The organism is Brevundimonas sp. (genome assembly GCF_031412435.1).
Lineage (GTDB): Bacteria > Pseudomonadota > Alphaproteobacteria > Caulobacterales > Caulobacteraceae > Brevundimonas.
Window position 1 is genome coordinate 1 of the sequence record NZ_JANODA010000053.1, and the last position, 112,589, is coordinate 112,589.

A 112,589-nucleotide genomic window follows, 5' to 3' on the forward strand; every position below is an offset into this window, starting at 1 on the left:
CGCTGGATCGCCTTCATCTGCTCGTTCAGATAATATTCGCGCTGGGTCTTCTCCATCTGGCGCTTCACGCGCGAGCGGATCTTCTTCTCGACCTGCAGCACGGAGATCTCGCCCTCCATCAGGCCGTAGACCTTCTCAAGACGGGCCGGAACCGCGATGGTTTCCAGCAGCGCCTGTTTGTCGGCGATCTTGACCGAGAGGTGGGCGGCGACGCTGTCGGCCAGCTTGGACGCATCGGTGATCTGGGGGATGGAGCTGAGGGCCTCGGGCGGGACCTTCTTGTTCAGCTTCACATAGCTTTCGAACTGCTCGACCACGGCGCGAAGCAGGGCCTCGGCCTGGGATGGTTCACCCAGGTCGTCCTCGATCTCGACGGCCTCGGCCTCGAAATAGTCCTCCCGGTCAGTGAACCGGGTCAGGCGGGCGCGGCCCTTGCCTTCGACCAGCACCTTCACGGTGCCGTCCGGCAGCTTCAACAGTTGCAGTACGGTGGCCAGCACGCCGACCGGATAGATGGCGTCCGGCGACGGATCGTCGTCCACGCTGTTCTTCTGGGTGGCCAGCAGGATCTCCTTTTCACCCTTCATGATCTCGTCCAGCGCCCGCACGGACTTCTCGCGCCCTACGAAGAGCGGCACGACCATGTGGGGAAACACGACGATGTCCCGCAGAGGCAGGACGGGCAGAATTTTACTCTCAGACATAATGCGCTCCTGGACCTTCGATCATCTCCGGTCCGCCCGCCCCTGACGCCCCGCGATATGCAGCGACACCCTGGAGAGGCCCGTCGATTCCGACGGCGTTCGGGTGAGTATGTGGCCCCTTGCCGTCGGGGTTCAAGCGTCGCCACGGCACGATGCACAGTCGCGTGCTTCTGCGGCAAAGCTGCACGGACCGTGCGTCCACGGAGCAATCCCGGGTCGGACCGCCGCCCGGACCGGCGTTCAGCGAAAAGGACGCCCGTCAGCGCCTGTGGCCTGTGCGCGGCAGCTTCCATTGTGATCAGCGACCGAACCCGACCAGGGCGCGACACAGGCCATAAACCCGCATCAAAATCGCCGATGCGCCGAGACGCCGTGCACGAAAAAGGGGCGGGGCCGCGAAGGCCCCGCCCCGGATTCCTGCCTCAAGCGCCCTCAGGCGGCGCCGTCGGCCGTCTTCTTCTTCTCGGCATAGATCAGCAGGGGCTGGGCCTTGCCCTCGATGACCTCGGCGTTGACCACGACTTCCTCGACACCCTCGAATGTGGGCAGTTCGAACATCGTTTCCAGCAGGATCCCTTCCAGGATGGAACGCAGGCCGCGGGCGCCGGTCTTGCGCGTGATGGCCTTCTTGGCGATCGCGTTGAGCGCGTCGTCGGTGAAGGTCAGGTTGACGTTCTCCATCTCGAACAGGCGCTTGTACTGCTTGACCAGAGCGTTCTTCGGCTCGGTCAGGATGGTGACCAGGGCCGTTTCGTCCAGGTCCTCCAGCGTCGCCAGAACAGGCAGACGGCCGATGAACTCGGGGATCAGGCCGAAACGCATCAGATCGTCGGGCTCGACGCCCTTCAGGATGTCGCCGGTGCGGCGTTCATCGACGTTGGACACCTTGGCGCCGAAGCCGATCGAGGCCCCTGCCCCCCGCGCCGAGATCACCTTCTCAAGGCCGGCGAAGGCGCCGCCGACGATAAACAGGATGTTGGCGGTGTCGACCTGCAGGAACTCCTGCTGGGGATGCTTGCGGCCGCCTTGCGGGGGCACGGAGGCGACGGTGCCTTCCATGATCTTCAGCAGGGCCTGCTGCACCCCCTCGCCCGAGACGTCGCGGGTGATCGAGGGATTGTCCGACTTGCGAGAAATCTTGTCGATTTCATCGATGTAGACGATGCCGCGCTGGGCCCGCTCGACATTGTAGTCGGATGCCTGAAGCAGCTTGAGAATGATGTTCTCGACGTCCTCGCCCACATAACCGGCCTCGGTCAGGGTCGTGGCGTCGGCCATGGTGAAGGGCACGTCGATGATGCGCGCCAGCGTCTGGGCCAGCAGGGTCTTGCCCGACCCGGTGGGCCCGATCAGCATGATGTTCGACTTCGCCAGCTCGACGTCGTTGTTCTTCGTCGCGTGATTCAGGCGCTTGTAGTGGTTGTGGACCGCGACCGAGAGGACCTTCTTGGCGTGGCTCTGGCCGATCACATAGTCGTCCAGGACCTCGCGAATTTCCTTCGGGGTCGGAACCCCGTCCTTGGACTTCACGAAGCCGATCTTGTGCTCTTCGCGGATGATATCCATGCACAGTTCGACGCATTCATCGCAGATGAACACGGTCGGTCCGGCGATGAGCTTGCGCACCTCGTGCTGGCTCTTGCCGCAGAACGAGCAATAGAGCGTCGACTTGGCGTCGGTGCCGGCAGCTTTGGTCATAGACCCTTCTCACTCTCGCGCCGTTCTGGGAGACGGACGCGCTTTCCACGCGTTGATTCCACCACTATGGACGCGAAGATATTCAAAAAATGACAATCAACCATCCGAACGTCCGCCACAAGCCCGCCGAGGCCCGGGGAAGCGCGACGAACGTGGACTTTTCAGCCTGGATGGAGATCACAGCGAATGGGTGACATGGGCGCCACGGCGGGCTTTCGCCAGTCCGATGATCGTTCGCGGCCGATCGTCGCGTTCGATTTCGACGGTACGCTGACGGTCCGCGACAGCTTCACCCAGTTCCTTCGCTGGCGGGCCGGCGCGGGCGGCTGGGCGCTGGGCCTGGTCAGAATGGGCAAGGCCACGGCGGCCTATGCGCGGGATCGGGACCGCGGGGCGATCAAGGCCGCCTCGGTAAAGGTCTTCCTGAAAGGGGTGACCCGGACTGAACTTGAGGCCGACGCCGCCCGGTTCGCCGATGCGACCTGGGACCGGTTCATGCGGCCAGACGCGTTGAAGGTCTGGGAGGACTGGGGCCGGAAGGGCGCTCATCGCGTGATCGTGACCGCCTCGCCCGAAATCACGGTGGCTCCGTTCGCGAATCGACTGGGAGCCGAGAGCCTTCTGGGCACCCACCTGACGTTCGACGACCGGGACCGGATCACCGGCGCCTTCTCCAGCCCCAACTGCCGCGGCGAGGAAAAGGTGCGACGTCTGCACGAGGCGTTTGGACCGAATCTCAAGCTGGCGGCGGCCTATGGCGATACGTCGGGCGACACCGAGATGCTGGCCATCGCGGAAGAGCCGGGCTTCCGCGTCTTCCGCCAGCGGCCCGCCCAGAGCCTGATCGGCTGAGGTGGAATCGCTTCGCGATTCCGCTGATGCCGTGAATCAGGCTCCAGATTTAAGCGAGAGCATGATTCACGCTTCATGTCGGACCCGCGGCGCGGGTCCACCAGAAACGATCATGCTCTAGGGGATGCGCAGGTAGGGGCTTTCGCCGGCCGGCAGATAATCGAACAGGATCATGGCGTCCGGCTGAAGCACGCCATCAATGAAATAGTCCTGGCGCAGCTTTTCACCCTCGAGCTTGAAGCGCCAGCATTGGCTGTCGCCAATCGCTTCGCCGGCAAGGTCCTCGCGCAGCTGCGCCCGGAACGCCGTCAGAGCCGAGGAAGTCAGGGGAATCAGCTCATCGCCCTCATAGACGCCGAAGGCCAAAGTACGCGCTGCGCCTGCGGCACGTGAGTCCAGGCCGACGCAGAGGCTTTCACGCGTCACGGCATAGTCGACCAGATCCACACGCGCGACGCCGTCCGGACGTTTGCGGTCGTGCTCGGCGAAATCATCGGCGACAATCAGGTCCAGCGGGACGACAGCCGGATCGGGCAGCCGCGAGAAGAAGGTCTCGCGCATGCGGATCGCGCGCGGACCTCGCTGCTCCAGCCTGGCGACGACGACGCAGGAGCCTTCCTTGTCCATCTGGTAACAGAGCTGGTGGGCGGCGTGCCAGTCGACGAAAGTCGGGCCGCTCATATAGCCGTCGATCTGGCCCGGCACGTTCTCCAGGCTCTCTTCGGGCGCAGCCGCGGCGGCCGCAGCGGCCACTTCGATCTCGGCCTCCGCCTTGCTGTCCGGGCGGGTGCTGCTCCACACCGTGACTCCTGTGCCCACAAGACCGAGAACGGCTGTCGCCAAGCCGATGACACCGGCCACGTTAGTCAATCTCTTCGGGCTCGAATCCGGTTCCGTCACGCCCATCCCCGTTCCTTGAACGACGCTAGCCTATCGGCGGGACAGATCGCAACGGGCCGGTCGGGCGGCTGGCTGACGAAACCCGACCGCCTGCAGGAACCTCAATGGCCGTCGGCGTCCACATCAAAAACGACGACCTTGCCGCGCGAAGTCGGGTCCCAGCCGGCGGCGATGGCAGAGGCGATCGCGTTCTTGACGCTCTCGAGATTGATTCGTTGACGTTCGAAATTCGGCGTGCCGTTGGCGCGCATCACCATGGGGAAGAGGACGATGGCTTCCCGCTGCCCTTCCTTGAGCTTCAGGGCGATGCCGATGCCGTCCCAGTTGTTGCCAGTGGTCCGCTGCGGTTGGCGACGAACCTCCCATTCGTAGTCCTCGCCGTCGACCTGGACGACGCCTTTGAGATCTCGCGTGTGCTGCATCGTGGCCTGATAGCACAAACGAAAAGGGCGCGCCGATCCCGGCGCGCCCTTCGGTGCTCATTGATCCGAACGGATCAGAGGGTCTTGATGCCGTCGGCCTCAGCCTCGGTGCGCTTGTCGTAGACGTGGTCGACAATGCCCCAGGCTTTGGCTTCCTCGGCGGTCATGAAGTGGTCGCGGTCCAGGGTGCGCTCGACCTCCTCATAGGTCCGGCCAGTGTGGTGGACATAGATTTCGTTGAGGCGACGCTTGGTGGCGATGATGTCCTCGGCGTGGCGTTCGATGTCCGAGGCTGTGCCGCGGAAGCCGCCCGACGGCTGGTGGACCATGACACGGGCGTTCGGCAGGGCGATGCGCTGCCCCGCCTCACCGGCCGTCAGGATCAGGGAGCCGGCCGAGGCCGCCATGCCCATGACCACCGTCGAGACCGGCGACTTGATGTATTGCATGGTGTCGTAGATCGCGAGCGCCGAGGTCACCTGACCGCCGGGGCTGTTGATGTACATGCTGATTTCCTTCTTCGGGTTCTCCGATTCCAGAAACAGCAGCTGGGCGCAGATCAGGCTGGCCATGCCGTCCTCGAACGGGCCGGTCAGGAAGATGATCCGCTCGCGCAGCAGGCGCGAAAAGATGTCGAAGGCTCGCTCGCCGCGGCTGGACTGCTCCACCACCATGGGAACGAGGTTCGAGGAGATGTAGTCGATCGGGTCGCGCATGGGATCTCGCTGATGCAGGAGGCCCGCGACTCAGGTCGGTCGCGGTTCCGTTCTCATATTGCGGTCCGGCGCAAGCGATACAAGCCGTAGCGGGCCGGAAAGCCGATCAGGCTTACGGTTCGGCCTGGTTCGCACGGATGCCTCGCGCCACATCGGTCGCGACCGCACGCGTCAAGGCGTCCGGGTTGATGCGATCAGGATGGGTCGAGTAAAGCGCCTGGAGATAGCCCAGATCCCAGTCGGTCAGACCCGACGGAGCGCCTGAGCCGGTGAACAGGTTCATGATCGTGTCATAGCCCACCGTCCGGGCGTCCGCATCAATCTGCGCCAGGGCGACGAGGGCCACGTAATCAGTCAACTGCTGGAAGTCGCTGTCGCCCAGCTTGGTCACGTCGATCACGATAACGACACGGCTGAGATCGTCACGGATCTGGCTGTTCAGCCTCGAGGCGGCGAAGACGTTGATCACGGGCGCCGATGGCTGGCCGTCAGGGCCCGTCTGCCCCGGCAGACGGATGGCCAAACGCCCGGTCTCGGAATCGACCGGCAGGCTGGTGTGCCACCAGCGGACGGGATGATCGGAGGTCTGGAAGTCGCGAAGCGCCCGACTTCCCGCGTCGGTCTGATGGCTCCTGAGATTGAAGCTGGCGCTGCGACGATTGACCATGGCCGTCGCCAGAGCCGCCCCATCGTCGGTCGCGATGATCACCACCCGCGGACTGCATCCCGGCTCGCCCGGTTCCAGTCCCACCCCGGCGGCCACGTCTGAAATCCGGTCGACCATTGCCTGCGCGTGCGCGGCAGGCAGGTTGACCACGCCGACGCACAGCTCACCGCGCCAGCGTGCCAGCCCGCGACGGCTGGCCGGGCGCGATATTTCGGCGACGAAGTCTCCGACCAGATCGTCCAGGGGCTGACCGTTGACCACGATGTCGCTCACCCGCGTCTCGTCCTGTGGAGGCGCGGACGCGGCGGGCGCAGCCTGCAGGGCTGCCAGCATGGCGATAAGACCAACAGAAATCGACATGAGACGCCCGCCCCCGAATGACCCACCCGACGGGGTCGCTTCTCGTTAAGAGGGTGTCGGCGGCATTCTTAGGGCGAAACCTGTCCCGTTTGTAACGAAGCAGACGGCGCCTGAAACACGCGCCCAAACCGGGACCAAAACGCACTATCGCCCCGACGGTAGCCGTCGGGGCGATAGCTGGTCTTGGGGACGCGAAAAGGCGGCCGGCGAAGACTACTCCTCGTCGTCATCCTTCAGCAGCTCTTCCTTGGTGATCGGCGTGTCGGTCACCGTGGCCTGATCGAAGATCAGATCGACCACCTTCTCCTCATAGATCGGGGCGCGCATCTGGGCGGCGGCGTTCGGGTTCTGGCGGTAGAAGTCCAGCACCATACGTTCCTGACCCGGATAGTTGCGGGCCTCGGCCATGATCGCCTGGTTCAGTTCCTGATCCGTCACGCCGACGAAGTTGGTACGGCCGATCTCGGCGAGCACCAGACCCAGCCGCACGCGGCGCTCGGCGATCTTGCGGTACTCTTCCTTGAGCTTCTTGTCGGACTTCTTGGCGTCTTCCGGCGTCAGGTTGCCGGCTTCCTTGTCGGCCTCGACCTGTTTCCAGATACCGTCGAATTCGGCCTCGACCATCTTGGGCGGCAGGTCGAAGCTGTGGGCAGCGTCCAGCTGGTCCAGCAGGGCGCGCTTCAGCTTGAAGCGGGCGGCGCCGGCGTACTGCTGGTTCAGGTTCTGACGCAGCAGGTCCTTCAGCTTGTCCAGGGACTCCAGACCGATGCGCTTGGCGAACTCGTCGTCGACCACGCTCTCGGCCTCGGCCTTGATGGCCTTCACCTTGATGTCGAATGTGGCCAGCTTGCCGGCCAGATTGGCGGCCTGGTAGTTTTCGGGGAAGGTGACCTCGATGGTCTTCTCTTCGCCGACCTTGGCGCCCTTGAGCTGCTCTTCGAAGCCCGGGATGAAACGGTTCGAACCGATGACCAGATCGGCATCTTCGGCCGTGCCGCCGTCGAAGGCGACGCCGTCCAGCTTGCCGAGATAGTCGATCGTGACCTGGTCGCCGTCGGCGGCCTTCACGGTCTTGCCCTTCTTGTCCTCGTAGGACTTGGCCTGACCAGCCAGTTCCTTCAGCGCTTCGTCGAGGTCCTCGTCCGAGGCTTCGTAGACCGGGCGGTCAAGCTTCAGGGTCTTGGGGTCGACCGGGGTGAAGTCCGGCATGACTTCCAGGGCCATTTCGAAAGCCAGGTCGTCGGAACCGGCGAGGACCTTGTCCATGTCCGACGTCAGCTTCATGTCGGCCGGGGCGGCCGGGCGCACCTTGATCTGGTCCAGGGCGGCCTGGCTCGACTCGTTGATCGCGTCGTTGACGATCTCGCCCATCATGTCGCGGCCGAAGGTCTTCTTGACGTGCGACGCGGGCACCTTGCCGGGACGGAAGCCCTTCAGCTTCATCTTCGGCGCCATCTCGGCCAGCTTGGCGTCCAGCTTGGCGTTCAGTTCGGCGACCGGCACGGTCACGGTGATGACGCGGCTAAGGCCTTCGGTGGTGTTTTGGACGACTTGCATGGGACGTATCTGACGCTCTGGGGCGCCGCCGGACGTCGGCGCGCGCGAAGATAGGAAAAAGCAGAAAGGGCCGCCCCATCCGGAGCGGCGCCTCGAAGCCCGCCCTTATGATGAGATGGGCTCCAAAGGTCAACGCGGACACTGTTTCACCGGACGCGGAGGGTCGCTATGTGGGCGGGATGACCCATTCTGCTTCTCCGGCCCACTCCCCCGTCGGCGTGTTCGTGACCCCGGTTACGCCGTTGCAGCAGAACTGCACCACCGTCTGGTGCACGGCGACGATGAAGGCCGCGGTGATCGATCCCGGCGGATCGGTCGATCAGATCATCGGCGAAATCGCCCGGCGCGGCCTGACGCTGGAGCAGATCTGGGTCACCCATGGGCATCTCGATCATGCGGCAGGTGCGGCCGAGATGGCGGAAAAGTCCGGTGCGCCGATCATCGGGCCCCACCCGGAGGATCAGTTCTGGATCGCAGACCTGCCCGAGCATGGTCAGCGCTGGGGAATTCCCGACGCCCGCACCTTTACCCCGACCCGCTGGCTGGACGACGGGGACACCGTGACGTTGGGCGAGACGATCTGGGAGGTGGCCCACTGCCCCGGCCACACGCCGGGCCATGTGATCTTCTTCAACCGTGCGGCCCGGTTCGCCCAGGTCGGCGACGTGCTGTTCAAGGGATCGGTCGGACGCACCGACTTTCCGCGAAGCGACCCGGACGCCCTGATCCGGTCGGTCGTCACCAAGCTTTGGCCGCTCGGCGACGACGTGACCTTCGTGCCGGGACACGGTCCGATCTCGACCTTCGGGGAGGAGCGACGCACCAATCCCTATGTGTCGGACGCGGCGGTGGCCCGGACGCCGCTGGTCCGGCCGGCGACAGGCCCCGCCTGACGCCTCAGCGGCGCAGCAGCAGACCGATCAGCACGCCGACGCCCAAGGCATAGACAGTGGCCTTGAGCGGCTTGTCCTCAATCTTCGTGCGGGCCATGGAGGCGCGCTCGCGGGCCCAGTCGCGACCTGTCGCGATGTCCGAACGAACGGTCTCACGAATACCTGCATCGCGAGCGAAGGTCTTTGCTTCAGCATCCGCCATCCAGCGATCGCCGGCGCGGTCCAGGCGGGCGCGCTGGTCGTCGGCGTCGTCGACGATGTCTTCGACGTCGAGGTTCGTGGGATTGATATCGGTCATGGCTGGCTCCTGCCGGGCTTGTGATCAGGTCGATTGAACCCGAGCGGCGGCCGGCGGTTCCGTTTGGTGAAGCCCAATCCGGGCCGCGAGATCACACCATGACCGACCCCACGCCCCAACCCGAGATCTTCCCGCCGATGACGCCCTCTCCGCAACCGGAGATCGACCCGGCCGGCACGCCTTATGAGGTGCCTCCCCAGCCCGGCGACAACGACGGAGAAGCCGAAAGACCAGGCGCTGATTGATTCGCACACTGTTGATATCGCGCGGTTTCGGAACCCCTCCCCCGCTTCGGGGTTTGATCAACAACCGCCAGCATAAAGTCGAAAGGGAGCCTCGTATGGCCCAAGGTCAGCCCACCCGTCCGTCCGGAGTCTCCAAACGGGGCTTTGCCTCGATGGACCCCGAGCGACAGCGCGAAATCGCGCGCAAGGGCGGCGCCAGCGTCCCCAGCGAGAAGCGAAGCTTCTCCCAGGATCGCAGCCTGGCCGCCCAGGCCGGGCGCAAGGGCGGTGAAGCCTCTCACGGCTCGCGGCGTCCCGAAGACGCCGCCGACGGCCCGGCCGAGTAGGTTTCGGCTCCGAAAACGAAAGAGGGCGGCAGGTGCGAACCGGCCGCCCTTTTTGTTTGCCGGCGTCCTACGGGGCGGACCCCCTTTCAGGGTTTGTCCGTCCGTCCGGACCAAAAACACCCTGACGAAACGGACGAGACGGACGAACTTCGGCGGCCGCGCTCTCGGCGACCTGTGATCCTGAACCTTACATCAGCGGGAGATCAGGGCGCATTCGCAACAGGTCGCGGCCCGCCACGACTGCCCAGAACACGATATCGATGTCGAACAGAAAAATCTGTTCGACGGATTCCGCTCTGCAGGCCGAGCCGACCCCCGGTGAAGTGTCAGGCCGCAAGGAGAACCAGGGCCACTGACGGGTCAGCGCTCTGCTCGAACGACACCACCCGCCAGCCCGCAGTCTCCGCCATTGCAGTCACACTGACTTCCGTGAACTTGCGTGAGCTTTCGGTATGGATGGTCTCACCGGCCGCGAAGGGGATCACGGCCGCGCCGATATGGACCGTCATGTCCCGCGTGGCGCGCAGGTGCATCTCCATCCGCGACTGCTGGGCATTCCAGACCGCCAGATGCTCGAAAGCGTCGAGATCGAAGTCGGCCCCCAGTTCACGATTGGCGCGGACCAGCAGGTTCCTGTTGAAGGCCGCCGTCACGCCCTGGGCGTCGTCGTAGGCGGCGACCAGTAGGGCCGTATCCTTGACCAGATCGACACCGAGAATGAACAGCGACGACGGACCCAGGCGCTCCCGCGCATTGGCCAGGAAGGCCACGGCCTGATCCGGCTCCAGGTTGCCGATCGTCGAGCCGGGGAAGAAGCCGACCCGACGCCCGCGTCCCAGCTCCGGCAAGGGCGCGAGGTTCAGGAAGTCGCCGACCATCGGCGCCACCTCCATGTGCGGATAGGCCTCGGCGATACTGGCCGCTGCAGCGGTCAAGGCGTCCGGGCTGATGTCGATGGGCACGTAGGCCTGCAGCGTCCGGGCGGAATCCAGCAGGATGCGGGTCTTCTCGCTGGCGCCGGAGCCGAACTCGACCAGGACGGCGTTGTCGCCGAAATGATCGGTCAAACCGGGCGCCATGGCCCGCAGGAGCGCAGCCTCCTGCCGCGTCGGATAATATTCCGGGAGGCGGGTGATGTCCTCGAACAGGTCCGAGCCGGCGGCGTCATAGAACCATTTCGGCGAGACGCCCTTCTCGGGCCGCAACAGTCCGGCGACCAGTTCGGCCCGGAATCGCGCCGTCTCCAGGTCCTCGATCCGCGCGCGCTGTCCGGCCGGAGCGTTCGAGGCCAGTCTCAGTCCCGTGAAGGCCCACCGTTGATGCGGATAGAAGAAGTTGCGGTAGGTGGCGCGGGCATGCCCGACGGGCGTCGCGAACGAACCCCCGCGCAGGACCCGCTGGTTGGCCATGAATTTCCCGTTGTATTCCGACGCTGTCCCCTCTGTCGGTTTGAAGCCGGGATATGGGGAATAGGCGCTGGCCGTGTGTTGCCACACCTCGCCGAACAGGTTGGAGAAGACGTCCGGGGCGGTCGCGACCGCGCTCTCCCATTCGGCCTCGTTCGGCAGTCGCTTGCCGGCCCAGTGCGCATAGGCGTCAGCCTCATAGGCGCTGATGTGACGCACCGGCGCGTCGGGATCGACCGGCGCACGACCGGCGAGACCCAGCACAGTCCATTCGCCGTCGTCGTGCCGCCAGTAGAGCGGCGCCTCCCAGCCCTCGGCCTTCACCACCGCCCAGCCGTCGGCCAGCCACAGGTCGGGGCGCCGGTATCCGCCGTCCCCCATGAACGTCAGCCACTGACCATTGGTGACCAGATCGTGGTCCAGCAGGAACGGCTCCAGCCATTCGCGGTGGCGCGGTCCTTCGTTGTCGAACGCGAAACCCGGGCCATCATGGCCGATATCGACGAGCCCGCCCTCGAACCGCGTCTGTCCGCCCCGCGCCGGCTGCAGCGGACCGCCCGGGCGCGGCTCGGCGCCATAGGCGGCCGGGTCGAGCGGTGAACGCGACATCAGGTTCAGCAGGTCCATCAGGAACAGCTCCTGATGCTGCTGGTCGTGATGCAGGCCAAGAACGAACAGGTATTCTTCCAGTCCCTCGAAGCCGCGCCCGATCCGGTCGCCCATCCGCCGGTCAATCTCCGCGCGATAGGCCAGAACCTCCTCCAGCGAAGGCCGGGTCATCAGACCGCGCTCGGATCGCTCGACCCGCCGCCCGAGGCTCTCGTAGTAGGAGTTGAACAGCTGTTGCAGGCGCGGATCGACGGGCTCGTAGCCCGGTTCCGACGCCAGGATCATCGCCTCGAAGAACCAGCTGGTATGAGCCAGATGCCATTTTCCGGGGCTGGCGTCGGGCATCGACTGGGCGGCAAGATCCTCGGCCGACAGCCCCGCCGCCAGGGCGGGCATGACGGCGCGAAGGGTGCGGTACCGGCCCAGATCATCCGCCCCGGGCGACGCGGCTCGCGCAGATGCTTTCATCGAACGGACTCCAGTAGCGCGAGACAGGCCCTCGTGGTCGTCCGCGTGCGACCTAACACATCTGTTCTGGTTTCGTTGCCTTCAAGGGGCTCGGGTAGGGTCGAGCGGTTGTCTGCTGCCACCGTGGTGTCAGCAGGCAGCTGCCGCGCTTCACGCACGAACCGACCGGCAATCGACGTCCAGCGGGGACCCGCCCTCGTGCGAGAACTCCGCAGGGTCACGCCGGTCTCTAGGCGGCCGTACGGAAGTCCGACCGATGCGAACCTGTCGGAATCGACTTCGCGGCGCCGTCGTCGCCGAGATGAAACCGGGACATCAGATCGATCAGCTGGTTGGCCTCGTTCGTCAGGCCCTGGCTGGCGGCGGTCGACTGCTCGACCATGGCGGCGTTCTGCTGGGTCACCTGGTCCATCTGGTTGACGGCGGTGTTCACCTGCTGGAGGCCGGTAGCCTGTTCCTGGGCCGAGGCGGCGATCTCCGACACGAGGCCGTCGATCTCGGCGACGCGGCCGACGATCCGTTGCAGCGCCTCGCCCGTCTGCCCCACGAGGGTGACGCCCGAATCGACCTGGGCGGTGGAGCTGGAGATCAGCACCTTGATCTCTCTGGCCGCATCCGCAGACCGCTGGGCCAGGGCCCGGACTTCTGAGGCGACGACCGCGAAGCCTCGACCTGCGTCCCCGGCGCGCGCCGCCTCGACGCCGGCGTTCAGGGCCAGCAGGTTGGTCTGGAAGGCGATCTCGTCGATCACGCTGATGGTCTGGTTGATCTGCCGGGCGGAGGAATGGATGGCGCCCATCGCCGTGATCGCATCACGAACGACGATGCCGCTGGTTTCCGCATCGCCCCGGGCCGCCTGAACGGTCGCCGAAGCGAGTTTGGCCCCCGATGCCGTCCGGTTCACCGTCGCCGTGATTTCGTCCAGTGCCGCCGCCGTCTCTTCCAGGCTCGCGGCCTGCTGTTCGGTTCGTCGAGACAGATCGTTGGAGGCCTGGCTGATCTCGTCGGCGCCGGAACCGATGGAGCGGGCATTGGCATCGATGACCGTCACGTCGGCCTGGAGCGCACTGACCGCCGAGTTGAAGTCCGTCTGCAGTTTGGCGTAGTTGTCCGGGAAGACGCCCGGGATGCGATAGGTCAGGTCGCCCCGCGCCAGAGCGCTCAGCCCCGCCGCCGTCTGTTCCACGATGAGGGCCTGTTCGCGAGCGATCGCGAGGTCCAGTTCCCGTTTGTCGGCGGCGAGGCGGTCGGTTTCGGAGCGCGAAGCGTCCAGAGCATCGGCTGAATCGCGCACCCGGGCCGTGGCCTCCTCGGCCCTTGACTGGCTGAGAGCGGTAGCCGCGAACATCGCCGTGACGCTGGCCGCGCTCCAGGCGAGCACGCTGGCCTCGACGACCAGGACCACCGCGTGGAACAGGACCCTGTTCAGATCGGCCGAACCCGGGAAAACGAGGTCGGGCAGAACAAAGCTCAGCAGGAGGTGGTGGACGGCGACGGTCGCGGCGCCGCCGACGATGGCTCGCCAGTCGCAATAGATGACGACAACGGCCAGCGCCGCGAAATAGGCCATGTGCATGTCGATCTGGAAACCGTGGCCGGCCAGACCGGCGACCAGGGCGGAGATCTGGGCCATCAACAGGATGGACGACAGCATTCGCCCCATCGCGCGCGCGCGAAACGCTACCCAGACTACCGTCTGGATCACCGCAAGGGCGGCAACCGGTACGAACCCATTGATCAGGCTGGAGCCGATCAGCAAGGTCTGGAACAGGCCGCCGGCCGCGAGAACCCACGCCAGCGAGACGAGCACGACGCTGCCGAGCGCGCGTTGGTGGTCCAGGTCCCGAGTCTGAAAAATCATGGCTAGATCTCCGAACCGGGACCGCACGCGAGAAGGCGCGGATCGAGAATGAACCAGGCCCCGGCGTTGCGAAGCCGCTGCTGGAGGTCAAGGCCGCCGTAGACCGTCACGATCGTCGGCGTGCGGCCGATCGCCGAAGTCGCGCCGATCGGGTCCACCGCCAGCCGAACCTCGCCGGCGCTCCACCACGGGGGAAACACTGCGGCGACGGCATATGCGTGGGCGGGGGGAGCGGCGGCGATCAGGCTCAGCGCCGCCGTCACCAGAATGGTGGCGGCGCCGGCAAGGACCTCCAGGCACGGTCGAAGAGATTTCAGAGACATCGCTGCACCAGGAACATCAGGTCAGCGTGACTATTGTTTTATTGCCTTAACGAATCAATAAAACGCCTAGTATATAGGGGTTTCTACTTAGGCGGGGAACGATTTCTGCCTGACATCAAAACAGGATACTCAGACGTCTTCGGTCCGACCTTGAGTGGGGGGAGCCTGGACCGCCCGGGACGTTCGCCCGGGCGGTCCGGCTGGAATGGCCGTCGCTAGCGGACCGGCCGGCCGCCGTGCTTCGAATACTCGATCCGTGCGATAGTGCGGTTGTGCACCTCGTCCGGACCGTCGGCCAGGCGCAGGGTCCGCACCGTGGCGTACATCTCGGCCAGGGGCGTGTCGCCCGAGACGCCGGCGCCGCCGAACGCCTGGATGGCGTCGTCGATGATCTGGAGCGCCATGCGCGGGGCCGCGACCTTGATCTGGGCGATCTCGGACTTGGCGTTCTTGGCCCCGCCGTTGTCCATCATCCAGGCGGCCTTCAGCACCATCAGGCGGCACATCTCGATATTGGTGCGGGCCTCGCCGACGCGCTGTTCCCAGACCGAATGCTCGGCCAGCTGCTTTTTGAAAGCGGTGCGGGTCAGCAGCCGCTCGCACATCAGCTCCAGCGCCTTTTCAGCCGCGCCGATCACGCGCATGCAGTGGTGAATGCGGCCGGGCCCGAGGCGGCCTTGCGCGATTTCGAAGCCCCTGCCCTCGCCTGCAATCAGGTTCCCGACCGGCACCCGGACGTTGTCGAGCACGACCTCGGCATGGCCGATCGGGCGCTCGTCATAACCGAACACCGTCAGCATCCGCTCGACGCGGAAACCGGGCGTGTCGGTCGGCACCAGAATCTGGGACTGCTGCTGGTGGGTGGCGGCGCCCGTGTCGGTCTTGCCCATCACGATGGAGATGCCGACGTTCGGGTGGCCCATATTGGTCGACCACCATTTGCGGCCGTTGATCACATACTCGTCGCCCTGGCGGACGATCGAGGTCTGGATATTGGTTGCGTCCGATGAAGCCACCGCCGGCTCCGTCATCAGGAAGGCCGAGCGCAGTTCGCCAGCCATCAGGGGCTTCAGCCAACGTTCCTGCTGGGCCTCGTTTCCGTACATATGGAGCACTTCCATATTGCCGGTATCGGGGGCGTTGCAGTTGAACACCTCCGGCGCCCACAGGCCGGCGCGGCCCATGGCCTCGGCCAGGGGCGCGTATTCCAGATTGGTCAGGCCCGCGCCGTGCTCTCCGGGAAGGAACATGTTCCACAAACCCGCCTCGCGCGCCTCGGCCTTCATGGCCTCCATGGTCGGGGACTGGACAGTGTGGTCGCGATGGATATCGGCCCAGTAGTCGGCGGCGCGCGGCAGAACCTTGTCGTCGAGGAACCGGTTGACCCGTTCCTGCCAGTGCAGGGCGCGGTCGCTGTGCTTGAAGTCCATGGTCGTCGTCCTTCCCGATATGCGAACGGCGCGATCCGAAGGGACCGCGCCGTTGTCTTTTCTTGTTGTCAGCCGACCATCAGCGCTTCAGCAGCGGGATCAGCTTCTGGGCGATCATCATGTCGCCGGCGATCTTCAGCTTGCCCTGCATGAAGGCCATCATGCCGTCCAGCTTGCCTTCGGACATGGCGATGAAGTCATCCCACGACACCGTGACGGTGGTGTCGGCGGGCTTGTCTTCGTTGGTGACGGTGTTCGGAACAGAAGCGCCGTCGATGAAGATCTTGCCGGTCTCGCCCAGGTCGATCTTCACGGTCTTGCCCAGACCGGAGTTGTCGCCGACGGCGCCGCGGATGTGTTCGGTGACTTGAGCCAGATCGGCCATGGAGCGTCTCCCTGAGAAGGTGGAGCCCAAGCCCTATCCCTCCATGGGTCGCCTCACAAGATCACGTTGGGGAAACTGCGGCCGCCGGCCGGCGACGCCGGATCACAACATTCCGAAACGGCGGATTGCGCCGCGCCGCCGCCTCCGCTATCGAGCCTGCCTGCCGGAGACGTGGCCGAGTGGCTGAAGGCAACGGTTTGCTAAATCGTCATACCCTGTAAGGGGTATCGAGGGTTCGAATCCCTCCGTCTCCGCCAGTCCCTTGCAGGGTAGCTGTCTCGTCCCTCTACGGAGGGAATATTCCCCCACATTACCGAGCGTTGTGGCTCTGTCAGGCCAAACTGATTGCCGGCTGGCTTGTTGGCACCTAGCCTTCCGTTTCATGGCCAGATCGACCAACCCGTTCCGCTACTTCGACAGCTCGCCGGAGGTGATCCGGACGGTGGTGATGATGTACGTCAAGTACCCGCTCTCGCTCCGGAACGTGGAGGACCTGCTGGCCGAGCGCGGCATCGACATCTGCTACGAGACGGTATGGCTCTGGTGGAACCGGTTTGGTCCGATGTTCGCCGCCGAGATCCGCCGGAAGCGCGTCCAGAGGATGCGATCGTTCACCCACTGGCGATGGCATCTCGACGAGGTCTACGTGAAGATCAACGGCGAGATGCACTACCTCTGGCGGGCCGTAGATCAGGAAGGCGAGGTGCTGGAATCCTTTGCCAGCAAGACCAGGGACAAGGCCGCAGCCCTCACCTTCATGAAGAAGCTGATGAAGCGCCACGGCCGCGCCAGGGCGATCACGACCGACGGTCTTCGCTCCTACAAGGCCGCGATGAAGGACCTCGGCAACACCGCCAAACAGGAGATCGGCCGCTGGGCCAACAACAGGGTCGAGAACTCCCACCTGCCCTTCCGACGACGAGAACGGGCCATGCTGAGGTTCAGACAAATGAAGACGCTGCAGAAGTTCAGCTCAGTGCACGCCGCCTTCCACAATCACTTCAATCAGGACCGCCACCTCATCAGCAGAGCGACTTACAAAGCCCAACGCTCAGCCGCCCTGGCCGAGTGGAAGACGCTCGCCGCATAGGGCTCGCCTCCCCTGCCCGGACTCCCGTCAGTGGAGACGAGTTCGCGTTGGACTGACAGCACCGCGCGAACTCACCGCCTGCAGTTCGGTGTACGCCACTAGGCCCGGTTCATCCCAAGGAGGGCGTCCGCGGTTTCCTGATCGGCAGGCAGAAAGGTTTCAAGCGTCATTTCGGCCAGGGTCACGTCAGTCGCGGCGCCGAACACGGTCGTCATTGAGATGAAGGACAGCATCCGCTCTCCGACCACCAGTTTCAACGTCACGGCAATGCCGCCGAGATCAGTCGCCCTGAGGTCGGAGGCGGCGGGGCATGGAAAGCCATGGAGCTCCCTGAGCAGGGCATCGAGGCTGCCGTCGCCCACCGATTGGGCCTGCTCGGTGAGCCGCTCCAGCAGGTGTCCACGCCACTCGGCGAGATTGGCGATGCGCGGGGCCAAGCCATCCGGATGCAGAGCTAGACGCATCACATTGATCGGAGGCGCGAGCAGGGCCGGCGCCAGCCCCTCGAGAAGCAGAGCGACGCTGTGGTTCGCCGCGACCATGTTCCAATGACGATCGACCGCCAAGGCCGGGAACGGCTCGTGTCCTTTCAGGATCAGGTCGACCGCCCGGCGGGCCGTCTCGAGCGCAGGATCGTCAAGACCGCGGTGCGAAAAGACCGGGGCGAACCCCGCGGCGGCCAGCATCAGGTTCCGATCTCGCAGCGGTGTCTCGAGCCGATTGGCCAGCAGGAGCACCATCTCGCGGCTTGGCTGTGCTCTTCCCGTCTCCAGGAAACTCAGGTGCCTGGCCGAAATCTCGGCTTCCAAAGCCAGGTCCAGCTGGCTCAACCGCCGCCGCTGACGCCACGTCCGTAGATGCTGCCCGAAGGGGCTCGCGTTTCCTACCATTTGATCGCTCCTTGCGAGTCCTCAAGTCTAGGCGAGCGGGTGAAGAGCACCATTACTTCGGACGTAATCGACGCGCGTCATGGCGAGGAGGAAGCTGGCCTCCATTGAGCTGATGGGAAATGCCATGCGTCCTAGCGACGAGTCCGCCTCCGTACGCCGCGTCCTCCTCACCGACGCGATCACATGCGCAGGCGCGGGCGCCCTGATGGCCTTCGCCACGGGCCCGTTGGCGCGGCTGACCAACCTTCCCGAGCAGCTTCTGGGTATCGCGGGCGTGGTTCTGTTCCCTGTCGCCGCGCTCTTCGCCTGGATGTCGACGTCGCGCACACTGAGCCGGCGGCTCCTGTTGGTCGCCGTTATCGGCAACGTCGCGTGGGTCGCCGCCAGTCTCGCCGTCCTCGCGCTGACATCGCCGTCAGCGCTGGGCTGTGTTTTCGTTCTCTTTCAGGCCGCTGCCGTGGCCGTTCTGGCCGCCCTTGAAGCCCGCGGCCTGATGGCCGATTGACGGACGAGTGGGTTCCATCCGCAGTTTACGGCGCAGGTTTCGCGCCCGAAGTCCCTCCCGGCGTCAAGCATCAAGGGATGTCGGACGAGGCCCGCCCTGCTTGGCTGACTACCTCGGAGGTAATCGACCCGCTGGCCAGCGTGAGGTTCCTGCTTGCAACGCAAGGAGCTCCATATGAACCGCCGAACCTTACTCCTTTCCACCGCTGCCCTGGCCGCAGGGACCTCCATGGCCCACCCGCCGGTCGCGGTTGCCGCATCGACGCGTTCAGGGCGCCAGGTGTCGGCGACAGATGGCGCCCACCTCTTTCACAGGGAGTTCGGCGAAGGTCCGCGGACACTCCTCTTCGCGTCGAGCTGGGCGCTCGACAGCCGCATGTGGGACTATCAGGTCGCTCACTTCGCGGCGCTCGGCTACCGCTGTGTCACCTGGGATCGCCGCGGGCATGGGCGGTCCGAGATCGCGGCCGGCGGTTACGACCTGGACACGCTGGCCGACGACCTCGGCGCGGTCATCGAACAGCTCGATCTGCGCGATGTGATCCTGGTCGGCCATTCCATGGGTGCCGCTGAATGTCTCCGATACATGGCGCGCAGCGGCGGCGAGCGCGTGCGAAAGGTTGCCTTCATCGCACCGGTGGCCCCGTTCGTTTTGCGGACGGCTGGCAACCCCTACGGCGCGCCACTGGCGGTTTATGAAAGCGTCTGGGCGCAGTTCGCCAACGACTTCCCCGGGTGGGCGTATGACAACCAGGCGGCCTTCTTCACCGAACTGACGTCTCGGCCGCTGCAGGAGGTCCTCACAAGGCAGCTCCTTGAAACCCCTGTCCCCGTCGCCATCGCCACTCATAAAGCCCTGGTGACGACCGACCTGAGAGCCGATCTGCCCCGGATCCAGCACCCGGTTTTGATCCTGCACGGTGACAGGGACGCCTCGGCCCCCCTCGCGATCACCGGACTGCGCCTCGCGGCGGGTATCCCGCACGCCGAGCTGAAGGTCTATGCCGGAGCCCCCCACGGCATCTGGATCACCCATCTCGCTCAGGTGAACAGCGACCTGGAGGCCTTCATCAGGGCCTAGTCAGACGCCGCGCAAGATGGACTTTAGCCGTCTCAAGTTCCGCTTGGCCGAACGTCCAACCCCGTGGTGGGACAGGGGCGGCATCGACAACTGGGGGCATTGCTGTCAGCGGACTCGTCGTCTTTGCGACACACACGCGCGGTTCTGCCGCCCCCCAAACCGGCTTGCGAAGCTATTCTCCGAGCGCCCGATTGGACAGGCCGTGCTCATCAAGCAGAGCCATGATTGCGGCCTCATCCTCGATCACGATGGAATAGATCTTCGTATAGTGGTGTGTCGCCCAGAACTGCATCGTGCCGACCGCCTCGACGTCACCGACGACCTCCCGCAGCGCCTTGAACTCGAGCGCACAGACGATGAGGTGCAGGTATGACGAATACTCATCCCCGGCGCCCTCGGGAAAGGCGACTGGCAAGCTCGGATATCTACGTCGCAACTCGACAATTGCGGGCTCCAGAGCGGGCCTGCGCTCACTCAGGTACCAATGGATGTTCTCGTGAAGGAAGTTCGCGATCAACTCCCGATCCGACTCCCCCGTTCGCATGGTGACGACAGGATGGCTACGGGGGATAGTCCGGTCCTTGATCAGGACATCCGGGCTGAAAATCCATCGCTCGGGCTCCAGCCGTTCGAGGAGTCGCTCAAGCTGGTCGCGCGTCGCGGCCTCCGAAACACTATCGCTGTCCAAGGCGATCCGGACCGTGTGGGACGGCTCCTGTGGTGTCATCGTGATGGTCAGACAGAGCGCCAATGCCGGCGTGATCATCCTATCTCCTGGGCTTCGAGCCACTGCGCCGAGACCGGTCTTCTCTGTGGACCGGTCTGAAGCCACATATCGAGATCACGCCTGAAGCAGCCTCTTGTAGTGGATCGCTCCGTCGGGTGCCTGAGCCTCCAGCTTGATGACCTGCTGTGTGGACTTGGCCATCCAGAAGCGCGCCGGCGAATTCTGCGGCACATTGTAATCTGTTTCCACGACCCAGCAGTCGATCTCGGCGTTGTCTGGACCGCGTAACCGCTGGTCCGATGTGACGCGCCAAATGTATCGGGTGGGGGCGCCGCCCCCTGGATGGCAGAACGGAATCGACACGGCAAAGCCCAGGCTCAGGGGCAGGGTCTGCAGCATTTCAATGTCGACCTCAAAGTTGAACATCGGCTCGTTCGACAGCTGCGAGAAGCCGTCGCGCTCATTGTCGGCGACGTCTTCCATTCCAACGATGCCACGGTCTCCGAAGCGGAACGCCTCCACCCGAACGACGCCATCCCGGGTGGTGACGCGCCGATGCGTGATGGGCCGAAAAGTCTGCATTTCGAAGACCGAGTCACGCTCGGCCAAGACCGATGGCTGATCGGCGCCATCCCAGCGCTGGAGAATGCGAAGGCGCTCTACCCCATCGATGACCTCGATGCGGATTTCGCGACGCCAGATGTCGACAGCGATGTGCTGCTCGTCACGCTGCACGGATCTCAGATAGGTTCGCACGCCAGGCCTCAACCAACTGAACCGTTCCAGTCGGTCACCGACGTTGAGGACGTGAATCTCTGCCAGGGATTGGGCTCGGGTCGGAAACAGCGCGGTCATGGCGCCCATACCAAGGACGGATCGTCGGTCAAGATTTTGGGACATAGCCTCATCTTTCCCGTCAGGTGTTCCTTGCCCATGGGGAGCCGGTGGGTCTGGAGGGGCTCCAGGGCCGGTTGCTAGCAGCGGGAAGGGCCGCTTCGACAATCACCATCCCGCAGCTGGATCAGACCTTTGATCTGACGCCCACAACGGCGGCGTTGCGGGAGGGATACGAAGCTCGAATGATCCCCGGCGCCGCCGCACGTCCAGACTGGCACAACGCCCGGGCCAGCCTGCTGGAGTCTCTGAACGAAAGGCTCCAGGCCTTGCCTACCGATGCTGATCGCGAGACTCTGCTGGCTGCTCTTGCAGCAATCATCCCGCAGTCACCCGAGGCCCAGTCCTGATGCCGCAACCGTCCAACGAGGCGCAACGCTCATCGCCCTCATACCGGCTGGCGGCGCTCGATCAGGATTTCCTGCTTGGGGACGCCATGCGCGGGGTTCGCTTCCAACTGGAGTTCGAGAAGGCTGAACGTGCGCTCAAGGCCTGGGGCGTACGATCGACCATCGTGGTTTTTGGAAGCGCCCGGGTCAGGGAGGATGGCCCGGGATCGCAAAGCCGCTGGTATGCCGAAGCCCGACGTTTTGGCGTCCTCGCCTCACTCCAGGGCGGGGCCGTCCAGGACAGCGGCGGCGTGCGCGACAATGTCATCGCGACGGGCGGCGGGCCCGGCATCATGGCAGCGGCCAATCGCGGCGCGGTCGAGGCGGGCGCGCCTTCTATCGGCTTCAACATCACCCTTCCGACCGAACAGGAGCCCAATCCCTGGAGCACGCCCGAGCTGACGTTCCGGTTCCACTACTTCGCCATGCGCAAGATGCACCTGGCGATGCGGGCCAATGCGCTCGTTGTCTTTCCGGGTGGGTTCGGCACGTTCGACGAACTCTTTGAAATCCTGACGCTGCGCCAGACAGGCAAGGCTCCACCGGTCCCTGTCGTCCTTGTCGACAAGTCATTCTGGGGTTCCGTGATCACCTTCGACCGCCTGGCTGCAGAAGGTCTGATCGCCCCCGCCGATCTTGAACTCTTCGCCTACGCCGAGACCGCTGAGGAAGCATGGGCGCGCCTGCTGGCGGCCGGCCTTGAGCCGGGCCGCCCCCTGGGACCCAAGCCCGAGGTCTAGCGCGGTGACGCAGGTGTCTGGTGCAGGCCGACCTCCTCCAGCGCGGCGATCGTCCGCGTCTCCATGGCCAGCCGGGCACGCCGGTCTTCGATCGCACGAACCGCAGCCTGCCTGAGCACGGACCGCCAGCGTGCGACTTCTTCAGCCTGATGGGCAAGCAGTCGCTCGATGCGATCAAGTCGGGCATCAACCTCGGCGACGACGGTGGTCTCGTCGGTCGAGGTCGTTGGAATCGGGACGAGGAGTGTCTGGCCCTCAACCCCGCCATCCGGCGGGACCTCAAAGCCGGCGGCGGCGGAAACGTTGAAATATCGCGCGTCGCCGCTGAACGGTATTTTCAGGAGGACGAGAATGCCGTCCTCGTGTCGTGGGCGGGAAAGGAGATCGAAGCTCTTGAGGGAGGCTTCGCCGATCTCGAAGGTCACCTCACTCCGGTGAATCCGGGCTGGCGCCGGAAGCGTCTGATCGACCAGAGCTTCAAGAACAGCGGGGTCCGTCCCCAACTGCGATTCAGCCATGCCGTTCACGGCCGCGTAGAGTGCCGCCAGCGCCTCATCCCTGAGAGATGACAACGCCTCACCCGAAAACAGGGCCTTCATCGCACCAACTCGGGAGCAGCTGGCGCCTCAAGCTCGGCGGCTGCAACAAGATCTGTGTGGCCAAAGCCTTTGCGATAATCGAGCAAAGAGATGATCTGCGGCGTGATGCAGAACAGGGCAATGTCCCCGGGCGTTGCGGTAAAGCCGGACATTTCTGAAAACTTTGCGCGGAACAGACGCTCCACCGATGCAATGGTGGCAGGGTCCGCAACCGGTCGACTACGCCCGAAGAGGGACAGGCCCCGGATCTCGCTCCACACTGTGTAGGGCAGGTCGATGGTGAGCGACACACGATCATCACGCGCCAGGTTCAAGGCCTTCTGCGATCCGGCGCCGCAACCAAAATAGATCGACAGTCCATCACTGGCGTAGCTGACTGTCGTCGACTGGGGCGCCCCATCCTCGCGGATCGTCGCCAGCGTGAGATCGCGTCCCCGCTCCAGCACATCAAGGATCTCCCTGCGGATCTGAGTGTCCATGGCCCCTCTCCTGCCGAAGCAGTGATTCATCGATGCGAGGAGACTCCTGCCTTTCGCCAGCGCCCGCTTTGATCGGGATCAAAGCGCTTTCGCTATCCGGTCCGCATGACTGACGGCGAAGGAAACCCTCATGCGTACTGCGACCCTCACCATGCTTCTCCTTGCCGCCGGCTGCGCCGCCCCCGGCCCCGTGCCCGGCGTCGGGCCCCGCATCCCTGCCGCAGACCCGTGGGTCATATCGGGCTCGGCGTCTCGCGGCGCCGTCCTCGCCCAGACCCGGTGTTCGGGCTGTCACGCCACGGGGGCCTCCGACAGCAGTCCGATGCTGGCCGCCCCTCCATTTCGAAGCCTGAGCCAGCGCTACCCCGTGGCAGACCTTCAGGAGGCGCTGGCGGAGGGCCTTGTTACCGCCCATCCGGCGATGCCCCAGATCGTCATGGAAGAGGCAGACATCGCCGACCTGATCGCCTACCTCGACAGCGCCGGACACTCGGATACTGTCGGGAAAAGGCGCTGACGCGCGGCCTCTCCGCACGAACCGTCGCCGGCGCCCGAACTTGAGCGTCCCGCACCGGATCGTCTTGAAGCTTACGTCGCCGCAAAGCGGAACCGTCAGTTCGCTGCCTCGCAGGTTCAGGGAGGGCCTGCCGGGAACCGGCCACCCTTGATCGTAGATCGACCGTCATCCCGTCACCGGTCGACCGCCGAGGCCTCCAGGGTATGCTCTTTATAGCGGGCAATGCACTGATCGATCCCGGCAAGTAACGCTCTCGCTTCGAGAGGTGCGAGCCCCCCCTGCAGCAATAGCCTGGTCGTCTGCAGAAGGGGTCCAAAACTGCCAGGCAGCCATAGATCGCTTTCAGCGACGGCATCTGCGAGCCGGCAGATCCTGAGCAGGCAATCTGGCAGGCCCGGCCGATCAATTGTAATGCAGTAGCCGAGCAGGCGATCGGCGTGGGCATGGATACGGACCAGCGCATCCGGGTCCAGCTTATCGACTCCGGGACCGACCAGGGCTTCGATATCAGCAAGCCCGCTCCAGATCAGCGGAAGGGCGCTCTCGCCCAAATCAAGAAGGTTTCGCGTCGCTCCGTCGATAGCCTCTCTTATGCTCATTCCTCCGGGTCTACGGACCTGTTTTTCGAGCGCAGTCTGAATGATCCTGAAGGTGACCACGGTCATAGGCTAACCTTTTGGGGCTTGATGACGGAGTCGATTTCGTCCTGACTGAGATTGGGATCCTTGGCGTCTCCCAACTCGCCGCTGAGATCACATTTGCGCCGCCCGCCTCCGCCATTGGGCGGACCGTCGAATTTGAAACGGCGGTCGGGACCGGTGAAGTTCGGCGCCTCGACGAATGACCGACCGCCTTGCGCCACCCAGTATATGCGCTGCATCAACACCGCCGGAGACGTCGGTTTCGCGACGACAAAATTTGCGCCTGCATCGCGTGCGTTGTTCACTTCCCTCTCCCGCGTATGACCGGACACGACAATAATCGGGGCGAAGCGGTTGGGCTCGATATCCGAGCGTCTTAGCCAACGAATAAGTTCGTAGCCCGTCTCGTCGGCAAGGGAAGCATCGCAAAGGATCAGATCGATGGCCTCCGCCTTCACGATCCGGCGAGCTTCCTCACCGCTTTGCGCGCGGACAATGCGCTCGACACCGAATCCCATCAGCATCTGGCCCAGTATCTCCAGGCCCAGCTGATTGGAATCCACGCACAGCGCCTTGATGGACCTGAGATTGATCCGGGCCTCACTCGCAGCAGGCGGCTCTGCGCTCATCTGGTGAACTCGACGCTCTCGGCCGCGGTCTTCGACATGAAGAGCCACGGAGGCCTTCGGCGGCAGCCGGGGCCGGACCGTCGCGGAGGGCGGATTTTGATCACTCTATTTCTTTCGAAACCTAAATCTCAACTCTTATAGGTCTGGAATAGAACTAAGAGTTCGTGATTACGAATATAATAACTAGTCAAAAATGCGTATGCAAAGGCGGAGATGGCATCGATCCCGCTACAAAACTATACGTCTTATCACTTATATCCCTCTGGCCCTGGGTAGTTTCACCTAGTCGCCAGAGCGATATCGATGGCGCAATCTGCGACGCTGTCGCGACCACGCGGGACGGACCGTTCCCCTTTCCGGGGCCGGATTCCGGTCGCTTGATCGCGATTGAGCAATGAGCATCCGATTCCGCGCCTTGTCCGCGCGCGAGCAGGACGTGGCCGCTCTGCCCGGGGCCGGACAGACGGGGACACGGACTGCTGAGTTGCTGGGTATCAGCCCGCGGATGGTCGACATCTACCGTAGCCAGCTTCTGAAAAAGCTGGCCGTGCCGACTGTGGCCTCACTTGCCTCGTTTCCGGGAAGAGCCCGCACCGGAGAGGGCGCGGCGATCGAGGTGAGGAATCCTACGCAGGGCGACCCCGGCGATCATCGCTGTGACCACGCAGACGGAATTTGATGAGGTTCGGGATTGCTTCCGGGCTGGCATGATCGCCCATGTCTCCAACCCCATAGACGCGACGCACTATTTCGACGCGGTTGGACGCATCCGGACGTTGCAATCCGCCTGGGCGAAAATTCATCTATGCCGTGCCTGAATTTCACCTAATCTCGCCAGAACGACTCTGCGCTTTCGGCGGGGTGGGAGACCGCAGAAGTGGAAACTTCCTTCGCCAGAAGCATGCTCCTCGATGCGCCGATGGCAGTGCTGGCGATTGACGCCGACGGTTTGGTTCGAAGCGCCAACCCGGCGGCAGAGCGGCTCTTTGGTGACAAGGTTGCCGGCCCCCACACTCCTGCGGCCAGCCTTATCGAGGGGTTGACCCTCACGGCCCAGGCGACTGACCAAGCCATTGAAAAGTTCAACGTGGGGAAAACTGGCGGGGGAAACGCCCCCCATATGACCGCCCGCAGCGTGACCGGCGAGGCGGTCGCAGTCGAGGTCAAGGCGGCGCACTTCACAGCCTTGGGCGAAACCTTTGTCACCCTGTTTATCCAGGACGCCACCGCGGTCAGGCGGGCGGAAGCGGCAGCCCATAAGCTCCAGACTGTAATCACAAACAACTGGCGCCTGGCCTCCCTGGGCGAGATGGCGTCCGTTCTGGCGCATGAGCTCAACCAGCCCCTGTCGGCCATCGCCAACTACATTTACGCGGCCCGCCACCTCTTGGGTGTCGAAGCTCCAGATGTTGACCGGATTGTCGCGTCTTTGGATGCGGCCAACAATCAGACCCAGAGAGCGGGCGAGACCATCCGTCGAATGCGAGGCTTGATGTCACGCGAGACGGGCTATCATGCCGATGAAGAGATCCACGCCCTCGTTGAGGACCTGATGCCTGCTCTGCTGATCAGGGCTCGCACGGTCAACGCTAAAATCAAGGTCGATGTTGCGCCGGCGGAGACCGCCCGCTGTGACCGGATCCAGATCCAGCAGGTGCTGGGATACCTGGTTCGTAACGCCATGGAGGCCGCGCGCGGAGAGGGAGCGCGACTCATTCAGATTCGCGGACGCTCTATCCGCGCCTGTGGATCTTATGAGTTGATTGTCGAAGACGACGGTCCCGGGATCGCGCCGGAGATCGTTGATCAACTATTCGAACCTCTGGCCAGCACGAACAAGGGCGCGACGGGCTTGGGGCTTTCGATCTGCAAGACGATCCTCGAAGCGCATGGTGGATCGATCAGCTGTTCGGCCAGCAGCCTCGGCGGGGCGGCCTTTTCCGTCTTGCTGAAGACCGATTCCGAGGCGTTGGCATGAGCATCTGCCATGTGATCATCGTCGATGACGACGAAGCGGTCTTGGCATCGCTGACCACGATGGTTTCGGGCCAGGGCTTCGACGTGACTTGCTTCCCGGATCCGGCGGATATGTTGGCCAACCTTCCGGATCTGCCGGAATCCTGCCTTGTCACTGACATCCGAATGCCGGGCATGGACGGTCTGGATTTGATATCCCGATTGAAGGGCAGCCGAGCGGCGGGATGGCCAGTCATCGTGATCAGCGGTCACGTCAACGTCCCAATCGCAGTTACGGCGATGCAACTCGGCGCGGTTACAGTTCTTGAGAAACCTTTCGATCCAGATCAGCTTGTTTCGGCGCTCATGGACGGGGCCACGACACTGAGCCGATCGGTTGTCAGCGAGGACCTGGCGGCGGTCCGGGCGCGCTATCAAACGCTTACGCGACGAGAACGGGAAGTGCTGGGACACCTCGTGCAGGGCAGCAACAGCAAACAGGCCGCCCTCGAACTTGGCCTTAGCCCAAGAACGGTAGACGTGTTTCGCGCCAACATACTCCGGAAGATGCACTGCCCGAATATCGCCGCGCTCGCCACCCAGGTCGCGCGAGGCCTGTGTTGAAAAGACCGGCTTCCGGCCTGATCCGCCCCAACCGCATCACCCGGCCAGACTGAAGCCCGCTTCAAGCAAACGCCAGCACTGCTCATCGCCCGATCCAGTCCATCCCGCCCCTTTTGAAGGGACGATCTGGACGATGATGGTGACGCGAAGGAATTGCCGATGTTCGCCGTCGAGATCGGCAAGAGGCGCACCTGTAGAACCGGAGGCCTTCCGGAAGATGAAGAACCACAGAATTACAACTTAAGGAACGCGGCGTTCCAAAGTACTTCAGTCAGGACGAACATCTCGTCAGCAGGGAGACATTCAAAGGCCTGACGCCCGGCTCAGGTCGCGGAAGAAAACCTTGGATTCATTGCACCGTGGACTGAGCTTCATTCTGTCGCACCGTTCCCGGCCCGCTGGAGGTGAAGGCGTCTTGTAGTTATACTCGACCCGTGTACTGAAGACGTCAGGGTCGAAGCAATGGACATCCCGAATCGCTCCCATGATTACGGCTGATGCGGCTTCGATGCAGGGAAGACGACTCTCGCGCTTCATTCGCCCGGATCAGTTCGGCGGTCGCGGCCATGGGCGTATTTGCGGCGGGAGCAGCGCGGGTAAATCTGATGTTCGGCACACCGCGTGACACAAGCGCCTGCCCGCGGCCGGACGACATCGTCAGCACGCTGGCCGCGCGACCGACGGGATCACCGCGCTGGATGTCGGGGGGCAAGGACAACGACCGGATAGAGCCGGTATCCAACCTCGACGCCGAAGCCGCCTTCACCGTGAGTCCCGAAGAAACGCGGACAACGCAGGAATGAACGTAGAGGCAAGACAGGCTGTAGCGGTTGTGGATGACGACAGGCAGGTCTTGAGCTCACTGGTCGAGATGCTCTCGATCGCTGGCTTCGAGACTACAGGCTACGCTTCTCCCGTCGATTTTCTGCGTGCGCTGCCGACGCTGGCGCCTTGTTGCGTAATAGCCGACCTCCGGATGCCGCGAGTCAGCGGGTTGACGCTGATCGAAAGAATGAAGAGCCTCGGTTACGGACATTGGCCTGTCATCGTGATCAGCGGCTATGCCGACATTCCCGTTGTTGTCTCCGCGATGCAGCTCGGGGCGAGCACCTTCCTTGAGAAACCTTTCCGGCCCGGCGAGCTGATCGACGCGATCAGAACGGCTCAGAGCCGAATCCGGAAACCCGTTCGAACCGATCCGGCCGCCATCGAAGCCAACGCCCGGTTTCACACGCTGACCTCTCGCGAAAAGGAGGTGTTCAGCTACGCCGCAGCGGGGAAGTCGAGCAAGGCAGCGGCGGTCGAGATGGGTCTGAGCCCCCGCACCATCGAGGCGTTTCGCGCCAGCATCCTGCGCAAGACGGGCGCCCGAAACATTACGGCTCTGGCAGGGCTGGTACGCCCCATCGCCGAGGAGGACTGAGGTTAAGGCGGGGACATTGGCTCTGAGCCCACGGCGTGCGGCAAGGTTAACGGGTTACGAATGGCCGAGGCGTGAATCTACGGCATCTGACGAAAGAGAGTCGTGAACGGCTTTCTCAGATAACGCTGATCACCTTTGGCAGATGGATGGTTGCGATGTTGTTCAAGTCTCGACGGAATGAGATGGCCGCCGATCACCAGCGGGAACTCGAAGCCCAGATCGCGGCGATGGATCGCTCCCAGGCGGTGATCGAATTCAAGCTGGACGGCACCATCATACGCGCCAACGCCAACTTTCTCGCCGTGCTCGGCTATACGGCGGCCGAGATCGAAGGGCGCCACCACAGCATGTTCGTATGCCCCGCCGAGGCCAACAGCAGCGACTACAGGGATTTCTGGAAAGACTTGAATCGCGGAGAGTTCGTCGCTCGCAAGTTCATGCGCATCGGCAAGGGTGGCCGTGAGTGCTGGATCCAGGCTTCCTACAATCCGGTATTGGATGCGTCGGGAAAGCCTTACAAAATCATCAAGTTCGCGTCCGATGTCACCGCGGTGGAACAAGAGATGGCCCGCGTCGACGCCGAACGCCGTAGCGCCGAGGAGGAGCAGGGAAGCATCGTCGAGACCCTGGCGCAGAGTCTCCAGGCCCTCGCCCAAGGGGATTTGACGACCAGGATCACTGCATCGTTCGAAGGCCGGTACGCCCAGATCAAATCGGACTTCAACGCTGCGGTCGATAGCTTGCAAGACGCTATGACGGGAATCACGACAGCGACCGCCGGACTAAGGTCAGGGTCCGATGAAATTGCCGGTGCGTCTGACGATCTGTCCCGCCGGACGGAACAGCAGGCGGCCAGCCTGGAGGAAACCGCCGCCGCCCTCGACCAGATCACGGCCACGGTCAAACGCAGTGCCGAAGGCGCGCGCCAGGCCGCCGCCGCGGCGACAGGGGCGCGCACCGAAGCGACAAAGTCTGGCGATGTCATGCGCGACGCGGTCTCCGCCATGGGGGAAATCGAGCAGAGTTCGAGCCAGATCACGCAGATCATCAGTGTGATCGACGAAATCGCGTTCCAGACCAATCTTCTCGCCCTGAACGCTGGCGTCGAGGCGGCGCGAGCCGGTGACGCCGGTCGAGGTTTTGCGGTCGTCGCCCAGGAGGTGCGCGCCTTGGCCCAACGCTCCGCCGAGGCCGCCAAGGAGATCAAGACGCTGATCGCCAGCAGCTCGTCCCAGGTTCAACGCGGCGTGAAGCTGGTCGGAGAGACCGGCCTGGCGCTGGACGGGATTGTCGCCAAGGTTGCCGAAATCGACGTCCTGATTTCAGAGATCGCCTCCTCATCCCTGGAGCAGTCCACCGGTCTCAACGAGGTGAACGTAGCGGTCAATCAGATGGATCAGGTCACACAACAGAACGCTGCGATGGTCGAAGAGGCCACGGCCGCTGCCAACAGCCTCAAGGGTGAAACCGCCGAGCTCAGTCGATTGGTCGGGCGGTTCCGCACCGGTGATGCGCCGGCTCAGGCAGCGCCATCGCCACGGCCCCGGCTCGTACAAGGGGGACGCCCGGCCGCCTCCGTCAATCCGGTCCGGGCAGCGCAATCTCGCGTCGCGGCCTACGCCGGGGGCGGTGCCGCCCTGGCGGTCGACGGCTGGGAGGAGTTCTGATGGAGGGTCCAGCCGCCTCCGACGAGCAAATCGAGCTGATTTCCTTTGAGATCGCAGACCAGTCTTTCTGCATCGACATCCGTCATGTGCGGGAAATCCGTTGCTGGAGTCCCGCCACGCCCATCCCCCACGCGCCGCCCGCGATCCTCGGCGTCATCAATCTACGCGGAAGCGTCATGGCAGTGGTCGACCTGCGCTCGCACCTGGGTCTTGGAACGACAGAGCCGACAACCCGCCATGTCATCGTGGTGATCCAGGATGGCGACCGGGTCGCTGGCGTTCTGGTCGATGCAGTCCAGGAAACCTTTCAAACGAAAGCCAGTCTGCTGCAGCCTCCCCCGACCACCGGGGATTCCTCGAGCCTGACGTTCGTCGATGCTATCCTGCCACTAGAGGGGCGGATGATGAGCCGCTTGGTGGTCGCCTCCCTTCTTCCCCCCGAGACACGTCTCGCCGCTTGACGACATGCCTGCGTAAGCCGCCGCGTCAGGAAAGGGTGCCCGACTACATTTTGACTCCAGCATCTCGCCAGCCGCGCGGGCCCTCTCAAGTGCGTGAGTCTGTAAGGTAAATGTATGCATTTTTTGCATGAAGTTCAGGGCTTTATGCCACACGGAATGGTATCTTGTGGCGGCCCGAGCTGATGCTTCTGCACATCGCGTCGGACGGCTTGATAGCCGCAGCCTGTTTTGCAATCCCGTTCAGTATCGCGCAATTCGTGAAGTCCCGGCGCGATCTCGACAGCGGGCACCGGGCGCTCGCCCTGCTTTTCGCTGCCTTCATCGGGCTCTGCGGCCTTACCCATGTGATGGGGATCGTCACCATGTGGCAGCCCATCTATATCTCCGCCGGCTGGCTCAAGGCTGTGACTGCCATCGCATCGGTCGTCACCGCCATTGCCCTGCACCGGCTGATTCCTCGCCTGCTCGCCATACCCTCTCCGAAGGCGCTCCAACTTGAAATTGAAGCGCGCCGGATCATTGCTGACGAGCTCGATGCCGCGCGGGCGCAGCTGGCGTTGCGGGTCGATCATACCGAAGGCGAGTTGCGGACCGCTGTTCAGCAGCAGCAACAATCCGACGCCCTTCTGCGAACCATCGTCGAGACCGCGCCGGGCCTGATTTTTCCGAAAGATCTGGAGGGTCGGCTGCTGTTAGCGAACAAGGCAACACTCGCTGTGATAGGCAAGCCTTGGGTCGAGGTTGAGAGAAAGACGGATCGAGAATTTCTGGACCACCCTGATCGGGGCGAAGTAATCATGACTCGCGACCGTGCAATCATGGCCGGCGGTGTCGCCCAGGAGCTTGAGGAGAATGCCGAGCACCCGGTGAAGGGTGCGCGCACCTGGTTGTCGACAAAGACCCCTATGTTCGACGCGGACGGTCTGGTGACAGGATTGGTCGGAATGTCTTTCGACATAACCGAGCCTAAGCAACTGGAGGCCAGACTTCGCCAGGAATCTCGACTCTCGGCCATGGGTGAGATGGCTGCGGCATTGGCTCACGAGTTGAACCAGCCCCTGGGATCGATCATCAATTACGTCGAAGGCTGTCGGATCCTGGTGGCTCGGGAATCGTCAAACAGCCCGCTTCTGGGGCAGTTCGACAAGGCGATTGGCGAGGCTCTGCGTGCAGGCCAGATCATTCGCCATCTGAGATCATTCGTGTCTAGCGACGACAATGTCCGCTTGCCCGAGGTTCTCCCGGTTCTTGTCGACGAGGCGTGCGCGTTTTCACTTCTTGGCGCCTCGTCTCCGGACGTGGCCCTCGATATTCGGCATGACGGGCCTGAAACGAAAGTCTTGGTTGACAGGATCCAGATCGAGCAGGTCATCCATAATCTCATTCGCAACGCGATCGAGGCGACAGCTCATGCAACTCGTCCGGTGCTGCAGGTCAGGACCGCCCGGTTCAGCGATGAGATGGCCGTGATCTCGATTGCCGACAATGGGGCCGGCCTGGACCCGGAGGTCGCAACGACCCTGTTCGAACGATTTGTCAGCACCAAGGGAAAGAGAGGCATGGGCGTAGGCCTCTCGATAGGCCGCACGATCGTCGAAGCGCATGGCGGTCGCATCTGGGCAGAGCCCGCACGGCATGGCGGGACGGTTTTTCAACTCACTTTGCCGCTGGCAGCCTCTGAAGACGGTGAATGACTCCAGCGACCATTGACGTCCTCGACGACGATCGTGCGTTTCGGGACTCCCTCGGGTTCGTACTCTCAGCGCACGGCTTTGCTGTTAGAATGCATGCAGACCCCGTGGCGTTTCTCCAGACCGCACCCAATCAGGTTCCGGATTGCCTGATTTGCGATGTGAGGATGCGCGGGATGAGCGGGCTGGAGGTGACCCGGGCCTTACGGACGCGCGGTCTGCAAACTCGTGTCGTTCTCGTCACCGGGCAAGCGGATGCGACTCTGCGAGAGTGCGCGCTCGAGGCGGGAGCTTCACAGATTCTGGAAAAGCCATTCGCCCCGCATGAGTTGATTACCGCGTTGAGAGCGATCCTCAGCTCCCGGATTAGCCGGATGATGGTCGATACCGCTCGCCTCCCCTGACACAGGCTTCCAGCGGGCCTCTGGTAGAGACAGGGGAGCGTTCGACTGGCGACACCGCGGCGCGCCTGGCCAAATCCTCTGACGCGCGGGTCCTTCCGTTCACGTCTCAAACGTCACCACTTCATCGCCGTCCCGTCGCACGGGCGCTGCCAAGCGTGGCTAGAGGGCATGCCAGCAACAGGGGCTGTCATGTTCAATCGCACTCACACCAAGACCATTCTCATGGGCTGCGCCGCCGCTTGCGCGCTGGCCACCTCCGCCAACGCCCAGTCGGCGGACGACCAGACGTCCCAGCTGGAGGAGGTGATCGTCACCGCCCAGCTGCGCGCCCAGGACCCGATCGAGGTGCCCTTCGCCCTGACCGCCTACAGCGGCGAGTTCCTGGAGAGCCTCGGCATTCAGGACTTCGAGGAGCTGTCGGCCTTCGTGCCCGGCTTCCTCGTGCAGAACCAGTCGCCCAACAATCCGGGCTTCGTGATCCGCGGCATCACATCGGACTCCGGTGAAGCGACCGTCGAGCCCCGCGTGTCGATCTTCCAGGACGGCGTGTCGATCTCCAAGGCGCGCGGCTCCTACATCGAACTGTTCGACATCGAACGCGTGGAGGTGGCCAAGGGGCCGCAATCGACGCTTTACGGTCGCGGCGCCCTGATCGGCGGCGTCAACGTGATCCAGAACAAAGTCGATGTGCATGAGTTCGAGGCCGAGGGTCGGCTCGGCTTTGGCAACTTCGGCTACTACCTCGCCGAGGGCGCGGTGAACGTGCCCCTGAACGACGTCGCAGGCCTGCGCTTCGCGGCCCGGGTCAAGAACCGCAACGGCTATATTGAGAACCTGCTTGGCGGGAACGACTACAACGGCTTCCACACCGAGGCCTATCGCGCCTCGGCCGCGATCGAGCCGGGCAACGGCTTCCGCGCCGACCTGATCGTCAACTACCAGTCCGACGACGCCCCGGGCACCAGCTTCAAGTCGATGACCTATCAGCCGCAGAACGCCGGCACGGGTCGGCCGCTGGGCGATCGTCTGCCGTGGACCGGCGCGGCGCTGACGCCCTCCACCAACCTGGACGGCGGTCGCTCCCTGGGTCTGCAGCGTCAGGTCTATGGCGCGACGGGTCTGGTGCGGTTCGACCTGAACGACAGCCTGTCGATCAACTCAACGACCGCCTGGCGCGAGTTCCATGCGCTGGAGACCTTCGATCCCGACGGCATCTCCCTGCCGCTGCTGGCCGCCATCGAGGACGCGGACGGCGAACAGTGGAGCCAGGAGTTCCGACTGAACTGGGATAACGGCGGCCAGTTTTCGGGCTTCGCCGGCGTCGGCTTCTTCCACGAGGAAGGCACGCAGCGCACGCCGACCGAGTTCGACGAGCGCGTGGCCCTGGCCCAGCTGGCCGGCCTGCTGGACGGCACGCCACTGGCCGCCCTGCCCACCCACCTGCCCTACTCCGTCGTGACCTCGACGGCGGTGATCAACCCGATCCTGGCCGGTTTCGGCCTTCCGGCCGCCGCCATTCCCGGCATCTACGCCAACCTGAAGCCGTCGCATCAGGAGAGCGGGACCAATGCGTCCGAGCTCGACAGCTATGACATCTTCGGCGACCTGACCTGGCGTCCGACCGATCGTTGGGAGTTCGCCGCCGGCGTCCGCTACACCAATGACGAGAAGACCACCGGCTATTCGACCTCGGTGCTGAACGGTCGTTCGATTCTCGGCGGCCTGCTGGCCATCCAGCAGACCTCGGCCCAGATCCAGGCCCTGATGCGTCAGGGCACGCCGGCCGCCCTGGCCCAGGCCGCCGCTCTCGGCGCCTTCGTCAACGGCCTGGTCCCGCAACTGGCCACGCCCGGCGCCGCCAACGCCCCGGTGACCGCCGCCTTCCCGCTGTTCGGCCTGACCTTCCAGCCCACAGCCGGAAACGGCAATGTCATCACCCGGGATCTGGAGGACGACGGCTTCACCTGGCGCGTCACCGGCCGCTACGCCCTGTCGGAAGACTCCAGCCTTTACGCCAACTACGCCCGCGGCCGCCGGCCCAAGGTGCTGTCGGTCGGGGCGCCGTCATCTCCGTTCGGAGCGCCACGGTTCACGGAGGTCGATTCCGAGCAAGTCGACAGCTACGAGGTCGGCGCCAAGGCCGCTCTGCTGGACGGCCGCCTGCGGGTCGACGGTTCGGCCTTCATGTACGAGTACACGAACTTCCAGGCGACCATCCAGGTCGGCACCCAGTTCATCACCACCAACGCCGGCGAGGCCAAGAGCTATGGCTTCGAAGGCCAGGCCTTCTTCTCGGTCACCGACCAGTTCGACGTCTTCGGCACCTACGGCTACAACCACTCACGCTTCGAGGCCGGTATCTTCGACGGCAACAAGTTCCGCCTGTCGCCGGACAACCGCTTCTCGCTGGGCGCGATCTACCGCCTGCCGGTCTGGGGCGGCGATTTCGAGGTCCAGCCGACCTACACCTGGCAGTCGGAGACCTTCTTCGACGACAACAACGACCGCGCCTCGCTGCAGACCGGCAACTTCGTACCGGACACGGTCGTCGACGAGCTTCAGGACAGCTACGGCCTCCTCAACCTGCGGGTCCGCTACGTGCCGTCGCATGGGAACTGGGGCGTCGAGGTGTTCGGCGACAACCTGCTGGACGAGGAATACATCAAGGACGCCGGCAACACCGGCGACGGTCTGGGTCTGCCGACCTTCATCGCCGGCGAGCCCCGCACCTATGGCGTGACGCTCAGCCTCAACTACTAGAACCTTGCCTGTCGACGGCGCCCCGGGAGCCCGGGGCGCCGTTCCCCCCTGTCGCCAGAGACCCCGTCATGAGCATCGATCGCCGCAGTCTTCTCAGCCTGATCGGGGCCGGCTCCGTCGCAACGCCGGCCTTCGCCGCATCAGCCGAGGCGCCGGCCGTCGCCTTCCTGCACGGTGTCGCCTCGGGCGATCCGACCCCGACCGGTGCGATCTTCTGGACCCGCGTGACGCCCGCTGACGCCTCAGGCGCGGACATCGAGGTGAAGCTGGAGGTCGCGAGCGATGCCGACTTCTCCCACCCGGTCCGAACCCCCATCGGACTACGCGCCCGGGCCGCGCGCGATTTCACAGTCAAACACGATTTCGACGGCCAGGGCCTGGAGCCGGGCGGCGAGTATTTCTACCGGTTCACCGCCGGGGACGTCCTCTCGCCCGTCGGTCGCGTGCGCACCCTGCCAGTCGGCGCGATCGCCGATGTCGCCCTTGGCGTCGTCTCGTGCCAGCTTTATCCGGGGGGTCTGTTCAACGCCTATGACGCCCTGTCGAAGGAGCCGCGCCTCGACGCCATCGTGCACCTGGGCGACTATATCTACGAGTACGGCGCCGGGCCCGACGACTACGGCATTGCGACCGGCGCGGCATTGAGCCGAATTCCGCAGCCGCCGCACGAGATCCTGACGCTCGAGGACTACCGACTGCGGCATGCGCAGTACAAGTCCGACCCGGACCTGCAGGCCGCCCACGCCCGCGCCGCCTTCATCTGCGTCTGGGACGACCACGAGGTCGCCAACGACGCCTGGTCCATGGGGGCCGAAAACCACACGGACGCGACCGAGGGTGCCTATGCCGCCCGCAAGGCCGTCGCGCTTCGTGCCTATTACGAATGGATGCCGATCCGAGAGCCGCGCAGCGGGCTCGGCCTCGACGCCATCAACCGGAGCTTCGAGTTCGGCGATCTGGCGACCCTGGCCATGGTCGAGACGCGCTTGCTGGCCCGCAACAAGCAGCTCGACTACGCGACCGACATGCCGATTGTCGATGGCGCGCCGGATCTGGCCGCCTTCAATGCGACGCTGAACGCGCCGGACCGCGACCTGCTGGGGGACGCGCAGCGAGCCTGGTTGAAGGGCGTGTTGTCGGCTTCGAAGGCCGCAGACAAGCCGTGGCAAGTGCTGGGCAACCAGATCGTCATGGCGCGCGTCCAGGGACCGGACGTGACCAAAATCGCCTCGGAAGCCCAGATCGAGGGCATGATCGGCGGCCTGCCGGAAGACGTCCGCGCCGGGCTTCGTCAGATGATCCAATTGTTCAAGCTCGGCGTTCCGTTCAATCTGGACGGCTGGGATGGCTATCCTGCCGGTCGCGAGCGGCTTTATGCGACATTCAGGGAGGCCGGGGTCCAGCCCATCGTCCTGGCCGGCGACAGCCACGCCTACTGGGTCAACGACCTGAAGGACTCGGCCGGCGAGCGTCGCGCGGTCGAGTTCGGCACATCGGCCATCTCCAGCCCGTCGCCCGGCGACGCGGTCGCTCCCCTGCCGCTGGGGCCCCTGCTGTCGGCGAACAATGACGAAGTCGTCTTCTGCGACCAGACGGCCAAGGGCTATATTCTGCTGACCCTGACGCCGGAGCGGGCCGAGGCCAGGCTGCAGACGGTCTCGACCATCCTTGCCAGGCCCTATGTCGCCAGCACCCTGTCGACCTGGGTCGTGACGCGCGGCGACAACGGTATCCTGGCGCCGGTGCGAGGCTGACGGATCAGCGGCGTCAGGATCGCCAACCCGGGATCGACCCCCAGGCCGGGCGCGTCGCCCGGGTGCATCATGCCGTCGGCAAAACAGCATCGGGCACAGCCGCCTCCTCAGGACTTCAACAAGGGTTCTGCGAGCTGAACGGCGGCCAACGCGAGGATAAGGAATCCGATGGCCAGGGCGAAGGGCCGGACCGGCAAGAGCCTGGCGATCCGCGCGGCCAGCGGCGCGGCAAGGACACCGCCGCAGATCAGTCCGGCGACGGAGGTCCAGTAGCGCTGCAGTTCCTCGATATCGCCCCAGTGGCCGGTCAGGAGCGCCGTCAGGAAGGTCGTGGAGACCGCGATGGCGACGACGGCTTCAACGGCATTGCCCGTACCCACAGCCTGGCGCGGCGGCTCGCCGACGCTGACCAGAGTGGTGGTGACCGTCGGGCCCCAGCCCCCTCCTCCGAGGGCGTCGAGGAAGCCGCCGAGCACGCCGAGCGGAGCGGCGCCCGGTGGGGCCACCAGGCGGATGCGGATATCCTTTGCGGCCCTGAAAAGGATGACCAGCCCCATCAAGGCCAGCCAGCCGAGCACGAACGGCTTGATGATCTTGCCGTCGATGGAGGTCAGCAGAATGCCCCCGGCGACGCCTCCGATCACGCCGCCGATCGCAAGCGGCCAGAACAGCGCCCATCGGATGTTGCCGTTGATGAAATGAGAAACCTCCGACGCCGTGCCCGTGAAGACCTTCGCAGCATGGACGCTGGCCGAGGCCGCGGCAGGCGGCGTCCCGAGGCTGAGGAGCAGGGTCGAGGAGATGACGCCGAACGCCATGCCCAGGGCGCCGTCGACGATCTGTGCTGCAAACCCGACCAGTAGAAACAGGAGAAAGTCCAGCATCAGCGGCTACCGGAGGCAGGGTTCAGCCAGGGCGGCGTCGGCAGGCCTCGGGCGCTCAAAAATTCGGGATTGAACAGACGCGATGCGTAGCGGCCGCCGGGGTCGCAAAGGACGGTGACGATCGTCTTGCCGGGGCCGAGCTCCCGCGCGAGCCGCACGGCGGCCACGAGATTGACGCCGCTCGAGCCGCCGAGCGACAGGCCCTCCCCGGCGACGAGATCAAACAGGATCGGCAGAAAGTCCGCATCCTCGACCCGGTAGGCGTGGTCCGGAGCAAAGCCTTCGATATTGCCGGTGATACGGCCGACGCCGATCCCTTCGGTGATCGAGGTGCCCTCCGACGTCATCTCTCCCTTCGTGAACCAGTTGAACAGGGAGGCTCCGGCCGGATCGGCAAGCGCGGTCTGGATCTCCGGATTGCGTTCCTTGAGGAAGCGCCCCACCCCGGCGAGCGTGCCGCCAGACCCGACCACGCTGACGAAGGCATCAACCTTGCCGTCGGTCTGTTCCCATATTTCCGGGCCGGTGCCCTCGTAGTGGGCCAGACGGTTGGACAGATTGTCGAACTGGTTCGACCAGAAGGCTCCGTTCGGCAGGGAGGCGTCGAGCTCCTTGGCCAGCCTGGCCGAATGGTGGACGAAGTGGCTCGGGCTCGAAAAGGGCGCGGCATCGACCTCGACCAGCCGGGCGCCGACGGCCCGGAGCGCCTGCTTCTTTTCCTCGGACTGTGTGCGGGGCATGACGATGACCGCCGGGTGGCCAAGAGCGGCGCCGACCAGACTCAGCCCGATGCCTGTATTCCCGGCCGTCCCCTCCACGATGGTTCCGCCCGGCCGTAGTTCACCGGATGCACGCGCCTGCTGAATGATCGACAGGGCGGCGCGGTCCTTTATCGATTGGCCCGGGTTCAGAAACTCCGCCTTGCCGAGGATCTCGCAGCCCGTTTCTTCGGACAGCCGGTTGAGGCGCATGAGCGGTGTTCGACCGATCAGGTCGAGGACTGAACGTTGAGACGTCACGGGAATACTCTTGAATTCGGGTTGTCGCGGGATCAGCCGGCGAACTGTGCCTGACGCACGAGATGAATGCCGCATTCTGTTTTTGCGGCGCCGGACCAGCGTCCGTCGCGAGGTGCGTCGTTCGCTTTCACCTGTCGCGTACAGGGCCAACAGCCGATCGATGGGTAGCCGTTGAGGCTCAGCGGATGCCGGGGCAGTTGCTCGGCGACGAACCGCTCCTCGATCTGTTCGGACGACCAGCGCATCAGGGGGTTGGCGCGCACGCGACCTTCGAAGAATTCGAACGGCTTCATGTCCGCGCGCTCTCCCGTCTGGTGCTGCTTCCGACCTGTGATGACGAGATCGATCTCGGCCAGGGCACGATCCAGCGGACGAACCTTGCGGACGTCGCAGCAGGCGTCAGTGTCGGCTTTCCAGAGAGACCCGGTCGGGTCGGCGCTTTCCAGCTCTCCCCTGAAAGGAGTCGCGATCCGGATATCGGTCAGGCCGAGCTCTCGGGTCAGGAGGTCCCGGTAGGACAGTGTCTGCATGAAATGCATGCCGGTATCGATGAAGACGATCGGCGTCGTCGGGTCGATGCGAGCGACCAGCGACAGGAGAACGGCGGACTCGGTCCCGAAGGATGAGAGGACGGCGGGGCGAAGACCCTGGTTGTCCTTGAGGGCGACCCACAGGATGTTGTCGGCACGGTCTTCGCGGACCCGCTTGTTGAAGTCGTCGGTCACCATGGCGCTGGCCCGCCGAGGCGTGACGGACCTGTCAGAAGGGGGAACCCGCACGACAGGCGCGACCTCCCGGCGACTTCGCCAGATCGGAAGCTCGCGCGTGGCTGCGGGCTGATAGACGGCGCTGAACACCCCGTCCATGCGGCGCCAGGCCTCCACATCTCCAGTCGCGCCAATGACCACGCCGTCAAACCCTGTGCGGCGCAGATGACGCGCCTGGTCGGGGATCAGGCGGCCGTCAGCGATCAACTGACCGCTGAAGCCGCGTTCACGCAGCACCGAGGCGAGAGAGAACCCACGCCCGTCCCGAAAGGCGTCGAACTCCAGGATGATGACCTCGGCGGTCGCAGCCGCGGCCTCCACCTCGTCCAGAGGGCTGGTGACGGGCAACCGCAAGCCCTTGGGCGCGTGATCAAGCCACTGCATCCAGGCCCCCATAGATCGCGTCCCGGAATGGCTCCACTCCGATACGACGCACGGCGGCGAGGAAACTCTCGCCGTCCTCGCGAATTTCGAGGTAGCGGTTGAGGGTCCGTTCGACCGCTGGCGCGACCTCGTCGGCGGGCAGGCTGCGGCCGACGATCTCGCCGAGCGCGGCGGTCTCGTCCGGCGAACCGCCGAGGGTGATCTGGTAGTATTCCTCGCCCTTCCGATCGACGCCGAGAACCCCGATGTGACCGACGTGGTGATGGCCGCAGGCGTTGATGCAGCCGCTCATGTTGACGCGGATCGGGCCGAGACGGTCCTGGAACTCGGGATCGGCGAGCCGCTCGGACAGGGCCTGCGCGACCGGGATAGATCGGGCATTGGCGAGGCTGCAGTAGTCCAGTCCCGGGCAGGCGATGATGTCAGTCACAAGGTCGGCGTTCGGGGTGGCGAGACCGAGCTCTGACAGCCGCCGCCAGAGTTCGGGGACATCGTCGAGTTTGACGTGAGGCAGGACGAGGTTCTGCTCATAGGCGGCCCGGACTTCATCGAATGAATACCGGGTCGCGAGATCGGCGACCGCATCCATCTGGTCAGCCGTGACGTCGCCGGGCACGCCGCCGCGGGGCTTGAGGGAAACAATCACGGCCGCATAGCCGGACTGCTTGTGCCGCCGCACATTGTTGCGCGCGAAGCGGCTGAAGTCGCGGTTGGCCAGAACCAGACTGTCGAAGGCGTCGCTCGCCTTGGGAAGGAGCTCAAAGGCCGGCGGCGCGAAATAGGCCCGGATGCGCGCCACCTCTTCGTCAGGAATGCGAAGGTCCTCCCGCCTCAGGGTGGCGAAGTGGCGGTCGACCTCGTCGCGGAAGGCGTCGATGCCCAGCGATGCGACCAGGATCTTGATCCGCGCCTTGTGGATGTTGTCGCGACGCCCGAGCAGGTTCCAGGCGCGCAGGATAGCCGTCAGATAGGCCAGGATGTCCTTGGCGGGCACGGCCGCTGCGATCTCCTGCGCGATATGCGGCAGGCGCCCCTGCCCGCCGCCGACGAAGACGCGGAAGGCCGTCTGGCCCTCGTTCCCGCGCACGATCTGCAGCCCGACGTCGTGGGTCCGGATCGCCGCACGGTCCCTGGTCGCGCCGGTGACGGCGATCTTGAACTTGCGCGGCAGGAAGGAGAACTCAGGGTGGATCGTCGACCACTGGCGCAGGATCTCGCACCAGGGGCGCGGATCCTCGATCTCGTCATCGGCACAGCCGGCGAAGACATCGGTCGTGATGTTGCGGATGCAGTTTCCCGAGGTCTGTATGGCGTGCATCTCGACCTCGGCGAGGTCCGAAAGCAGCGCCGGGATATCGCTCAGGGCCGGCCAGTTGAACTGGATGTTCGTCCGGGTCGTGAAGTGGCCGTAGCCCTTGTCATAGGTCCTGGCGATGTCGGCCAGGCGATGAAGCTGGCGGCCGTCCATGGTCCCGTAGGGAATGGCGACGCGAAGCATGTAGGCGTGAAGCTGCAGATAGAGACCATTCATCAGGCGCAGCGGTTTGAACTCGTCCTCGGTCAGGGCTCCCGACACGCGCCGGGCGACCTGGTCGCTGAACTCGGTGATCCGCTCGCGGACGATAGCGGCGTCAAACTCGTCGTAGCGATACATCAGGCGTGATCCAGACTGTGACCGACCGTCGGCCCCTGGGCGCGGATGGTCTCCTTGAGCCGGTCCCGCCCGGATGGGCCGTGGACCTCGACCTCGACCAGATAGGGCCCGACGAATTCGGATGGCTCCAGAAGCGCGCGCTCCAGAGCGCGGTCGGCGGTTTCACCGGCGAACCGGGCGGCCTGGCGGAAGCTTGAGACCGGTCGGCCAGCGACGCCGACATAGATGACCCGTCCGTCCGACAGGCGATTGGCGGTCAGGACCTTCATGCCGCAACTTCCGTCGACAGGAGCCGGCTTGAGGGCTCCGCCCAGGCCGCGACCTCGCCGACCACGAGCAGGGCCGGGCTGGCGATGGCTTCGCGCCGCACCAGATCGGCGAGCTCTTCAAGCCGGCCTGTGAAGGTCCTCTGATCGGGCCGGGAGCCATTCTCGATCACCGCGACCGGCGTTTGCGGATCACGACCGCCCGAGATGAGTCGATCCTGAACATTCCGGGCGCCCGAGACGCCCATGTAGATCGCCAGGGTATGATTGGGAGCGGACAGGGCTGACCAGTCAGCAGCTGCCCCGCCCGAGCGGGTCTCGGCCGTGACGAAGGTCAAGGCCTGGGCCTGGTCACGATAGGTCAGGGGGATGCCGGCGGCTGCCGCGCATCCCAGTGCGGCGGTGATGCCGGGCACCACGATAACGTCCACGCCCGCCGCTTGCACCGCTTCAAGCTCTTCGCCGCCTCGTCCGAAGACGAAGGGATCGCCGCCCTTGAGCCGCACCACCCGGTGACCCTTGCGCGCCTCCGCGATCAGGAGATCCGCGATCTCGGCCTGCGGGACCGAATGGTCGTTCCTCTGCTTGCCGACGTAGATCCTGTGGGCGTCGCGGCGGGCGCGATCGAGGATGGTTGTCGGCACCAGCCGATCGTGGACGATCACGTCGGCGTCCTGAAGAGCACGCAAGGCCTTGAGCGTCAGCAGCTCCGGATCACCCGGCCCCGCGCCGACGAGGTGCACGACGCCCGGCGACGCATCGCTGGTGTTGAGCAGGCGAAGCATGTGCCGGCGCGCCTCGGCCGTGCGTCCTTCGACGGCCAGATCGCGGGCCGGTCCGCGGAAGGCCGCCTCCCAGAACCGGCGGCGTGCCGTGAAATCAGGCAAGGTGGCAATCACTGTCTGGCGAAGACCCTCGGCAAGCCGGGCCAGCCGATCGAGACCGGCCGGCAGGGCGGCCTCGACACGCGACCGCACTTCGCGCGCCAGAACAGGCGCCACACCTCCGGTGGCGATGCCGACGACGACGCCGTCGCGGTCGATCAGCGCCGGGGTATGGAAGTCGCTGAGCGCGGGTTGGTCGACGACGTTCACTTGTGCGCCGCAGGCCCGACCCCAGGTCGCCGCCAGATCGCGCAGGTCATTATCGGCGACGGCGATGAAGACCAGGCGCGCTCCGTTCAGGTCCGGCTCGGCCGGCCAGCGCGGGATCGCGTTTTCGGCCTGGGCAGCCGGACCGGCGAACCACCGGACATCGGCGCCGGAGCCGTCGAATAGCCGCACCTTTGCGGCTGCGGCCGATCCTTCTCCCACGACCACGACGGTCGCACCGGGCAAGGGGATGGAGGCGAGGAAGACGCGCATCGAACCAGCCCTGGCGCTCCAGTGGCCAGGCTTTCGAACCGACGCCTACGAGCGGGCCTGTCCGCCAACAAACGATATTGTCTTTGGATGGCTGATAGGATTTCTATCAAGGATGTCCCGCACCCTCCTCCCGCTGAACGCCCTTCGCGCCTTCGAGAGCGCCTCGCGCCACCTGAGCTTTTCGCGGGCGGCCGACGAACTCGCGGTCACCCCGGGCGCTGTCAGCCAACAGATCCGTCAGCTGGAGGACACGATCCGCGCTCCCCTGTTCAAGCGTGAGGCCAAGGGGCTGCAGCTCACCGACCTGGGTCGCTCGGCCGCGCCGCTGGTGGCCGAAGGGCTGGACAGGTTGAGGGACGCCTCGACCCTGATGCGCGAGCCGCCGCGCCGGCGTCAGGTCTCCATCAGCGTCACCCCGTCGTTCGCATCCAAGTGGTTGATGCCGCGGATGGACGACTTCCACCGGGTCCACCCGGACATTGAGATCTGGGTTTCGGCCGACATGGAGCCGGTGGTCTTCGACCACGGCGCGACCGATCTGGCGATCCGCTACGGCGCCGGCGACTACGCCGGTCATGTCTCGGACAGGCTGCTGATCGAGACCGTCCTGCCGGTCTGCGCGCCGGCGCTGATGCAGGGTCCGAACCCCATCCGCGTCCCGGCGGATCTGAGCGGCCATGTCCTCCTGCACGACATGTCCAGCGACGGAGACGCCAGCCGGCCCGACTGGCCGATGTGGCTGATGGCGCGGGGCGTGAAGCATGGCGACCCACGCCGAGGGTCTCGTTTCAACCAGTCCGCCCTTTTGATCGAAGCGGCCGTCGCCGGACGCGGCGTGGCCCTGGCCAAGCGGACACTGGCCCAGGCGGACCTTGCGGCCGGACGGCTCATCGCCCCGTTCCACGACGGGGGGGAGGTTGTCGGCTTCGCCTATCACGTGGTTCATCCCAAGACGCGCCCCCTGTCGCCGAGCGCCCAGGCCTTTACCGCATGGCTGAAGAAGCAGGCGGCCTTCCATGACAGCGGTCTGGATCAGCTCTAGGCCCAGAACGGACCACGGCAGATTTTCTGCCTGGGACGATTAGAAGAAGTCGTTCGCACCAGGGCGTGACCGTCTCCTAACAGCGGGCTCTCATCCTGGGGCCCCGCATGACCGACGCCGTCCTTCTAGAGAAGCCCGCCGTATCCGCAGCCTGGCACGATCAGCCGATCCTCTGGACGAGGCGCTGGACCGACCGACTGTTCAGTTTCGTGATCGAAAGGCCGGAGAGCTTCCGCTTCCGGTCCGGCGAGTTCGTGATGATCGGCCTGCCCTCCGAGCAGCCGGGCGGCAAGCCAACCCTACGCGCCTACTCGATCGCCAGTCCGGCCTGGGCCGACGAGCTCGAGTTCTTCTCCATCCAGGTTCCGGACGGCCCCCTCACATCTCGCCTGGGTCTCCTCGACGCAGGCGACCGCGTCCTGCTGGGCAAGAAGCCTACCGGAACCCTCGTGCTGGACGCCCTGACTGGCGGCGCCCGCCTCTATCTGATCGCCACCGGCACGGGACTGGCGCCCTGGCTCAGCGTGCTTCGGGATCCCGAGACCTGGGAGCGGTTCGACGAGGTGATCGTCACCCATACCGTTCGCGAAGCGAAAGACCTCGCCTACCGCCAGTTCCTCACCGTCGACATCTATGACGACCCCCTGGTCGGCGACCTCGCTCGCGATCGCCTGCTCTACTATCCGACCGTCACTCGCGAACCCTTCGTCCGCACCGGTCGGATCACGGAGCGCATCGACAGCGGCGCCTTGTTCGAGGACCTCAACATCACCGGCGGCTTCGACCCGTCCGTGGATCGCGTCATGCTCTGTGGCTCGAACGCCATGATCCGTGACGTCCGCGCCCGACTTGAGAAGGCGGGCCTGATCGAAGGATCGAACGCGGCTCCGGCCCAGTTCGTGCTCGAACGCGCCTTCGTCGGCTGACCCCAGAAAAACTATCCGGTTGGTCCAGTTCATATCGTTCGACCCGTCTGTCTGTGAACGCTTGAGTGGACGACCGCAGAGGATCCGATGACGCAGATCGCACCGCTTGCCCGACTGATCGACACCCCACCCGTTCGCCTGCAGGCGCGTGGACAGTTGTCGCCGCACCTGCGCCGGCTCGAGGCCGAGGCGATCGAGATCTTCCGCGAGGTCGCTGCGACGGCGCGGAATCCGGTGATGCTCTATTCGATCGGCAAGGACTCCGGCGTCCTGCTGCATCTGGCCGCCAAGGCCTTCTACCCTGCCCCGCCGCCCTTCCCGCTGCTGCACGTCGATACGACCTGGAAGTTCCGGGACATGATCCGCCACCGCGACACGGTCGCCGACACCTATGGCGTTCGCCTCATCGTCCACATCAACGAGGACGGCGTGAAGCGGGGGATCTCGCCCCTGGCGTCAGGCTCCTCGGTCCATACCCAGGTGATGAAGACCGACGCCCTGAAGCAGGCCCTGGACCTGCACGGGTTCGATGTCGCCTTCGGCGGCGCCCGGCGCGACGAGGAAAAGAGCCGCGCCAAGGAGCGGATCTTCTCCGTTCGCGGGCCGGGTCACACCTGGGACCCTCGCCGTCAGAAGCCGGAGCTCTGGACGCTGTGGAACTCCAGTCTGATGCCGGGCGAATCCCTGCGGGTCTTCCCCCTCTCCAACTGGACCGAACTCGATGTCTGGGAATACACGCGCCAACAGGGCATCCCGGTCGTGCCGCTCTATTTCTCCGCTCCCAGACCTGTGGTGGTTCGGGGCGGCTCGTTGATCGTTCGCGACGATGACCGGCTCGTTCTGGCCGCCGGCGAGGTGCTCGAAACACGGAACCTCAGGTTCCGCTCGCTGGGCTGCTACCCGCTTTCAGCGGCCGTGGAATCCGACGCCGACGACATCGACGAAGTGATCGCCGAATTGAGGGCGACCCGCAGTTCGGAGCGGCAGGGCCGTCTGATCGACGCTGACGAGACCGCCTCAATGGAGCGCAAGAAGCGCGAGGGGTATTTCTGATGGACGGCGAACTCTTGACCCTTCGCCGCATCGATCCGGATCGCCCTCTCCGCGATCACCTGCGTTTCCTCACCTGCGGCTCGGTCGATGACGGCAAGTCCACACTGATCGGCCGGTTGCTTCACGACACCGGCCAGATCGCCGACGACCAGCTGGCGACGCTGAAGCGCGACAGTACCCGCTTCGGCACGACTGGCGACAACCTCGACTTCGCCCTCCTGCTGGATGGCCTGGAGGCCGAGCGCGAACAGGGCATCACCATCGATGTCGCCCACCGCTATTTCTCGACGGCGCGACGCAACTTCATCGTCGCCGACACGCCCGGACACGAGCAGTACACGCGCAACATGGCCACCGGAGCATCCGGCGCGGACGCGGCCGTGATCCTTATCGACGCCACCCGGGGCATCACCGCCCAGACCGAACGCCACAGCCGCATCGTCTCCCTGTTCGGGATCCGGCACATCATTCTGGCGGTGAACAAGATCGACCTGGTCGACCATGATCCCGAGGTCTTCCGCAAGATCGAAGCCGCCTACGCCGCCTTCGCGGCGGGGCTGTCGTTCCGGACGGTGATCACCGTCCCGATCAGCGCCCGCCATGGCGAGAACATCGTCGAGCGCAGCCCGGCCCTGAGCTGGCATGATGGCCCGACCTTGATCGAGGCGTTGGAAAGCCTCCCGGTCGAAGACGGCCGCTCTGCGCGCCCGTTCCGCTTCATCGTCCAGTACGTCAATCGTCGCGACCAGAGCTTCCGGGGCTACGCCGGCACCGTGGCTTCCGGCAGGATCCGTGCAGGGGATCAGATCGTGGTGAGTCCGTCGGGCCGTACAGCGACGGTCTCTCGCATCGTGACCTGGGACGGAGATCTAACCTCCGCCGAGACCGGTGACGCGGTCACGCTCTTGCTCAAGGAAGATGTGGACATCGCCCGGGGCGACGTCTTCGCCCTGCCCTTCGCCCGCCCCGCCACCGTGGAGCGCTTTTCGGCCAGCCTCCTCTGGATGGACGACACGCCGTTCTCTCCAGACCGTGCGCTGCGCATCCGGATCGGGTCCAGGACCGCCGCTGTTCGGGTCGCACTCATCGATGCAGAGGTCGGTGAGGCCGCGACACTCGCACCCAATGATATCGCGCGCGCCGCCGTAGGCCTCTCTTCGCCGATCCCGTTCGACTCCTTCGCGGACAATCCTGCTCTGGGCAGCTTTGTTCTGATTGACCGGGAGACCGGCGCGGTTGTCGCCGCCGGCGTCGCCGAACAGGCCCTGGATCAGTCGCGCAATATCTACCCGACGTCCGGGGCTGTCTCCCGGCGCGAACGCTCGCAGATGAACGGACACGAGAGCGGCGCGATCTGGATGACCGGGCTTTCAGGCTCCGGAAAGTCGACCATCGCCGCAGTGCTCGAACGGGAGCTTCACGCCCGTAGGGTTCGCACCATCCTCCTTGACGGCGACAACCTCAGACACGGTCTGAACCGCGACCTCGGCTTCTCGCCGAAGGATCGCGCGGAGAACATCCGTCGTGCCGCCGAGGTGGCCAAACTGTTCGCGGATGGAGGCGTCATCAGCCTCTGCGCCTTCATTTCCCCGAGCGAAGCCGCGCGGCAGGCCGCAAGGGAGCGGTTCCCGGCAGGAGCCTTCCTCGAAGTCTTCGTGGATGCGCCCATTCACGCCTGCAGGGCGCGGGATCCAAAGGGCCTCTACGCCAGGTCCGACGCGGGGCAGATTGCAGACCTCACAGGGGTGGATGCCGCCTACGAGGCGCCGCGCAGTCCCGATCTGGTGGTCGACACCCTCACCCTGTCTCCAGAAGCGGCGGCGCGACGCATCCTCGATCTGCTCGAAGAGCGTCGCTGGATCGGCGTCATCTGAAGTCGGATCCTCGGGGGCTGGCCCCCCTGGGGGTCGCAATCGGGCGATCTGATCAGTCGAAGCTCAAGAGCCGCAGCGGCGTGACCTCGGTCGTCACCCAGACGCCCGCCCTGGTGTAGGGCTCGCTCGCCACATAGGCATCCGCGGCCGCCCGATCGGGGAACTCCCCGATCATCGCCGATCCGATTGCCTTGCCCGCCTCGTCCAGCAGGGCGCCCACCTTGACGATCTCGCCGGCCGCATTCCGCGCATTCAGCCCTTCGATGTGCTCCGGGCGCGTCGCCTGCCGACGGGCGGGAGCATCTGCGTCCGTGCCGTCACGGCCGATGATGAGAAACTGCATGAGACTGGATCTTTCGTAGGGCATGCCGCCGTCGACGGGGATATTCGCGCCGGTGATGTAACGTTCGGCCTGAAATCACAAGAAGCGTCCGATCGACAACCTAGTCCTGCTTCGGAAGGTTGGCCCGGACGACACCGAGAAACGCATCGGCGAGGCGGTCCGGCCCGGAGTTGGCGGAGGTCGCGAAGCCGTACTCGTGGCGAATACCGGGCGTGAATCGCCTCAGGACCGCACCATCGCGGACATAGGGCTTCGCCAGTCGCTCATTGACGATGGCTACGCCTACGCCGCGCGATGCGAGCGCGCAGGCCGAGGCGATCGTGTGTGTCTCGACCTTGACTCGCGGCACCACCCCGGCGTCGGCGAAGGCGGCCTCGACCTGGGCGCGAAACCGCTGGCCCTGGCCCAGCAGGATCAGCGGGACGCCGCGCATGTCCGCCGCCGCGATCGTCTCCTGCGACGCCAGCGGGTGACTGGCCGGCAAGACGCAGGCGCTCTCGCTGACCAGCACCGTCTCGGTCCTCAGGTCCTCGCGGTTGTGCGGCAGTTTGACGAAGCCCGCGTTCACCGCGCGCGACGCGATCATCGCCTTGGCGACCTCGACACCGTGGGAGTCGATCGACAGATGCACCTGCGGGTACTGCTCCAGAAAGCGCTGGATCATGTCCGGCAGGATCGCTTCCAGAATGCTGGGTGGCGCGACAAGGCGCAGGTGACCCACGCGGAAATCCGAAATGTCGCGAGCCAGCGACTGGACGCGATCAACGTTGTCGAGCGCGCGTTCCACCTCCTGATGGAGCAGCAAGCCGTCGGCGGTCAGCATCAGTCGTCCCCGGTCGCGGTGGAACAACTCGAACCCCACGTCCCGCTCAAGCTGCGCCAGCAGCCGGCTCGCAGCCGGCTGGCTCAGGTCCTGCGAGCGGGCGGCGCTCGTCACCGAACCCAGCCGGACGATGGCGTGGAAAATCCGCAACGCCCGGAGGCGGATCGTCTGACGGCCGTCGGCGTCCGGCGTCATGGGCTAGTCCTGGGCGACCGGCCGGATGGGAAGCACGACATGCGACGGCGTGTCGGGTCCGAAATGCGCCGAGCAGATGGCGACGACAGGCTCGCTGGGCTCACCGGCCGGAACGCCTGTGCCCGGATTGACGTCGAAATGCGGGAAGTTGCTGGCGGATACGTCCAGCCGGATGCGATGCCCGGCCGCGAACAGGTTGGAGGTCGGGAAGGCCTTGATGTCGACGCCATAGACTTCCCCCGGCCGCATAGGGTGCGCGGCCTCGAACCCGTCCCGGAAGCGTAGGCGCAGCACGCCATGGGTCAAGTTCAACGCATAGCCTGCGGGGTAGTCGGCGCTGGGCGGATAAACGTCGACCAGCTTGATCATGACGTCGCAGTCCAGTGCGCTGGCCGATATCCACAGCCGCGCCGACACGGGCCCCGTGACCTCGACCGCCTCGGTCAGGACCTCGGTCTGGAACGTGACGACATCGTCGCGGTCGGCGAGCGCCCGACCCGGCGCCGAGGCCCCATACAGGTCGAACGTCTCTCGCTGATCGAAACCGCCGGCCTCCATCAGCGGCGCGCCCGAGGCGATGGCGCCGCCGATCGTGGGAACGGGACTGGCCGGATCGTGCCGCCAGGCGCGCTGACCGGCTTCGGGAACGATGCGGGACAGTCCCCCGTCGCTCGAAAGATGGAAGGCTGTGGCCTCCGTCCCAGGCGGCGGCCAGTCCGCCTCGTCGCGCCAGCGTCCGCCATGATCCAGCCGACCCTGCGCATTCCTGCGCCCGCTGCCTCCGCCCATGACGAACAGTTTGACCGGCGAGGGCAGCGGATCGGCGGCCGCCTTGTCCCGCCGCAGATGCCGGTCGAACCAGTCCAGGCGAAGGCGCAGGTAGTCGTCCGCCACATGCCCGTCCAGCGCGGCTTCGGGTCCGAAGTCGGCGTCTCCGGCCCACGTCACCGACCGCTGCCCGTGGGTCCATGGCCCCATCACCAGTCGAACCGGTCCGGCCTTCATCCGGCTGAGCGCGGCGAAATTCTCGGTCGCCGCCAGGGCATAGGGATCGTACCAGCTGCTCATGAACACCATCGGCGCGTCCGTGAACCGCTCGTAGTGGGCGGAGGCGCAAAGGTCAGGCTGGGTCCAGAAGGGGCCGAAGGTCTCGCGCGCCCATAACCGCACGACGAAGTCCTCGTACTCCGGCGCCGCTCCGAGCGGCGAATGACCGTGAAGCCAGGGGTTCACCCGGGCCCAGGCGCCGATATCCTCGGCCTCCAGCGCGGCGCGGCGCGCGGGATCGGCCGTCGTCGCCGGCGCCTGCAGCGCGTGCTTGTAGGCCCAGGTCAGCTGCTTCAGCTCAAAGGCGCCGCCCTGACGGATGCCGCTGTGATAGCCGCTCGAGAAACCTCCGGAATCCATGAACATCGCCGCCAGCGCGGGATGCCCCAACGCCGCCACGGCCGCCTGGACGTGGGCGGAATAGGACAGGCCTGTCATGCCGATCCGTCCGTCGCACCAGGGCTGATCGGCGATCCAGTCCAGTGTGTCGTAGCCGTCGTCGGCCTCGTTCAAATATTTGGAGAAGACGCCTTCGGAGGCCGACCGTCCCCGGCAATCCTGCAGGACATAAGCATATCCGGCGCGCGCGAAATCTGCCGCGACCTCCGGCTTGGAGCGCGGCGTCGGATCGACCGCGGTCCTGTCGGCGTGGTTGCTCCCCCGCTTGTCGTAGGGCGTCCGCTCCAGAATGACGCTGAACGGCGCCGTCCCGGCCGGCAGATAGATGTCGGCGGCCAGGCGCACGCCGTCGCGCATCGGAGCCATGACATCGCGCAGGACGACGATGTCCTCGCCGGGTCTCGAATGGAGAACGGCGCTCACGGGATCGCCGGCGCGGCGACTGCGGCGGGCGGCAAGGTGTAGGTCGCGGGCGCTCCCGGCCCCACCGGCAGGGACAGCGACACCCACAGCGTCACCAGCACGATCCCCGCCAGACCGAAGCAGATGCTGTAGGGCAGCATCAGGGCGATCATCGAGCCGATGCCGAAATCCGGCTTCCATCTCTGGGCGATGATCAGGACCAGCGGGAAGTTCGAGGCCAGTGGCGTGACGATGTTGAAGATGGAATCCCCCATCCGGTATGCGGCCGTCGTCATCTCCGGCGAGACGCCCAGCAGCATCATCATGGGCACGACGACGGGCGCCATCGCGCTCCACTTGGCCGAGGCCGAGCCGATGACGAGGTCGAGCCCCGACGACATGCCAAGCAACGAGACCAGCAGCAGGGGTTTGGGCATCGACAGGGCCGTCAGCGCCTCGGCGCCCTTCACCGCCAGCACCGGCCCGAGATTGGACCATGAGAACATCGCGACGAAGTGGGCGGCGAAGAAGGCCAGCACGATATAGGGGGCGATGTCGCGCATCCCCTCGCCCATCATGCGGACGAGCGTGCGGTGGTTCGCGATGGTCCCGGCCGCAGCGCCATAGGCCCAGCCGCAGCCGAGGAACAACAGCATGAAGGCAGCGACCAGGGCTCCGTAGAAGGGCGCCAGCCGCTTCGGCCCGATCGCCTCCGCATCGATCAGCGGCGCGCCCGGCCACAGAGTCAGGGCGGCGAACAGACCCACGATGGCCAGCGCAACCAGACCGGCCAGCATCAGGCCCTTCCGCTGGCGCGCGTTCAGCACCCCCATATCATCGGCCTCGGCCACGCCTTCCGGCAACTGACCCGACCATTTACCGAGGCGCGGTTCGATGATCCGGTCCGTCACGAACCAGGCGATGGGGGTGAACAGGACGCCGATGGCCAGGGTGAACCACCAGTTCCCCAGCGGATTCACGCCATAGCTCGGGTCGATCAGCTGCGCGGCCGGGGCCGTGATGCCCAGCATCAGCAAGTCGAACTGACCGGGTACGATATTGCCCGCGAACGCTCCCGAAATGCCCGCATAGGCGATGGCGACCCCCGCCAGCGGATGCCGCCCCGCCCTCGCGAACACCAGCGCCGTCAGGGGGATCAGAACGACATAGGCCGCGTCCGCCGCATGGTGGGAAAACAGGCCGATGACGAACACCGCCGGGCTCAGAAACCGCGTCGGCAGCCGCCGCACGCTTCCGCCCAGCAGGGCCGCGAAAAGCCCCGATCGCTCGGCCACCGCCGCGCCCAACATGACGACCAGCACCAGCCCCAGAGGCGGGAACCGGGTCAGGGTCTCCGGCATGTCGACCAGCAGTCTGGCGACGTTCTCCGATGACAGCAGGCTCTGGGTCACCAGTTGGTCGCCCGTCACCGGATTGACCGCGCTCCAGCCGGCGCCCGCTGCGATGACGGACACGATGACCAGCACCCCGATACAACCCGCCAGGATGAAGACCGGATCCGGCAAGGCGTTGCCCAGCCGCTCCACCCGGTCCAGCCATCCCCGACGCGCTGTCGGGGATGGGCCATTCACGTCCGTCATGCCGGAACCTGGATCCTAGAACTGCAGCCCGAGGCGAATGTAGGCGCTGCGACCGCGGGCGTCATAGGTGTAGATGTCGTAGTTGATCGGGGCGTTGGCGTAGGACGCCGGCGGCTGTTCGTCGAACAGGTTGTTCACCCCGACCGACACCGTCGCATCGTAGATGTTGAAGGCGTAGCTGGCCTCCAGATCGTTGTAGAAGATGGCGTCGGTCACATCGTCCTTGACCGTGTTCACGATGTCGGTGCTCTCGCCGATGTAGCGGCCGCGCCAGAGGGCGCTCCAGGCGCCGTTGTTCCAGCGCAACGAGCTCTGCCCCTTCCAGTGCGGATAGGTGGAGCGGGCGCGATCACCCTTTCCGGCCCGTTCGTCGACGATGTCGGGACCGCCGGTCGGATCGGGGCTGACGGTCGTGAACTCATCCAGATAGGAGGCGTCCAGCACGGCGGCGAACCGGCCGATATCGGTGTCGAACTCGTAGCGCGCCGTGGCGTCGATGCCAGAGGTGCGGATTTCCGACAGGTTTTGCGCGCCCTGGATCAGGCGGGTCACCGCCCCGGTCGACGGGTCGCGGATCACCAGATCGCAGAACGATCCGCCGCGGGTCGCACACAGGTTCAGGATCTGCGCCACGGCCTGGGAGGCGATCGCGTCCGAAATCTTGATGTCGTACCAATCCATCGTCAGCGTGAAGCCCGGCACGAAATCGGGCTGGAACGCGAAGCCGGCGCTATAGGTGTCGGCCGTCTCGGGCTCCAGATTGGGGTTGCCCGAGGTCACGCCCGCGATCAGGCCGTTCAGATTGAAATTGGCCTGGTTGTAGTTGGACGGAATGCCCGCACAGCCCGGCAGGGTCGGACGCGCCGCCGCGCCGCCGTTGCAGGGGTCCACGGCCTGGGAGTTCACCTCGCGCCCGCCCTGGAACAGCTCCAGGATCGACGGCGCCCGGAAGCCCTGGGAATAGGTGCCGCGCAGCAACAACTGCTCCACCGGCCGCCAGCCCACGCCCGCCTTGATCGTCGTCGCGTCGCCGACCGTGTCATAGTTCGAATAGCGGGCCGCGAGACTCAGATCGAGACTGTGCGCCAGCGGCATGTCAGCCAGCAGCGGGATGGCGAACTCCACATAGCCTTCGTGCAGGCTGTATTCGCCCACCGTCGGCACCCGCGTCTGGGCGGTCGTGGTCGTATAGACGTTGGACAGGAAGACGGGAGTCGAGTTGGCGTAGGCGTCCGGCGTGTCGGTCGCCTTGTTCTGGCGATACTCGTAACCCGCCGCCACCGACAGCGGCCCGGCCGGCAACTGGAACAGTTCGCCGGTGATGTTGTAGGTCACGTCGAACAGCTCGGTCGAGTTGGACTCCCGCGTCGTGAAGCGGATGGAGTTGGCCATATCGGCCGTCATCGGACCGAACAGGTTGATCGGCACGCAACCGGCAGAGGCCAGGCAGGTGGCCGGATTGCCCAGCCCCTGGAACAGCCGCTCGTAGTTGACCCCGTTCAGGGCCGAGGACTGGATCTCGTTGCGCGACCAGCTGCCGTTGAGGTCCCACGACCACTCCCGACCGAAGCCGTTGAAGGTCCCCTCGGCGCCGGCGCCGATACGCCAGGTTTCGACGTCCTGGATGTTGTCGCGATTGCCGAGGTCGGTCATCACCTTGCGCACTCGCCAGGCCGAAGTCGCAGCAAAGGCCAGCGCATTGGCCGTCGGCACGCCGTTGGCCGTGCCGAACGGGTTGAACGGGTGGTTGTTGGCCAGGGAATAGCCCCGGATGGTACCGGCCGTGCCCCCGATATCCAGCAGCACCGGCGAGAACATCTGGTTCGACTGACGTCGGTTGTAGAGACCCTCGACGTGGAACGAGACATTGTCCGACAGGTCAGCGCGGAAGCGGCCGTACAGGCCGTAGCGCTCGCTCGGCCCTGCCGAATAGATGCCCTGGGCCTGGGTGTTGAAGAAGTCCTCCGCCAGGGTCGCGGTGCGGAAGCTGTTGTCCGCGAGGTTCCCTGCCCCGTAGTTGCCCAAGGCGATCTGGGTCGCGGGGGTTCCCGAAGTGGCGAAGCCCGTAGCGGTCCCGAAATAGGCGTTGTTTGAGAGGCCAGGCAGGATGAACAGGCCGCGCGGGCTGGTGCCGGGCGCGGTCAGGGGCACCAGGCTGAGTGCAGTCAGGTCACGGTCCGACGTCAGGATCTCGTCCTCACGCGCATAGCTGGCCGACAGGACCACCGAACTGTTCTCGAACCGGCGGCCCCAGTTGGCGACGGCCGAATACTGCTCGCCGTCGCCTTCCGACGTGATCCCCGCGCGGGTATTGAGGCGCAGGCCGTCGAAGTCGCGGATGGTGCGGATATTGACCACCCCGGCGATCGCATCGGCGCCGTAGATGGCCGAGGCGCCGTCCTTCAGCACCTCGATCCCGTCGATCATCCCCAGCGGGATGGTGTTCAAATCGACAAAGTCGCGGAAGCCGCGCTGGCCCACGCCATCGACCCAGCGGTGCCCGTCGACAAGGACCAGCACCCGGTTGCCGCTGCCCTCGGCCCCGCCGAGGTAGCGCAGGTTGATCGAGGAGGCGCCGTAGGATGTGCCCTGGGTTCCGTTGCTGTTCAGGCTGACCCCTGCGGACGGCAAACGCTGCAGCAGATCGCCGACCGACACGGCGCCGGAGTTCTTGATGTCCTCGGCGGTCAGCGTCAGCAGCGGCCCGACCGAGTCGGCGTCGCGACGCTGGATCCGTGACCCGGTCACGATGATCTCGTCGACCGACGACGCTTCGTCCTGAGGCGCCGCCGGCGTCTGGGCCGCAGCCGGTGAGGCCAGCAGGCCCAGGGTCAACGCGGCCAGCGCAGAGCCGGTCAGACACAGTGTCCGGATCGAAATCGTCGTCGCCATGGTCTTGGTCCCCTTGTCCTGCCGGTCCTCGATCGCGGATCGGCCCCTTGGACGGAACAGTCGCAGCGGGTCCGCCGCGTCCGCAACAATATGGCGATTTCGTATCACCTCATGCGCCAGGCGCATGATCTATGAACCAGCGCTCGGCGAAAAGTATGGTCGGGTCCGGAGGCGTACAGGATGATGGATCGACGACAACTCGTCTGGGGCATGGGGGCATTGGCGTCGGTGTCGGGGTACGGGGTCGCGACAGCCGACACCGGCGGATTGCGTATCGACCTCCTGGGTCAGGCCCTGATCGAACACGCCCCCGCAGCCGCCGAATGGCCCGGACGCGCCGGCGTGGTCGGTGTTCTGGAAGGAGCTGACGTCGTCTTCACCAATCTGGAGACCGTCATCCGGGGTCCCCGCGCCGGGGCGCCGACCCGGGAGCTGCTCACTCTGCACGCCTCGGGCCCGGAAATTCTGGAGACGCTGAAGGGCGCCGGCGTCGACCTGCTCACGACGGCGAACAACCACGCCTTCGACCTCGGCAGCGGAGGCATTCTGGACACCCTGGACGCCATCGACGCCACGGGTCTTCGCACGACGGGCAGCGGTGTCGATCTGGCGCGGGCGACCGCCCCCGCCACTGTCGAAACCCCGGCCGGCAAGGTCTCGGCGATCGGCTTCGCCACCGGCAAGGTGCGCCCGGGCGGGGCCGCTGCTTCCGGGCATCCGGGCGTCAACGAGCTACGACGCGATGCATCAGGCGCGCCCCTCGCAGAGGACGAGGCGCGAATCCTGGCCGCGATCCGACAGGCCGCATCCAGCTCCGACGCCGTGATCGCCTGCCATCACAACCACGACTGGGAGCCGGACAACAGCCAGGTCCCCGGCTGGCAACAGGCCTTCGCCCGGCGCTGCATCGATGCGGGCGCGAGCGTCTTCGCAGGCCACGGTTCACCCGTGCTGCAGGGCATGGCGGCACACCGCGGTCGCCCTCTCCTCTTCGGTCTCGGCAACTTCATCTTCCAGACCGAAAAGCCGCAGGGCGCCTACCCGCCGGCGGCGTGGCAGGGCGTCATCGCCTCGGTCATAATCGACGGCGACCGACCCCTCCGCGTTGAACTGACCCCTCTCGTCCTCAACGAAATTGGGTTGAACGGCTCCGAAGACCAGGCCACGCGGGGCTTCCCGACCCTGGCCGGAGACCAGGACGCGGCAGGGATTCTGGCGCGCCTGGCGGCGCAATCGACCGCGCTGGGCGGCCGGGTGAACGTTCGCGGAACCCGCGGCGGGCTTGAGCTGATCTGACGACTGCAATCCTGAGCCGCCCCTGGCTACCCGACGTGGGTTGTCGTCTCGGACAAGATGATCGGGTTGGCGACCAGGTCGGATCCGGGTTTCTGGATGTCCCGCAAACGAAGATGCGCCAGCAGCTGTCACCCGCCGTCCAGCGGCGCAAAGCTCATTGTCACCGGTGTCATCTTACGTAAGGGTAGTCTCAACGCCGTGGAATCGGCGATGGGAGGACTTCGACTGTGGACAGGACATGGCGCCGGCGCGCCGTGCCGGACGCCGCCCAATTTCCGGCCGTCACATGCGCGCCCGATATCTGCGGAACACGTTGTTTGACGAGTCCTGTTTCTCGTCATGCAGGCAACGGCAGACGTCGCAGGTCGGTTGCGTGACCGCGCTGGCCATCGCGGGGGAGATCAATCCCCATCTGTGTCGGTTCGCCCTCATCAACGGTTTCGAGGATCGACGGCCTCTCTTCGCCCACTATGGCGAACGGCTGGTCTCTTCTTTCGACGGCGCCGGTGCGGCCTTGCGATCCTGGCTCGACGCGCTGGATGTCGAGACGCCGCGCCACCTGACGCTCGCGGTCGCCGGGCCTGTCGCGCCTGACCTGATCCATATTCCGCAGTCGGGCTGGCGCTTCTCGCTCGACGCCCTGCGGGCGGAGTTCGGGTTTTCAGGCATTCAGGTCCTGAACACATCGGTCGCCGCGGCGAAGGGCCTCGAAGCTCTGACAGAGGGCGAATGCCTCCCGCTGGGCGGCGTGGAGCGTCCCCATACGCCTCTGGGCAAGGGGCGCTACGCCATCGTGCGACCGGACTACGGCCTCGGCGTCGCGGGTTTCGTCATCGATAGCTCCGGCGCCCGGGTTCTGGACAACGAGGCAGGACACCTCGCCTTTGCTCCGGGCAACCCGCTGGAGATCGAAGTCCTCAAGGCCCTGGCGAAGGTTCATGGGCGTGTCTCCTACGAGCGGCTGATCGCCTGGCCCGCGCTGACGGGACTTCATCAGGCGATGGCCGCAGTCGATGGCGTCGAGGTTGCGACCCTGTCGCCGCTCGAGATCGCTCTTTACGGCCGCACCGGCGCCGACCCGCTCTGCAAGCGCACCCTCGACTGCTTCTTCGCCGTCCTGGGCGACTTCTGCGGAGAGATCGTCCTGTCGGTCGGATCGTCTGACGGCGTTTTCTTGCTGGGTCGGGCCATGCAGGAATGCAGTGATCTCGTCTCCAACAGCGACTTCCGCACACGGTTCGAGTCCAAGGGCCGCCTGAGCGCGGTTGTGCGCGAGCTACCCACCTGGGCGATCAACAGTTCTGCCCAGCTCCTGACCGGGGCGGCGCTCAATTTTCTGGACAAGACCGCAACCGCTGCAGGGCCGGAAAGCGCCCCTGCGGTCCCTCGTCCCTCCCCTGCCCCCACGGTGCTCGCCGCATCCCAGACCGTTGTGGACGCCGCCGACGTCGGCCTTCTGGCGGTGGACGAGGATCTCAGGATTCTCGGCTCCAATACCCGTTACTGGGAGGGGCTCGGTCTCGCGCAGGCCGCCTGTGCGGCCGGCGCCGATATCGCCACGCCTCTGATGGCGCTGGCGGAAGCGGCGGTCTGGTCGCCGCCCGCCGCGACCGATTTCCTGGCCTCGCTGAGAGCGGGCCAGGCGACAACCGCCGAATGGCGACCTGCAGGCGGGCGGGTGCTTCGACAGGTCGCCACCGTGCGGGACGGCGGCGGCTGGGTGATCACTTCCCATGATGTTTCCGTGGTGGTTCGTCGCTCCGAGGAACTGGAAGGCACTGCTGCCAGCCTGCGTCAGGCCAAGCAGGACGCCGAGGTCGCGAACGCCGCCAAATCCGCGTTCCTCGCCATCATGAGTCACGAGATCCGCACACCCCTGAACGGCGTCCTGGGGATGGCGCAAGCGATGGAGGCGGATCCCCTTCCGAAGGTGCAACGCGAACGTCTGGACGTGATCCGTCAGTCCGGGGAATCCCTGCTGGCCATCCTGAACGACGTCCTGGACCTGTCGAAAATCGAGGCGGGCAAGCTGGTCCTTGAGGACGTCGACTTCGACCTGGAGGAACTGCTCAGCGGAGCCCACGCCACCTTCACGGCCCTGGCCAACAAACGCAGTCTCTCGTTCGCCATCGTCACGGCCCCGGAGGCAAAGGGCGCGTGGAAGGGCGACCCGACGCGGATCCGTCAGATTCTTTACAACCTGATATCCAACGCCATTAAATTCACCGAAGTCGGCGGCGTGCGTGTCCGGGCGGAGGTGGTCGAGGGCGACCTGCGCCTCGCCGTCACCGACGACGGCATCGGTATTGCGCCCGACAAGCAGGCGGCGCTGTTCGACCGGTTCACCCAGGCGGACTCCTCCACTACGCGCAAGTTCGGGGGCACGGGGCTGGGCCTCGCGGTCTGCGCAGACCTCGCCCGTCTCATGCAGGGCGGGATCACCGTTTCCAGCAACCCTGGAAACGGCAGCACCTTCTCTGTTCGACTGAAACTGGAGCGCGGAGACCAGGCGCACATCGCTCCCGCCCGCAGCCGCCGGCGACGCCCCGACCAGCGGCGTCTGCAGGACGCGGACACCGACCGGCCGCTCCGGGTCCTGGCGGCCGATGACAACCCGGTCAACCAGCTCGTCTTGCGGACCCTGCTGCTTCAGGCCGGCGTGGATCTTGTCGTTGTGGCAGACGGGGTCGAAGCGGTCGAGACCTGGCGACGCGGGCCTTGGGATATCATCCTGATGGATGTGCAGATGCCCAATATGGACGGCCCGACCGCGACCCGCACCATTCGCGAGGAAGAGGCCAGCGCAGGATTGCCTCGCACCCCTATCCTGGCTCTGACCGCCAATGTGATGAGCCATCAGCTCAAGGACTATCTCGACGCGGGCATGGACGGCTGCGTCGGCAAACCGCTTCAGGTCACGGCCCTGTTCGAAGCGATCGAGGCGGCACTGTCAGGACCACAGCCCGCCGCAGAACAGGCCTGATCGTCACGTGTTCGCGGTCGGATCGTCGGCCGCCAGTTCTCTCGCGTCCTCGCCTCGCGCCCAGGGCAGGGTCCCGGTCTGGCGCTCGATCATGCGGTGCACCCGGATCGGCTCGTTCTCGTCCTGCAGGGCGTGCAGCAGTTCGATGTTGGCCAGGTCCGCCCGGGTTCGACGCGTGTTGTGTCGCACGTAATCGAGCCAGGTCGCGACGTGATACCGCTCGACCCACAGGCCCCGATCGCCGAGGTCGCGCAGCAGCCGCCATCCATGCGCCCCGTCGCGGCGACGGATGCGCCGGCGCTCCGACATGGCGGTCAGGAAGGCCACGAGCCGGTCTTCCGGGATGCGATACTCCACCGTGACGACGATCGGTCCGCTGCGGGGCTCGATCGGCACGTCGGTCTCCGGCTCCCTGAAGCGATCGAGCGGGTCGAGATCCAGCGCCTCCGCATCCGGCAGCGACAGTAGAAAGCCCAGCGCGACGGCGGCGATCTGGGCGCCCGCGGCGATCAGCAAACTGAAGGCCACCCCGTGCGTGTCGGTCAGCCAGCCGAACATGGCGCTGCCGGCCGCCATGCCGCCGAAGACCGCCATCTGATAGATCGACAGCGTCCGGGCGACGACCCAGCGCGGAGAGGCCAGTTGCACTGAAACATTGAACGTCGACAGGGCCAGCACCCACCCTGCTCCGGCGAACGCGAGCGCCGGCAGGGTGACGAACGCCCAGGGGCTGATCGCGGACACCCCGGCCCCGACAGCCAGCGCGAGGCCGGCCGACCGGACAAGGCCCTCGTTCGACAGCCGCGATCTCAACCGGTTGCGGCCGAACGCCCCGCCGACCGCCCCGATCCCGAAAGCGCCGAGCGAGAGTCCGTAGACCAGAGCCCCGCCGCCGATGAGGTCGCGCGCGATCAGGGGCATCAGGGCCGGGATAGCGCTGGCTCCGACGCCGAACGTCGCCGCCCGGATCAGCACCACCCGCAGGTTCGGCGACATGGCCACGTAGCGAAGCCCGGCCTCGATGGCGACGTCTAGCCGCTCGGGCGGTAACAGCTTGGGTGACGGGGGCTGCTTCCATCGGGCCAGCACCGCGATCAGTCCGATATAGCTGACGGCGTTGATGGCGAAGGCTGCGGCTGCGCCGAGGGCGGCGACGATGGCGCCTCCGATCGCGGGGCCCAGGCTGCGGGCGATGTTGAAGCCCATGCCGTTCATGGCCACCGCAGCCGGCAGGGCGGGACGGGGCACCATGTCGCCGACCGACGCCTGCCAGGCCGGGTTCTTCAGCGATGTCCCACAGCCGATCAGGAAGGTAAAACCGAGCAGCAGCCAGGGCGTTAGCAACCCGAACGCCGCGCAGATCGCCAGAGCCGCCGATACGACCAGCATGAAAATCTGGGCGATCAGCATCAGGACACGGCGATCGTGACTGTCGGCCAGGGCCCCGGCCGGCAGGGACAGCAGCACGATGGGCAGGACCGTCGCGGTCTGAACCAGGGCGATGAGCTGGGACGAGGCGCCGAGCGCCGTCATCATCCAGGCTGCGCCGACTGTCTGGATCAACCCGCCGAAGTTGGAAGCGAGGTTCGCGGTCCAGACCGACCGGAAGATCGGCGATCGCCATGGCGACCGGGCGGCCTCGGCGGAAAGGTCTGAAGCGTGCATTTGCAACGGTAACGCCCGGCGGCCCGCCACGCACGCGCGCGCAAGAAAAATGGGCCGGCCCTCGTCGGAGGGCCGACCCCTGGATCGCCTGGCGGGGAGAACAAGCCTGCGAAAAGACCACAGACAGCCGAAGATCAGATGACGTCAGCCGGCAACGGAGTTTTTCCATAGAACGTTGGTTCGAAACCACTTAATCATCGAAGCAGTGACTTGGCGCGCGATGCTCGCTGTCGGGCGCCTTTTATCCGGGGGGACTATGCTGACCATCTATCAGACGGCCACATTTGCGCGTGTGCAAGGCGATTGGGGGCCGATGACGTCGCTGGTGGCGCCCGGCGTCTTGGGGGCTGTGGCTCCTGTCCAATTCGAGGTCATCAATACCGCCAACGCAACGGCGGCTGAGATGACGGCGCTCACCAACATCCTGACGGCCGCGTGGGCGTCATGGGCGGCCGTCCTGGGCACCGATCTGGCGCCGAGGATTCGGATCAGCGTCGTCGATCAAACGACCTCTGGACGGGCACAGGGCGGGACCACGTCCAATGTCACAATCGCGACCATGGCGGACGGTCGGATCATTTCCGAGCCGGTCTTCAACGAAGAGATGCGCACCGGCGTGAACTCCAACGGGATCGTCTCGGACTTCAACATCGAGTGCGATATCGATTATCTCCGTGAAGTGCTCTTCTTCGACTCGACGCTGAGCACGTCCAACGACATTCCGACCAACAGGACCGACGCCTTCAGCGTATTCCTGCATGAGATCGGCCATTGCCTCGGCTTCAACGGCTATGGCCCTGCGGCGACGCATAACTTCCGGACGACATACGATTTCCGCTCGAGCTTTACCGGCGATGTCCTGTATTTTTCCGGCCCCAACACGCTTCTCGCCTATGGCGGCCCCCTGCCTCTGACGACCGGCAACTTCGCCCACTACGGCAACCGCCCGGGAGCAGGTTCGGAGCTGATTCCGGCGACTTTGATGAACGGCGTCGCCTTCTCGAACGGCTTCCGCTACTCGATTAGCGCCCTCGATCTGGCCGTACTTGAGGATCAGGGCGTGGCCACGATCCGCGACGCCATCTACGATCAGACCTGGCTGCCGATCATCAACGGCGGGGCCGGGGTGGATACCTTCCGGGCAGATTATTCCGGCCGGACGACGGCCATCACCATCACCCTCAACTCGACGAGTTTTTCGGCCCCGAGCAGCCTGCCGGCGACCCAGGCCCAGTCGCTCACCCTTCTCAATATTGAACGGTTGGACCTGACCTTGGGGTCGGGAGCGGACGTCATAACGGGCGGTGACTATGTCGACATGATCCGGGGGGGGGCCGGAAACGATACGCTACGGGGCAATGGCGGAGCGGATATCCTGGATGGAGGAGCCGGCTTCGATGTCGCGCTCTATTCCGGCGGGCGGCGCTCGGAGACTCCGGACACGCTGATCTCGATCGAAGAGGCCCGCTTCATCGACGGCATCCTCACGTCGGATGGGTCAAGCGCATCAGCGCAAGTGATGCGGCTGTACAGCGCTACGCTCAACCGCACACCGGATCAGGCGGGTCTGGAAGCCAATGTATCCAACCTCGCTCGTCTCGGGATCGAGGGACTTGCCAATCTGTTTGCCGCCTCGGCTGAGTTCCAGGCGCGCTTCGGAACTCTGAACAACCAGCAGTTTGTCGAACAGATGTATCGTTTCTCGCTCGGTCGCGAGGGAGATGCCGCGGGCGTTGCGCATTGGGTCGGCGTCATGAACGCCGGCGCTACACGCGGGCAGATGGTCGTCGCCTTCTCTGAAAGCGCCGAACACCAGGTCCGCACTGCGGCCACACTCGCGGCCGGTCTTTGGGTCCCGGATCTCCAGGCCCAGGTCATCGCACGGATGTACGATGCGACTTTTGATCGCCTGCCCGATGTCGGAGGTCTGGGGGTGTGGACGGCGAATCTGAAGGGAGGCATGTCACTCCTGACCATCGCCACCGCTTTCGCTGGATCGGCGGAGTTCACCGCGCGCTATGGCGCGGTCTCGAACGAGCAATTCATCCGCCAAATGTATCAGTTCTGTCTGAACCGGGAGGCCGATGCTGGTGGCCTGGCCAGTTGGACCGAGGCTCTGAACTCCGGGACCAGCCGGGCGCAAATGCTGCTCAACTTCTCGGAGAGTCTGGAACACGTCGCGCTGACGGCGGCGTCCTGGCTTGGCGGCATTCGCTTCGCCTCAGGCGCCGGCGCACCGGTGATTGACGCAGGCAAGGGGTTGGACGACGCTCAAGTATTGCCTGCCGACACATCATTCGACGACAGCGGCATCTTCTACGACCTGGCGGATCTCGGCTTGACGTCCGTCAAATATGCGGACGCCTTCGTTCTGCCAGCCCAGCCCGACGGTGGCTTCACAGCTTGCTCATCGATCGACGACCTTGAGCTGGCTGTGCAGCCGGGGGCTCAGACCCCGCTGATAATGCTCAGGGACTTCGTATCGATTGCGAATGATGAGGGTGTCCTGGTGTCGCACGCTCACTCACTGGACTCGGATTGGGCCTGACGGGACTACCCTCGCCCGTGACGACCTCGGCGAACCCCCCGACCATCCTCGCGGGGCTGGGGCGTGGCGCGGTTCTCGCCCGCAGGCGAGGGCTGGCGGATCGAGGCTGCGGCCAAGGGTACTAGGTGTTGAGGACGGGATCGAGTGTGATGCCGGAACGTTCGGCGATGAGCGCGGACCCGCCCCCTCCGCATCTTCAGAAAGGAGTCAGGCGGATGGCTCGCCCGCAAGCGAACGCGCCAGCGCGACGACAATGCGGCGTTGATCCGGCGTTTCGATCCGCCCGTAGGCCTCAAGCAGGGCTTTCGAGCCGCTGACGGCGAACAGGTCCAGGCCATCGCTGGCGCCCGGCTCCTCCGCCTCGAAGAAGGCGCTCACCGGCTGTCCGAGCGCGTGCGAGATAAGCATCAGACGCGAGGCCGACACGCGGTTCGTGCCCCGTTCATACTTCTGTATCTGCTGGAAGGTCACGCCTGTGGCCTTGGCCAGGTCGGTTTGAGTGAGGCCACGCAACTCGCGTATGGCGCGAACACGTTGACCCACGGCGATGTCAATCGGATTAGGCGTCGGGGAAGTCATGAGGCAAGGCTAGAACATTCCCCTCCGCCGACGCAAATCGGGGTGGCGCGTCGCGCCGACGCCCCGGCGGAGACGATCTGATCCCTGGGTTCACCCAGCGCACGCACCGATCCGGTGATGCCGGTCATGGCGTGACTCCCGAGCACGGCCGACAGACCATTCTCGCTGCGAATGGACGACATGGCGGCGATCAGATGGGCGGCCTTTTCAAGGGCCGCATCGATAGCGTCTTCGGTTTCGAACAGAGCTGTGGCCAGCGTCTGTCCATATTCACGACGTTGTACGGGGGGGATCCTTCTCCCGCTCCGCGTGGGCTATGGTGGGCTTTGTTTGCGAGGTCGGTTCAGGTCAGCGAATTCGCTGGGCTTGATCGGCCGATTGCAGAAGGTGCTGGATCATGAGCGTCGCGCCGATGGCTTCCGCGAGCAGAAAGGCGATGCCGCACGTCAGGGCGATCACCATCAACAGGTCCCGCCCGACCCGGCGGTACGCGACGATCGAAGATGGGCCGCGCTCGGCGGCCGATCGTGCTCGGGCAACAGCACGAGCCCGATGCAGATAATCTCGCGCAGCAGATCGAGCTTCGAGAGATATGGACTCATCTCTCGGGTCACCGAGACCAGGTGCAGGACCGCGGCCTTCTCCGCCGGAGTCTGCGCCAGATCTTCGAAGACTGTCTCGAGATAGTCCCAGGTCCATTTCGGAAGTGTCAGGGTCAATGGGGCCTCCTTTCGTGTGGAAGAAGGCGGCGCTCGGAGCCATTTTTCCTAGTCGGGACGCGGTCCCCTACGGGGTCATTCCGTAGACCCGCGTTGAGCAGGGGAAGCGCTGCGTCACGGCGTGAGCTGACGCCAAGCCGCTTGCACCCGGTCTCGATATGCTTGTCGACGGTCTTTGAAGAGATGCCGAGACCGCGTGCGATCTCCTTCGACTGACGATGCTGCGCCACGCCCACCAGGCACTGACGTTCTCGGGTGGTGAATTGCTCAAGGTTGTTCATCGGTTCGCCCCGGAACAACCAATAGGATTGTGGACAGGAACGCAAATCCTATGCGTTCGGTTTGCGCTTTTTTGTACGACGGCAGACACACAGGTCGCAGCCCCGCCGTCAGCAGTATCCGCTGTTCGACTTCGGCAACGCCCCGACGGGCGGATAAACCGCCTGTCATCGCCTCGGGGCTCAGGCGTGGATGTCCACGTCCTTGCCTTCCTTGACGAGCAGGAAGCCGAGCACCGCCGTCGCGATAGCGATGACGATCGGGTACCAGAGGCCATAGTAGATGTTGCCCGTGGCCGCGACCATGGCGAAGGCCGTGGTCGGCAGGAAGCCGCCGAACCAGCCGTTGCCGATGTGGTAGGGCAAGGACATCGAGGTGTAGCGGATGTTGGTCGGGAACATCTCCACCAGGGCCGCCGCGATCGGCCCGTAGACCATGGTCACATAGAAGACGAGCACGAACAGGATCGCGATGACCAGCGGCTTGTTCACCAGGGCGCTGTCAGCCTTGGCCGGGTAGCCGGCGGCCTTGAGGGCCTCGCCCAACCCCTTCTCCCAGTCCGTCCGGGCCGTCTTGAAGTCGGCCGAAGGCATGGTCTCGCCGCGGAAGCTCTGCACGGTTGTTCCCCCGATGCGGACCTCGGCCACCGTCCCGGCCGGAGCGGCGACGTTGTCATAGGTGACGCCCGCCTTGGCCAACCAGGATTTGGCCAGGTCGCACGACGTGTTGAAGACCGTCTTGCCGACCGGATCGAACTGGAGCGAGCAGTCGGCGGGGTCCGCATAGACAGAGACCGGAGCCGAAGCCGTGGCCGCCGCGAGTTGCGGATTGGCCGCCCCGGTCAGGGCGTGGAACAGGGGGAAATAGGTCAGGGCGGCGATCAGACAGCCGCCGAGGATGATCGGCTTGCGGCCCACCTTGTCCGACAGCCAGCCCCAGAAGACGAAGAAGGGGGTAGCCAGCAGCAGGGCCGCGGCGATCATCATACTGGCGAGCGCGCCGTCGACCTTCAGTACCCGCTCAAGGAAGAACAGGGCGTAGAACTGGCCCGTGTACCAGACCACGGCCTGACCGGCGGCGAGGCCGACCAGGGCGATCAGCACCAGCTTCAGGTTCGGCCATTTGCCGAAGCTGTCCTTCAGCGGCGTGGCCGAACCCTTGCCCTCGGCCTTCATCCTCGCGAACGCCGGGCTCTCGGCCAGCTTCAGCCGGATCAGCAGCGACACGCCCAGCATCAGGATCGAGAGCAGGAACGGGATGCGCCAGCCCCAGTCGAGGAAGGCTTCCTCGCCCACCGCGAACCGCACGCCGAGGATGACAAGCAGGGAGATCATCAGACCGGCGGTAGCCGTGATCTGGATGAAGGAGGTGTAGAAGCCGCGTTTGCCCGGAGGCGCGTGCTCGGCGACATAGGTGGCCGCCCCGCCGTACTCCCCGCCCAGGGCCAGCCCCTGAAGCAGCCGCATCAGCACCAGGATGATGGGCGCCGCGATGCCGATGGTCGCGTAGTTGGGCAGCAGGCCGACGACGAAGGTCGAGAGCCCCATCAGCAGCATGGTCACCAGGAAGGTGTTCTTCCGCCCCCACAGGTCGCCCAGCCGCCCGAAGACGATGGCCCCGAAAGGCCGCACCGCGAACCCGGCGGCGAAGGCCATCAGGGCGAAGATGTAGCCCGTGGTCTCGTTCACGCCGGAGAAGAACTGGGTCGTGATGATCGCGGCCAGGGAGCCGTACAGATAGAAGTCGTACCACTCGATCACCGTCCCGACCGACGAGGCCAGGATGACCAGCCGGTCGTTGCGGTCGACCTTGTGGTCGGGGTCCGCCGGCGTCTCGATGGTCGCGTCCGTCATGGTCCGTCGCCTCCCGGCAAGGTCGTCCTCGACCGCATCGGAATCGCCCCCCAAAGGCGCCCGTCGCCGCCACCATGACAGGAAGTCCCCGACCTTGTCAGGCCCCGCTGGCGGATGTTCGCCGAGCCGAGGCGGATCGACATCGACCGGCTGGTGCTGTCGACCGAGGCCATGTGCTGCGGGGGTTCGTCCGTCAGTCCGGACGAAAAACACCTGACGAAACGGACGAAACGGACGAAATCCGGGTGTTCGCCCTCTCCGCGAACCGAGACCGCACACTATAGGGCGCCCCGATATCAGGGCGCGTTCGGGGCGGAACGCATCCCGCCAGCACTGACCAGATCGGGTTTTCGGCGCCGGATAGAAAAATCTGTGTGACGGAATCAGCCGAAGGTGAAGGCGAAGACCTGGGCGCCGGGGTCGAGGAATTCGATCTCGAACAGGTGCTCGCCCGCACCGTCAGACCGGCGCAGCAACTGGTACAGACGCTGGCTGTCGATCGTGCCGACGCCCGAGGCGTCGATGTCGACGCCCGCATCCGGGCCCGGCGCACGGCCGTCAATGGTCACGCGGAAGCGGACCGGGCGGCCCTCAGCCGAGCCGATGACGAGGTGCAGGTCGCGCGCCTTGAAGCGGAAGGCGAGCTTGCCGCCCGCGTTGGCCTCGGCATGTTCAGCCCGGATCGTCCAGGCCCCGGACAGACCCCACTGGTTCAGGGTCAGGGCCGGGATGGAATAGGTCTGCACCCCGTCCCGGACCGACGCCTCGGGAGAAGCGAGCCCCCTGGTGCGGCTGTAGCCGACATAGGTCTCGGGCGACCCGACCTCTCCGCCGCGGGGCATTTCGGCGCCCGTGCTGGTGGTCGCGGCCAAGTCGGGACCGGGGTCGCGCCCGGCCTCGCGCAGGAGCTGACGGATGATCTGTTCCGATTGGGCGTACTCGCCCTCGCCGAAGTGGACGTGGCGGATGTGGCCGCGGGCGTCGATGAAATAGTGGGCCGGCCAGTAGCGGTTCGAATAGGCGCGCCAGATGGCGAAGTCGTTGTCCAGGACCACCGGGTACGGCAGACCGAACCGGCGCACGGCGTCGCGGACATTGTCGGGGTTCTTCTCGAAGGCGAACTCCGGCGTGTGCACGCCGACCACGACCAGGCCGGCGTCACGATATTTCTCGGCCCAGCCCCGCACATAGGGGAAGGTCCGCACGCAGTTGATGCAGGAGTAGGTCCAGAAGTCGACGACCACGACCTTGCCGCGCAGGCCCTCGATCGTCAGGGGATCGGAGTTCATCCATTCGCCCCCCCCGACGAAACCGGGCGCAGGGCCGAAGTCCGGCAGGTTCTCGACATCGACCTCACGGTTGGACGCGGCCGGCGAGGCCATGCCGGCGCGGGCCAGAAGTCCCTGTTCGATGGCGCCGGTGCTGCCCGCAGAGATGCGGGTCAGCAAGCCTGTGTCGAGACCCAGGGCGATGGCCGCGACCCCGATCAGGACGAGAACGCCCAGACCCTTGCGCACCCACTCGCCGACGCCGAGCGACTTCTTCATCGTCTGGAACACCTTGCCGCCGACCAGAAGGGCCAGGGCCAGCGACGTCGCCGCCCCCGCCGCATAGGCCGCCAGCAACAGGGTCGTGTTGACTGACGCCCCCTGCAGGGCCGCGCCCGTCAGGATCAGGCCCAGGATCGGTCCCGCGCAAGGCGCCCACAGCAGACCCGTCGCCACCCCCAGCAGGAAGGACGGCCAGATCGACGACCGGCCCGCCGCCTGTTCCAGACTGGCCCGCTCGGTCAGCCGCGATCCCAGGGCCACCAGAGGTCGGGTCAGGCGGTCGGCCAGACCCGGGAAGACGAGCGTCAAGCCGAGCACGGCCATGACCGCCAGGGCGATCCAGCGGCCGAACTCATTGGCCTGCACCGCCCATCCGCCTCCGACGGCCGCCAGGGTCGCAACGCCGGCAAACGTCAGCGCCATCCCGATCAACAACGGCAGGCCGCTGCGGATGAAGGGTTGTTCCGCCCGCGCGAACACGAACGGCAGGACGGGCAGGATGCAGGGGCTGACGATCGTCAGGGCGCCGGCGAGGTAGGCGATCAGGAACAGGAGCATGCGGAACTGGATCTCGTTGCTGGGCGTGTCTCTACGCCGGGCGGCGCCATGAAGTTACGTCTGCCTGTTCGCGAAGGACGCCAACCCATACGCTCCACTCATGGTTCGTTCTCGTCGAATACGTCCGCGCCTCTTACCCGGCGCGCCGGTTCCGGTTGGGTCGGTCCCCCATAACCGAGGGCAGTTGGTCGGTGTCGGGGCTCAGCTGCACCATGCCGAACGGCGCGACTGGCCGCCAGACACCCGCCATCGCCGCCGCATGACCGATACACCGCATCGGGATGCTCCTCGTCGCTACTTCGGAGACCCTGTCAGCCGGGATTCGGCCTGTCGCCCAAGCGCAGCGACAAGCGAACACAGGTCTAGGCACTTGCAAATCATTCTCAGCTTTGGCACAGCCCGTCCGTGACCGACGCCGCCGCAAAACCTGTCGACAAGGCCGCGCCGCGCGCGCGCGCGATGAACGGCGCCCGCGCCTTCTGGCTGAAGGAGCTGCATCGCTGGCACTGGATCTCCGCGGGCCTGTCGATGGCCGGGATGCTGCTGTTCGCGATTACCGGCATCACCCTGAACCACGCGGCCCAGATTCCGGCCGAGCCGGTGACGGTTGAGTTGACCGCGACCCTGCCCTCTCCCCTGCTCGAACGCCTGTCGGACTTCCCTGACGAGACCACCGATCCGGTTCCCGACGCCATCGCCCGCTGGGTGTCCTCGGAACTTGATGTCTCCGTGGCTGGCAGGCCCACCGAGACGGCGCCCGACGAAGTCTATGTCGCCCTGAAGGGCCCCGGCTCCGACGGCTGGGTCACCATCGACCGTGCTTCGGGCGAGGCGATCAAGGAGACCACGACGCGCGGCTGGGTCGCCTATATCAACGACCTGCACAAAGGCCGCGACACCGGTCCGGTCTGGTACTGGTTCATCGACGTCTTCGCCGTCGCCTGTATCGTCTTCACCGTCACCGGCCTGACCCTGCTCTGGCTACACGCCCGGACGCGCGCCTCGACCTGGCCCCTGGTCGGCCTGGGCGTCGCGATCCCGGTCATCATCGCCCTCATCTTCATCCACTGACGAGTCCTCCCCCATGTCGTCCCGTATGCGCCCCCTGCCCCTGATCCTCGCCGCCGGCGCCGCTTCGATCGCAGCGCCCGTCGTGGCCGCCGACCTGACGGTGACGGTGACGGTGCCCAGCATCTCCACCGCCGCCTATCACCGCCCCTATGTGGCTGTATGGATCGAACGCGCGGCCGATCAGGTTCCAATGCACACGATCGCCCTGTGGTACGAGGCCGGCGCCACGGCGCGCGGCGACGGCGACGGCGAACAGTATCTGAAGGACATCCGCACCTGGTGGCGCAAAGGGGGGCGCGCGACCACCCTGCCGATCGATGGCGTGACAGGCCCCACCCGGGCGCCGGGCCGCCAAACCATCACGGCCCCGGCCGGCCGCATGTCCGCCCTTCCGGCCGGTTCCTACAACGTCGTCGTTGAAGCGGCCCGCGAACAGGGCGGCCGCGAGGTCGTCCGCGTGCCCTTCACCTGGGGCGGCGCAGCCAACTCCGCCTCCGCCTCCGGAACCTCCGAACTGGGCGCCGTCCGCGTCGCCGTCACCCGCTAAGGATCAGTCGCATGAAGAAGTTCATTCTGCCCGCTCTCGCCGTCCTGGCCGCGGTCGCCGCACCCATGTCGGCGACCGCGCACCGCGGCTGGCTGATGCCGTCATCGACCGTCCTGTCGGGTGACTCGGCCTGGGTCGCCTTTGACGCCGGCGCCTCGAACGGCGTTTTCATCGCTGACCACGCCCCGCTGCGCCTGTCGCCCCAGACCCTGTCGATCACCGCGCCCGACGGCTCGGCCGGCGCGGCCGCCAACCTGATGCAGGGCGCCTACCGCACCACCTTCGACGTCGAGATCAACAAGCCGGGAACCTGGAAGATCGCCAATGGCTCGGCGGGCATGAACGCGACCTGGACGCTGAACGGCGAACAGGGCCGCTGGCGGGGTCCGGCCGCCGAGATGGCCGCCAACATCCCGGCCGGCGCCACCGACGTCGTCTCGGCCTTCAGCGCCAGCCGTCTCGAGACCTTCGTCACCCTGGGGGAGCCGACGACCAGCGTCTTCACCCCGACCGGAGTGGGCATCGAAATGGTCCCGGTGACCCACCCGAACGACCTGGTCGCCGGCGAGGCGGGGACCTTCCAGTTCCTGAAGGACGGCCAGCCCTACGCCAACGCCGACGTCATCGTGGCGCGCGGCGGCCTGCAGTACCGCGACAACCCGGAGGAGATCGCTGCGAAGACTGACGCCGACGGCAAGGTCTCGATCACCTGGCCCGAAGCCGGCCTGTACTGGATGAACACCGCGTGGCGCGACCCGTCGGCGCCGGCCGGCGGCGGCCGCAACGGCCCGCCGGTCGCCTCGGCCCAGTACACCGCCGTCCTGCAGGTCCTGCCCTGACCCTTCGCGGATCGCGGGGCGCGCCGCCGCCACTGGATTTCCGCCAGGCGGACGAGCGGGCGGCGACCCGCGTCCTGATCCCGCCGATGGGCGCTCCGCCGTCCCGGCCTCCCGGCGACGACGTCCGTCGACTGGGCGGCGAGACCATGGGCACGACCTGGTCCGTTCGCGCTGTCGCTCCGTCAGGAGTAGATGATGCGACCCTGACAGTCGCCGTCCAGACCGAGCTGGACGCGGTCGTCGCTGCCTTCAGCCCGTGGGACCGGAGCAGCGAGATCTCCCGCTTCAACGCCGCCCCCGCCGGCATCTGGGCCCTGTCACAGGCCTTCTGGACCGTGCTCGACGCCTCCATGAATCTGGCCGACGACACCGACGGCGCGGTCGATCCGACCCTGGGCGCCCTCGTCGACCTGTGGGGCTTCGGCCCGACCGGACCGCGGATCGGCGCCGTCCTTCCCTCGGATGAGGAAGTGGACGAAGCTCTCGCCGCCAGCGGCTGGCAGAAGCTGCGCCTCAGCCGTGATGCGCGGGGCGCCATGCAACCCGGCGGGATGAAGCTGGACTTCTCCGGCATCGCAAAGGGTCATGCCGTAGACCGCGTCTCCGCCGCCCTGACCCGGCTTGGCGCGACGTCCCATCTGGTCGAAATCGGCGGGGAGATGCTGGGCAAGGGCGTCAAGCCGGACGGCCAGCCGTGGTGGATCGGTCTGGAGGAGCCCCCCGGCGCGCCGTCCTCGCGCACCGTGGCCGCCCTGGTCGACATCGCCGTGGCCACCTCCGGCGACTGGCGTCGCGCCTTCGAGCACGACGGCCGTCTCTATCCGCACACCATCGACGGCAGGACCGGCCGGCCGATCGACAACGGCGTGACCTCGGTCACCGTCTTTCACGCCAGCGCCATGATCGCCGACGCCTGGGCGACCGCCTTGACCGTCCTGGGCCCCAAGGCCGGCCCTGCGACCGCCGAGGCCTACGACCTGGCCGCCCAGATGGTGGTCCGCACCGCCGACGGCGTCGTCGAACACCTGACTCCCGCCTTCGTCGCCATGATGGACGAGGACGACGCGGCGTGAGCGACGGTTCCGTCCGCTGGCTGTGGGCGGCCCTGACCGTCGTCGCCTGGCTGGTTTTCACCGGCTGGACGGTCTGGCGGTTCCGCGCGAAGCCCGCGACGGCCCCCCAGCCGGGCGCGACCCTGATCGTCGTGGCCAGCCAGACCGGCTTCGGCGACGAACTGGCCGGGATAACCCGCGGCGCCTTCGCCGATGCCGGCCAGCCGGTGCAGGTGAAGTCCTTCGCAGACATCACACCGGCTGACATGACCGCCGCCGCCCGCGTCCTGTTCATCGCCTCGACCACCGGCGAGGGCGACGCGCCCGACAGCGCCTCCGGCTTCGTCCGCAAGGTGATGAACGACCAGACCGACCTGACCGGCGTCAGCTACGGCCTGCTGTCCCTCGGCGACCGGACCTACGCCGAGTTCTGCGGTTTCGGTCGCGCGCTGGACGGCTGGCTGCGCTCCACCGGAGCCCGGGCCCTGTTCGATCCGGTCGAGGTCGACAACGGCGACGCCGCCGCGATCCGTCACTGGCAGGTCGAACTCAGCCGCCTGACCGGCTCGGTCGCCGCCCCTGACTGGGCTCCCGTCGCTGATACCGACTGGCGTCTGGTCGAGCGCCGCCTGCTGAACCCCGGCGGCCCCGGCGAAGGGGCCTGGCATCTGGCCTTCGAGCCCGTCGACGGCGTCCTGCAATGGGTCGCCGGCGACATCGCCGATATCGGCGTCCCATCGCCCGAGGGTGGCCTGGCCCGCCGCGAATACTCGGTCGCCTCCCTGCCCGCCGACGGCCGCGCCGAGTTCCTGATCCGCCGGATGCGGCGCCCGGACGGGACGCCGGGTCTGGCCTCCGGCTGGCTGACCGGGACGCTTCAGGTCGGCGAGATCGCCCCGATGCGTATCCGCGCCAACCGCGCCTTCCACGGCCCGGACGCCGCCACGCCGATGATCCTGATCGGCAACGGCACGGGCATCGCCGGCCTCCGGTCCCACCTGAAGACCCGCGCGGCGGCCCCTGCGACCGGCGGCGCCTGGCTGATGTTCGGCGAGCGGACCTCAGCCCACGACAGCTTCCACGACGCCGAGCTCCAGGGCTGGCTGGCGGATGGGACCCTGACCCGTCTCGACCGCACCTTCTCGCGCGACCCCGGCGACGGCCGCTATGTTCAGGCCGTGATCGAGGCCGAAGCGGATTCCGTCCGCGACTGGGTCGCGCGCGGCGCCGTCCTCTATGTCTGCGGAAGCCTCGAGGGCATGGCCGGCGGCGTGAACGCCGCGCTCGAAGCCGTTCTCGGGGTCGAAGCCCTGCGCGACCTCGTCGAGACCGGTCGCTACCGCCGCGACGTCTACTAGCCGCCGGCGTCGACGCAGGTGTAGCCTCCCGTCGGGAACGGGGGAGATGACGATGACGACCTTCAGAACGGCCGCGCGCGACTGGCTGCTGACGCCGCTCATGCTGGTGATGGCGGCGCTGACGCTGGGACTGGCGGGCTGCAGCACCGTCGCCGCGCCCTCGACCTACGCCACGCCCGCTCCCTCCGTCCTCGTCGAGGCCTGGGCCGGACCGGTCGAGGAGATCCGGACCGATCGGGTCATGACCTTTTACCGGGCCTACGGCGGCGGTGCGAACCGGCTCGGCGCCTGGCTCTCGCCGGTCCAGCCGACGTCTTCGCAGGGCGTGCGCGAGGCCATGGCCCTGCCGCCCGCCAACACCGCCGAATCCTATTCGGTGGTCACTGTGCCCGCCGGAACCCTGATGAAGGTCGGCATCGCCGCCCCCGCCTTCGGCCAGCCCGGCGGCGGACGACAGGTCCAGCTTCTCGAACTGATCCCGGCCGAGAGCTTCTCCGACCCGATTCCCCTCCCATGACGCAGATCGAACTGCCTGAAGGCGATCGTCTGGTGCTTCACGGCCTGTCCGCGCCCGAGGGTGAGCGCGGCGCCGTCGTCCGACTTCACGCGACCGGCCGCCGCCGCTGGATCGCCCACCCGCCGAAGGGCGAGGGCCAGGACGCCTTCGTCGCCGTGCGGCTGGAGGACGGGATTCTTCTCGCAGACAGTTTTCAGGGTCTGAGCTTCCGCATCGATCTCGACACCGGCGCGGTCCGGGCGAGCGCCTTCCTCAAATAGCGGACGCGCGGACCCGACCCAGCCTTGGCACCGGGGCCGTGCGGCGAACCTAACCGCCCTTGCGGAGCCGCTTGGTCATGCTTTCGAACAGGGCCAGGGTCTCGGGGCTGACGTGGTGCTCGATCCCCTCGGCGTCGGCCTCGGCGGTCTCTCCGGTGACGCCCAGCGCAATCAGGAATTCATGCACGATCCGGTGCCGCTCGCGAGAGGCCGCCGCCATCGTCTCGCCCGCAGGCGTCAGGGCGATCGAGCGATAGGGTTTTGTCTCGACCAGGCCGTCGCGTTGCAGCCGTTGCAGGGCCTTGGCCGCCGTGGCCGGGGCGACGCCGAGGCAGTCCGCCAGATCCGTGAGCCGCGCCGATCCCGTCTCGGCGATCAGATCGCCGACCAGTTCGACATAGTCCTCCGCCACCTCGCTGGAGCGGGCGTCGCGCATTCGGCGGAAGGCGGCGGCGCGTCGGGCGGCGCCGGGAACCTGAACCACGTCGGTCTCCTGAAACAGCGGGCGGCCCGCGAGTCACCAGCACCCTAGACGACACAGACGGCGATTTCATCGTCCTGTCGCCTTAGGTCCGCATGAGATCGGCATGGTATTCAAGCTTCCGATGCGTCTGCTCCGCCCCGTCCTGCTCGTCCTGATGCTGGTCGCCGCCCCGGCGCTCGCCCAGGCGCCGGCGACCGTGCCGATCCCGGCCGCCGCCGAGCCGCTGCAGTTCTATGTCTTCAGCTTCACCGACACCCCCGTCGCCGAGGCGGCCCAGGATGTGGTCGGCGGCGCCCTCGCCTGGGACGTCACCATCGATCCGGCTGTCGATGGGGTCGTCACCTTCCGCGCCGACGGCTGGTATTCTTCGGACGCCCTGCTCAGGGATTTCGGCGCCGCCCTGCTGGACCAGGACATCGCCCTCGTGCGCACGGCGCCCGGGGCCTATGCCGTCGTCCCGCGCGCCAATGTGCCGATGCTGCTGGCCCGCGGGGGAGCGCTGATGACCCTGGCCGAGCCGGTCACTGCGCGCCCCCCGGTCCCCGCCCCTACGGCCGCCGCCCCCACCGCCGTCTATGGCAAGGACCGCTGGTGGGACGGCGCCTTCACCGCCTTGCTGATCTTCTTCGGCGGAGCGCTCGCCGGCGCCGCGGCCCTGTTCGGCGGCCAGACTGTCTACCGCCGGGCGGAAGCGCGGCACCGGATTGCGGCGCCCCTGCTTCAGCTGACCGACCAGCGCCAGCCCCTCGCTCGCCCGCCCGAAGGCGCCGAGGCCGATCCGGACCTCGTCATTCCTCGCTTCGACGAAAAGCGCGGCTAGAAGACCTCGTCGACCTCGGGCTGAAGCCGGGGATCGCGGCCGATGGCCTCCGGCCGCGTCGGATCGAGCCGCAGCGGTTCCGAGCGCCGCAGCCGGTCGTAGGCGTCCTGCGCATCGGCCGCGACCGAGGCGCTGTCGCGCAGGATCGTCGGCTTCAGGAAGATGAACAGGGTCCGTCGCGTCTGGCTGTCACGGCGCGAACGGAAGGCCGCGCCGATCAGCGGCAGGCTGCCCAGACCCGGCACGCGACTGTTCGCGGTCTGGCGGTCGTCGGTCACGAGCCCGCCCAGCACGATGGTCTCGCCGTCATCCGCCAGGGCCGAGGTCTGCAGGCTGCGGCGATTGGTGATCAGGTCCGCCGCGCCGATGACGGCCGTCGGCACCAGCGACGAAATCTCCTGGCTGACCTCCAGCCGAACCACCCCGCCCTCATGCACGCGCGGCACGACCCGCAGGGTCAGGCCCACGTCCTCGCGGCTGATGGTCGTGAAGGGATTGGTCGAGTTGCCGTCGGTGGCGAAACTGCCGGTCCGGAACGGCACGTTCTGGCCGACCACGATCTCGGCCGCCTCGTTGTCCAGGACCGTGATGCTGGGCGAGGACAGCAGGTTCGCGGCGTTGTTGGTGCCTACAGCTTGCAGCAGCAGACCGAAGTCGCCCTCGGATCCCGCCGCCAGCGACAGGCCCGCGCCCAGCAGGCGCCCGGCCGGATAGCCCAACGCCGTCAGCACCGTGCCCAGATCGGTGCCCGCGTTCGAAAAGCCCGTGCCGCCGATCACACCGTCTTCGGGCACTGCGCCGCCGAGGCCCAGTTGCACCCCGATCTGCTCGCCCAGCTCGCCTGTGATCTCGACGATAGCCACCTCGATCTTCACCTGGGCGCGGCGCAGGTCGAGCTGGCTGATCACATCCTCGAGCATGTCCACCGTCGCGGGCGGGCCGCGCATGACCACGGCGTTCAGTTCGGGAGAAGCCTGAACCGTCACGCCGTCCGCGGTAAAGCCTTCAGGCCGCGCCGCTGGCCCCGCCGGGGCCGCCGCGCCCTCGCCCGACGACGAGATCGCGCCGGCAGCCTGGGCCGCCGTGTCGCGGTTCGAGGCGCTCAGGCTGGCCAGGCCGGTGCTGCCTCGCAGCGAGCGCGCCACCGGGTTGGTCGCCGGGGGCTCGCCGCCCAGCAGGCCGCGCACGATCTCGGTGATCGATTCCGCGTCGGAGTTCCGCAGACGCACGACCCGGGTCACCGGCGTCGCCCCGCCCGGCGTGTCCAGCGCCTGAACGATCGACCGGGCCTGGGCCAGATCGGCGGCGTCACCGCGGATCAGGAGGACATTGGACCGTTCGTCGGCCGTCACGCGCGGACCGCCGGCGTCCGAGCCCAGCAGGGCGCTGACCGACGCCGCCACCTCGGTCGCCGACGCGTGACGCAGGGCGATGCTGTCGAACGAGGTCCCGCCGCCCTGATCGAGCGTCGCCGCGAGCTGCTGAACGCGGCGAATGTTCTCGGCATAGTCGGTCACGACGACGCCGTTCGGCTCGGTCAGGGCCTCGATGGCGCCGAAGGACGACACCAGCGGCCGCAAGGCGCGCACGGCCTGATCCGAAGGCAGGTTCCGCAGGCGGACCAGACGCGTGACGATCTGCTGATTGGAGCTGGCCGCGCCGGTCTCCGACGCCCCGCTCTGCACCACCGTCGCCTGGGGCACGATGCGCCAGACATTGCCGCTGCGGACGGCAGCGAAGCCCGAGGTCCGCAGCACCGACAGGAACAGCTCCCATACCCCGTTGCGGCTCAGCGGCTCGGCCGAGACGACGTTGACGACGCCTTGCACCTGCGGGTCCAGCACCAGCGTCCGGCCGGTGATGCGGCTGACCTGTTCGGCGACGTCCTTGATGTCGGCCCCGCGCATGTTGATGACCACGTCCTGCATGGCGACCGGCGCGGGTGCGACCGTCTGGGCCATCGAGGGCGCGGCCACGGGACCAGCCGCGAGGCTGAGGGCCAGCACGCTGGTGGTTGTCAGGCGGAGAAACTTCGTCACGCCGGGCTCCTAGCGAAGGGGAAGGTTGACGGTCAGGCGGCGGCCTTCCCGAAGAATGACGACGCGCGCCTGTCCGGCGGACCGGGCGCGTTCGATGAGCTGTTGATCGTTGGCCGCGCCGCCTACCGCCTGGCCATTCAGCGTCTCGATCACGTCGCCGGGCTGCAGGCCGAAGCGACGCAGTTCGGGCGAAGGATTGGGGCCGATGCGATAGCCGGCGGCTGTCGCGGTCACACCGGCGGCTCCCGCCGCTGCGGCCACGTTCGGCGTGGCGCCCGCATCGGCGACACGTGGCGCCTGCTGAGCCGCTGCGGCCGCGCTGGCCACGGGTGAGGACATGGCGAGGGCCGCCGCCGCTTCAGCCGACTGCGCGGGTTGCACCGGCGTCACGGTGATGCCGGCCCCCGGCGTGGCGGATACTGTCGCCGGGTCGACCGCCACGGGCTCCGGGAAGTCCAGTCGCTGTCGCGCACCGCCGGACGACAGGATCACATGGTCGACCTCGATGGCTTCGATCACAGCGTCCCCCACCGGCGTCTGGCCGACGCCATAGATGGCCGCCGGTCCCTCACCGACCGCGATCAGGGCGGTCGAGGCGCTGGGCGGATCGGCCATCAGGATACCCTTCAGCACCAGACCCAGGGTCGAGGCCGGCACGCCGCCCGCCGCTGTCGCCCCGCCGAACGGGGCCAGCGACACGATCCTCGCCACGTCCGCATCGGCTCCCTGCGTCGCCGCACCGCCCAGGGGCGCGAGCGTTTCGGCCACGGCCACCTCGTCGCGACCGTCGTCCCAGCCGGTCAGCCGCCAGGTCAATCCCGCCAGGGCCAGCGCCAGCGAGCCGACCACCACCACGCTGACGACCCTCAGCGCAATCTCGTCCCGGCGTTCGGGGGTCATGCCGCCGCCCCGCGATCGACGAAGCCCGACAGGCGCACCGCCTCGCGACCGCCGGAGGGCGACACGGCCACGTCCACGGCGACAAGATCCGGATCGTCGGTGGTCCTGCGCGCGACCCGCACGTCCCAGTCCCGGTCCATCATGCGGACGACCGAGACGTCCGGCGTCTGCGCGGGACCTTCCAGATTGAGTTCGACCAGCCGGTTCTCGGCCACCCACTGGGCGACGACGCGCTGTTCGAGCCCGCGCACGCCGTCGACATGGGCCTGGGTCGCGCGCGTCAGCCCGACCGTGGCGATGGCCAGGATGAACAAGGCGACCAGCGCCTCCATCAGGGAATATCCGTCGCGCCTCATGCCGGCGCTTCCTCGGCGACCGGCTCGGCCACGGCGTTCAGTCCGTCGAACGTCACACGCCAGCGCCGGTCTCCCTTGGCCAGGCCGAAGGCCGCGACCGGCTGGGCGCCGTCGGGGTCGATCGACACGGGGGAAGCTACGCCCAGCCCGACCATCCGGACGCCGTCCGGCAGGGCGTGCCGCTCGGCCAGGGCATCCACCACGCCCGCTGCGCCGGCATCGCCACGCACGAATCCGTAGCCCTCGCCGTCGAAGGCCAGGGACAGGGGACGGCGGGTCACCAGGACGTCGTCGGCGGCCAGCCTCAGCCGGTCGGCCAGCCGATTGGCCTCGGTCTCGACGCCCATGCCGCGATCGGCGGCGCCGACGCCCAGGGTGACGACGCCCGCCATCACCCCGACGATGGCCAGCACCACCAGGATCTCGACCAGAGTCATCCCCGACCGTCGCTTCAGGATCTGTCCCCCGACAGCGGCCATCAGCGCGTTCGTTCGTTCAGGTCAGCGTCGAGCGCCTCGCCGCCCTCCTCGCCGTCCTTGCCATAGGACAGCAGGTCGTAAGGGCCGTTCAGCCCGGGGCTGCGATAGATATAGGCCTTGCCCCAAGGGTCGGTGGGCACCTCGGTCAGATAGGGTTCGGCCGGATAGGCGCGCGGCTCCGGCGGCGACGTCGGCCGCCCCGCCAGGGCGGCCAGTCCCTGCTGAGTCGTCGGATAGTCGCCGTTGTCGAGCCGGTACATCCGCAGGGCCGTCGCGATGGTCTTCAGATCGGTCTTGGCCACCGTCACCCGCGCCTCGTCCGGGCGACCGATCACGTTCGGCACGATCAGCACGGCGACCACGGCGATGATGGCCAGCACCACGATCATCTCCACCAGAGTCAGGCCAGCACGCCGGGTATCAAGACGACGGCGAAGCTTGTGACGTTGGGACAAAGTAATCATGACACTTTTTCTCGACGGCGTAGCCAGTGGCGACAGGCTTGTTTTCGCTGCTATAGACCGGGTCAACGCCTCCGACCACGCCCTTCTATTGAGTTTCGCCAATGCTCGGTCGACCCGCCCGTTCGAACCTTCCGAGCCGAGGCTTATGGCGCATCGTCGATGACAGAATCATAGCAGTCGATCGATCCTACGCCGGTCCGACGACGGTTCTGGTCCCCTCGGAAGACGTCCTGACCCTGACGGTCGATCTGCCCTTCCCGACCCGGGCCCAGCGCCTGGCCCATCTGCCCTTCGCGGTCGAGGATGCGGTGGCCGAGCCGCTGTCGACCCTGCACTTCGCCCTGGGCCTGGAGGTGGCGCCGCGCCGCCATATCGCCGGGGTCGTGCGCCACACGCGGATGCGGTCCTGGCTCGCGATGCTGGCCGAGGCGGGCCTTGAGACCTCGATCCTGCTGCCCGACGCCCTGGCCCTGCCGTTGCCGCCCCCGGACGTGTGGGTCGTCAAGTCGGACGGCGACCGCGCCCTGATCCGCACAGACAACGGCGCCGGCTTCGCCACGGCCCTGTCCGCGCTCAGCGCCGTCTGGACCGCCGCCGGCAAGCCGAAGATCTTTCCGCTGGGCGATCCCCTGCCGGTGGCCCAGGCCGAGAGCGTCGAGAGCGAGGCCGCCCTGCTCGGGTCGATGGGAGAGACGGTCGCCGTCCTGCCGCCGCTCGACCTGCGTCAGGGCGTCTACGCCGCCACCCGCTCCGGCGCCCCGACGGCGGCTCGGACGATCGCTCTCGTCGCTGGCATCGGCGTCCTCGCCCATATCGGCCTCCTCGGCGTCGACACCCTGCTGCTGCACAATATGGCGGAGAAGAAGGAGGCGGAGGCCCGCACCCTGCTCCAGTCCGTCGCGCCCCAGATCGCGGCCGAGGACGACCTGGTCGCCGCCGCCGCACGGATCGCGCCCTCTGCGGGCGGCGTCCGCCCCTTCACCCGGCTGCTGGCCCAGACCTCGGGCGCCCTGCCCGGCGCGGGCGTCGTGGCCTTCAACACCGCCGTCTACGCGCCCGGTTCGCTTGACCTCGGCGTCGCCGTCTCGGACGCGGCGACGCTCGACCGCGCCGTCGCCGCCCTGAACGCCTCGGGCCTGACCGCGACCGGCGCGCCCGCCGCCGTCGACGCGGCCCGGGCCACCAACGGTCTCAACGCCACTATTCAGATCACCCCGGGAGGCGCCGGATGAAGTCCCCCGCCCTCGACAACGCCGCCGTCTGGATGGCGTCCCGATCGCGGCGTGAGCAGGCGATGATCGCCTTCCTCGGCGGGCTGATCCTGATCGCCGTCGTCTGGCTGGCCATCCTGCGCCCCCTGCTCGACGCCCGCGCCACGGCCATCGGCCGGATTTCCGCCTATGAGCAGGTCATGGTCGATGTCCGCACTGCGGGAGGCGTGGTCGCTCCGACCGCGTCCCTGTCCGGCCCGCTGCAGGCGGCCATCCCGGTCCAGGCCGCGACCTTCGGCATCGTCCCCGCTGTCACCGGCGACGAAGGTTCGGCGGAGGTCAGCGTGACCGGCGCCCGCTACGACGCCGTCATCCCCTGGCTGGCCGCGCTGGAGGCCTCCGGCGCGACCCTGTCCTCCGTGAACATCCGGCGCGGCGCCTCCGAAGGCGTCGTCGACGTCACCCTGCGCGTACTTCAACCATGAGCCTCGCCGAAGACACCGCCGCCCCCGTCGCCAGCCTCGGCTACGGCTTCGCCCGTCGGCGTGGGGCCATGATCCTGCGGCCGTCAGGACAGGGGGGCGACCGCCCTGTCTGTCTGCACCGCCGGTCGGCGACGCTTGAGACCCTGCTGGAGGTCCGCCGCGTCAACGGCACCGACATCGCCTTCGAGGCCGTCGATGACGACCGTTTCGACGCCCTGCTGCGCGAACAGACCGGCAGCGAGGCCGCTCCTGCCGCCGACTATGCCGCCTCTGAAGATGACCTCGCCGCCCTGGCCGAAGACGCGGCCGCGGTCGACGATCTGCTGGACAGCCGCGACGACGCCCCCGTCGTCCGCCTGATCAACGCCCTGCTGCTCCAGGCCATCCGCGACGGCGCCTCGGACATCCATATCGAGGCCGAGGAGAAGCGGCTCGTGGTCCGCTTCCGCATCGACGGCGTCCTGCGTGAGGTGCTCCAGCCCGCCCGCGCCCTCGCCCCCCTGCTGGTCAGCCGCATCAAGGTCATGGCCCGTCTGGACATCGCCGAAAAGCGCGTCCCCCACGACGGCCGCGTCACCCTGCGCATCGGCGGGCTGGACGTCGATGTCCGGGTCTCGACCATCCCGTCCCAGCACGGCGAGCGGGTCGTCCTGCGTCTGCTCGACCGGGGCTCGACCTCGCTGGACCTCGCCCAGCTGGGCATGAGCGATCGCGACCTCGAGACCTTCGAGCGGATGATCACCCGTCCGCACGGCGTCATCCTCGTCACCGGCCCGACCGGCTCCGGCAAGACCACGACCCTCTATTCCGCCCTGACCCGGCTGAACGACCGCCGCCGCAACATCATGACGGTCGAGGACCCGATCGAATACGCGCTGGATGGCATCGGCCAGATGCAGGTCAACGCCCGGATCGACCTGACCTTCGCCCGGGGTCTCCGCGCCATCCTGCGCCAGGACCCGGACGTCATCATGGTCGGCGAGATCCGCGACCATGAGACCGCCGAGGTGGCCGTCCGCGCCTCCATGACCGGCCACCTGATGCTGTCGACCCTCCACACCAATACGGCGGTCGGCAGCGTGACCCGGCTGATCGACATGGGCGTCGAGCGCTACCTGCTGGCCCCCATGCTGTCCGGCCTGATCGCCCAGCGTCTGGTCCGCCGCCTCTGCCCACACTGCAAGTCGCCCGCCGAGGCGACCCAGGCCGACAGCGAGATGACCGGCGGCGTGGTCCCGGTCGGCGCCCGCATCTTCCGCCCCGTCGGCTGCCCCGAATGCCGGGGCGAAGGCTACAAGGGCCGGCTCGGCGTCTATGAGGTCATCGAGATCGACGGCGAGATGCAGCAGGCCATTCATGACGGCGCGGCCGAGGCCGACCTGATCCGCCTCGCGCGCCAGCGCGGCCCCGGCCTTCTGGAGGACGGCGCCGCCAAGGCCCTGGCCGGCGAGACCTCCGTGCAGGAAGTCGCCCGCGTGGTCCGGGAAGACGCGTGATGGGGGACGTCTGATGCCCGTCTTCGCCTTCCAGGCCGTCGACGCCGAGGGCAAACCCCACAAGGGCACGATCGAGGCCGCCTCCGATGTCGGCGCGCGCCAGCTGGTCCGCGACCGGGGCCTCCTCCCCACCGCCGTCGCCCTCGCCGGTGAACGCAGGAAGACCGACCTTTCGAAGGGCATCGTCATCTTCCAGCGGGGCATCAGCTCCAAGACCCTGTCCGCCGTCACCCGCCAGCTCTCGACCCTGATCGGCTCCGACATCCGCATCGAGGAGGCGCTGCGCATCGCCGCCCAACAGACCGAGGGCCAGCCGATCGGCCTGGTCCTGACCGACGTTCGCGCGGCGATCCTGGAGGGCCGCAGCTTCGCCTCCGCCCTGGCCCGCCACCCCAAGGTCTTCCCCGAGTTCTACCGCGCCTCGATCGCGGCCGGCGAACAGTCGGGCAAGTTGTCGACCGTCCTCGCTCACCTGACCGAGTTCGTCGGCAATCAGGAGAAGGCCAGGCGCAAGGTGCAGCTGGCCCTGCTCTATCCGGCGCTTCTGGCCGGCGTGTCCCTGCTGATGATCACCCTGATGATGATCTATGTCGTGCCGGACATCGTGAAGGTTTTCGTCTCGCGCGGCGCCGAACTGCCCTTCCTGACGCGGGCCCTGATCGCCCTGTCGGCCTTCGTCCAGACCTTCGGCGTCTATGTCCTGATCGCTTTGGTCATCGCAGGCGTCGCCTGGAACCGCTGGCTGGCCGTGCCCGCCAATGCGCGCCGCTTCGCCGAATTCCTGTTGAAGACCCCGCCGTTCGCCGGCTTCGTCCAGCACCTGAACGCCGCCCGGTTCGCCGGATCGCTGGCCACCCTGGTCCGCTCCGACGTGCCTCTGGTGGAGGCGCTTCAGGCCTCCGCCGCCGTCACCCCCAACCGCTTCGCCCGCGAGCGCGCCGTCCTCGTCGCCGCCAGGGTCCGCGAGGGCTCGTCCCTGCGCCGCGCCATGGCCGAGGCCGACGTCTTCCCGCCCCTGCTGCTGGCGATCGTCGCGGCCGGTGAACAGTCGGGCAAGCTGGGCCACGGCCTCGAACGCGCCGCCCAGGATCTGGAGCAGGAGCTGGACTCGCTCGTCCAGGCCCTCGTCTCCCTGGTGGAGCCCGGCGTGCTTCTGGTGATGGGCGGCATCGTGCTGCTGATGGTGCTGGCCATCCTCATGCCGATCGTGAACCTCAACAACCTCGCCGGGCTGTGACTGGAATTCCGCTCATTCCCGCGAAAGCGGGGACCCAGTCCTGCAGGCGCTCTGGCGCCACTGGTGAGATGCTGCGCTCAAACCATACGCCGTGCCGCACGAAAGCACTGGGTCGCCGCTTGCGCGGGGATGAAGGGGGAATAATTTACAGCGTGGTCTCGATCGACACCGGCGCCCCGACGCCGGGGATCAGGCCGACGCCGCCCGGCTCGATCGAGGCCGTCAGCCCGCCGTCCGCCTGCACCCGCGCCTTCATCACCTCGGCGGCCGAGTCCGCCCGCGCGAACACCACCGTGGTCGCCGCTCCGTCGGCCGTGACGGTTCCGTTCAGCGCCGGCAGAGGCGTCGCCGCCCCGCCGCCCGTGGGCGCGCAGTCGCCAGGCGAGACCGCGATCGTCCCCGCTCCTTCCGGACTTCCCTTGATCGACAACCGGGCCACGTCGAATCGCATCACTGACGAACAGGCGAACGGCAACCCCGGCGCCGCAGCGTTCAGCAACCGCATCGACCCCGTCCCAGTGAGGTCGCGCACCAGAACCCGTCCCGGCCGCGCCAGAACCTGGGCCGTCGCCAGCGTTTCCGGCCCGCGCAGACCCAGACGCACCGCCCCCGACAGGTGCAGGATCGAACTGAACGGCATCACCGCCCAGCGCGCACCGAACCCGCCCGGCATGGCCCGTTCGCCGGCCCAGATCGTCCCGACCGCCTGCCGCTCTCCGTTGGACGACCGCGCCACGATGATCTCGGATGGGGCCATGGCGATCAGGCCCAGCGCATACGCCCCGACCCCGAGGCCGGCCAGGACCACGCGCCAGCGTGTCACCTTCACCGTCAGACGCTCGAACTGAAATGCGCCCGCAGCCCGGCCGCCTTCGCCCTCGCGTGTTCTCCAGACCTTCAGCATGGACGTCTCTCCGTTCGTCCGGAGATAACACGCGAACCGCCCCTGCGAAGCGCCGTCGCAAAGGTTTCACCCTGATCGAGGTGCTGATCGCTCTGGGCCTCTTCGCCCTGATCGGCGTGGCCGGCTTCACCCTGCTGAACAGCGTCCTGCGCACCCAGGACGCCACCGACACCCGCCTCGGCCGGATGGCTGAAATTCAGCGCGCCATGCTGGTCCTCTCCTCCGACCTCGACCAGATCACCGGCTCGCTCGGCGGCGGCGCGTCTTCCCTGTCGTTGCAGAAGGCCGATATCACCGGCGGCATCGTCAACGTCCGCTACGACCTGACGGGCGACGCCCTGACCCGCACGATCACAGGCGCGGGCGGCGAACGGGTACAGACCCTGCTGACCCGGGTCTCGTCCCTGCGCTGGACCTTCCACCGCCGTCGCGGCGACTGGCTGGAAAGCTGGCCCCAGCCCGCACAGCCTGCCCCGCCTCCCGTCCCCAACCCCGACGGCTCGATCCCCGCGACCGGGCCCGCGCCCGACGAAGGCGTCACCGCCGTCGCCGTCGACATCACCCTGACCGGTGTCGATGGCCAGCCGACCGCCACCCTTCGGCGCGTCGCCTCCATCCCGCTGATGGAGCCGCCCCCCGCGGTCGCTGCGCCATGAGGCTCAAGCCGACCCGCCGCGAGGGCATGATCCTCCTGAACGTGCTGCTGGTGCTGGCTGTGGCCAGCGTCGCGGTGCTGATCATGGTTTCGACCCAGGACATCGAGGTCCAGCGCTCGACCCGTCTGCGCGACGCCGCCCAGGCCTCCGCCTACGCCCGCGCCGGAGAACTCTCCGCCGTCACCACCCTGCGCCGCGACGCCCTCGTCGCCGCGGGAACCGACAACCTGTCCGAACCCTGGGCCCAGCTGGGTCAGCAGGACATCGCCGTCCCGGGCGGCCGCTTCGCCCTGGCCATCGAGGACGAACAGGCCCGCTTCAACCTCAACGCCATGAAGACCGGCGAGAGCGCGCCGATCACCCTGTTCCAGTCGATCGGCGCGACACTGAACATCGACCCCGCTTCGATGATCCGTATCGCCTCGGTGGTCCGCGTCGCCGGCCCCCTGACCGACGACGGCCTGATCGTCGCCGCCGGCGTGCCCCGCGCCGACCTCGACACACTTCGGCCCTGGGTCGCCATCCTGCCAGAGGACGCGACGATCAACCTGAACACCGTGGGCCTGCCCTTGCTGTCGCTGATGACGGGGGATGCCGAGATTGCGCGCAAGCTGATCGAAGTGCGCGCGCGCAACGGCCTGCTGACCCCCGCCGACCTCGCGACCGAAGGCGCCCCGACCCTGGCCGGGACCGGCTTCACCTCGAACCACTACCGCGTCATCACCACCGTCACCGTCGGCGACGTGACCCAGGCGCTGGACAGCCGCATCGCCCGCATCCGCCGCGACCGGACTGTCGATGTCGTGGTGACCGGCCGCAGACGGACGGCGGGCTGAGGTCAGCCCCCAGCCTGCGCCGCTTGGACCGCGCGGATTTCCGGCCCCGCCACGCAAAAAAGGGCCGGAGAAGGTTTCCCCTCTCCGGCCCAGGTCGCGTTCAGGAGTGAACGATCCCTAGAAGCGGTACCGCGCGCCGAAATAGAACTGGCGGCCCGTGTGGTGGTAGACCGACGTCGACAGCCGGTTGCCGTCGCCGACGTACTGGTGGTTCTCCTCGTCCGTCAGGTTCAGCCCTTCGAAGGTCAGGCTGACCTGCTCCGTCAGGTTGAAGGACGACGAGACATCCCAGTTGAGGGTCTCGTTCTTGCCCTCGATCGGGTTGCCGTTCCGGCCCGGGACGTTCTGCAGATATTCCTGGCGGTAGGAGGCCGAGACCCGCGCCGAGAACCGCTCATCCTCGTAGTACAGGGTGCCGTTGTAGGCTTCCGGCGACAGGTTGATCAGGTCGTTGGTCAAGAAGGTCGTGCACAGCGCGTCGCTGCAGTAGTCGATCTCGGATTCGACGTGGGTGTAGTTCAGCTGGACGCCCGTGTTCTGCAGGAAGCCCGGCAGGAAGCGGAAGGGCTGCTGGTAGCTGATCTCGAAGCCCTTCAGCGGGCCGCCCTCGGTGTTCACCGCCGAGGTCAGCTGGAAGACGGTCGAGCCGGAGCAGGCCAGGGTACACAGGCTCGGATCGAACGCCGACGGGTTCAGGCCGGTCAGGGCCGTGTACGGCAGGTCCTGACGGATGATCTGAATGTAGGTGTCGATGTCCTTGTAGAAGTAGGCGAAGGACAGCAGGCTTTCCGGCGCGAAATACCACTCGACGGTGAAGTCGTAGGTCTTGGCGCGGAACGGCTCCAGGCCGACGTTGCCGATCGAGGCCGTGAAGTTCGGTCCCGTGGCGTTCAACGAGGTGGTCGGCACCAGATAGTTGGTGCCGGCCAGGGTGTTGCCGATCTGCGGACGCGCCATGACCTTGGCGGCGCCGAAGCGGACGATCAGGTCCTCCATCGGCTCGATGGCCAGGTTCATTGACGGCAGGACGTCGTCGTACTTGTTCTCGCCACGGACCCGCGTGCCGCCGCCGGTCGAGGAGTAACCCTCGGCGATCAACTCGGTATAGGCCTTGCGAACGCCGATGTTGCCGCGGAACGGCATGCCGCCGAGGTCGGTGTTGAAGTCCGCCTGGACGTAGAAGGCGAAGTCGTTTTCCTCGATCGTGCGGTTGCCGCCGCGGGCATTGCCGTTGGTGATGCCGGTCAGGCTGAAGTCACCGCCGGCCACGCCCGTGTTGCAGTTGCAGTAGATGTTGAACAGGCTGGCGATGGCGTCAAGGTTCGGACGAACCCACGACGAGGCCGTGCCGCCGGGGATCAGATCGGCGCCGAAACCGGTCAGCAGGTTGGTGATGCCGGCGACCGTCGTGCCGGCCGGCAGGGCCGGGACCACCGTCTCGTCCGTCCGGCGGAACTCGTAGGAGTCCGACAGATAGGTCTTGCCGTGCAGACCGGCCTTCAGGGTCAGCCAGTCGTTGGCGTCCCACTCGATGTCGCCCGACACGGCTTCGAAGGTGGTGTCCACGCCGTTCGGACGCAGACGGATCTCCGACCGCGGCAGGCTGGCCAGGGTCGTGCCCAGGCTGACGTCCCGCCAGCCCCAGTTAGCCGGATTGGCGACGTCGAATCCGTAGCTGAGGACCGGGGTGTTCGGGTTGTTGCGGAAGTCGAAGGAATAGCCCTGGACGTTCTGGCGATCGAGCGTGACCGTCGTCTGGACCGGGTTGGCGAACTCCGACTGGGCCCGGCCGATGTAGAACTTGCCCCGCAGGGTGTCGGTGAACTGGCGATCGATGGTGAAGTTCACCTGGGTGAACTCGGTCGACAGCTCGTCGTAACGCTGCTCGGACCGGATATCGACGTTGTCGAAGACGCCATAGACCAGGGCGTTGTTCTCGACCGCCGCCTGACGCACGGCGATCTGGGTCTGGCCGCCGGCGGCCGCGTTGCGGCTGAACGACAGCGATTCCAGGAAGTCTTCCTGACGGGTCGCATCCAGCTTCGAATAGAGGATGTCCAGGCTCATGACGGTGTCGTCATCGGGCGCGAACTGGAACGAACCGGTGACGCCCAGACGCTCCTGATGGTGGGTCAGGCGGCCGTAGCGCGGCAAGCGCGGAATGAAGACGCCGGCCTGGTTGGCGGTGTTGTAGGCGGCGATGTTCTCGGCGGTGCCGGCCGGACGGTTGACGCCGATGGCGCAGGTCGTCGCCGTCGTGCCGTTAGCGGTGCTGTTGCCGGGGTTCTGGGGCGCGAGACCCAGCGGCGAGCAGAAGCCGCCGGAGTTGGTCGAGCCCGGCGCTGCGGCCGGAGCCCAGCGCACGGAGCTGAAGCCCTCTTCCCACAGGTCGCGCTCGGAATAGGCGACCGACACCAGAGCGCCGAACATGCCGTCGTTCCAGGTGTTGGACAGCAACAGCGCGCCGCGCGGGTTGGTCGTTTCCGACAGATCGTTGTAGCCGCCCTGCACCGAGGCCGCGAGGGTGAAGCCGTCATAGTCGAACGGGCGCGTGGCCTGCAGGTCGATGGTCGCACCCAGCGAGCCCTCTTCGGTCTCGGCGGCGGCCGTCTTGCGCACGGTGATCGAGTTGAACAGCTCGGAAGCGAAGACGTTGAAGTCGAAGCCGCGGCCGCGGTTCGCGCCGCCCGAGGAGTCCGTGCCGCCCGTGGTGGCCTGGGCCTCCATGCCGTTGATGCGGGTGCGGGTGAAGTCCGAAGACAGGCCGCGAACCGTGATCGAACGGCCTTCGCCGGCGTCGCGGTCGATCGAGACGCCAGGGATGCGCTGGACGGCTTCGGCCAGGTTCAGATCGGGGAAGTCGGCGATGTCCTCGGCGACGATGGCGTCGACGACGCCCGCTTCGCGACGCTTGATGCTGAGCGCGGCGTCGAGCGAGGCCCGGAAGCCGGTGACGACGATTTCGTCGACCTGGGTCGCCTCTTCATCCTGCGCGGGCGCGGTCTGGGCGGACGCGCTCGCGACCCCCAGGGTCAGCGCGATGGCCAGGCCGGATACACCGGCCACAAGCCCACTACGGAGCGCGCAAGGGCGCCCCTGACGATACTGATACATAATGCCTCCTCCCAAGGAATGTCATGACGCCGGCTTGTCGCCGATCTGTTATTCCCGGTCCGGAGCCTTCCCCGTGACCGATTGACACCGGTATCATTCACGGCCGAAAAGCGACCTGACACCGGTATCAATGGCGAACCTAACCCGATGAAGACCGATCTTGCAACCCGTCTCGTTCAGGCAGGCGTGGCGGCTGGCATTCTCGCCACAGCCGCCGGATGCGCAACCGCCGCCGCGCCCGGTCAGGCTGACGCGACGGAAATTGTCGCCTTTCCGGGCGCGCTCGGCGCCGGTCGCGTCGCCCTCGGAGGGCGCGGCGGAGCCGTGCTTCGCGTCACCAACCTGAACGATTCGGGCCCCGGCAGCCTGCGCGCCGCGGTCGAGGCGGACGGGCCCCGGACCGTCGTCTTCGACATCGGCGGAACCATCCGGCTGGCCACCCCTCTGCGCATCCGCGAGCCGCGCCTCACCATCGCCGGACAGACGGCGCCGGGTGGCGGAATCACCCTGCGCGGCCAGCCCCTGCTGATCTCCGCGGACGATGTGGTGATCCGCTACATCCGCTCGCGCCTCGGCGACGAAGACGGGGTGGAGACAGACGCGGTCACCATCGACCGGGGCCAGCGCATCATCCTCGACCACGTCTCCGCCTCCTGGTCGGTGGACGAGACCCTGTCGATCGGCAGCCGCGACCGGGTCATCGACGCCGTCACCGTCCAGTGGTCGATCATCGCCGAGAGCCTGAACCTGTCGGCCCACTCCAAGGGCGACCACGGCTATGGCTCGCTGGTGCGCGGCAATCGCGGGGCCCGCTTCACCTTCCACCACAATCTGTGGGCGGCCCACCGCGCCAGAATGCCGCGGCCCGGAAACTATCTGACGCCCGACATCGACCCGGTCGGCCCGCGCTTCGAGTTCACCAACAACGTCTTCTACGACTGGGGCCAGGGTCACGCCGGCTACAACGCCGACAAGGATCCGGCGACGATCTCGACCTATGTCTTCGCCGGCAACGCCTACAAACGCGGCCCGGATTCGACCGGCGCCCTGATCTTCGAGGAGGAATCCTCGGCGGCCCATGCCTGGTTCGAGGGCAACAGCGTCGACGGGGTTGTTCCCGCCGACCCTTACGCGCCCGTCACCGGCGACGACGCGCCCGGCTATCGCCTGACCGCCCTCCCCGACTGGGCCATGGGCGCGACCGAAACGGCGGATCAGGCTTACGCGTCGGTGCTGGCCAGGGCCGGCGCCTCGCGCGCCCGGGACGCCGTGGACACCCGCATCGTCGCCGGGGTCCTCGACGGCACGGGCCGGATCATCAACTCCCAGACCGACGTCGGGGGCTGGCCCGACCTCGCGCCGGGAACGCCCTGGACCGACACGGACGCTGACGGAATGCCCGATCAGTGGGAGGCCGCCCGAGGTCTCGATCCGTCGACCCCTGACGGCGCGGCGGATCGCGACGGCGACGGCTACACCAATCTGGAAGACTGGCTGAACAGTCTTGCGACCTAGCCCTTCTCCGGATCCCCGTCCCGGAACCGCCACTTCATCGCCAGAACCCCGCTCGCCATCACCAGCGCCGCCGCGTTGGCGATGATGATCGGCCAGGCTGCGCTCAGCACGCCATAGACCACCCACAGCACGAAACAGGTCACGGTCAGGGCATAGGTTCTCAGCGACACCGACGAGGCGTCGCGCGACTTCCAGATCTTGATCATCTGCGGTGCGAAACTGGCGATCGAACAGGCCGCCGCCGCCGTGCCGAAGACGTTGGCGATCAGGTCGCTCACGCCTTGGCCCTGGCGCGTGATCTGGCGGTAGGTTTGCGTTCGGCGGCCGGCGTCGCCGCCTTGGGCTGGAGCGCCTCCACGTCTTCGGCGCGAACTGCTGGCTTGCCCTTGATGGCGCGCGCAGGCTTGCCCGCATGGACTTCCAGCCCGCGCTTCTCGACCTCCTCCAGAATCTTGTCGAGCTCCCGCTCGGTCAGGTGCTCGATGCCGATGAACCGGGCGTCGGCCTTCGTCACCGCATAGACCAGCTCGTCCAGCTTGGCCTGCATCGCCGCGCCGTCGCGGTTCTGGGTGTTCTGGATCAGGAACACCATCAGGAAGGTGATGATGGTCGTGCCGGTGTTGATCATCAACTGCCAGGTCTCGCTGAACCCGAAGATCGGCCCGGTCACGGCCCAGACCGCGACGATCCCCAGACAGGCGATGAAGGTCCACGGCTTGCCCGCGATCTTGGCGGTCAGGGTGGCGAAACGGATGAACAGCTTTTCCATGCCGGACAAACTGCGCCGCCTGGGGTCGAGTTCCTAGTTCGGATCGCCGACAGATCCGCCCTGTTGTTGCTCGGTCACGGAACCGCGCATCGGCGCCCCTACGCCGCGAAGGGTCAGCAGCAGACCGAAAACGATCTCGATCGCCGCCACCGCGAGGATCGGGCCGCCGGGGAGCGGCAGATCGGCGAAGATGCCGAGGAAGCCCACAGCCGTGATCAGCCCGGCCAGCAGCCAGAAGATCGGATCGCCATACACGGTCTTGAACACGGCATAGTGGGTCCCGACGGCGATGGCCGCGGCAGGGAACACCCATTCGGGCTGGTATGGCAGGAACAGCCAGGCGACGACCAGCCCGCCGATCATGGCCACAGTGGATTCCATGACCGTCGCACCGAGAGGATTCCCCGCCGTCGCCTTCGCTCGCTTGAAGCCGAACTTCACCACCAGGGTCGTGAGCGGGAATATCAGCATTCCACCGAGGAACAGGACGATGAAGGCGGTTTGAATGCCCTGCGTCTGTTCGACGAGGCCCGCAGCCAACCAGACCAGGCCGGAAACGATCACCCCCGGCCCGCCCCCCACGTAGGCGCTTCGAAGATCCTGCTGTGCGTCACGAACGTTCATTGTGCGTCTCCCCCGAGTTTCGCCAACCTTGTCGATCTTGATCAATCAGTTCGCCGTCGGCGGCGCCACCCGCGCCATCGTCTTCTGCTCGAACGCATACCCCAGCGACAGCACGGTCGCGTCCTGCCAGGCTCCGGCCATGAAGCTGATGCCGACGGGCATGCCGCGATCCATCCCCATGGGCACGGTCAGGTGCGGATAGCCGGCGACGGCGGCGAGCGTGCTGGCCGACCCCTGGCCGTCGTCGTCATCCTCCCGGTCGTTGGTCCAGGCGCGCGAGGTGGTCGGCGACACCAGAGCGACGACCCGGTTCTCCGCCATCATCCTGTCGATCCCCTCGACGCCCGACAGCCTCAGCGAGGTCTCCCGAGCGGTCACATAGGCCGGGTCTTCCAGCCCGCCGGTCGCCTCGGCCCGTTCGAACAGCTCCTGTCCGAACAGCACGGTCTCGCGCGGCTCGGCGGCGTTGAAGGCGATGACATCCGCCAGGGTCCGCGTGGTCACCTGCTCCGGATCGGTCGAGGCCAGATAGGCGTTCAGGTCGACCTTCAGCTCGGTCAGCAGCACCGTCAGCTGCGCCCCGCCGATCGCCCGCATGTCCGGCCCCTCGGTGATCTCGACCAGTTCGGCGCCGGCGTCGCGCATGGCCTGAAGCGACCGTTCGAACGCCGCCTTCGTGTCGTCCGAGAAATTGTTCGCCATGAACCGCAGCACGCCGATCCGCGCGCCACGCAGGGAGTCCGCATCCAGCGCGGCGACATAGTCGACCTTTCGCGCATCCGCCTCGGCCGTCGCTGCGTCGAGCGGGTCCGACCCGGCGATGGCGTTCATCACCAGGGCCGCGTCGTGCACCGTCGTGGCGATCGGCCCGGCCGTGTCCTGCGAATGGCTGATCGGCACGATATGGGTGCGGCTGACCAGCCCCACCGTCGGCTTGAACCCGACCACCCCGTTGACCGAGGCCGGGCAGACGATGGAGCCGTTGGTCTCCGTCCCGATGGCGACGGGCGCCAGTCCGACGGCGACCGCGACCGCGCTGCCCGACGACGATCCGCAGGATGTCCGCGTGTTGTCATAGGGATTGGGCGTCAGACCGCCGACCGCGCTCCAGCCGCTGATCGACCGGTTCGAACGGATGTTGGCCCACTCCGAGAGGTTGGCCTTGCCGAGGATCAGGAAGCCCGCCTCGCGCAGCCGCGTGACCAGCGGCGCGTCGCGTCCCGGCGCGTTGTTCGCCAACGCCAGAGAGCCCGCCGTCGTCGGCATGTCGGCCGTCTCGATGTTGTCCTTCAGGAGGATGGACAGGCCGTCCCCTCCGCGCGCCTCGAACGCCGCGACGTCCGGCAGCGGAGTCCAACGGATGACCGCGTGGAAGTTGGCCGCGTCGGAGTAGCATTTGGCGAGTTGGACCACCGCGGCGGATTGGACAGGACCCGCACCCCGCGTCGCCGCGAGCGCGCCGCACTCCACGTCCGACGCCGCCGCTTGCGCCGCCAGCATCGGCCCAAGATCCTGACTGAACGCCGGCGCCGCCAGCGCCGAAAGGATCAGTCCGCCGACGGCGCCCGCGAGCCGATCGTGCGATCGAGGAAGTCGAGATAGGTTCGCCATTGTTGCAGCTGCCTTTCGTTGCCCCGAACGCCGTGCCGCTGCCCGGGATAGAGCATCAGTTCGAACGGAATGGATTTGACCTGAAGCGCGTCGATGACCCGCGTCGAGTTCTCGAGAATGACGTTGTCGTCCGCCATGCCGTGCATCAGCAGAAGCCGGCCCGTCAGATTGTCCAGGCGCGGGATGGCGTCCGACGCCGCATAGCCTTCGGCGTTGGCTTCCGGCGTCGACATGAACCGTTCGGTATAGTGGGTGTCGTACAGGCTCCACTCCGTCGGCGGCGCCCCCGCGATGGCCGAGGCCAGCCCCATTTCGGGCTCGGTCAGCGCCATCAGGCTCATGAACCCGCCATAGGACCAACCCATCATGGCGATCCGCGCGTCGTCGACATAAGGCAACGATCTCAGGTACTCGGCCCCCCGAACCTGATCCTCTATCTCAGGTTGGCCCATCTTCAGATACAGGGCTTCCTTGAAGGCCGCCGACCGGTCGCCCTCGCCGCGATTGTCGAGGCGGAAGACGATATACCCAGCCTCGGTCAACAGTTGAGTGGTCGACTTCTGCCAGCCTCGACGCACGCCGCCGCCCGACGGCCCGCCATAGACTTCCATCACCACCGGATAGGTTTTCGACGGATCGAAATCGACCGGCTTCGACATCTGCCAGACCAGGGTCTCGCCGTGGCTCTCCAGCGTGCCGAACTCTGTCGCCGGGCGGCGCGAGACATAGGGGGCGAACGGGTGATCGGCGTCGAGGGCGTTCTCCTCGATCCAGCGCACGAAGGTCCCGTCCGCCTGATACAGGCCCGACCGCATCGGCGTGGTCAGGTCGGTGTAGTTGCCGACATAGGCGGTGCCGGTCCGGTTCACGCTGGCCGACCACCATCCGCCCTGCGGCGTCACCGCCACGGGTTCGACGGTGCGGTTCAGGCTGGCGCGGAACAGCTGCTGCTCGATCGGATACTCCTCGCCGTCGCGCATCGAGGCGGTGAAATAGACGTCCCCCGTCTCGGTGTTCACGCCGTTCAGGCTCTTGACCGGATAGTCGCCGTGCGTGATCGCCCGGATCTGACGCCCGTCGGGACCATACAGGTACAGGTGTTTCCAGCCGCTCTCCTGCGAGGACCAGATGAACGTCCCGTCCTCGAGAGGCTTGAAGTCGTGGCTCAACGGCACCCAGGCGTTCGAGGTCTGGGTCGCGATCACCCGTGACGCGCCGGTCGCCGGATCGACGGCCAGCAGGTCCAGCGTCTTCTGGTCCCGTGACTGACGCTGCACGTACAGGGTCCCGCCGTCCTTCGACCAGTTCACGCGCGCCAGATAGATGTCGGTGTTGGTCCCCAGATCGACCTTGACCCGCCGGTTGGCGGCCACGTCCTGCACATACAGTTCGACCACCGCATTCGGCCGACCGGCGCGCGGATAGCGCTGCTCGATCACGCTGGCGCCGCCGCCGGTGATGTCCAGACGCGGGACGATGTCGACGGTCGATTCGTCGGTCCGCTGCAGGGCGATGAATTTCTCGTTCGGGCTCCACCAGTAGCCGGTATCGCGATCCATCTCCTCCTGGGCGATGAACTCCGCTGTCGCCCAGGTGATCAGGCCCTCGCCGTCCGTGGTAATCGCCTGCTCGGCGCCGGAGGAAAGGTTCATCACGACCAGATCCTGATCGCGCACGAAGGAGACGTAGTTGCCTTCCGGACTGACCTTGGCGTCGACCTCGTCGGCCTCGGTCTCGGTCAGGCGGCGGATTTCGCCCCCCTCCCGGCTGGCCAGGAAGATGTCGCCTTCCAGCGGGGCCAGGATGTAGCGACCCTGTTCGTCCCACGAATATTCGACCACCCCGCGCTGGCTGATCCGCATCCGCTCGCGCCGCGCCTTCTCGGCCTCCGACAGTTCGCCGGCGTCGGGGACCAGGGCCCGGGCGTCGATCAGCTTGAACGGTTCGCCCGCTCCGGTCGGCGCCGCCCACAGGTCGAGCACCGAGACATCGTCCTCGCGCGCCCTCAGGAAGGCCACCAGATCGCCGTCCGGCGACAGGCTGACCCCCTGGGCGACCGGGCCGTTCAGGCTGGGGTTGGCGAACACCCGCTCGGGCGTCAGCACGGCGGGGTTGGCCGAAGTCGTTGATTGAGCGAAGGCCGAACCGGCCGTCAGGGCGAAGACGGAAGCAAGAAGAACTGTGCGCATGGGGACGGACGCTAGTCGCAGAAATGGGCCGCGTCATCCCCTTCCATCTGGACGGCTGCGACCTATCTTGGCGTGCTCGCCTGATAGGCCCGATCGCACGATGTTCGATGCGACGAACCAGACTCAACGGACTATCTGGACTCCAATTTCCGGAGTCTGGCGCATCAGACTCAACGGACTATCCGGACTCCAATTTCCGGAGGCGGTCCGCCCCGCGACCCCGACGACCTTTCGCCCGGCGGCCCGTCCGCCTAGAAGACCCGCAATGACCGACGCCGCCCTCTCCCCGCCGCCGCCGAAGCCCTCCGCCTTCCACGAGCTTGAGGTCGTCTGGGTCCATCACTGGACCGACCAGCTGTTCAGCTTCCGCGTCGCCCGGCCCGAGGATTTCCGCTTCCGCTCCGGCGAGTTCGTCATGATCGGCCTGCCGGGCGCTGACGGGGGCAAGCCCGTCCTGCGCGCCTATTCGATCGCCAGCCCCGCCTGGGACGAGCAACTGGAGTTCCTGTCCATCGCCGTGCCCGACGGCCCCCTGACCTCGCGACTGGTCAAGATCCAGCCCGGCGACACCGTGCTGATGGGCAAGAAGCCGACCGGCACCCTGGTGCTGGACGCCCTGACCGGCGGGCAAACGCTGTGGCTGATAGGGACCGGCACCGGCCTGGCCCCCTGGCTCAGCGTCGCCCGCGACCCCGACACCTATAGCCGCTTCGGCCGCGTCATCGTCTGCCACACGGTGCGCAACGTCGCCGACCTGTCCTATCGCGACTTCCTGACCACGGGCATCCATGAGGATCCCCTGATCGGCGACGAGGCGAAGGCCCAGCTGACCTACTACCCGACCGTGACCCGGGAAACGTTCGACACCCCCGGCCGGATCACCGACCGCATCTCATCGGGCGCGATCTTCCGCGACCTCGGCCTGCCGGAGGGTTTCTCGCCCGACCGCGACCGCGTGATGCTGTGCGGCTCCATGGCCATGATCAAGGAGACCGCCGCTCTGCTCGACGGTTTCGGCATGAAGGAGGGCTCCAACGCAGAGCCCGGCGACTATGTTCTGGAGCGCGCTTTTGTCGGCTGAACACCACCCGCAGATCGTGGCCGTGGATGCGCGGGTGGATCCCGCAGCCTGCCAGTCGATGTCCGAGGTCCGCCAGGGCGTCGACGCGCTCGACCGCGCCCTCGTCGCCCTGCTCGCCGAGCGCCAGCGCTACATGGACGCCGCCGCCCGCATCAAGCCGGATCGCGACGCCGTCCACGACGACGCCCGCATCGAGGACGTCGTGTCGAAAGTGCTGACCAGCGCCGACGCCCATCACCTGTCCCGCGACATCGCCGAGCCGGTCTGGCGTCTGCTCATCGACCGCTGCATCGCCCACGAGTTCGGCGTCTACGACCGCACGCGGCGCTAGCCCTTCAGCGACCTCAGCATCAGCTCGTGCCGCCAGGCCGCCACATCGGCCAGGGCCTGGCCCAGGGCGTTCCTGACATGATCCAGCTTGGCCGGGGCAACATCCTTTTCAGCCGCCTCGGCCTCCGCGCAGACCTCGGCCAGGACACCTGCCCCGATTCCCGCCGCCGCGCCCCGGATCGTGTGCACGGCGTCGCGCCAGCCCTCCTGGCGCGCATCCAGCATCGGCGACCACATCCCCGCCTGCTGCACGAACAGGCCCAGGATCTCCTCCGCGACCTCGTCGTCGCCGCCCGTCGTCCGGTCCAGGACCGAAAAGTCGACGGCGCCCGACAGGTCGCGGCGGGACATCAGGCGGCCTGATCCGGGTTCTTCGCTAGACGGGCGTTCCGCGACGACCAGAGGAAGTAGACGACCAGTCCGCCGAGGTTCCAGTACAGGAAATACAGCTGGGTCCGGGTCTGCAGGCTGAAGAAGAAGACGACGCAGCCGACGATGGTGATCGCCCCGACCAGCCACCACAGCGGCGCCTTGAACATCCGCACCCGGTTCGGATCGCGCAGGCGCAGGATGATCAGGCTGACGCCCACCGCCGCGAACGCCGCAAGCGTCCCCGCATTGGCCAGCGAGGCAAGCTCGTCCAGCCGCATGACGCCGGCCAGCGCCGCCACCACGATGGCGGTGAAGACCGTCACCACCGCGGGCACGCCGCGGCTGGAAATCTTCGCCAGCGACGTCGGCAGCAGGCCGTCGCGCGCCATCCCCAGGAAGATGCGGCTCTGGCCGAACAGGAAGGCCAGCAGCACGGTCGGCAGGGCGATCACGGCGCTGGCCGCGATCCACTGGGCCGCCGTCCCCTGCCCCATCTCCCTCAGGATCAGGGCCAGAGGTTCCGGGCTCTCGGCGAAGCTGGCCACCGGCCGCGCACCGATCGCTGCGGCCGCCACCACGAGGTACAGAACCGTGCAGATCAGCATCGACCCGACGATGCCGATGGCCAGATCACGTTCGGGCTTCTTCGTCTCCTCCGCCGCCGTCGAGATGGCGTCGAAGCCGTAGAAGGCGAAGAAGATGATCGCCGCCGCCGCCATGACCCCGGTCTGGACCACGGGCTGGCCGGTGATCAGCTCCGCGAACGGCATGGTCGGGGCTCCGAAGCCGTTGGGCATGAAGGGGGTGAAGTTGGCCGCGTCGAAGGCGGGCAGTGCGATGGCCACGAAGACGATCAGCGCCAGGACCTTGATGACCACCAGCACGGCGTTCAGCGTCGCGCTCTCGCGGGTGCCCAGCAGCAGCAGGCCAGTGACCAGGCCGATGATCGCCACGGCCGGCAGATTGACGACCCCGCCCGCCACATGCGGCCCGACCGTCAGGGCCGTCGGCAGGTCGATCCCGAGCCCGGTCAGGAAGCCGACGGCATACCCCGACCAGCCCACGGCCACGGCCGAGACGACCAGTGAGTATTCGAGAATGAGGCTCCACCCCACGATCCAGGCGATCAACTCGCCCAGCACCGCATAGGAGTAGGCGTAGGCGCTGCCCGCCTGAGGCATCATGGTCGACAGCTCGGCATAGGCCAGGGCCGCGCAGGCGCAGACCAGTCCGGCCAGTCCGAAGCTGATCATCACCGCCGGCCCCGCCAGCCCGGCGCCCACCCCGATCAGGGTCAGGATGCCGGTGCCCACGATGGCCCCGACGCCGAGCGCCAACAGGTGGGGCCAGCTCAGGGTCGCCTTCAGCCTCGGCCCGTCTGATGCCTGGTGCATCGCGTCGATCGACTTGCGCCGGTTCCAGAAGGCCATTCGCTTACTCCCCCGATGGCCCTTGCCGGACCGATTCCGCGGGGATGCTAGACTGCCCTGCGGCGAACCGAAACACCGGGCGGAAAACCCTTGCATCCCGTGGTCGATGTCTCTATTTCCGCCCCTCCGCCGGGCGTACCTGACGACCGTGCGACGATGGTATGGGTGATTAGCTCAGTTGGTAGAGCAGCTGACTCTTAATCAGCGGGTCGTAGGTTCGAACCCTACATCACCCACCATCGGCTCCTTAGAGATCCCGACCGGCTGGCGGCGCGCCGAGCGATAGGCGCGCGGCGTCGTGCCGACCTGATCCCGGAATGCCCGGTTGAACGGCCCGATCGATCCGAAGCCGCAATCGAAGGCGATCTGCAGGATGGAGGCGTCATCGGCAGCATCGGTCAACCGCGCCTTCGCCCGCTCAATCCTGTGATGGTTGATCAGCCGATTGAAGTTCGGGAACCCCATCGCCGCGCCGATGCACTGCGACACCCTGTATTCCGGCTCGCCCAGGCGCGCCGCGACGTCGCCGATTCTCAGGTCCGGATCGCTGTCGATCTCCTCGTCCCTGAGCAGCCGGAGCAACCTCTCGGCCAGACGTGCGTCCTCGGCCGTCGGCGCACGACGAACCGGGACCGGATCCGTCAGCGGATTCCGTAGCCGGAACCAGACCGCCGCCATCACCGCGCACAAGCCGACGACGGCCGAGCCGCCCTTGGTCCAATCGTCCCGCAGCGCGTCGGCTTCGCTGCCATTCGACACCCACAGGCCCAGGACAGAGGCTGCGACCAGAACGGCGTAGAGGCCGAGGAAGGCGAGCCGGAACCGCTTCTCACCGCCCGGCATGTCGCGACGATATCGGTTGAACGGCTCGACGAAGGTCAGGAGCAGCGCCGTCGAGCCGCCGAGCGCATAGACATTGCCGGCCACCCTAGACGCCAGGCCGCCCTCAGCCGTCAACACCGCCATAGCTCCACTGGCGGCGACGAGCGGCCCGACGATGCGCGGCCACAGGACGTCGCGCGGGGCGGGATCGAACAGGGCTCGTGTCAACAGCCAGGCCCAGCCGCAGGCTCCAACCCCGACAGCCTCGAAGGCCGTCCCGACCCCGCCTCCCAGCAGACGAGAAAGGATGTAGCTGACGAATGATCCCGCCGCGATCACCGCATACGCGCGCAGCCGGCTTGGCGGCTGGAGCCCCAGCCCGATCAGGCCGGCGGTCGAACTGGACCCTGTGGTCGTGGACATCGCGTCCTCCCGGACCCATTTCATGACCGGGCCATGCTCCCGAAACAAGAACTTCTGGCCGAATTCCAAATCGGCGAGACCCCGCGCCCGACCGGCCCGCATCCCTGCCGACGACCTCAAATTCGAGACCCGTCGGGAGAATCCATGTCGCCTATCGCTTCCTCTTCGCCCTCACGCGGCCCCGCCGCAAAGGCCCTGCTCTGGGCCGGCCTACTCTGGTTCCTGATCGCCGCCGTGGGTCAGACAGCCTTCATCGGCTTCATCGTCGCCTACTACGGCGTGCGAACCGCGACGGGAAATTTCGCCGGCTGGAACGACAAGCCCCTGATCGACGGCTACATCGCCGGTGACGACACGGGCAATATCGTCTTCGCGGCCCACGTCCTGCTCGCGGCCGTGGTCACCCTCGGCGGGCTGATGCAGCTGATCCCCGCCATTCGGCGCCGATGGCCTGGACTGCACCGCTGGACCGGCCGTACCTTTCTGGTCCTCGCGATCGTCATGGCGCTGAGCGGCGTCTGGCTGGCGTTGGTCAGAGGGACCTATCTGTCCACGATCTCCAACGTCGCCATCCTCATCAACGCAGTGCTGATCCTGATCTTCGCCGGCCTCGCCTGGCGGCACGCGGTCGCACGCCGGTTCGAACAGCACCGGAAGTGGGCCATGCGGACCTTTATGGTCGTCAGCGGCGTGTGGTTCCTCAGGGTCGGTCTGATGGGCTGGATTGTCCTCAATCGCGGCCCGGCCGGCCTGACCGCCGACATGAGCGGTCTCGTGGACAGCGTGATGACCTTCGGCAGCTACCTGATCCCGCTGGCCGTGCTGGAACTCTATTTCGTCGCCCAGCGCAGTTCGGGCGCCCTCCTGAAGATACTCGCGGCCGTCGTGGTCGTTGCAGCCGCCGCCTATACGGCGCTGGGCGTCTTCGGGACCGCCGCCTTCATGTGGGCTCCCTACCTCTAGTCGATCGACACCATCCGCCTTCTCAGCGCGCCGTAGCATTCGCAGGCGGCGTGCTCGAGCACCTCGCGGCTGGCGATCCGCACCACGCCGCGTGAGGCCTTGATGCCGCCGAGCTTGCCCAGTTCCTGCCAGGACGCGTTCACGGTCGTCCGCCGCACGCTCATCGTGGTGGCCAGGTCGTCCTGGGTCAGTTTGAAGGCGTCCTGCCCGGTCCGATCCTTGATGGTCAGCAGCCAGCGCGCCAGCCGCGGCGTCACTGTGTGGACGGCGTTGCAGACCGCGTTCTGCGCCGCCTCGACCTGGTTGTTGTGTGTCAGCCGCATCAGAACCCGCAACAGCAGCGGACTCTCCAGCACGCGGTGCCGCAACGCGTCGGCGGGCAGGGCCCAGGCGTCGCCGGCGATCTGCACCTCGACGTCCCAGCCGCAGGGTTCGTCGGCCAGGAACGCCGCCAGTCCCGTCACCCCCTGACGGCCCACATTGGTCGCCATGCCTGAGCGCCCGTCCTCGAACCGGATCACGTTGGCCAGGTCCGCCGTGACCGGCAGATAGACAACCTCCACCGTTTCACCGGCCCGCGTGACGACGTCGCCCTGCGGCAGGTGGCGGAGAATCAGTTGCGGGCGCAACGCCGCCTTGTCCTCGGCCGCCATCGCCGCCCACAGGCTGTTGTCGTTTGGATCCGCCGCCGTGCTCACCATCAGAACCGCCGACCCTGCGCGGTGACGCTGTAGACCTGCCCGTTGTCGGCGTTGGTCACCATCACCTCATAGTCGCCGCCGCCCATCAGCGTCTCTCGCCTTGATGGAATCGTCTCGGTGAACACCTCGAGCGCGACCGCGCACGCTGCGTCGTTGTCGGCCAGATCTTCACCATCCTCGTCCCGGATCACCTCGCCGTCGCGGAGGCGGAAGAAATAACGAGGCATGGCGGTCTCCGTCGGCGGCGCTGACTCAGCAGAACAAGAAGTCCAGTCGCCGCCAACGGTTCCGCTTGCGCGGACCGGCGCCTCGCCGCGGCCATGCCGCCACAGCGACGGCTATCGACAGGGTGCTGAAACCACAACGCCGCAACGCTGACGCTTGCCGAACATCAGTCTCCGTCGTGGCCGTGTCCCTCGGTTTCGGCCGCCCCGACCGCGAAACCCTGGTCGCTCTCGTTCTCGAACCAGAAAGGCGCCCGCGCCCGCTGGCGCAGCCCGATCTCGTTCATGTGGTCGTCGTAGAGCCGCCCGTTGGCCAGGGTGTAGCGGATCGAGGTGGTGTTGCGGATGTTCTCCAGCGGATTGGAGTCCAGCACCACCAGATCGGCCAGCTTGCCGACCTCCAGCGAGCCGACGGCGCGATCCAGACCCAACGCCAGGGCGCCGTTCAGCGTCCCGGCCCGCAACGCCTCCAACGGAGTCATCCCGCCCTGGGCCAGCATCCACATCTCCCAGTGGGCGCCCAGCCCCTCTCGCTGGCCGTGAGCGCCGATCTCGACGACGACGCCGAGGTCGCTCAGAGCCTTGGCCTGTTCCGCGATCTGGATGTGGTTCCACTCGTTGGCGGGCTGGGTCACCGGCCGCCGCGCGCGCGCGTCCAGCAGACGGCGCGGGACATACTGGGTCAGGATCGGATGGTTCCAGACCTCGCTCTCCTGATACCAGTAGTTCTCACCGGATGAGCCGCCGTAGGATACCACCAGGGTCGGGTTGTAGGCCGTGTCCGACTGACGCCACAGGTCGTGAACGTCGTCGTACATCCGGGCCAGCGGGATCGAGTGCTCGATGGTGGTGTGTCCGTCCACGATCATCGTCATGTTGTGCTGATACAGAGAGCCGCCCTCCGGCACGACGTTCATGCCCAGCTGGCGCGCGGCCTCGATGATCTGCTGGCGCTGGTCGCGGCGCGGCTGGTTGTAACTCTTGACGCTCCAGGCCCCGACGGCCTGCATCCGCCGCAGGGTCGACAGGGCGTCTTCCAGATTGTTGACCACCGCCGTGAAGTTGGTGTTCGCGCCGTACAGGATCGTCCCTGTCGAGAAGATTCGCGGCCCGACCACCCGACCGGCGCGGGCCAGCTCGGAGTGGGCGAAGATCTCCGAGGTGTCGTTCGACGGGTCGTGGATCGTGGTCACACCGAAGGCGAGCGCCGCATAGTTCACCCAGCTCTGCTGCGGAATGATCTCGTCGGCCCCCATGGAGCCGTGCCAGTGGGCGTCGACGATGCCGGGGATGATGGTCTTGCCGGCCACGTCCACGATGACGGCGCCGGCCGGAACCGTGACCTCGCCGCGCGCGCCGATGGCCTCGATGCGGTTGCCGTTGGTGACGATGACCCCGTCCTCGATGACGCGGTCGCCGTTCATGGTGACGATCCGCGCGCCGGTCAGGGCGAGGCGGCCTTCGGGCCGGTCCGCGGCCTGCTGGAAGCCGAGATTGATCCCCGTCTCCGGCGGTTTGGGCAGTTCGGCCGGCGCGCCCTGGACGAAGGCGAAGCCCTGGTTCAGGTCGCGGCTGAACAGCTGCGGCCCGAGCGACCAGCTCAGGCGGCTCGAGTCACCCGACCAGGTCAGCCAGTCGCCGGCGTCGCGCGTGAACCGCGTCTGCGGCAGGGCCTTGCCGTCGGCCGAGAGGGTCACCGGCCGCCCCGTCTGCGCGAACGGCGCCACGAAGGCGTTGAACCGCTCGGTCCAGGCGATCCAGTGCTCGTCCGGAGACAGCACATAGTCGGCCGCCCATTCCGAGGTCAGGTGAACCCGTTCGTCGTGGCCGTTCAGGTCGACCGACTTCAGCGCGGAGTTCCGCTCGACCCGGCCAGTGAAATAGATGCGGTCGTCCGAGGCTCCGAACTGGGGCGCCGAGCCGTCGTCGGTGACGAAGGTCGCCTCGCCGCCCGCCGTCGGAACGCGGTAGATGCCCGGCTCGCGGCTCCAAAGGCCCGAGGTCAGGGTCCCGTCCGCCACCTTGCGATAGACGATGGTCCGTCCGTCCGGAGAGAAGGTCGGCTCGATATAGTGGCCCGGGTTGGTCGTCACGACCCGTCCCTCGCCGCCGGCCGCCGGGATCACCCGCACGGTCCCCAGGTCCTCGTCGTCCCACGTCGTGTAGACGATCGACCGGCCGTCCCGCGACCAGTTGGGATAGAGTTCGAAATGGTCCGACTGGCGCGTCAGGCGACGTGGCGTACCGTTGGGCAGATCCCTGATCCACAGATTGCCCAGCGCCTCATAGACGACCCGCGAGCCGTCCGGTGACGTGCGCGCCCAGCGGATCATCTTCACATCGAAGGTGTCGGGCGCGACCTCGACGGGGAAGCGCACGGTCTCCTGGATACGACGGCTGTCGGCGACGCGGAACGGGATGTCCGCGACCTCGCGCGAGGCCACGTCGATGCGACGGACCTGGCCGCCGGCCCAGAAGACGATGGCGGAGTTGTCCGGCGTCCAGCTCATGGCCGGATAGACGCCGTGGACGGCCCAGGTCTCCTGCATGTCGCGGTCGAGACCGGAGTAGATCGCCGTCTCGCGCCCGCTCTCGATGTCCATCACGAACAGGGTCGACTGGTAGCGAACGCGCCGGATGAAGGCCAGGGACTTGCCGTCCGGCGATGGCGTCGGCCGGATCGAGCCGCCGGGCCCGCCGAGAAACTCCTCGACCTCGCCCGTCTCGCGATCCAGTCGCTGGATCACATAGATTTCGGTGTTGACGTCCTTGGAATACTGGAAGGTCTCGCCCGGCGTGTTGTCGTCCGAGAAATACAGATAGCGGCCATCGGGCGAGAAGGCCGGCTCGCCCGAGTCCTTCTGCTGCGTCCGCCGTTCGGTCAGCTGAACCCCGCCGCCGCCCGAGCGGTGATACATCCACATCTCGCCGGCCCCGAGTGACCGGGCCGAGGTGAAATGTTTCCTCGCCACGATGAACTCACCGTCCGGCGACCAGTCGGGCGAGTTCAGAAGGCGAAAGCTCTCGTCCGACACCTGTGTCGGGTTCGACCCGTCGCGGTCCATGACCCAGATGTTGTCGCCGCCGTCGCGGTCGGAGGTGAAAGCGATCTTCGTCCCGTCGGGCGAGTATTTCGGCTGCATGTCCCAGGCGACGCCGGACGCGATAGCCCGGGCCTCGCCGCCGCCGATCGGCATCACATAGATGTCGCCCAGCATGTCGAAGACGATCTCCCGACCGTCCGGGCTGACGTCCAGCGCCATCCAGGTGCCTTCGGTGACATCGATGGCCGCGTCGCGCGCGGGTCCAGGCGGGGTCTGAACGTCCCACTTCGGCGTCTCGGCCTCGGCCTCCGCCGCAGGCACGGCGGCCGGCGTGATCTCGGGCGCCGGCTGCGCGGCCGTCTGGGCCCATCCCGTATTGGGCACGGACAGCGCGACAACGGCGCTCAACACGGCACGCATCAGCATACACAACACTCCCCTGCCCAAAGGCGCTGTCTTCTCTACGGCGACGGGGAAAGACGGTGAAGACGAAAACACTCCGTTCCCTACGGAATCTCTTCCCTTCAACAACGCAACGGTTCTAACGTCATGCACAGGAACCAGCGTTAGTCGGGGGACAAGCGTGCGGAAGACCATCCATTTCAGCCGACTTCGCGCCTGGGCGCTGCCTGTCGCCCTGGTCATCGGCCTGACGTCCTGCGGCGGAGGCGGAGGCGGTGGAAGCGACGGCGGAACCACTCCACCCCCGACACCTGCGCCAGTCATCAGCGACGCCGACGCGGCCAAGCTTCTGACCCAGGCCACTTTCGGCCCGACCGATGCCGAGATCGATTCGGTCAAATCGCTCGGCTATGCCGGTTGGATCAACGCTCAGCTGGCCCTCCAATCCTCGTCCCACCTGGCCTATACGGACAATCGGCTGGCGCAGTTGCGTCTGACCAATCCGGCGGCGACGCTCGGCCCCAACCAGTTCTACGAAAGCTTCTGGCTCTATTCCGCGACCGGCCAGGCCCAGTTGCGGGAGCGGGTGAAACTCGCCCTGTCCGAAATCTTCGTCATCTCGCTGACGGACGCGAACATCGATGTCCGGGGCGCGGCGTCCTACTACGACATGCTGGGCGCCAACGCCTTCGGCAACTACCGCACCCTGCTCGAGCAGGTGTCGCTGCATCCCATGATGGGCATCTACCTGACCCACCTGGCGAACCAGAAGGAGGACCCCGCCACGGGTCGGACTCCGGACGAGAACTACGCCCGCGAGGTCATGCAATTGATGTCCATCGGGGTTCAGGAGCTGAACGTCGACGGCACCGTCCGCCGCGACGCCAACGGCGCCGCCATCCCGACCTACACACCCGCCGACATTTCGAACCTGGCCCGCGTATTCACCGGCTTCAGCTGGTACGCCGCCACGCCGACGAACTCGACCTTCGTCGGCGGCGGACGCAACAACGACTCCTACGTCCGCTCGATGATCCTGTACCCCCAGTTTCACTCGACCTCGGCCAAGACCTTCCTCGGGGTGACCCTTCCCGCCGGCTCGACCGACGGCGTGGCGGAACTGAAGACCGCGCTCGACACCATCTTCAACAACGTCAATGTCCCGCCCTTCATCTGCAAACAACTGATCCAGCGGCTGGTGACCTCCAATCCGTCGGCGGGCTATGTCAGCCGCTGCTCGACCGCCTTCATCAACAACGGCTCGGGCGTACGGGGCGATCTGGCCGTCGTGGTGCGGACCATTCTGCTCGACGCGGAGGCGCGGGACATCAACTCGACCTCCAGCGCCACCTTCGGCAAGGTTCGCGAGCCGGTCATTCGCATGACCAACTGGATGCGGGCCTTCGGAGCGACCTCGGTCAGCGGCAACTATCTGCTGAACTCCACCAGCGCCAACACATCGCTCGGTCAGTCGGCGCTCGCCTCTCCTTCGGTCTTCAACTTCTTCCGCCCCGGCTATGTCCCGCCCAACACCCGGCTCGGCGCCCAGAACCTGCTGGCGCCGGAGTTCCAGATCGTCGACGAAGTCACCGTCGCTGGATACGCCAACACCATGCAGACCGCGATCGGGACCGGCATCGGGACCGGCAGCGACGTCCGCTCGGCCTATACGCGAGAGGTCGCCATAGCCGCGGACGCCAACGCCCTGACAGACCGGATGAGCCGGATGCTTCTGTACGGCCAGATGTCCTCGACCCTGCGCGCGCGGATCGTCGAGAGTGTGAACAGCATCGCCGTCCCGGCCGCCACGGGTTCCAACCAGGCGACGATCGACACCGCCCTGCTGAACCGCTCCCGACTGGCGGTCTACATGACGATGGTGTCTCCCGAATATCTGGTTCAGCGGTGAGGACGGCGCGATGACCCACGGAAAATACAGCCGCCGCCAGCTTCTCCGCGTCGGCGGGGGCCTGTCGATGCTGGGCGCCGCCGCGCCCTTCGCGGCGCAGCTCGTTGCCGCAGGGAACGCCGTCAGCCAGAGCGCGCCGGACTACAAGGCCCTGGTCTGCGTCTTCCTGTTCGGGGGCAACGACGCTCACAACATGGTTCTGGCGACCGACAATGACAGCTGGGGTCGCTACTTCGCCGCGCGGAACACCGGCAACGATCCTATCGCCCTGATGCCCGTGGGGACGCCTCCGACACCGGTCGGCGCGACCAATCCGGTCACAGGACGGGTTTCGACCGCAGACTCGCCAGAGGCCTGGGGCGGAGTTCTGCCGATCATTCCGCGCACCATCCAGCCGATCCCGGCCGGCACCAACGCCTCGGTTCGCACCTTCGGACTGCATCCCTTTATGGCCCCGGCGAAGGACCTCTTCGATGCGGGGCGTCTCGCCGTCGTCGCCAATGTGGGGACCCTGGTGCGTCCGATCACCAAGGCCCAGTACGAGGCGCGAACCGTCGCCTTTCCCGCCAACCTTTTCTCGCACAACGACCAGCAATCGACCTGGCAGGCGGGCCAGACCGAAGGCGCGAGGGTGGGTTGGGGCGGTCGGTTCGGCGACCTGCTGAACGGCATGAACGGGACCAGTTCCCTCTTCACCGCCGTCTCGACCTCAGGCAACGCGGTGTTCCTGTCGGGCCAGTCCGTCGTCCAGTACCAGATGAGCACGGGGGCCCAGCCGGCGGTCGTCATCAACGGTCAGGCCAGCGGCGCCCTGTTCGGTTCGACGATCGCGCCCGCCCGTGTCCGCGAATTGGTCACCGACACGTCCTCGGCCAGTTTGTTCGCCGCCGACTATGCGACCACCACTGGCCGGTCGATCGGGGCGGCGAACTCGCTGAACACCGCCTTCGCGTCATCGGCGGTCACGGGGGTCGCGACCGCGCCCGCCTACCGCAACCCCATCACCGGCGCGACCGAGACCAACAGTCTCGCCGTCCAGCTTCAGACCGTAGCGCGAATGATCGCGGCCGCTCCGACCCTGGGGCTGCGCCGCCAGGTCTTCTTCGTCAGCCTCGGTGGCTGGGACACCCACGACTTCCAGAACACGGCCCAGGCCAACAACCTGTCCAAGGTCGCCCACGCCCTCAGCTATTTCGATAGCGCCCTGGGCAATCTGGGCGGCGTCAACATGCGCAACGCCGTCACCACCTTCACGGCTTCGGACTTCTCGCGGACCTTTACCACCAACGGCGACGGCACCGACCATGCCTGGGGTGGCCATCATCTGGTCATGGGCGGCGCGGTGCGCGGCGGCGACATCTACGGCCAGTATCCCACGCTCGGCGTGGACCTCGGAACCTTCCGGAACCCCGACATGAGCCGGAGCTACCTCGTTCCGACCACTTCGGTGGATCAGTACGCCGCCACCATGGGCCGCTGGCTTGGCGTTTCGGAAGCGAACCTGGACTCAATCTTCCCGAATCTCGGCAATATGGTCACGCGAGGCCTGGGCTTCCTCTAGGCCGCGCGCCGGCCCGCCCACTCGGCATCTCGCGCCGTCTCATAGCCGTCCCTCACGGTCTGTCTCGGCTGGTCCGCGCCGAGTTGCGTGATCTGTTCGGCCCAGACGTCGGCCAACCGGCGGACCGTGGTGGTCACCCAGCCCGGAGCCTGTTGACGCGACCAGTTCTGGATCGACACCGCGTTGAAAATCAGCAGGAAGACGGTCGCCAGCACGATGGTGCGGCTGGTCCAGCGACGGTCGCGCGCGGCGACCCCTTCCTCATCCGGCGGCTCTCCCGGCGGGAAGGCGAACCGGCCCAGGGCCAGTAGCGGATTGAGCGGTTCCGGCGCGGTCGGCAGGTCATGCGCGTCGGCCGTCTCGATCCAGTCGCCCCCTGAAACAGGAACGGGAGGATCGCCGGAAGAGTCCAGGCCGACATCCTCGACAGGATCGTCCAGATAGGGTTCGACCGCGTCCCCCTCCAGCGGAGGGAACGGGTTCGCCCGG

Annotated in this window: 105 protein-coding genes and 2 tRNA genes (1 of these 107 running past the window's edge); 49 read left to right on the forward strand and 58 right to left on the reverse strand. The window is 66.6% G+C overall.

Translation table 11 applies throughout. The features are described from left to right. Both RMO01_RS10455 and clpX read right to left on the reverse strand, forming a co-directional pair. Positions 1–704: LON peptidase substrate-binding domain-containing protein (locus RMO01_RS10455; protein ID WP_309628990.1), on the reverse strand; the 704-nt coding region annotated here is incomplete at its 3' end. Positions 705–1,136: 432 nt separating this feature from the next. Continuing rightward, positions 1,137–2,402 carry an ATP-dependent Clp protease ATP-binding subunit ClpX gene (gene clpX, locus RMO01_RS10460; protein ID WP_309628991.1) on the reverse strand — a complete coding sequence of 422 codons (1,266 nt, stop codon included), beginning with the start codon at positions 2,400–2,402 and terminating at the stop codon, positions 1,137–1,139. Between the two features lie 186 nt (positions 2,403–2,588). Here clpX and RMO01_RS10465 point away from each other — a divergent pair, with 186 nt between their 5' ends. Further along, a complete protein-coding gene (locus RMO01_RS10465) occupies positions 2,589–3,254 on the forward strand; it encodes an HAD-IB family hydrolase (RefSeq protein WP_309628992.1) in 666 nt (221 codons plus the stop codon). Between the two features lie 117 nt (positions 3,255–3,371). Here RMO01_RS10465 and RMO01_RS10470 read toward each other — a convergent pair whose 3' ends face one another. The 5 genes from RMO01_RS10470 to tig form a co-directional block, all read right to left on the reverse strand. After that, a complete protein-coding gene (locus RMO01_RS10470) occupies positions 3,372–4,160 on the reverse strand; it encodes a hypothetical protein (RefSeq protein WP_309628993.1) in 789 nt (262 codons plus the stop codon). Between the two features lie 95 nt (positions 4,161–4,255). Further along, the gene (locus RMO01_RS10475) at positions 4,256–4,576 is read right to left on the reverse strand and encodes a hypothetical protein (RefSeq protein ID WP_309628994.1); all 321 of its coding nucleotides are present in this window, start codon (positions 4,574–4,576) and stop codon (positions 4,256–4,258) included. A gap of 74 nt (positions 4,577–4,650) precedes the next feature. Further along, positions 4,651–5,292, reverse strand: a complete 642-nt coding sequence (locus RMO01_RS10480) for an ATP-dependent Clp protease proteolytic subunit (RefSeq protein WP_309628995.1) — start codon at positions 5,290–5,292, stop codon at positions 4,651–4,653. A 112-nt stretch (positions 5,293–5,404) separates the two neighbouring features. Next, entirely contained in the window at positions 5,405–6,319 is a 915-nt protein-coding gene (locus RMO01_RS10485; RefSeq protein WP_309628996.1) for a hypothetical protein, read from the reverse strand. A 213-nt stretch (positions 6,320–6,532) separates the two neighbouring features. Beyond that, positions 6,533–7,876 carry a trigger factor gene (gene tig, locus RMO01_RS10490; RefSeq protein WP_309628997.1) on the reverse strand — a complete coding sequence of 448 codons (1,344 nt, stop codon included), beginning with the start codon at positions 7,874–7,876 and terminating at the stop codon, positions 6,533–6,535. A 179-nt stretch (positions 7,877–8,055) separates the two neighbouring features. On the opposite strand from tig, the gene RMO01_RS10495 reads away from it, so the two are divergent. Further along, complete coding sequence (locus RMO01_RS10495) at positions 8,056–8,769, forward strand: MBL fold metallo-hydrolase (RefSeq protein WP_309628998.1); 714 nt, start codon at positions 8,056–8,058, stop codon at positions 8,767–8,769. A gap of 4 nt (positions 8,770–8,773) precedes the next feature. On the opposite strand, the gene RMO01_RS10500 is transcribed toward RMO01_RS10495, so the two are convergent. Further along, positions 8,774–9,067 (reverse strand): hypothetical protein, encoded by a 294-nt coding sequence (locus RMO01_RS10500; RefSeq protein ID WP_309628999.1) that lies wholly within the window; start codon positions 9,065–9,067, stop codon positions 8,774–8,776. 98 nt (positions 9,068–9,165) lie between these two features. Between RMO01_RS10500 and RMO01_RS10505 the strand changes: the two genes are divergently transcribed. After that, complete coding sequence (locus tag RMO01_RS10505; RefSeq protein WP_309629000.1) at positions 9,166–9,312, forward strand: hypothetical protein; 147 nt, start codon at positions 9,166–9,168, stop codon at positions 9,310–9,312. Positions 9,313–9,407: 95 nt separating this feature from the next. Next, entirely contained in the window at positions 9,408–9,638 is a 231-nt protein-coding gene (locus RMO01_RS10510; protein ID WP_309629001.1) for a general stress protein, read from the forward strand. A gap of 326 nt (positions 9,639–9,964) precedes the next feature. Here the strand turns inward: RMO01_RS10510 and egtB are convergent, their stop codons facing one another. From egtB to RMO01_RS10535, 5 genes are all read right to left on the reverse strand, one after another. Beyond that, positions 9,965–12,121, reverse strand: coding sequence for an ergothioneine biosynthesis protein EgtB (gene egtB, locus RMO01_RS10515; protein ID WP_309629002.1), 2,157 nt, complete (start codon positions 12,119–12,121; stop codon positions 9,965–9,967). A 229-nt stretch (positions 12,122–12,350) separates the two neighbouring features. Continuing rightward, a complete protein-coding gene (locus tag RMO01_RS10520) occupies positions 12,351–13,982 on the reverse strand; it encodes a methyl-accepting chemotaxis protein (RefSeq protein WP_309629003.1) in 1,632 nt (543 codons plus the stop codon). A gap of 2 nt (positions 13,983–13,984) precedes the next feature. Further along, positions 13,985–14,305, reverse strand: a complete 321-nt coding sequence (locus RMO01_RS10525) for a hypothetical protein (protein WP_309629004.1) — start codon at positions 14,303–14,305, stop codon at positions 13,985–13,987. Between the two features lie 215 nt (positions 14,306–14,520). Further along, the gene (locus RMO01_RS10530; protein WP_309629005.1) at positions 14,521–15,735 is read right to left on the reverse strand and encodes an acyl-CoA dehydrogenase family protein; all 1,215 of its coding nucleotides are present in this window, start codon (positions 15,733–15,735) and stop codon (positions 14,521–14,523) included. Positions 15,736–15,814: 79 nt separating this feature from the next. Then, a complete protein-coding gene (locus tag RMO01_RS10535; protein ID WP_309629006.1) occupies positions 15,815–16,120 on the reverse strand; it encodes an SCP2 sterol-binding domain-containing protein in 306 nt (101 codons plus the stop codon). A gap of 165 nt (positions 16,121–16,285) precedes the next feature. Here RMO01_RS10535 and RMO01_RS10540 point away from each other — a divergent pair. Then, positions 16,286–16,377, forward strand: a tRNA-Ser gene (locus tag RMO01_RS10540). Between the two features lie 125 nt (positions 16,378–16,502). Further along, positions 16,503–17,210 (forward strand): IS6 family transposase, encoded by a 708-nt coding sequence (locus tag RMO01_RS10545; RefSeq protein WP_309629007.1) that lies wholly within the window; start codon positions 16,503–16,505, stop codon positions 17,208–17,210. A gap of 98 nt (positions 17,211–17,308) precedes the next feature. Here RMO01_RS10545 and RMO01_RS10550 read toward each other — a convergent pair whose 3' ends face one another. Then, positions 17,309–18,100: a helix-turn-helix transcriptional regulator gene (locus RMO01_RS10550; protein ID WP_309629008.1), complete on the reverse strand. Its 792-nt coding sequence runs from the start codon at positions 18,098–18,100 to the stop codon at positions 17,309–17,311. Positions 18,101–18,305: 205 nt separating this feature from the next. On the opposite strand from RMO01_RS10550, the gene RMO01_RS10555 reads away from it, so the two are divergent. Both RMO01_RS10555 and RMO01_RS10560 read left to right on the forward strand, forming a co-directional pair. Then, positions 18,306–18,605, forward strand: coding sequence for a hypothetical protein (locus RMO01_RS10555; RefSeq protein ID WP_309629009.1), 300 nt, complete (start codon positions 18,306–18,308; stop codon positions 18,603–18,605). 174 nt (positions 18,606–18,779) lie between these two features. After that, a complete protein-coding gene (locus tag RMO01_RS10560) occupies positions 18,780–19,685 on the forward strand; it encodes an alpha/beta hydrolase (RefSeq protein WP_309629010.1) in 906 nt (301 codons plus the stop codon). 172 nt (positions 19,686–19,857) lie between these two features. Here RMO01_RS10560 and RMO01_RS10565 read toward each other — a convergent pair whose 3' ends face one another. Further along, entirely contained in the window at positions 19,858–20,451 is a 594-nt protein-coding gene (locus RMO01_RS10565) for a hypothetical protein (protein ID WP_309629011.1), read from the reverse strand. A 75-nt stretch (positions 20,452–20,526) separates the two neighbouring features. Continuing rightward, the gene (locus tag RMO01_RS10570; RefSeq protein ID WP_309629012.1) at positions 20,527–21,267 is read right to left on the reverse strand and encodes a hypothetical protein; all 741 of its coding nucleotides are present in this window, start codon (positions 21,265–21,267) and stop codon (positions 20,527–20,529) included. 388 nt (positions 21,268–21,655) lie between these two features. Here RMO01_RS10570 and RMO01_RS10575 point away from each other — a divergent pair, with 388 nt between their 5' ends. Continuing rightward, positions 21,656–22,435, forward strand: coding sequence for an LOG family protein (locus RMO01_RS10575; RefSeq protein ID WP_309629013.1), 780 nt, complete (start codon positions 21,656–21,658; stop codon positions 22,433–22,435). Here the strand turns inward: RMO01_RS10575 and RMO01_RS10580 are convergent. Together RMO01_RS10580 and RMO01_RS10585 are read right to left on the reverse strand one after the other, a co-directional pair. After that, positions 22,432–23,034, reverse strand: coding sequence for a hypothetical protein (locus RMO01_RS10580; RefSeq protein WP_309629014.1), 603 nt, complete (start codon positions 23,032–23,034; stop codon positions 22,432–22,434). The two genes, RMO01_RS10575 and RMO01_RS10580, sit on opposite strands and share 4 nt — an antisense overlap. Next, positions 23,031–23,513, reverse strand: a complete 483-nt coding sequence (locus tag RMO01_RS10585; RefSeq protein ID WP_309629015.1) for a pyridoxamine 5'-phosphate oxidase family protein — start codon at positions 23,511–23,513, stop codon at positions 23,031–23,033. The genes RMO01_RS10580 and RMO01_RS10585 overlap by 4 nt, the downstream gene beginning before the upstream one ends. Positions 23,514–23,643: 130 nt before the next feature. Here RMO01_RS10585 and RMO01_RS10590 point away from each other — a divergent pair, with 130 nt between their 5' ends. After that, complete coding sequence (locus tag RMO01_RS10590; protein WP_309629016.1) at positions 23,644–24,030, forward strand: c-type cytochrome; 387 nt, start codon at positions 23,644–23,646, stop codon at positions 24,028–24,030. Between the two features lie 173 nt (positions 24,031–24,203). Here the strand turns inward: RMO01_RS10590 and RMO01_RS10595 are convergent, their stop codons facing one another. Then, positions 24,204–24,695, reverse strand: coding sequence for a hypothetical protein (locus RMO01_RS10595; protein ID WP_309629017.1), 492 nt, complete (start codon positions 24,693–24,695; stop codon positions 24,204–24,206). Continuing rightward, positions 24,692–25,300 carry a response regulator gene (locus tag RMO01_RS10600; protein WP_309629018.1) on the reverse strand — a complete coding sequence of 203 codons (609 nt, stop codon included), beginning with the start codon at positions 25,298–25,300 and terminating at the stop codon, positions 24,692–24,694. The genes RMO01_RS10595 and RMO01_RS10600 overlap by 4 nt, the downstream gene beginning before the upstream one ends. A gap of 394 nt (positions 25,301–25,694) precedes the next feature. Between RMO01_RS10600 and RMO01_RS10605 the strand changes: the two genes are divergently transcribed. The 11 genes from RMO01_RS10605 to RMO01_RS10650 all read left to right on the forward strand — a co-directional run bounded on the left by RMO01_RS10605 (position 25,695) and on the right by RMO01_RS10650 (position 38,040). Next, positions 25,695–25,979 (forward strand): LuxR C-terminal-related transcriptional regulator, encoded by a 285-nt coding sequence (locus tag RMO01_RS10605; protein WP_309629019.1) that lies wholly within the window; start codon positions 25,695–25,697, stop codon positions 25,977–25,979. Positions 25,980–26,177: 198 nt separating this feature from the next. Further along, entirely contained in the window at positions 26,178–27,278 is a 1,101-nt protein-coding gene (locus RMO01_RS10610; protein WP_309629020.1) for an ATP-binding protein, read from the forward strand. Further along, entirely contained in the window at positions 27,275–27,880 is a 606-nt protein-coding gene (locus tag RMO01_RS10615) for a response regulator (protein ID WP_309629021.1), read from the forward strand. Before RMO01_RS10610 ends, RMO01_RS10615 begins: the two co-directional genes overlap by 4 nt. A gap of 605 nt (positions 27,881–28,485) precedes the next feature. Next, positions 28,486–28,683 (forward strand): hypothetical protein, encoded by a 198-nt coding sequence (locus tag RMO01_RS10620; protein ID WP_309629022.1) that lies wholly within the window; start codon positions 28,486–28,488, stop codon positions 28,681–28,683. Then, the gene (locus RMO01_RS10625; protein WP_309629023.1) at positions 28,680–29,303 is read left to right on the forward strand and encodes a response regulator; all 624 of its coding nucleotides are present in this window, start codon (positions 28,680–28,682) and stop codon (positions 29,301–29,303) included. The genes RMO01_RS10620 and RMO01_RS10625 overlap by 4 nt, the downstream gene beginning before the upstream one ends. 155 nt (positions 29,304–29,458) lie before the next feature. Next, positions 29,459–30,970, forward strand: coding sequence for a methyl-accepting chemotaxis protein (locus RMO01_RS10630; protein ID WP_309629024.1), 1,512 nt, complete (start codon positions 29,459–29,461; stop codon positions 30,968–30,970). Further along, positions 30,970–31,431 carry a chemotaxis protein CheW gene (locus RMO01_RS10635; RefSeq protein ID WP_309629025.1) on the forward strand — a complete coding sequence of 154 codons (462 nt, stop codon included), beginning with the start codon at positions 30,970–30,972 and terminating at the stop codon, positions 31,429–31,431. The genes RMO01_RS10630 and RMO01_RS10635 overlap by 1 nt, the downstream gene beginning before the upstream one ends. A gap of 182 nt (positions 31,432–31,613) precedes the next feature. Further along, a complete protein-coding gene (locus RMO01_RS10640) occupies positions 31,614–33,125 on the forward strand; it encodes an ATP-binding protein (protein WP_309629026.1) in 1,512 nt (503 codons plus the stop codon). Then, positions 33,122–33,526, forward strand: coding sequence for a response regulator transcription factor (locus tag RMO01_RS18105; RefSeq protein ID WP_409013069.1), 405 nt, complete (start codon positions 33,122–33,124; stop codon positions 33,524–33,526). Before RMO01_RS10640 ends, RMO01_RS18105 begins: the two co-directional genes overlap by 4 nt. A gap of 189 nt (positions 33,527–33,715) precedes the next feature. After that, positions 33,716–36,286: a TonB-dependent receptor gene (locus RMO01_RS10645; protein ID WP_309629027.1), complete on the forward strand. Its 2,571-nt coding sequence runs from the start codon at positions 33,716–33,718 to the stop codon at positions 36,284–36,286. Between the two features lie 68 nt (positions 36,287–36,354). Further along, positions 36,355–38,040, forward strand: coding sequence for an alkaline phosphatase D family protein (locus RMO01_RS10650; RefSeq protein WP_309629028.1), 1,686 nt, complete (start codon positions 36,355–36,357; stop codon positions 38,038–38,040). Between the two features lie 107 nt (positions 38,041–38,147). On the opposite strand, the gene RMO01_RS10655 is transcribed toward RMO01_RS10650, so the two are convergent. From RMO01_RS10655 to cysG, 6 genes are read right to left on the reverse strand one after another with little or no spacing between them, the layout of a single operon-like run. Next, a complete protein-coding gene (locus tag RMO01_RS10655; RefSeq protein WP_309629029.1) occupies positions 38,148–38,924 on the reverse strand; it encodes a sulfite exporter TauE/SafE family protein in 777 nt (258 codons plus the stop codon). After that, positions 38,924–39,943 (reverse strand): cysteine synthase A, encoded by a 1,020-nt coding sequence (locus tag RMO01_RS10660; protein WP_309629093.1) that lies wholly within the window; start codon positions 39,941–39,943, stop codon positions 38,924–38,926. Before RMO01_RS10660 ends, RMO01_RS10655 begins: the two co-directional genes overlap by 1 nt. A gap of 32 nt (positions 39,944–39,975) precedes the next feature. Next, positions 39,976–41,094: a phosphoadenylyl-sulfate reductase gene (locus tag RMO01_RS10665; RefSeq protein WP_309629030.1), complete on the reverse strand. Its 1,119-nt coding sequence runs from the start codon at positions 41,092–41,094 to the stop codon at positions 39,976–39,978. Next, a complete protein-coding gene (locus RMO01_RS10670) occupies positions 41,081–42,748 on the reverse strand; it encodes a nitrite/sulfite reductase (protein WP_309629031.1) in 1,668 nt (555 codons plus the stop codon). Before RMO01_RS10670 ends, RMO01_RS10665 begins: the two co-directional genes overlap by 14 nt. After that, positions 42,748–43,017, reverse strand: a complete 270-nt coding sequence (locus RMO01_RS10675) for a DUF2849 domain-containing protein (RefSeq protein WP_309629032.1) — start codon at positions 43,015–43,017, stop codon at positions 42,748–42,750. Before RMO01_RS10675 ends, RMO01_RS10670 begins: the two co-directional genes overlap by 1 nt. Further along, positions 43,014–44,378 (reverse strand): siroheme synthase CysG, encoded by a 1,365-nt coding sequence (cysG, locus tag RMO01_RS10680; RefSeq protein ID WP_309629033.1) that lies wholly within the window; start codon positions 44,376–44,378, stop codon positions 43,014–43,016. Before cysG ends, RMO01_RS10675 begins: the two co-directional genes overlap by 4 nt. A 112-nt stretch (positions 44,379–44,490) precedes the next feature. On the opposite strand from cysG, the gene gcvA reads away from it, so the two are divergent. From gcvA to cysC, 4 genes are all read left to right on the forward strand, one after another. Continuing rightward, a complete protein-coding gene (gene gcvA, locus RMO01_RS10685; protein WP_309629034.1) occupies positions 44,491–45,420 on the forward strand; it encodes a transcriptional regulator GcvA in 930 nt (309 codons plus the stop codon). Positions 45,421–45,527: 107 nt separating this feature from the next. After that, positions 45,528–46,346, forward strand: a complete 819-nt coding sequence (locus tag RMO01_RS10690; RefSeq protein ID WP_309629035.1) for a ferredoxin--NADP reductase — start codon at positions 45,528–45,530, stop codon at positions 46,344–46,346. A gap of 87 nt (positions 46,347–46,433) precedes the next feature. Continuing rightward, positions 46,434–47,399 (forward strand): sulfate adenylyltransferase subunit CysD, encoded by a 966-nt coding sequence (cysD, locus tag RMO01_RS10695; RefSeq protein WP_309629036.1) that lies wholly within the window; start codon positions 46,434–46,436, stop codon positions 47,397–47,399. Then, positions 47,399–49,273: an adenylyl-sulfate kinase gene (cysC, locus tag RMO01_RS10700; protein ID WP_309629037.1), complete on the forward strand. Its 1,875-nt coding sequence runs from the start codon at positions 47,399–47,401 to the stop codon at positions 49,271–49,273. Before cysD ends, cysC begins: the two co-directional genes overlap by 1 nt. 52 nt (positions 49,274–49,325) lie before the next feature. Here cysC and RMO01_RS10705 read toward each other — a convergent pair whose 3' ends face one another. The 5 genes from RMO01_RS10705 to RMO01_RS10725 form a co-directional block, all read right to left on the reverse strand. Further along, positions 49,326–49,616 carry a YciI family protein gene (locus tag RMO01_RS10705; protein WP_309629038.1) on the reverse strand — a complete coding sequence of 97 codons (291 nt, stop codon included), beginning with the start codon at positions 49,614–49,616 and terminating at the stop codon, positions 49,326–49,328. A 100-nt stretch (positions 49,617–49,716) separates the two neighbouring features. Further along, positions 49,717–50,634: a LysR substrate-binding domain-containing protein gene (locus RMO01_RS10710; protein WP_309629039.1), complete on the reverse strand. Its 918-nt coding sequence runs from the start codon at positions 50,632–50,634 to the stop codon at positions 49,717–49,719. Positions 50,635–50,637: 3 nt separating this feature from the next. After that, complete coding sequence (locus RMO01_RS10715) at positions 50,638–52,503, reverse strand: CocE/NonD family hydrolase (protein WP_309629040.1); 1,866 nt, start codon at positions 52,501–52,503, stop codon at positions 50,638–50,640. Beyond that, entirely contained in the window at positions 52,500–54,083 is a 1,584-nt protein-coding gene (locus RMO01_RS10720) for an AbgT family transporter (RefSeq protein WP_309629041.1), read from the reverse strand. Before RMO01_RS10720 ends, RMO01_RS10715 begins: the two co-directional genes overlap by 4 nt. A 15-nt stretch (positions 54,084–54,098) precedes the next feature. Continuing rightward, positions 54,099–56,975, reverse strand: a complete 2,877-nt coding sequence (locus RMO01_RS10725; protein ID WP_309629042.1) for a TonB-dependent receptor — start codon at positions 56,973–56,975, stop codon at positions 54,099–54,101. A gap of 183 nt (positions 56,976–57,158) precedes the next feature. Here RMO01_RS10725 and RMO01_RS10730 point away from each other — a divergent pair, with 183 nt between their 5' ends. Then, complete coding sequence (locus RMO01_RS10730; RefSeq protein WP_309629043.1) at positions 57,159–58,271, forward strand: CapA family protein; 1,113 nt, start codon at positions 57,159–57,161, stop codon at positions 58,269–58,271. A 373-nt stretch (positions 58,272–58,644) separates the two neighbouring features. Beyond that, positions 58,645–61,254 (forward strand): glucokinase, encoded by a 2,610-nt coding sequence (locus RMO01_RS10735; RefSeq protein WP_309629044.1) that lies wholly within the window; start codon positions 58,645–58,647, stop codon positions 61,252–61,254. A 3-nt stretch (positions 61,255–61,257) separates the two neighbouring features. Here the strand turns inward: RMO01_RS10735 and RMO01_RS10740 are convergent, their stop codons facing one another. Continuing rightward, positions 61,258–62,919, reverse strand: coding sequence for an MFS transporter (locus RMO01_RS10740; protein ID WP_309629045.1), 1,662 nt, complete (start codon positions 62,917–62,919; stop codon positions 61,258–61,260). Between the two features lie 256 nt (positions 62,920–63,175). Between RMO01_RS10740 and RMO01_RS10745 the strand changes: the two genes are divergently transcribed. Continuing rightward, positions 63,176–65,467: a DUF4214 domain-containing protein gene (locus tag RMO01_RS10745; RefSeq protein ID WP_309629046.1), complete on the forward strand. Its 2,292-nt coding sequence runs from the start codon at positions 63,176–63,178 to the stop codon at positions 65,465–65,467. Positions 65,468–65,674: 207 nt separating this feature from the next. Here the strand turns inward: RMO01_RS10745 and RMO01_RS10750 are convergent, their stop codons facing one another. The 6 genes from RMO01_RS10750 to RMO01_RS10770 form a co-directional block, all read right to left on the reverse strand. Beyond that, positions 65,675–66,046, reverse strand: coding sequence for a helix-turn-helix domain-containing protein (locus RMO01_RS10750; RefSeq protein WP_309629047.1), 372 nt, complete (start codon positions 66,044–66,046; stop codon positions 65,675–65,677). 461 nt (positions 66,047–66,507) lie between these two features. Then, the gene (locus RMO01_RS10755) at positions 66,508–66,765 is read right to left on the reverse strand and encodes a hypothetical protein (protein ID WP_309629048.1); all 258 of its coding nucleotides are present in this window, start codon (positions 66,763–66,765) and stop codon (positions 66,508–66,510) included. Further along, the gene (locus RMO01_RS18110) at positions 66,762–67,046 is read right to left on the reverse strand and encodes a response regulator transcription factor (protein WP_409013070.1); all 285 of its coding nucleotides are present in this window, start codon (positions 67,044–67,046) and stop codon (positions 66,762–66,764) included. The genes RMO01_RS10755 and RMO01_RS18110 overlap by 4 nt, the downstream gene beginning before the upstream one ends. Positions 67,047–67,226: 180 nt before the next feature. Continuing rightward, complete coding sequence (locus tag RMO01_RS10760) at positions 67,227–68,897, reverse strand: MFS transporter (RefSeq protein ID WP_309629049.1); 1,671 nt, start codon at positions 68,895–68,897, stop codon at positions 67,227–67,229. 383 nt (positions 68,898–69,280) lie between these two features. After that, positions 69,281–71,005 (reverse strand): cytochrome c biogenesis protein DipZ, encoded by a 1,725-nt coding sequence (locus RMO01_RS10765; RefSeq protein ID WP_309629050.1) that lies wholly within the window; start codon positions 71,003–71,005, stop codon positions 69,281–69,283. Between the two features lie 133 nt (positions 71,006–71,138). Further along, positions 71,139–71,282, reverse strand: a complete 144-nt coding sequence (locus RMO01_RS10770) for a hypothetical protein (RefSeq protein ID WP_309629051.1) — start codon at positions 71,280–71,282, stop codon at positions 71,139–71,141. Positions 71,283–71,410: 128 nt separating this feature from the next. Here RMO01_RS10770 and RMO01_RS10775 point away from each other — a divergent pair, with 128 nt between their 5' ends. The 7 genes from RMO01_RS10775 (at position 71,411) to RMO01_RS10805 (ending at position 76,649) form a co-directional block, all read left to right on the forward strand. Then, positions 71,411–72,076 carry a PepSY-associated TM helix domain-containing protein gene (locus RMO01_RS10775; RefSeq protein ID WP_309629052.1) on the forward strand — a complete coding sequence of 222 codons (666 nt, stop codon included), beginning with the start codon at positions 71,411–71,413 and terminating at the stop codon, positions 72,074–72,076. Positions 72,077–72,101: 25 nt separating this feature from the next. Continuing rightward, complete coding sequence (locus RMO01_RS10780; protein ID WP_309629094.1) at positions 72,102–72,623, forward strand: DUF2271 domain-containing protein; 522 nt, start codon at positions 72,102–72,104, stop codon at positions 72,621–72,623. A gap of 11 nt (positions 72,624–72,634) precedes the next feature. Next, complete coding sequence (locus RMO01_RS10785) at positions 72,635–73,462, forward strand: DUF4198 domain-containing protein (RefSeq protein WP_309629053.1); 828 nt, start codon at positions 72,635–72,637, stop codon at positions 73,460–73,462. 86 nt (positions 73,463–73,548) lie between these two features. Next, positions 73,549–74,535 (forward strand): FAD:protein FMN transferase, encoded by a 987-nt coding sequence (locus RMO01_RS10790; RefSeq protein WP_309629054.1) that lies wholly within the window; start codon positions 73,549–73,551, stop codon positions 74,533–74,535. Continuing rightward, positions 74,532–75,872 (forward strand): sulfite reductase subunit alpha, encoded by a 1,341-nt coding sequence (locus RMO01_RS10795; protein WP_309629055.1) that lies wholly within the window; start codon positions 74,532–74,534, stop codon positions 75,870–75,872. Before RMO01_RS10790 ends, RMO01_RS10795 begins: the two co-directional genes overlap by 4 nt. 52 nt (positions 75,873–75,924) lie before the next feature. Next, complete coding sequence (locus RMO01_RS10800; protein ID WP_309629056.1) at positions 75,925–76,389, forward strand: glycohydrolase toxin TNT-related protein; 465 nt, start codon at positions 75,925–75,927, stop codon at positions 76,387–76,389. Next, positions 76,386–76,649: a hypothetical protein gene (locus RMO01_RS10805; RefSeq protein WP_309629057.1), complete on the forward strand. Its 264-nt coding sequence runs from the start codon at positions 76,386–76,388 to the stop codon at positions 76,647–76,649. Before RMO01_RS10800 ends, RMO01_RS10805 begins: the two co-directional genes overlap by 4 nt. A 49-nt stretch (positions 76,650–76,698) precedes the next feature. Here the strand turns inward: RMO01_RS10805 and mntR are convergent, their stop codons facing one another. Beyond that, positions 76,699–77,133 (reverse strand): manganese-binding transcriptional regulator MntR, encoded by a 435-nt coding sequence (gene mntR, locus RMO01_RS10810; protein WP_309629058.1) that lies wholly within the window; start codon positions 77,131–77,133, stop codon positions 76,699–76,701. A 103-nt stretch (positions 77,134–77,236) separates the two neighbouring features. Between mntR and RMO01_RS10815 the strand changes: the two genes are divergently transcribed. Next, entirely contained in the window at positions 77,237–77,953 is a 717-nt protein-coding gene (locus RMO01_RS10815; RefSeq protein WP_309629059.1) for a hypothetical protein, read from the forward strand. Here RMO01_RS10815 and gspD read toward each other — a convergent pair. Genes gspD through gspG form a run of 5 tightly spaced genes read right to left on the reverse strand, consistent with a single transcriptional unit; the run spans position 77,950 to position 82,191 of the window. Next, positions 77,950–79,992, reverse strand: a complete 2,043-nt coding sequence (gspD, locus tag RMO01_RS10820; protein WP_309629060.1) for a type II secretion system secretin GspD — start codon at positions 79,990–79,992, stop codon at positions 77,950–77,952. The two genes, RMO01_RS10815 and gspD, sit on opposite strands and share 4 nt — an antisense overlap. A 9-nt stretch (positions 79,993–80,001) precedes the next feature. Next, positions 80,002–80,892, reverse strand: coding sequence for a type II secretion system protein N (locus RMO01_RS10825; RefSeq protein WP_309629061.1), 891 nt, complete (start codon positions 80,890–80,892; stop codon positions 80,002–80,004). Next, positions 80,889–81,248 carry a type II secretion system minor pseudopilin GspI gene (gspI, locus tag RMO01_RS10830; RefSeq protein ID WP_309629062.1) on the reverse strand — a complete coding sequence of 120 codons (360 nt, stop codon included), beginning with the start codon at positions 81,246–81,248 and terminating at the stop codon, positions 80,889–80,891. The genes RMO01_RS10825 and gspI overlap by 4 nt, the downstream gene beginning before the upstream one ends. Next, positions 81,245–81,727 (reverse strand): prepilin-type N-terminal cleavage/methylation domain-containing protein, encoded by a 483-nt coding sequence (locus RMO01_RS10835; protein ID WP_309629063.1) that lies wholly within the window; start codon positions 81,725–81,727, stop codon positions 81,245–81,247. The genes gspI and RMO01_RS10835 overlap by 4 nt, the downstream gene beginning before the upstream one ends. After that, a complete protein-coding gene (gene gspG / locus RMO01_RS10840; protein ID WP_309629064.1) occupies positions 81,727–82,191 on the reverse strand; it encodes a type II secretion system major pseudopilin GspG in 465 nt (154 codons plus the stop codon). Before gspG ends, RMO01_RS10835 begins: the two co-directional genes overlap by 1 nt. A 101-nt stretch (positions 82,192–82,292) precedes the next feature. Between gspG and gspL the strand changes: the two genes are divergently transcribed. From gspL to RMO01_RS10860, 4 genes are read left to right on the forward strand one after another with little or no spacing between them, the layout of a single operon-like run. After that, complete coding sequence (gene gspL, locus RMO01_RS10845; RefSeq protein WP_309629065.1) at positions 82,293–83,423, forward strand: type II secretion system protein GspL; 1,131 nt, start codon at positions 82,293–82,295, stop codon at positions 83,421–83,423. Next, positions 83,420–83,887, forward strand: coding sequence for a type II secretion system protein GspM (gene gspM / locus RMO01_RS10850; protein ID WP_309629066.1), 468 nt, complete (start codon positions 83,420–83,422; stop codon positions 83,885–83,887). Before gspL ends, gspM begins: the two co-directional genes overlap by 4 nt. Beyond that, positions 83,884–85,383 carry a type II secretion system ATPase GspE gene (gene gspE / locus RMO01_RS10855; RefSeq protein ID WP_309629067.1) on the forward strand — a complete coding sequence of 500 codons (1,500 nt, stop codon included), beginning with the start codon at positions 83,884–83,886 and terminating at the stop codon, positions 85,381–85,383. The genes gspM and gspE overlap by 4 nt, the downstream gene beginning before the upstream one ends. A 13-nt stretch (positions 85,384–85,396) precedes the next feature. Next, complete coding sequence (locus tag RMO01_RS10860) at positions 85,397–86,620, forward strand: type II secretion system F family protein (RefSeq protein WP_309629068.1); 1,224 nt, start codon at positions 85,397–85,399, stop codon at positions 86,618–86,620. Between the two features lie 145 nt (positions 86,621–86,765). Here the strand turns inward: RMO01_RS10860 and RMO01_RS10865 are convergent, their stop codons facing one another. Further along, on the reverse strand, positions 86,766–87,524 hold the full coding sequence (locus RMO01_RS10865; protein WP_309629069.1) for a hypothetical protein: 759 nt from the start codon (positions 87,522–87,524) through the stop codon (positions 86,766–86,768). Between RMO01_RS10865 and RMO01_RS10870 the strand changes: the two genes are divergently transcribed. Beyond that, a complete protein-coding gene (locus tag RMO01_RS10870) occupies positions 87,470–88,180 on the forward strand; it encodes a prepilin-type N-terminal cleavage/methylation domain-containing protein (RefSeq protein ID WP_309629070.1) in 711 nt (236 codons plus the stop codon). The genes RMO01_RS10865 and RMO01_RS10870 overlap by 55 nt on opposite strands. Next, positions 88,177–89,016, forward strand: coding sequence for a type II secretion system protein GspK (locus RMO01_RS10875; RefSeq protein WP_309629071.1), 840 nt, complete (start codon positions 88,177–88,179; stop codon positions 89,014–89,016). Before RMO01_RS10870 ends, RMO01_RS10875 begins: the two co-directional genes overlap by 4 nt. Positions 89,017–89,133: 117 nt before the next feature. Here RMO01_RS10875 and RMO01_RS10880 read toward each other — a convergent pair whose 3' ends face one another. Next, positions 89,134–92,082, reverse strand: coding sequence for a TonB-dependent receptor (locus RMO01_RS10880; RefSeq protein WP_309629072.1), 2,949 nt, complete (start codon positions 92,080–92,082; stop codon positions 89,134–89,136). A gap of 195 nt (positions 92,083–92,277) precedes the next feature. On the opposite strand from RMO01_RS10880, the gene RMO01_RS10885 reads away from it, so the two are divergent. Further along, positions 92,278–93,645 carry a pectate lyase gene (locus RMO01_RS10885; RefSeq protein ID WP_309629073.1) on the forward strand — a complete coding sequence of 456 codons (1,368 nt, stop codon included), beginning with the start codon at positions 92,278–92,280 and terminating at the stop codon, positions 93,643–93,645. Here RMO01_RS10885 and RMO01_RS10890 read toward each other — a convergent pair. The 5 genes from RMO01_RS10890 to RMO01_RS10910 are packed head-to-tail and all read right to left on the reverse strand — an operon-like array spanning position 93,642 to position 98,838. After that, the gene (locus RMO01_RS10890) at positions 93,642–93,923 is read right to left on the reverse strand and encodes a SemiSWEET transporter (protein ID WP_309629074.1); all 282 of its coding nucleotides are present in this window, start codon (positions 93,921–93,923) and stop codon (positions 93,642–93,644) included. The genes RMO01_RS10885 and RMO01_RS10890 overlap by 4 nt on opposite strands. After that, complete coding sequence (locus RMO01_RS10895) at positions 93,920–94,414, reverse strand: low affinity iron permease family protein (RefSeq protein ID WP_309629075.1); 495 nt, start codon at positions 94,412–94,414, stop codon at positions 93,920–93,922. The genes RMO01_RS10890 and RMO01_RS10895 overlap by 4 nt, the downstream gene beginning before the upstream one ends. Positions 94,415–94,447: 33 nt before the next feature. Beyond that, on the reverse strand, positions 94,448–95,038 hold the full coding sequence (locus RMO01_RS10900) for a DUF7010 family protein (protein ID WP_309629076.1): 591 nt from the start codon (positions 95,036–95,038) through the stop codon (positions 94,448–94,450). A 45-nt stretch (positions 95,039–95,083) separates the two neighbouring features. Beyond that, entirely contained in the window at positions 95,084–96,538 is a 1,455-nt protein-coding gene (locus RMO01_RS10905) for an amidase (RefSeq protein ID WP_309629077.1), read from the reverse strand. A gap of 47 nt (positions 96,539–96,585) precedes the next feature. Further along, positions 96,586–98,838, reverse strand: a complete 2,253-nt coding sequence (locus tag RMO01_RS10910; protein ID WP_309629078.1) for a S9 family peptidase — start codon at positions 98,836–98,838, stop codon at positions 96,586–96,588. A 265-nt stretch (positions 98,839–99,103) separates the two neighbouring features. Here RMO01_RS10910 and RMO01_RS10915 point away from each other — a divergent pair, with 265 nt between their 5' ends. Both RMO01_RS10915 and RMO01_RS10920 read left to right on the forward strand, forming a co-directional pair. Beyond that, the gene (locus RMO01_RS10915; protein ID WP_309629079.1) at positions 99,104–99,919 is read left to right on the forward strand and encodes a ferredoxin--NADP reductase; all 816 of its coding nucleotides are present in this window, start codon (positions 99,104–99,106) and stop codon (positions 99,917–99,919) included. Beyond that, positions 99,891–100,250: a chorismate mutase gene (locus RMO01_RS10920; RefSeq protein WP_309629080.1), complete on the forward strand. Its 360-nt coding sequence runs from the start codon at positions 99,891–99,893 to the stop codon at positions 100,248–100,250. The genes RMO01_RS10915 and RMO01_RS10920 overlap by 29 nt, the downstream gene beginning before the upstream one ends. Here RMO01_RS10920 and RMO01_RS10925 read toward each other — a convergent pair. After that, positions 100,247–100,600 carry an Hpt domain-containing protein gene (locus RMO01_RS10925; protein WP_309629081.1) on the reverse strand — a complete coding sequence of 118 codons (354 nt, stop codon included), beginning with the start codon at positions 100,598–100,600 and terminating at the stop codon, positions 100,247–100,249. The genes RMO01_RS10920 and RMO01_RS10925 overlap by 4 nt on opposite strands. Next, positions 100,600–102,051 carry an amino acid permease gene (locus tag RMO01_RS10930; protein ID WP_309629082.1) on the reverse strand — a complete coding sequence of 484 codons (1,452 nt, stop codon included), beginning with the start codon at positions 102,049–102,051 and terminating at the stop codon, positions 100,600–100,602. Before RMO01_RS10930 ends, RMO01_RS10925 begins: the two co-directional genes overlap by 1 nt. A 163-nt stretch (positions 102,052–102,214) precedes the next feature. Between RMO01_RS10930 and RMO01_RS10935 the strand changes: the two genes are divergently transcribed. Beyond that, positions 102,215–102,290 (forward strand) — tRNA-Lys (locus RMO01_RS10935). Here the strand turns inward: RMO01_RS10935 and RMO01_RS18115 are convergent. After that, positions 102,253–103,398, reverse strand: coding sequence for a helix-turn-helix domain-containing protein (locus tag RMO01_RS18115; RefSeq protein ID WP_409013071.1), 1,146 nt, complete (start codon positions 103,396–103,398; stop codon positions 102,253–102,255). The genes RMO01_RS10935 and RMO01_RS18115 overlap by 38 nt on opposite strands. A 42-nt stretch (positions 103,399–103,440) precedes the next feature. Here RMO01_RS18115 and RMO01_RS10940 point away from each other — a divergent pair, with 42 nt between their 5' ends. Then, positions 103,441–104,259, forward strand: a complete 819-nt coding sequence (locus RMO01_RS10940; protein WP_309629083.1) for a DUF2306 domain-containing protein — start codon at positions 103,441–103,443, stop codon at positions 104,257–104,259. Here the strand turns inward: RMO01_RS10940 and RMO01_RS10945 are convergent. The 3 genes from RMO01_RS10945 to RMO01_RS10955 form a co-directional block, all read right to left on the reverse strand. Then, positions 104,256–104,960 (reverse strand): Crp/Fnr family transcriptional regulator, encoded by a 705-nt coding sequence (locus RMO01_RS10945; RefSeq protein WP_309629084.1) that lies wholly within the window; start codon positions 104,958–104,960, stop codon positions 104,256–104,258. The genes RMO01_RS10940 and RMO01_RS10945 overlap by 4 nt on opposite strands. Further along, complete coding sequence (locus RMO01_RS10950) at positions 104,960–105,187, reverse strand: DUF6894 family protein (protein WP_309629085.1); 228 nt, start codon at positions 105,185–105,187, stop codon at positions 104,960–104,962. Before RMO01_RS10950 ends, RMO01_RS10945 begins: the two co-directional genes overlap by 1 nt. 164 nt (positions 105,188–105,351) lie before the next feature. After that, positions 105,352–108,654: an amidohydrolase family protein gene (locus RMO01_RS10955; RefSeq protein ID WP_309629086.1), complete on the reverse strand. Its 3,303-nt coding sequence runs from the start codon at positions 108,652–108,654 to the stop codon at positions 105,352–105,354. Positions 108,655–108,811: 157 nt separating this feature from the next. Between RMO01_RS10955 and RMO01_RS10960 the strand changes: the two genes are divergently transcribed. Further along, positions 108,812–110,539, forward strand: coding sequence for a DUF1800 domain-containing protein (locus tag RMO01_RS10960; protein WP_309629087.1), 1,728 nt, complete (start codon positions 108,812–108,814; stop codon positions 110,537–110,539). A gap of 10 nt (positions 110,540–110,549) precedes the next feature. Then, positions 110,550–112,100 (forward strand): DUF1501 domain-containing protein, encoded by a 1,551-nt coding sequence (locus RMO01_RS10965; RefSeq protein WP_309629088.1) that lies wholly within the window; start codon positions 110,550–110,552, stop codon positions 112,098–112,100. Here RMO01_RS10965 and RMO01_RS10970 read toward each other — a convergent pair. Further along, positions 112,097–112,589, reverse strand: the 3' portion of a protein-coding gene (locus RMO01_RS10970; protein ID WP_309629089.1) for a hypothetical protein. 56 nt of this gene lie beyond the right edge of the window; only the last 493 of its 549 coding nucleotides appear in the window; the start codon falls outside the window, past its right edge; it ends in the stop codon at positions 112,097–112,099. The two genes, RMO01_RS10965 and RMO01_RS10970, sit on opposite strands and share 4 nt — an antisense overlap.

Bases quoted from the DNA above. Each gene is read 5' to 3' on its own strand.
- RMO01_RS10870 (WP_309629070.1), top strand. From the start codon at position 87,470: ATGCGCCCGCAGCCCGGCCGCCTTCGCCCTCGCGTGTTCTCCAGACCT.
- RMO01_RS10900 (WP_309629076.1), bottom strand. From the start codon at position 95,038: ATGAACGTTCGTGACGCACAGCAGGATCTTCGAAGCGCCTACGTGGGG.
- RMO01_RS10965 (WP_309629088.1), top strand. From the start codon at position 110,550: ATGACCCACGGAAAATACAGCCGCCGCCAGCTTCTCCGCGTCGGCGGG.
- tig (WP_309628997.1), bottom strand. From the start codon at position 7,876: ATGCAAGTCGTCCAAAACACCACCGAAGGCCTTAGCCGCGTCATCACC.
- RMO01_RS10655 (WP_309629029.1), bottom strand. From the start codon at position 38,924: ATGCTGGACTTTCTCCTGTTTCTACTGGTCGGGTTTGCAGCACAGATC.
- gspM (WP_309629066.1), top strand. From the start codon at position 83,420: ATGAAGTCCCCCGCCCTCGACAACGCCGCCGTCTGGATGGCGTCCCGA.
- RMO01_RS10555 (WP_309629009.1), top strand. From the start codon at position 18,306: ATGGCCTTCGCCACGGGCCCGTTGGCGCGGCTGACCAACCTTCCCGAG.
- RMO01_RS10595 (WP_309629017.1), bottom strand. From the start codon at position 24,695: ATGACCGTGGTCACCTTCAGGATCATTCAGACTGCGCTCGAAAAACAG.
- RMO01_RS10920 (WP_309629080.1), top strand. From the start codon at position 99,891: ATGTTCTGGAGCGCGCTTTTGTCGGCTGAACACCACCCGCAGATCGTG.
- RMO01_RS10645 (WP_309629027.1), top strand. From the start codon at position 33,716: ATGTTCAATCGCACTCACACCAAGACCATTCTCATGGGCTGCGCCGCC.
- RMO01_RS10815 (WP_309629059.1), top strand. From the start codon at position 77,237: ATGGTATTCAAGCTTCCGATGCGTCTGCTCCGCCCCGTCCTGCTCGTC.
- RMO01_RS10750 (WP_309629047.1), bottom strand. From the start codon at position 66,046: ATGACTTCCCCGACGCCTAATCCGATTGACATCGCCGTGGGTCAACGT.
- RMO01_RS18110 (WP_409013070.1), bottom strand. From the start codon at position 67,046: ATGAACAACCTTGAGCAATTCACCACCCGAGAACGTCAGTGCCTGGTG.
- RMO01_RS10580 (WP_309629014.1), bottom strand. From the start codon at position 23,034: ATGAAGGCCCTGTTTTCGGGTGAGGCGTTGTCATCTCTCAGGGATGAG.
- RMO01_RS10805 (WP_309629057.1), top strand. From the start codon at position 76,386: ATGACGCAGATCGAACTGCCTGAAGGCGATCGTCTGGTGCTTCACGGC.
- RMO01_RS10730 (WP_309629043.1), top strand. From the start codon at position 57,159: ATGGATCGACGACAACTCGTCTGGGGCATGGGGGCATTGGCGTCGGTG.
- cysG (WP_309629033.1), bottom strand. From the start codon at position 44,378: ATGCGCGTCTTCCTCGCCTCCATCCCCTTGCCCGGTGCGACCGTCGTG.
- RMO01_RS10905 (WP_309629077.1), bottom strand. From the start codon at position 96,538: ATGCTGGCGGCGCAAGCGGCGGCGTCGGACGTGGAGTGCGGCGCGCTC.
- RMO01_RS10605 (WP_309629019.1), top strand. From the start codon at position 25,695: ATGAGCATCCGATTCCGCGCCTTGTCCGCGCGCGAGCAGGACGTGGCC.
- RMO01_RS10520 (WP_309629003.1), bottom strand. From the start codon at position 13,982: ATGATTTTTCAGACTCGGGACCTGGACCACCAACGCGCGCTCGGCAGC.
- RMO01_RS10635 (WP_309629025.1), top strand. From the start codon at position 30,970: ATGGAGGGTCCAGCCGCCTCCGACGAGCAAATCGAGCTGATTTCCTTT.
- clpX (WP_309628991.1), bottom strand. From the start codon at position 2,402: ATGACCAAAGCTGCCGGCACCGACGCCAAGTCGACGCTCTATTGCTCG.
- RMO01_RS10465 (WP_309628992.1), top strand. From the start codon at position 2,589: ATGGGTGACATGGGCGCCACGGCGGGCTTTCGCCAGTCCGATGATCGT.
- RMO01_RS10825 (WP_309629061.1), bottom strand. From the start codon at position 80,892: ATGACCCCCGAACGCCGGGACGAGATTGCGCTGAGGGTCGTCAGCGTG.
- RMO01_RS10745 (WP_309629046.1), top strand. From the start codon at position 63,176: ATGCTGACCATCTATCAGACGGCCACATTTGCGCGTGTGCAAGGCGAT.
- gspI (WP_309629062.1), bottom strand. From the start codon at position 81,248: ATGAGGCGCGACGGATATTCCCTGATGGAGGCGCTGGTCGCCTTGTTC.
- RMO01_RS10790 (WP_309629054.1), top strand. From the start codon at position 73,549: ATGGGCGCTCCGCCGTCCCGGCCTCCCGGCGACGACGTCCGTCGACTG.
- RMO01_RS10710 (WP_309629039.1), bottom strand. From the start codon at position 50,634: ATGACGCCGGACGCCGACGGCCGTCAGACGATCCGCCTCCGGGCGTTG.
- cysC (WP_309629037.1), top strand. From the start codon at position 47,399: ATGGACGGCGAACTCTTGACCCTTCGCCGCATCGATCCGGATCGCCCT.
- RMO01_RS10545 (WP_309629007.1), top strand. From the start codon at position 16,503: ATGGCCAGATCGACCAACCCGTTCCGCTACTTCGACAGCTCGCCGGAG.
- RMO01_RS18115 (WP_409013071.1), bottom strand. From the start codon at position 103,398: ATGCGGGCCGGTCGGGCGCGGGGTCTCGCCGATTTGGAATTCGGCCAG.
- RMO01_RS10865 (WP_309629069.1), bottom strand. From the start codon at position 87,524: ATGCTGAAGGTCTGGAGAACACGCGAGGGCGAAGGCGGCCGGGCTGCG.
- gspL (WP_309629065.1), top strand. From the start codon at position 82,293: ATGCTCGGTCGACCCGCCCGTTCGAACCTTCCGAGCCGAGGCTTATGG.
- RMO01_RS10485 (WP_309628996.1), bottom strand. From the start codon at position 6,319: ATGTCGATTTCTGTTGGTCTTATCGCCATGCTGGCAGCCCTGCAGGCT.
- RMO01_RS10480 (WP_309628995.1), bottom strand. From the start codon at position 5,292: ATGCGCGACCCGATCGACTACATCTCCTCGAACCTCGTTCCCATGGTG.
- RMO01_RS10770 (WP_309629051.1), bottom strand. From the start codon at position 71,282: ATGCGGTGTATCGGTCATGCGGCGGCGATGGCGGGTGTCTGGCGGCCA.
- RMO01_RS10945 (WP_309629084.1), bottom strand. From the start codon at position 104,960: ATGGTGAGCACGGCGGCGGATCCAAACGACAACAGCCTGTGGGCGGCG.
- RMO01_RS10785 (WP_309629053.1), top strand. From the start codon at position 72,635: ATGAAGAAGTTCATTCTGCCCGCTCTCGCCGTCCTGGCCGCGGTCGCC.
- RMO01_RS10720 (WP_309629041.1), bottom strand. From the start codon at position 54,083: ATGACGGACGTGAATGGCCCATCCCCGACAGCGCGTCGGGGATGGCTG.
- RMO01_RS10530 (WP_309629005.1), bottom strand. From the start codon at position 15,735: ATGGACTTCAAGCACAGCGACCGCGCCCTGCACTGGCAGGAACGGGTC.
- RMO01_RS10495 (WP_309628998.1), top strand. From the start codon at position 8,056: ATGACCCATTCTGCTTCTCCGGCCCACTCCCCCGTCGGCGTGTTCGTG.
- RMO01_RS10940 (WP_309629083.1), top strand. From the start codon at position 103,441: ATGTCGCCTATCGCTTCCTCTTCGCCCTCACGCGGCCCCGCCGCAAAG.
- egtB (WP_309629002.1), bottom strand. From the start codon at position 12,121: ATGAAAGCATCTGCGCGAGCCGCGTCGCCCGGGGCGGATGATCTGGGC.
- cysD (WP_309629036.1), top strand. From the start codon at position 46,434: ATGACGCAGATCGCACCGCTTGCCCGACTGATCGACACCCCACCCGTT.
- RMO01_RS10475 (WP_309628994.1), bottom strand. From the start codon at position 4,576: ATGCAGCACACGCGAGATCTCAAAGGCGTCGTCCAGGTCGACGGCGAG.
- RMO01_RS10650 (WP_309629028.1), top strand. From the start codon at position 36,355: ATGAGCATCGATCGCCGCAGTCTTCTCAGCCTGATCGGGGCCGGCTCC.
- RMO01_RS10630 (WP_309629024.1), top strand. From the start codon at position 29,459: ATGTTGTTCAAGTCTCGACGGAATGAGATGGCCGCCGATCACCAGCGG.
- RMO01_RS10575 (WP_309629013.1), top strand. From the start codon at position 21,656: ATGCCGCAACCGTCCAACGAGGCGCAACGCTCATCGCCCTCATACCGG.
- RMO01_RS10550 (WP_309629008.1), bottom strand. From the start codon at position 18,100: ATGGTAGGAAACGCGAGCCCCTTCGGGCAGCATCTACGGACGTGGCGT.
- RMO01_RS10525 (WP_309629004.1), bottom strand. From the start codon at position 14,305: ATGTCTCTGAAATCTCTTCGACCGTGCCTGGAGGTCCTTGCCGGCGCC.
- RMO01_RS10895 (WP_309629075.1), bottom strand. From the start codon at position 94,414: ATGGAAAAGCTGTTCATCCGTTTCGCCACCCTGACCGCCAAGATCGCG.
- RMO01_RS10505 (WP_309629000.1), top strand. From the start codon at position 9,166: ATGACCGACCCCACGCCCCAACCCGAGATCTTCCCGCCGATGACGCCC.
- RMO01_RS10535 (WP_309629006.1), bottom strand. From the start codon at position 16,120: ATGGCCGATCTGGCTCAAGTCACCGAACACATCCGCGGCGCCGTCGGC.
- RMO01_RS10600 (WP_309629018.1), bottom strand. From the start codon at position 25,300: ATGAGCGCAGAGCCGCCTGCTGCGAGTGAGGCCCGGATCAATCTCAGG.
- RMO01_RS10665 (WP_309629030.1), bottom strand. From the start codon at position 41,094: ATGCAGTGGCTTGATCACGCGCCCAAGGGCTTGCGGTTGCCCGTCACC.
- RMO01_RS10740 (WP_309629045.1), bottom strand. From the start codon at position 62,919: ATGCACGCTTCAGACCTTTCCGCCGAGGCCGCCCGGTCGCCATGGCGA.
- RMO01_RS10955 (WP_309629086.1), bottom strand. From the start codon at position 108,654: ATGCTGATGCGTGCCGTGTTGAGCGCCGTTGTCGCGCTGTCCGTGCCC.
- RMO01_RS10800 (WP_309629056.1), top strand. From the start codon at position 75,925: ATGACGACCTTCAGAACGGCCGCGCGCGACTGGCTGCTGACGCCGCTC.
- RMO01_RS10585 (WP_309629015.1), bottom strand. From the start codon at position 23,513: ATGGACACTCAGATCCGCAGGGAGATCCTTGATGTGCTGGAGCGGGGA.
- RMO01_RS10950 (WP_309629085.1), bottom strand. From the start codon at position 105,187: ATGCCTCGTTATTTCTTCCGCCTCCGCGACGGCGAGGTGATCCGGGAC.
- RMO01_RS10570 (WP_309629012.1), bottom strand. From the start codon at position 21,267: ATGACCGCGCTGTTTCCGACCCGAGCCCAATCCCTGGCAGAGATTCAC.
- RMO01_RS10500 (WP_309628999.1), bottom strand. From the start codon at position 9,067: ATGACCGATATCAATCCCACGAACCTCGACGTCGAAGACATCGTCGAC.
- RMO01_RS10510 (WP_309629001.1), top strand. From the start codon at position 9,408: ATGGCCCAAGGTCAGCCCACCCGTCCGTCCGGAGTCTCCAAACGGGGC.
- RMO01_RS10860 (WP_309629068.1), top strand. From the start codon at position 85,397: ATGCCCGTCTTCGCCTTCCAGGCCGTCGACGCCGAGGGCAAACCCCAC.
- RMO01_RS10780 (WP_309629094.1), top strand. From the start codon at position 72,102: ATGCGCCCCCTGCCCCTGATCCTCGCCGCCGGCGCCGCTTCGATCGCA.
- RMO01_RS10910 (WP_309629078.1), bottom strand. From the start codon at position 98,838: ATGCGCACAGTTCTTCTTGCTTCCGTCTTCGCCCTGACGGCCGGTTCG.
- gspE (WP_309629067.1), top strand. From the start codon at position 83,884: ATGAGCCTCGCCGAAGACACCGCCGCCCCCGTCGCCAGCCTCGGCTAC.
- gcvA (WP_309629034.1), top strand. From the start codon at position 44,491: ATGTCCCGCACCCTCCTCCCGCTGAACGCCCTTCGCGCCTTCGAGAGC.
- RMO01_RS10560 (WP_309629010.1), top strand. From the start codon at position 18,780: ATGAACCGCCGAACCTTACTCCTTTCCACCGCTGCCCTGGCCGCAGGG.
- RMO01_RS10625 (WP_309629023.1), top strand. From the start codon at position 28,680: ATGAACGTAGAGGCAAGACAGGCTGTAGCGGTTGTGGATGACGACAGG.
- RMO01_RS10675 (WP_309629032.1), bottom strand. From the start codon at position 43,017: ATGAAGGTCCTGACCGCCAATCGCCTGTCGGACGGACGGGTCATCTAT.
- RMO01_RS10875 (WP_309629071.1), top strand. From the start codon at position 88,177: ATGAGGCTCAAGCCGACCCGCCGCGAGGGCATGATCCTCCTGAACGTG.
- RMO01_RS10915 (WP_309629079.1), top strand. From the start codon at position 99,104: ATGACCGACGCCGCCCTCTCCCCGCCGCCGCCGAAGCCCTCCGCCTTC.
- RMO01_RS10620 (WP_309629022.1), top strand. From the start codon at position 28,486: ATGTTCGGCACACCGCGTGACACAAGCGCCTGCCCGCGGCCGGACGAC.
- RMO01_RS10885 (WP_309629073.1), top strand. From the start codon at position 92,278: ATGAAGACCGATCTTGCAACCCGTCTCGTTCAGGCAGGCGTGGCGGCT.
- RMO01_RS10760 (WP_309629049.1), bottom strand. From the start codon at position 68,897: ATGACGGACGCGACCATCGAGACGCCGGCGGACCCCGACCACAAGGTC.
- RMO01_RS10615 (WP_309629021.1), top strand. From the start codon at position 27,275: ATGAGCATCTGCCATGTGATCATCGTCGATGACGACGAAGCGGTCTTG.
- gspG (WP_309629064.1), bottom strand. From the start codon at position 82,191: ATGATTACTTTGTCCCAACGTCACAAGCTTCGCCGTCGTCTTGATACC.
- RMO01_RS10565 (WP_309629011.1), bottom strand. From the start codon at position 20,451: ATGATCACGCCGGCATTGGCGCTCTGTCTGACCATCACGATGACACCA.
- RMO01_RS10925 (WP_309629081.1), bottom strand. From the start codon at position 100,600: ATGTCCCGCCGCGACCTGTCGGGCGCCGTCGACTTTTCGGTCCTGGAC.
- RMO01_RS10765 (WP_309629050.1), bottom strand. From the start codon at position 71,005: ATGCTCCTGTTCCTGATCGCCTACCTCGCCGGCGCCCTGACGATCGTC.
- RMO01_RS10930 (WP_309629082.1), bottom strand. From the start codon at position 102,051: ATGGCCTTCTGGAACCGGCGCAAGTCGATCGACGCGATGCACCAGGCA.
- RMO01_RS10725 (WP_309629042.1), bottom strand. From the start codon at position 56,975: ATGGCGACGACGATTTCGATCCGGACACTGTGTCTGACCGGCTCTGCG.
- RMO01_RS10470 (WP_309628993.1), bottom strand. From the start codon at position 4,160: ATGGGCGTGACGGAACCGGATTCGAGCCCGAAGAGATTGACTAACGTG.
- RMO01_RS18105 (WP_409013069.1), top strand. From the start codon at position 33,122: ATGACTCCAGCGACCATTGACGTCCTCGACGACGATCGTGCGTTTCGG.
- RMO01_RS10590 (WP_309629016.1), top strand. From the start codon at position 23,644: ATGCGTACTGCGACCCTCACCATGCTTCTCCTTGCCGCCGGCTGCGCC.
- RMO01_RS10690 (WP_309629035.1), top strand. From the start codon at position 45,528: ATGACCGACGCCGTCCTTCTAGAGAAGCCCGCCGTATCCGCAGCCTGG.
- RMO01_RS10670 (WP_309629031.1), bottom strand. From the start codon at position 42,748: ATGTATCGCTACGACGAGTTTGACGCCGCTATCGTCCGCGAGCGGATC.
- RMO01_RS10640 (WP_309629026.1), top strand. From the start codon at position 31,614: ATGCTTCTGCACATCGCGTCGGACGGCTTGATAGCCGCAGCCTGTTTT.
- RMO01_RS10705 (WP_309629038.1), bottom strand. From the start codon at position 49,616: ATGCAGTTTCTCATCATCGGCCGTGACGGCACGGACGCAGATGCTCCC.
- RMO01_RS10835 (WP_309629063.1), bottom strand. From the start codon at position 81,727: ATGGCCGCTGTCGGGGGACAGATCCTGAAGCGACGGTCGGGGATGACT.